The organism is Treponema bryantii, assembly GCF_900111035.1.
Taxonomy (GTDB): domain Bacteria; phylum Spirochaetota; class Spirochaetia; order Treponematales; family Treponemataceae; genus Treponema_D; species Treponema_D bryantii_C.
In genome coordinates, this window is record NZ_FOFU01000002.1 from 1 (window position 1) to 115,343 (window position 115,343).

Genomic DNA, 115,343 nt, shown 5'->3' on the forward strand with positions numbered 1-115,343 from the left:
CCCAGGGTTGCGACAAATTTTTGCGAAGCAAAAATGAGGAGCCTGGGGCACCCTGGGGGATTACTTTTTCGGTTTTGCCGTCGCTGGGACCCGCAATTTCAGCCCCACCTTCCCACACAGCATACAGTTTGCTATAGTCCGTTTTTTCGTGATATGAGCCACTAATTTCATACTGACTCCACTTTGCTTTTTTGATAAAATAAAAATATGAAAAAGACAAATGCTATGAGAATTCTGGACGGCTTAGGAATTGAATACGAAGCCGCAGAATATGAAGATGACGGCGAACACGAGCTCGCCCGCGGTGCTGCTGGCCGCATGGCGGAGAAACTTGGCGTGGCACCAGAAACTGTTTTTAAGACAATTGTAATGCGCACTGAATCAAAAGAAATCTGTGTATTCTGCCAGAGCGCAGTTAGTGAAATAAATCTCAAAAAAGCCCGACAGGCCGCAGGTTGTAAAGAAATCGGCCCCGTAAAACCGGAAGAACTCCTTGGACTCACAGGATATATCCGCGGCGGTTGTACACCACTTGGAATGAAAAAGAAATTCCGAACCTTTATAGATGAAACAGTCATTTTACACGATAAAGTCTGCATCAGCGGCGGACAGCGCGGCGTTCAGATAAAAATCAAGCCGGATGACCTTATCCGCGCTACAGAAGCAACAGTCGTGGATTTAGAATTATAAATCCGCTATAATTGCGCACATGACTAAACTTCACGATTTATTAGGAAAAGAGATTTTATTTTTTGACGGCGGCACAGGTACAGTTTTGCAGAGCATGGGCTTAAAGCCCGGAGAACTCCCGGAAACCTGGAACACAAAACACCCGGACCGCATCGTTCAGCTGCACTACAACTATTTTGCAGCCGGTTCTAATATCGTGAACACAAATACATTCGGCGCTTTTATCACAAAGTTTCCGCTGGAACTGGAACGCTTTGTAAAAGCCGCCATTGAGAATGCAAATACTGCACGAGACAAAGCCCGTGCCGAAAAACCGGACGAAAATTATTTTATCGCCTTCGACATTGGTTCCTGCGGAAAACTTCTCAAACCGATGGGCGACCTTGATTTTGAAGACTGCGTAAAACTTTTTAAGAAGACTTTTGCCGCAGCCTTTCCTCTTGCAAAAGAAAATAAAATCGACTGTGTAATGATAGAGACCATGAACGACGGCTACGAATCTAAAGCCGCCGTTCTTGCCGCAAAAGAAACCATGGAAGACCTCGGAATTGCAGCCGAAGATCTCCCGATTATCGTAAGTAATGTTTATGACAGAGAATGCCGAACTTTGAGCGGTTCTACGCCAGAGACAATGGTTGCCATGCTCGAAGGCCTTGGCGTTTCTGTGGTTGGTGTAAACTGCAGCCTCGGCCCTCTGGAAATGAAGCCGACCGTTGAGCGACTCTGTAAAGCAGCAAGCGTTCCCGTTCTCGTTAAGCCAAATGCCGGCCTTCCAAAAGTTGTAGACGGCAAGACCGTTTTCGACGTTGAAGCACCCGAGTTTGTCGACGCAATGAAACAGCTCGCAGAACTCGGTCCAACTGTGCTCGGCGGCTGTTGTGGAACTACGCCGGAATATATCAGGGAGTTAGGTTCTAGGTTTAAGGTTCCAGGTTCTAGGATTAAGGGGGAAGTCTCCCCCTCGCTCCAGCCCGCAAGCGGTCTTCCGCTACCCCCTCTCCTAGGGGACACACCCCCTAATACCCCCACCTCCCTGAAACCTAACACCTATAACCTAAAACCTAGTATCGGCTGTGTTTCTTCAAATACTAAGGTTGTTTATTTCGGTGGACCGCACCGCCCGGTACTTATCGGCGAACGCATAAATCCAACAGGTAAGAAAAAATTCAAAGAGGCTCTGCGTGCAGGCGACATTCCTTACATCATTCATCAGGGAATGGAACAGGAAGAAGCAGGTGCCCAAGTTCTAGACGTAAATGTTGGACTTCCGGAAATTGATGAAAAAGAAATGATGCTCCGAGTTCTCGATGAACTTCAGAACGTAACTACACTGCCACTGCAGATTGATACAACTAAGCCGGACGTTATGGAAGCAGCTTTGCGCCGTTACAACGGAAAACCGATGATAAACTCGGTAAACGGCAAGCAGGAAATTATGGACACAGTGTTCCCGCTTGTAAAAAAATACGGCGGACTTGTTGTTGCCCTTACCCTTGATGAAGGCGGAATTCCTGAAGACAGCGCACGCCGTGTTGCAATTGCAAAAAAGATTTACGCAGAGGCTGCAAAATACGGAATCAGAAAATCAGATATTATTATAGATCCTCTTGCCATGGCGGTGAGTTCAGACTCAAAGGCCGGCATTGCAACTATGGAGACTGTCCGCGCTATTCACGAAATGGGCGGACTTACCAGCCTTGGAATTTCAAACGTAAGCTTTGGACTTCCTTTGCGCGAATATGTTACGGCAAGCTTCTTTACACTTTGTATGGGAGCCGGTCTTTCTGCGGCAATTATGAATCCGCTTCAGGGCGAAATGATTAAGGCATGGAGATGTTATAACCTGCTTTCTGGCCGCGACGAAAACTGTACGGATTATATTGAGTGGAGCGGAAAGGAAAGCGAGAGGCTTGCAAACCTTGTGCCAGCTGCCGGTACTTCCGGGGGCGATGCGGGGGTGTCCCCCGCTAGAGGGGGTAGAGAGCAACGAAGTGCGAGCGAGGGGGAGACTTCCCCCCTTTCAAATGCAATAATCCATGGGCTCAAAACTGATGCAGCGGCGGCTACCCGAGAACTTTTGAAAACTATGGAGTCACTCACAATTATTAACGAGCACCTGATTCCTGGACTGGACTACGTGGGTAAGCGCTTTGAAAAAAAGACGATGTATCTTCCTCAACTTTTGATGGCGGCGGAGGCGGCTAAGGCGGCGTTTGGTGAGATCCGCGAGTACATGGAAAAATCGGGAAAGAAGGGAGCGCCGAAAGGAAAAATTATTATCGCTACAGTAAAGGGCGACATTCACGATATCGGTAAAAACATTGTAAAGGTTCTTCTGGAAAATTACGACTTTGACGTAATTGACCTTGGAAAGGACGTTCCGCCTGAGGTTGTTGTTGAGGCATGCAAAAAAGATCACGTTATGCTTGTTGGACTTTCGGCTCTTATGACTACCACTGTTGCAGCTATGGAAGAGACAATTAAGCAGCTGCACAAGGAATGTCCGTGGGCAAAGACCTGCGTTGGCGGCGCTGTTATGACTCAGGAATATGCCGACCAGATTGGCGCAGACTTTTACGGCAAGGACGCAATGGATACAGTTCGATTTGCTCTGGAGCTCTTCAAATGAAAAAGCCGGAAGGAGCATGGGCTCTAGTTATCTGTGCGCTGGGCTGGAGCCTCGGCGGTGTTTTCTTAAAATATGTAAACGTAAATTCTTTTGCGATTGCGGGCTTGCGAAGTACCTTCGCATTTTTAGTGATGGCTGTTTTTACACGCCAGCTGCCGCACTTTTATGTAAAAGACGAGGCCAGCGGAAAAGTTGACCGGGCTCAGACAATTTACCTGTGGCTTTCTGCTTTGAGTTATGCAGCCACAATGATAATGTACGTTATCTCGAACAAGCTCACTTATGCAGCAAACGTAATTTTTCTGCAGTATACAAGCCCGGTTTGGGTAATTCTTTTCAGCGCAATTATCCTCGGCGAGAAAAACAGAAAAATCGATTACATCACCTTTGCAGGAATTGCAGTGGGTATGGTGCTTTTCTTTGCAGACAGCCTGATGGAAAATCAAAGCGGCGAGTTTGCAGAGACTGCACTTTTAGGAAATACAATCGCAGCACTCTCAGGCGTTACCTGGGCTGCCACTACCCTCTTCCAGAGAAAACAGCAGCTTCTGATTGCAGAAAAGATTCGAGAGACTGGTAAAATCCCGTCTCACAACACTTCAAAAGATGCCTTCATGCTCGCACAGATTATTACAGCTTCGTTCGGACTTCCGTTCATTTTCCTGATGGAACGCGGAGTGCCGGATTTACGTTCACTGACCTTCCTGCTGTTACTCGGCCTCTTACAAATGGGCATTCCGAATATCATGTACTCAATTGGAATCAAGAAAGTCACAGCATTGTCAGCATCACTTATTACAATGATTGAGCCACTGATGAACCCGGTATGGGTATTCCTGTTTGTCCACGAAATCCCGACGGTGAAATGTATCGTCGGTGGTGTAATAATATTAGGGTTCATTTTACTTAGAGAGTTTGTGAGTAAGAAGAGATAATAATAATAACTGTATATTGTGATATTTGAGTGCGGAGTGGGAAAACACATCAGGCTGCATCGAGAAGTTTTGGCGCTTAGCCATCGAAAAAAAATAAAGAGATTTTCACTTGTGAAAATCTCTTTATTTTTTAACACAAAAAACTGGCTCGCCCGCAGCCTGATGTGTTTTCCCACGGGAGCGCTCAAATATCATAAGATGTCATTGATTTATTAGTCGAAGACTTTCTTCCGCCACTCTTTCTCATAATCATGCAGCGTCTGCGCAGATTCACCATCGCCAACCGTTACCGCATTCTTAATATAAGGCTCAATAACCAAAGTTCGATAACTCTCCCATCGTGCAGGAAGTTTCTGCGGAGCTGTGAGCATTTGAGACGGCGGAAGATTTGTCAAAAGCTGATTGTAATAAATCGGCAGAATATGTTCAGTTACATCACGCAGAGATGAGAATCCTCCGGCAATTCCAAACATATCCGTTTCAAGATGCATATTTTCTTTTGTTTCGAGAATGTGTTTCTGATTTTCAGACTGGAAGAACCATGAAATAAAATCTGTAGCGCCCACCTGATTTCTGGCATCTTTATAAATTCCCATCATGGTTACAGAGTCTTCAATGTAGATTGAATTATTTTCAACTACCCATCGATAGTCTACAGCAAGATCCTGTTCTTTTAGAATCTTGAAAAGACTGTCGCTTGTGGTATAGGCATACAGTGTTCGTCCGGAAGAAACCTGACGATAATAAGGCATGAACAGATATTTAAAAGTGAAATCTTCTTCAATCTGCGGGGAAGTATTTTCTTTGTAAACCCAGTCGCGAAGGAAGGCAACAGAATCCAAAAGAGCCTGACCATCCCAGGCGATTTCACCCTTTTCTTCCCGAAAATCAGTTCCCATCATTTTTGAAACAAGATAAAGAAAATCATCATTTCCAAGTGGGGTAAAACCGATTTTTGTATACGCTTCTTTAGTATTTTTTGCATTATAGGCAGAAGCTGTGATTCGAATCTGATCCAGAGAAAGTACATAACTGTCTGGAATCTGATCTTTATTTTCTGTTGCAAAAATTATTGCAGGAAGATTAAAGCTCACCGGAAGAAGATACTGAACAGCTTTTCTTTTTCCGGAATTGAGCAGCTGCGGATAAAAAACTTCTGAAGTGAGTTTCTTGGTATCAAAAAGATAATCAAGAGATTTAAAGCTTTTGTGCGGAGAATCTGTACGAAGCCAGGAACCAACAATTATGTCCGGCGGGTTTTCATCTTTTGCAGGTGGTAAAGAAAGAGCAGGATTATCCTTGTAAACAAGAATTGCACAATTATCCTTGTGCTGACGGTTAAAAAGTTCTATGTACTGCGCGAACTCGCGGCAGCTTGTCCAGATTACAATTCTATCCTGCTGATAAACGGTTCGGCTATTCTGCGGACTGCCTTTTGAACAGCCGCAGAAAATCATACCTGCGCAGAGTATAAGAGTAGAAAGTACAGATGTATGCTTCAAATTTTATTCCTTATGAATTAAAAATTCTTAGCTACATTATAAATGCTTGTGTAAACTGAATCAATCTTATCTTCATCAATGCTTGAGAAAGCAACGCGAAGAGTATATGGGTCAATCTGAATGATTCCGATTCCTTCTGACTTAAGAAGTTCCTTACGGATTTCCTCTGCCTTTCCAGATTTTACGTGGAAACTCATAAAGTAACCAGAGTTGAAAGGAAGTGGTTCAAGAACATCAGATTTATGATTATTTACAAATGCGCGTACAAGGTCATAACGGCGCTTAAGCATATTGCGGCATTCGAGTTTCTGCTTTTCGTGTGCTTCATCCTTAAGAGCATGCATTACGAGGCTCTGTGAAGGTGTTGAAGAACAAGAAACTGAAGAACGGATTGCAGCCATGAACTTTGTTACAAGTGCTGTATACTGAGCGTCTGTAAGTCCTTTTGATGCGAATGTTACGAAACCTGCACGGAAGCCCCATGCAAAGTCTTCTTTTGTAGGCCCATCAGCCTTGATTGCAAGTACATTTTCGTGAAGGTCTGCCATGTAAGCAAAAAGTGACTGTGGTTCGATATCATCTTCGTAGTTGAGTCCGAAGTAAGCATCATCAGAAAGAACGAGAACCTTCTTTCCAGCTTCTGCAAGTTCGCGAACGATGCGAACGATTTCCTTTGCTTCTGAAACTGTTGGACTGTATCCAGAAGGATTCTGTGGGAAGTTGAGAATTACACGAACTGAACCGTATTTTTCTGCATCTGCCTTCATTTTTGCTTCGAGATCTGCAATGTTAAACTTTCCGTTTTCGAAGCACTTGAACTGATGGAACTCTGCACCACGGCGGGCTGCTGCAATCAGTTCGTAGTTATCCCAGCAAGGATCTGCAGCAAGAAGCGGCTTGTCTACATCAACAAAAAGGTCGCTTACATAAGAGAGAACTGCTGTAAGTCCAGGTACAAGGATTGGAAGTGAAAACTGTTTATTTTTGAGTGACGGATTTTTAGCAATGATTTTTTCTTTCCATAAAGCACGGAGGTCTGGATTACCGGCTGTTTTTGCATAAGCAACTGTTTCGCGAGGTGTAAGTGAAGGCATATTCTTTTTGTAAGAATCGAGCTCTATCGGAGTTCCGGCAGCAACTGCCATTCCGATTGTACCGTTTGCGAAGTGAGCGTCTTTTGCAGCTTCTCCACCCTGAGAAATAATTCCGTTTGGAAAATAAAGGCGGCGTCCCATGTCTGACATGAGGGCGTCTACTACTGTACCTGATAAGGTATCATTCAAATCTTTTGCTAATGGATTAATCATAATGCCCTAATTATGCAAATTTGCGCTTTCTTAGTCAATTATTATGCATTTTTTTTGTATAAATATACAGAAATTCCGTTATTTATGATGATTAGAGACTGAGTAGAGAAATTACTGTACAAACAAAAATTGGGAAGAAAATTGACTAAGAAAGCGCAAATGTGCAGGATTCGGGATTCTACTGAATCCCCTTTGAGAGGAGGAAACGGGGGTTTTAGGGGGTGGCCCCCTAGGAGAAGGGGTGGCGGAAGACCGCGGAGCGGGCTGGAGACAGGGGAAGGCTTTCCCCTAACAGACTATTTTGATATAATCTGTGTCTATGGAAAAACAATTTGTGCATATAATAGAAGACTGCCGTGCGGAAGCTGCGAAAAGGCTCGTAGGGCAGGAAGCTTTGATTGATGATATTTTGACTGCGTTTATTGCGAGCGGGCATGTTCTGGTTGAAGGTGTGCCTGGGCTTGCGAAGACGCTTGCTATTAAGACTACTGCGGAGATTCTGGGGCTGGATTTTAAGCGAATTCAGTTTACTCCGGATTTGCTGCCGGCAGATGTTACCGGTACTCTTATTTATGAACAGAATAAGGGTACTTTCAGTGTACGAAAGGGACCGGTTTTTGCAAATGTGATTCTTGCGGATGAAATTAACCGTGCGCCTGCTAAGGTTCAGTCGGCTATGCTTGAGGCTATGGAAGAGCGCCAGATTACTATTGGCGAAGAAACTTACAAGCTGCCGGAGCCGTTCTTTGTACTTGCTACTCAGAACCCGGTTGAACAGGAAGGAACTTATAATCTGCCTGAGGCTGAGTTGGACCGCTTTTTGATGAAGCTGGTTATCACTTACCCTGCTGCTGACAATGAAATTAAAATTGTTCAGACTTGTGGTCAGGCTCCGTATGTACCTGTAAAGCAGATTGTTAAAGCTGATGATATTAAGGCTCTGCGTGAGGCAGCTGCTTCTGTTACCTGTGATGAAAAGCTTGTTGAATACATTGTTTCTATTCTTACTGTTACTCGTCCTGAGAACTCTAAGAAACAGCAGGCTGGCCGTACTCTTGTAAATACAGCAAACTCTAACGATATTACCCGCTATATTCATTTTGGAGCTTCTCCTCGTGCAGGTATTGCTATGCTTCAGTGTGCTAAGGTTAAGGCTCTTTTTGCTGGTCGTGATTTTGTTCTTCCTGAAGATATTAAGGCTGTAGCTCTTAATGTTCTGCGTCATCGTCTTGTACTTTCTTACGAAGCTGCAGCTGACAATGTTACTGCTGATGACATTATCACAAGGATTCTTGATTTTATTCCGGTTCCGTAAATGTCAAAACGTTACCTTGCAAATAATGAATCTCTCATAAAAAAAGCACTCTACCTGCGGCTGATGGCAGAAGATATTGCCGACGGTATGAAGAGCGGTAATTTCCGTTCTCTTTACCGAGGCCAGGGAATTGAATTTGCAGGCGTCCGTGATTATATCCGCGGAGACGACATCCGCACTATAGACTGGAACGTTACTGCACGCATGGGGCGGCCGTACATCAAAGTATTCGAAGAGGAACGCGAACTTCAACTTTTCCTTATTACAGACTCGTCGCTTTCCATGCAGCTTGAAACAAACTCTGACCGCCGCACTAAATACGCCTCTGCAGCCGAAACCGCTGCCCTCGTTGCAATTGCCGCTGAAATAAATGCCTGCCCGACAGGTGCAGTATTCTTCGACGGCGCAATTCATTTCTCGTGCGAACCTTCACTCGGTAAAGAAACTACAATGCAGATTCTGAACCACCTTGATCGACTGCCGGCTACTCCAACACCCGGCTCAGTGCTCCCGAACGCAATTTCCGCGGCGGCTAAAGTACTCCGCAAACGAACCCTCGTGTTCGTCCTTTCGGACTTCCGCTGCGGCGGCTGGGAAAAGCCTTTAATTTCTCTTGCTCAGAAAAACGATGTAATTGCTATAAATATTCACGACGCAAGCGACGAAGAACTGCCTTCTCTCGGTACTGTTGTTTTTAAAGATACAGAAAGCAGTCTTCAGATGTCGCTTCCATCTTCTTCACCGGCCTTTAAAAAGGAATGGCGAAGTTTCAACGAAATGAATCAGAACCGCTGGCAGAGTTTCTGCATTAAGCACGGAATTATGCCTGTGGTACTCGATACAAAAACAGAACCTGTTCAGGTGCTGAATCAGATTTTTGCACGTAAGGCAAAACTAAGGTAACGGGGAGAAAGAATATGCAGATTATTTCACCACAGCAGATTCTCGTTCCTAAAAAGGTTTACATTGGAGATACAGCAGAACTTCGCTGTACCTTTAATAATCCAAGTCCGGTATTAAAACAGCTTACAAGCAACGGTATTACCGAACTACCGTTAGTTAGTCAAATCATCAATGCTGCTGACAGTACTTCAGAAAAGAGTACTTCAAACTTTGCGACACCACACACTGATTATGAAATCAGCAGAATCACACTCTCTCCTGCGGGAGTTGATTTCTATCAGTTTACTATAACCTTTGTTCCATGGAAAACGGGAGAACTTCACCTACCGCCAATGGAAATTGAAGGCACTGAGCTCATTCTTGAATTTCAGCCGGTTCAGATTGTTTCACTTATTTCTACTGACTCGGCTAATGCAACTACCCTTCATGACTCTGCAGCGCCACTGCTTCTTCCAGGAACTGCCTATAAGCTTTATGGAACTCTGGCTGCTTTTGTAATTGCAATCATCATAATCATCAGAATAATTGTAAAAAGAAAAACTCTTTTATTTTATATAAATCAAAAAAAGCTTTTGAAAAAATATAAGAAAAATAAAAAACAGACTCTTAAGCATCTTCGTCAGGCAGACGATGCAGAAAAGATTCAGAATATTATGCGCCGCTATCTTGAGGTGCGTTTTGATTATCCTTTTACACATACAGTTACTTCAGAAATGATGAAGGGCTGGCAGACTGCAACTGGAGGTTTACTTTCAGATAATAAAGAAGAAGCCTTTGGTGAAATTGTTGCAGGCTTTATCCGCACAGATTTTATCCGCTACAGCAAAAATGCCAGCTTTGAATCTGGAGAGCTTAAGCAGCTTATTGATAAACTGATTTCCTGCATTGAAATAATTGAAGCTCCGGTAAAGGAGGAAAATAATGACTAACTTTGAAAACCCTGCAGCCTTTTTTCTTCTTCTGCTGATTCCAGCACTTTTTATTTTACGACATTTTAAAATTTTTAACCGTATATCTTTTCCTGCTGTTCTTGCAGATTGGGAAGGTCACCATTTTGAATGGAAAGGTCATCCTCAGAAATTTCTTTCTGTCCTTGCGTCAATTTTCTTTACTGCGGGCTTTTTAATTTCTGTAGGGGCACTTGCAGCGCCTGTAATTTCAAATCAGGAAAAAGTTTATACTTCTCTTGGAACTGATATTGTTTTTGTTCTGGATACAAGCCCTTCTATGTCTGCAAAAGATATGGACGGAGGACAGCGTCTTGATGCAGCAAAGAATGCTATCTATCTGCTTACAAATAAAAACGACGGAAGCCGTTATGGTCTTGTCGGACTTGGAAGTAATGCTGCAGTTCTAGTTCCACCTACCAGTGATCTGACTTTCTTTTCTGAAAGACTTTCTCAGATTTCTGCGGGTTCTTTTGGAAACGGTTCTGCAATTGGTGATGGCTTAAGCACTGCAGTATGCCATCTTGTTTCTTCTTCTGCTCAGAAAAAATGTATTGTTCTTTTCACTGATGGTGAAAATAATGCAGGTGAAATTCATCCGGAAACTGCAGCTCAACTTGCAGCCGATAACAGCATTACAATTTATGTTGTCGGAATCGGTTCAAAAGGAAAAGTTCCAATTGAATACACTGACCCGGTAACTAAACGGCTTTACTCTGGATATCTTGATTCAAACTTCAATCCGGCTTCGTTAAAAAAGATTTCTGATATTGCTGGTGGTAGATATTTTGAAGCGGTAACTGTAAATGAACTTTCTGAAATTCTAAGTGCTGTTTCTAAAACGGAAGCTGTTTCGCAGACTTTTACTTACAGAACTGTAAACAAACTTTTCTATCAGAAGTTTATTTCCATTGCAATAATCCTTTTTATACTTGCATGGGTTATACGCAGAATCATTCTAAAAGAAATGATCTGTTTCCGATATAAAAAAACTCTGTTTATTCGTTCTGCATGTCTAGCACTTTCCTTTGTTTTCCTTCTGCTGGCACACGCAGGTCTTACATGGGGAACTTATCTTGTTCCTGTTCAGAAGAGCGGTCATTCTGTTGCAATGGTTTTTGATATCTCTAACAGTATGCTCGCAAAGGATTGTCCTGGAGATACAACACGTCTTAAGGCAGCCTCAATCTATGCAAAGAAACTTCTTTCTAAAATGGAGGGAGTTCCTGTTTCTGTTGTAATTGCAAAGGGAGACGGCATTGCAGCTATTCCAATTACTGATGATACTGCTATGGTTGAATCACTGCTTGAAGTTATGTCACCTTCTTTAATGACTGTTCCAGGTTCAAGCATTGGTAAAGGAATTTTAAAGGCAAAAGAAACTTTCCCGGCAAACTTTTCATCTGCCGGAAAAATCTGGGTATTTACAGATGGTGAAGAAACAGACGGCCAGCTTTCTTCTGCTTTGCTCGAATGTCAGAAAGCTGGCATTCCTGTTACTTTAATTGGTTTTGGTTCAGAAACTGAATCAGCTGTTTTAACTGGAGATGGAAAAACTCAGGTTATGAGTGCTCTTCGACGAGACCGGCTTGAAGCTGCTATTGCAGATGCCTCTAACCGTTTCCGATTTTTCAATAATCATGAAAATCATTTATACATCAATTCTCTGGAAAAAGGTTCTGCAGTTCAACTGCTTTCTCAACTGCGTTTTGGTGCTACTGAAAATCTGATTACTTCTTATGAGGTAAAGCCTGTTCCACGCTATAAGCTTTTCCTTTCTCTGGCTGCTCTCTTTTTGATTTTGAGCTATATAACTGTGGAATTTAATTTTGCAAGATTTTTTGGAGCAAAGACTTCGCGTGCACAGGCAGCAGCTTTTGTTTCTCTGATAACAATTTTCCTTTCCGGCTGTTCTTCGCAAACTGCAGATATTCTTAACGGAACGGTTTCTTATCATCAGAAAAAATACAGACATGCTGTTTCCCGTTTTATGCAGGCTTCTGAAAATGCAGCAGCTGAAGCAAACCGACAGAATCAAAGTTATGCTCTTTATGACCTTGGAACTGCATACATTATGATTGGAGAAGATTCTGCAGCTCTTGAACAATTCAAGGCGATTCCAGATGATGCACCTGATGCGGTGCGTTATTCAGCTTTTTATAATGCGGGTGTACTTGCCTGGCGCAATTCTGATTTTGATGAAGCAAAGGATTATTTCAGAAAGGCGCTCGAAATAGACAGTTCTAAGATAGACGCAAAAATCAATTTTGAACTTTCAGTTCAGCAGAGTGAGGCAAAGGGAAAACAGAATCAGAGTAATCAGATTCAGGCTTCTCAGGAAGAAGCTTCACCACAAAATCTTGAAAAAGCAGTATTCGAACATATAAAGGAGAATGATCAGAAACAATGGAAAAACAGCGAATCAAAAGACTCATCAGATCTGGCAGAAGATTTCTAATCACAGCTCTCCTGATTTCTGTTGCTGCCCCTGTCTTTTCACAGACTCTCACTCTTGAAAAGATTAAGCAGCTAAGACTTGTTCCGGAAGAAAGTCAGAATCTTTATACAAAAACTGATATTAAATTTATCGTCACTATACCGTATGTTCAGCCATCACAGGTTCAGGTGCTTGCTGCAAATCAAAAGGATGATATAACGTTCCGAACATTGCGCAAGGCTGAAAACTATGAAGAACAGGGAACTCTCATTGAAATCTGGTATAACTTTGCAAATAAAGGAGATTACTCTCTTGCTCCCATTTCGGTTATGATTCAGAACCACCGTCGCTCGATTTATTTTGAACCGGTTTCAATCACAGATGATCCGGCTACCCTGACTCCACGCATTGTACTTGTTTTTGATGATGGTACAAGAGTGTATTCTGATGAATTGAATTTTCCAAAGCCACTGCTTACAGTACCAACTGGTAAAAAACTTGGCTTTACTGTAAATCTTCAGTACGCAACTCAGCTTGTACAATTCAACTGGGAAATTCCGAAGGATTCTATTTTTACCTGTACAAAACAATTTGAATTTACAGAAAACCGTTACCGGGAAAGAGTTTATTCTCACATTCTGCTTCCTGTTGCTTCTTTTGAATGGACGGGGCTCGTTGCAGAAACAATTAAACTGCCGACAATCCGTTTAAGTGCCACTGGTTACAACGGCTACAGAAGCGAACTCTTAATGCCTGAAATTTGTATTGATTTTACCGAAGCAGATGAAGCAGCTGCTGCAACTGATGATGCAGATATTTTCTCTGCTGCCTTTTATCAGGAGACTGCTGAGACTTCTGTAGTAATTGATTCAGAATTAAGCTATGAAGACTGTATGAGGCTTGCGGATTATTATTCTAAAGAACACAACGAGTTTTTATTGTACCCAAAGGCTCGAAGAGACCGCATCAATTTTGAAGAGTCCTGTGGAATTGTGATTTCTGAAAATCCAATTTTTCCGACTATTTATCTTTATATCTCAATTATCATAATTGTAATCTCTATTGTGTTTATCATAATTTCAATACGCAGAAAGCACAAAATCAGAATGCTGATGTATATTGTTCTTTTAATTCTTGGCGCTGCAGTCTTATTTTACTGTGCAGTAAGACGTAATGAACGCTATGGAATTTCTGCTGGCTGTAAAATTTATTCTATTCCTCAGGAAAATGCTGAATCAGTTTCTGAGGTTGGAAGAGGTAACCGTGTACGTATTCTTGAACACACAGGAAAGTGGTATTACATTGAAGTTGGTGAAACTGGCGGATGGTGTACATCAGATAAAATAATTATAATCAAATAAATTATTTTGAATTAAACTCGGAGGGTTATTATGGACATGGGCGACATTCTGAATCAATGGGATTCAATGCAAAAAAATCAGATAAAAAAACAGAAGGAAAGCGGAAAGAATCAGGTGTCGCACAAAAAGGCAAACGCTCCTACTGCAGAAGAAAAAGCGCGCGCTGCTGAACGAGATTTTGAAAAGCAGCTTAAAGCAGAAAACTCAAAACAGATAAATCCTATGGAGCTGTGGCTTCGCCGATACGGAACAATAGACAAAGACAAGATTGCAGAAGAACAGGAAGAACGTTCTAAGCTATATGACAGAAATTATCTGATTAGCATGCAGCCGGAAGCTCGTCTTGATTTACACGGCTTACATCAGGCAGAAGCACAGGAAAGTCTGGACCGATTTATTACAGACTGTAAAGCACGCGGACTTCGTAAGGTGCTCATTATTCACGGAAAAGGAATTCACTCTTCCGGTTCAGATCCAGTTCTTGGTGAACTTGTACGTCGTTTTATCGAACACGATAAACGCTGTGGTGCTTCGGGTCACCCAAAGACAAAGGCTGAGGGCGGAAGCGGAGCAACCTGGGTTTTACTGAAATAATCTCTAAAAGGAAATTACACACTTCAGAGGCAGATGGTCGGAATAACCTTCTCCGGTATAGACTTTATAAGAAACCGGGATTCCTTCTTCATCTGCAACAGGAGAATCTCTAACTGCTGAAAACGAAGTCATTTCCAGATTCCCAAGCAGAAGAATATTATCTATACGCTCCCATTCTCCGTTATAATAATAACTGCCGTTTTCAGACGAAAGCTTACCGGCTGAATTAAACCATGGAGACCAGACTTTTACAGTCTCTGAGTTTCCCCTCAAAACTGTATTTGTTGTTTTACCACCAGCAGCTTCAATTACAAAATCTTCGGCACTTCTATTAAAATCTCCGCACATCACAATCAAAGGTGCCTGCATCTCTTTTATCAAATCTGTTGTTCTTTCTGCCAGAACCAGTTCCTGCCAGTCACGCCAGATTTCAGTTTCCATTTCTCCGCCGGATTTTGACTTCCAGTGATTTACAAAAAGTTCGAGCTCACGATTTCCTATATTTACTGTAAGCTGCATAAGCGGGCGGGAAGAAGGCTGACTTGTTTCCTGAGTTCTTATATCAAGGACATGCGTTTTTAATTCTGAAATTTCATATCTCGAAAATACAGCACAGCCAATTGCACTCCCAAGTTCTTTAGTAAAACACGTATACTGCCAGTTTTTCTTGTGTTCCCAGGAACCGCCCGCCAGAGTATTTGCTATATCCTGAACTACCTCCGTATTTTCAACTTCTTCCATTACAAAAATATCAGGATTCAGATTTGTCATAATTTCACAAAGTTTATTCAAACGCTTTACATATTTTTCTTTAGTCCAGCGTTCAGAATTCTTAAATTCCTGATATTCACTTCCTGTAGTTACTGCATCAAAAAAAGTCTGGACATTCCAGCAGACTAGAGAAAGAGACTGTTTTCCCCCGCCCCTTTCTGATGTTGAGCCGGAGCGACGGAAAGACGACTCCTTTACAAACTGACTTTTACAACCTGTAAGTACGGCTACGGACAAAATGCTGCACACCATCACTAAAATAACAAGCAATTTTTTCATAAAAACCTCTACTGTTAAAATAGGCAGAGTTGTACGAAATTGTCGTTTTTTTTGAGAAAGTTTGTGATTTTTTTTATTTTTCTACTAAGAAAAGAAATTCTTTTACGTGGATTTCACGGCCGCTGAGGTTTCTTGAACCACGGAAAACATTGTAATCAGCTTCGAGTACACTTACCTTACCGCATTCAGAAAGCAGCTCTATCATCTCATCTTTTGGAATAAAGCCTTCTGAATTAAAGGAAATCAAAACAAAACGGGCACGGACGTTACGGACGAGGTTTACGAAGACTTCGGCAACACGGCGCTTTTTATTGTAATCTGAACGGTTCCAGTCTCTAGGGATTCCTGAAACGCGGCTGATATTTTCTGCATCAGGGCGCTGGTAGTCAGCAATCAGATTCAGCATAAAATAATTTGAACCATAAGGATGCTGATTGTATGGAGGATCGAAGTATGCGAGGTCAAATTTGCCGTCATCTGTAAAATCGCAGTGATAAAGCTCTTCAGAATTTACCAGCTCATTTGCGTCATTACAGAATACTCGATAGCGGCATTTAAAATCAGAAAAGACAGGAAGAGGCAATGAGATTTTTCCCGTGATTCTTGTAAGAGCATTGCGGGCATTCCCACCAAACTGCCCTGTTCCTGTTTTTGAATTTTTATAGAAACCTTTAAAAATGCCAGCAGTATTTGCATGAATGGAAGCTTCGGATAAAAGAGGAGCTATGAAAAATTCCTTCCAGTGTGCCGGGATTTCCTTTTCAATCATCTGACGAGCGACATCAAGATAGGCTGCATTATAAGGTGTATAAAAACAGCGTTCCTCTTTTTTAATCTGTGTTTCATCGGCCGGTGCATACAGTTCAGAAATAAAACCAGCCTTTTTGAATTCACATTTCTGTTCAAGTTTATGCATGTGGCGTTCGATTTTTTCTGTAAGATTAACGTGCATCTCTTCCAAAGACTTAAAATCCACTTCTGATTTATTTGTGAGATAACAATGATTGATTATATAGGAATACTTTTCAAGATCATTTACAGTGATTGATTCAGCATACTGCTTGAGATAACGGCTTACTATCCCGCTACCTGAAAATACATCAAGACAGTTAAGTTTTGATTTACCAAGCCGCGCCTGTACTTCCTGTACACCGCCGCCAATAAAATCTAAAAGAGCACGTTTATTTCCTATGTAGGTAATCAGCTGATTCTGGAGGAACTCCGGGTTTTCAGATTGTTTCAAAACCGGCTCCAAGTTTATTCATCACTTCAAAAAAGTGTGGGAATGTTACGCTGCACCATTCAGCATCATTTACAGTTACTTTTTCGCCATCCGCCAAACCAAGCCCGAGACAGGCAAGCGACATAACGATGCGGTGGTCCTTATAAGACTCCACCTCTCCACCGTGAATACTTGCACCGCCGTCACCGTAAACAACGAGACGGTCGCCCTCATCTTCGATTCGGGCACCAAGCTTACTGAGCTCACTGGTCATTGCCTTAATTCTGTCTGTTTCTTTTTTGCGGCAGATATCAATATCAGTAAATACAGTTTTACCTTTTATAAAACAGGCCTGTACTGCAAGGGCACAAATTGCATCAGGGAATGCAGACATTTCTACAACGAGCTCGCCGTTCGGCAGACTTTCGGTACTCAAAGTTTTTCCACCGCGTACCACAAGCTGCTCAGTCTCACGATTCCATTCAATATCAGCTCCAACAGACTGAAGCACTTCTACAATTTTATCATCACCCTGGCTTCCAGAGCCGTCAACATTATCAATTGTAATTTCACTGCCAGAAATCAAAGCAGCAATAATCGGGAATGCAACCCCTTCCCAATCTGAAGGAACTGCGCGGTCAAAAGCCTTAAAAGGAACGGGACCGGTCACGGAGATTTTCTTAAAGTCCGGACTAATCTGAACCGGAACTCCTACACTCTCAAGCCACAGCTTTGTCATTGTAAGATATGGAGTTTCCTTAGGATTTGTAAGCTCCATATTAAGAGTTCCATTCAGGCGAGAAGCGGCCATCATAAATCCGCTTATATACTGCGAGAGGGCACCCTCGGTAACAAGTTTTTTATTTACATCGATTGGACCACAGAAAGTGAAAGGTGGAGTTGTTCCAGGCTTTCCGTCCGGACCAGCATTAAGGCTGCGGCCATTTGCTCCAAACTGACAGAGCGCATCAATCAGATGATTTACAGGACGGCGGCAGATAGACTCATCGCCGGTAAAGGTACAATCACCTGGCAAAGTAGAAAGCACAGGACACAAAAAGTACATAAGTGAACCCGAGTTTCCAACATCAATCGGACCATCAGGAAGATGAAGACCAGAACCGGCACCACGGACAGTCCACACAGCGCTGCTTCCCTGACCATCACCAAAATCAACCTCTGCACCAACCTTTCGAACGGCGGCAGCAGTTGAGAGACAATCGTTACTTGGAAGCGGATTAGAAATATGAGATGTGCCGTCTGCCATTGCGGCAAGAATCAGCGCACGGATTGTATGACTTTTTGAACCAGGGACTGTAATGTGTCCCGAAAGTACAGACTTTTTTGCAACAGCTTTCATATCTTCATATTTTACATTATTTTATTGTCTATTTTCAATCGGTACTTTTTCTGCTAAAATATATCTTATGACAAAGAGAGCTGTAATTCACGTTGAAAACACAGAAAATCTTGTTGAGTTTGCCGAGTTTCTTGTATCTGAAGGCTGGATAATTTTATCAGCAAATAAAACCGAAGAAATTCTCAAAAAACAGAAGCTTCCTGTAACAAGGGAAAATTCGCTTTCGGAGAATAACATGGTTAAGGCCGATACATACAAACTTATCAGACGCCTTATGATGACTAAATATCATGAAGAAGACGAGCCTTACATCTCTCATCCTGATGCAGAAGACAACAATATTTTTATTGTCTGCATGAATATGCTTCCTTCCATCAATACTTCAATTGTTTCCAAACAGTTTGATAATCAGCTTTATCCAAAGAATTTTTTTGTTACAACTACACTGCGTTGTGCATTTGCTAACTATGAAAATCTTTTGATTCTGACAGATCCTAATGATTATAAAGAAGCTATGATTCAGCTTCGTACAGGAAACATTTCAAAGGATTTCAGAACATACCTTGCCGCAAAAGCATTGAATCTCGTTTCTGCTTTTGATGCAGGTCTTTCAGCATCAATTCTTCAAAGTTCAAAATACAATGAATTATTCATGAATTATATGATGCTTCCTTTTAAGCGCGAACTTCAGCTCCACTACGGAATGAATGCTCAGCAGGAGGCATATTTCTATAAATCTCCATCTGAAGAAGGTTCTGTTGGAAACTTTTTGAAATATCAGGCAAAGGATTTAACTTATACTCTTGTAAATGATATTTCTTATGCCTGGCGCCAGATTAACACTCTGTTTGCCCTGCTTAAAGATCAGCTTACAGTAAAAAGTACAAACAGCGATGGTTATGAGTTTACAACACAGTTTACTCCTCTTACCGGAACTGTTTTCTCGCTTGCAGTAAAATTTGGAACAATTCTCGGTGCTTCTCACGCAACTAATGTTCTTGATTCTTTTAAGGCAACCTTTACTTATGATGCTGTTACAACTACAGACACAGTATTTGCCTGCAGTTCGGTTATAAATACAGAAGCCGCAGAGGAAATTGTAAAAGGAAACTTTGCTGCCATTGTAGCACCAAGTTTTACTACAGAAGCAAAGCAGATTCTTTCTCAGAATAAAAAAACTAAGCTTGTACCTTCTGCAAAAGTAACAAACATAAATCTTGAAGCCCGTTTTATAAATGGCGGGCTTCTTGTTCAGACTCAGGATAATACTCTCTTTAATCAGTGGAAGGTTCGAACTAAGAATCGTCCTTCTCAGATTCAAACTGATGAACTGGTATTCGGTATGCTTCTTGCAATGGGTGCCCGTTCTTATTCTGCAGTTCTCCTTAAACAGAATTCTATCTGCGGAATTTCTCAGGGCTGTACATCAGAAAAACGAGCAATTGACGGTGTATTGTACGAAGCAATAAAATTCTCAGAAAGAGCAAGTGGAATTGTCGGAGACCAGTCTGAAATCAGCAAGGAAATTGATACAAGTAATATCGGAGAAATTCTTGTTTGTGATGGAGCAATTCCATTCTGTGAAACGACTAAAAAGCTGATTGATAGCGGAGTAAAAGCTATTCTTCAGACTGGCGGAACTGCTTCCGATGAAGAGTTTATTGATTATTGTAACGAGCACGGTGTTGTTATGGTTTTTACCGGTATGACACATCTTTCATTCTAATACAGAGGTTTTTATATGCTTTATCATCTTGGTATGTTACTACAAAATTACTGGGGTCCTGCACGACTCCTTACATCTTATGCTGTACTTATTACTGTAGCACTTTATCTTGGATTTTTTCTTGCGTACAAACTGATTCCAAAATTCTACAATGTTCTTCCTCATGACCGCGGCCGTGAATTTACACTTAAAGATAATGCAGAAGCGGCTAAGGGAAAGCCAACCGGAGCCGGTGTTGTTTTCATTTCAATTTTCGTTATAATCAGTTTCCTTATCTGTCCAATGAACTGGACTCGTGCTTCAATTGTAGTCATCACATGGATTACAATGCTTACTGGTTACCTTGATGACCGCAGTACAACAAGCTGGGGTGAATATCTTAAAGGTGCACTTGATCTGATTATCAGTGTTGCTACTGCCTTTATTCTTTATTTTTCTTTTAAGCAGATTTCTCCAGATGGAATCGTACGCTTCTGGCTTCCTTTCCTGGCTAATGAAGTTGCTGTTAATCCGATTGTTTATATTGTGATTTGTACAATAATACTCTGGGCTTCAATTAATACAACTAACTGTACAGATGGTGTAGACGGCCTTTCTTCTACCCTGGTTCTGCTTGCGCTTTTGACTTTAGGTATTCTTTTCTACTTTGTACTTGGTCATAAAGATATTGCGGCATACCTTTTGATTCAGCATCTTCCTTCTGGCGCTAACTGGGCTGTTCTTCTGCTTGCTATGACAGGTGTTGTAATGGGTTACCTCTGGCACAATGCATTCCCAAGTAAATGTCTTATGGGTGACGCAGGAAGCCGTGCCCTTGGATATTTTATCGGGGTTGGTGTTATGATTAGCGGAAACCCATTCGTTATTCTCGCAACATCGTCAATCATTATGATTAACGGTGGAATGGGACTTCTGAAGGTTTTCCTTCTCCGTTTCTTTAAGATTAAGATTTTCGAAAATATAAGATTCCCTCTCCACGACCACATGCGCAAAAACCGTGGCTGGTCCCCTACACAGGTATTGCTGAAGTTTATGATTCTTCAGCTTTTGATTACCTGTGCAATTATGGGAATCTTCCTGAAAGTACGCTAGTTAAATAAAAAACGGCCCAAACAGAAAAAGGGTTCCAGAAAAACGGGGGATTATGAGTTTTTCTGGAACCCTTTTTCTATCTGGGCCGTTCTTAGTTAATTAGCAAAAAACTCTATCAACGTTTCGGCGTCCTTAATCAGATTATCAATGATACAGTATTCATTCGGCTGGTGAGCCTGGTCATCCAGTGTACTCCAGACAACTGCATCAATTCCTTCGCGGCGGAGTTCCGCACCTACAGTGCCGCCACCAATTCCAATAAACTTAGCATCGATATTGTGAACCTTTTTGATTGCAGCAGCAAGTTTCTGTGCTACAGGAGCAGTAACCGGAGTTGCAGGACTTTCTGATTGCTGAGGAGCTTCGTATTCAATTTTTACACCATACTGAGCTTCTACTTCACGGCAGCGCTTGTCTACTTCGGCGAGAACCTCAGACAGTGAATAACATGGCAGAATTCGGCAGTCCATGCAGAACGTATCTTCTCCAGGAATGATATTTATACTGTCTACGTTCTTCTCGCGCTTTGTCGGCTGGAATGTTGAATAGTCAGGTTCGAAAAGTGAATCACGTTTATCGAAAACTTTTTCAAGTTCGTTCAATTTTAAAGAGAGAGCGCACGCGGCGAGACATGCATTGGCTCCGCTGTCTGGGCGACTTCCGTGAGTCTGCTTTCCCATAACATGAACGCGCATCCATAAAATATTTTTTTCTGCAATTTCAATTGTACGGCCTTCGCTGTCTCCTCCATCAGGAATCAGAACAAGGTCATTTTTGCGGAAAAGGTCTGTATTTTTAATGAGCCAGATTGCTCCGTATGCACTTCCATTTTCCTCATCAGCTACAAAAAGAAGTTTTACTGTACGAGCAGGAGTAATTCCATTTTTCAGATAGTAAAGAGCGGCAAAAGCGGCAGAACAAAGGCCCTGCTGGTTATCTTCTACACCGCGCCCGTAAAGCTTTCCGTCTTTTTCTACAACAGTCCATGGGTCTGTATTCCAGAGTTTAGGGTCACCGATTGGAACTACGTCCATATGAGCCATTACCCATACACGCTGAGAATCGTCTTTACCCGGAATTGTTACAACAAGGCTTGGTCTTACACCGGCACTAACACGGCTGTCTGGAGCTTCAAAACGCTCAATCGTACATCCGTTTTTATCAAAACCATTATCACGAAGCCAGCCTTCGAGGGCACGGCATTTTTTTTCTTCTCCATCACCATTGCCTTCTGGAGCAATAGCTGGAATAGAAGTAAGAAGAGTTTCAAGCGCAACAATATCGCGCTCGCTGTTTTTTAAGAATTCTTTTGCATTCATTATTTGTATACTTCCCAGGTAGTTTTAACGAGTGTATCTACGTCAGAATATTTTGGCTCCCATCCGAGAAGTTCCTTTGCACGCTTTGAAGTTGCATACAGACATGCAGGATCACCAGGACGGCGCTCTACATCTTCTGAAGGAATTGTCTTACCTGTAATTCTGCGTGAGGCATCGATAATTTCTTTTACAGTTGTTCCCTTTTCTGTTCCAAGGTTTACTGTAAGGCTCTTGTCGTTCTTTGTAATATAGTCGAGTGCCATAACATGAGCACGAGCAAGGTCAGTAACGTGAACATAATCGCGGATACAGGTTCCGTCTCTTGTATCATAATCAGTTCCAAAAACCTTCATACCATCTTTCATACCGGCAGCAACTTCCATTACACGTGGAAGAAGATTCTGAGGATTCTGCTCGAGTCCGCGGATTTCGCCATCAGGATCATAACCTGCAGCATTAAAATAACGGAGGGCTGCGAAACGCATTCCCTTAAGCTTATCATACCAGCCCATAAAGCGTTCAATCTCAAGCTTTGTAAAGCCGTAGTAGTTTTCAGGATTCTTTGGATGATCTTCATCAATAGGCAGATATTCAGGAGAACCGAATACTGCAGCTGATGAACTGAAAATCATTTTTTTACAGCCATACTTTACAGCAGCGTTCATAATATTCAGAGTTCCAGTGATATTGTTTACACTGTACTTTTCTGGAAGAATCATAGACTCACCGGCAGCTTTAAATGCAGCAAGATGAACAAATGCATCAAAGCCCTTTGCAAAAGCTGCTTCAATATCTGCCTGAATCAAAATGTTTCCATAAATAAATTCGTTCTGTGGAAAAAGATTGCAGCGAAGACCACTTGAAAGATTATCAAATACAGCAACTTCGTGGCCAGCCTTCATCATTTCTTTTACAACGTGGCTTCCAATATAACCTGCACCACCAATAACTAATACTTTCATATAACTTACTCCTCTTTATTACCCAAATTATTATCTATCAATAAAACCGCCGCAGCAAAATAAGGATACGAATTGCTGTCAGTAGCTTCCTTTTCACTAAGCAGCCCCCAGCTTGAATCATACAGTTCAAACAATTCAGACTTTACGACAAGCTTCTGTAATAAACTTTTATTTGCCTGATCACTGTTAATTCCCTGAGCAGTTACAATTTCAACTTTATGATTTTCTGGAATGGATATTTTCTTCTGAACTTCTTCTACATCGCCCTTATAAGCCGCCTCAAACCAAACCGGCAGCGGCTGCCCGAATCCCTTATATTTCCAGTCCTCAAAAAGTAACTTTTTAGAATTTTGTTTTTTTTCTTTATGAACGTCTTGAGCCACTGTTGACTTCCCGCCTTCTACAGCAGGAGTTGATGCACAGGAACTAAGACAAATGATAAACAGCAGAGGTAAAATCAGGCAAAATCTAATTTTCATCTCTTCCATATTATAATTTTTTGAGGTAAACTTCTAGCACTATGAAAAAATTAATCATTCTTGCAGTTCTTGCTGCTATTTCGTCACTTTTTATTTCATGTAAAACTCTTAAAGAAATTCCAGAAGATAAAACTTCTGCTCAGATAATTCAGATGGGACAGAATTATGTTGGAATCGGTGATTATAAATCTGCTGAATTCTGCTACGATACTGTTATAGCACGCTTTGGAACTGATGCTTCAATTTATGTGGAAGCTAAATATGAGCTTGGCCGTGTATATCTTGCTCAGAATAAATATGATAAGGCTTACAACACTTTCAATGAAATTCTTCAGATTTATGATGTTTATGCTGCAATGCTTCCAGGTGCCTATAAAAAACTCTGTACTATCAGTATAAATCAGATTCCTGAAGCAAAATTAGCTGAACTTAAAAAATAAAATCCATCATCAAAGTTTCACAGCCGTATTCCGGCTGTGAACATCTAATCACGAGGCAGAAGAATTGAGTGTATCTTAATTTTTCTGCTCGCTGCTAATCCCATTACAAAATCTTTTGAATATTTTCTGGTTCCTCTTGGTGTTGGATGTGGTTCTGCATCTCCAATCAGAATGATTTTCTTTTGTGCCGTTGTGCGCCATGAATAAAACTCGCACGATGCATACATTGCTTCATAAACAGCTTCAGGAATATCTCCACCTTCCTTACCATAAATGCGGATTGAGTTCAGATTTTTTGAAAAGCTAGTAAAATTAGAGGTAAACGGGAACACTTTTACAGGCAGATCCATATACTTAAAGGTGTCGCCATAATCTCTATAAAACAGTAATCCTACTCTTACACCCGGACTTCCGCCAAAAATCTCGGCGAGCATTGGCTGCATATCAGATTTCAGCTTATCAATATCATTTTTCATACTTCCCGTAGCATCAATTGCAAATACGAGGTCCAGATTATCTTTATCTTCAATATCTTCCAAAAGCCCTTTTATATCATCAATAATTGTTTCAGGCCCCTTGGAATAGATAATATCATCTGACATTTCCTTAAATTTTTCACTTGCAACAGGATTATAGTCATCTGTAAGGATTGTTTCCGGCTCTTCAATCGGCTCAGGCTCAGGTTCTGATTCCGGTTCAGGCTCTGGAAGAGGTGCCGGTTTTGACTCCGGTTTTGGCTGCGGTTTAGGACGTTTTTTAATCTTTAAGTCAAACATAAAAGGACTGTCCATAAAATCGCCGGTATAATCAGCATAAGGCTTTTCAAAAGAACGGATATTGATGAAAGTTCCTTTTCCAATGGTTATTTCGCCATGACGGGACCATTCATAACCATAAATAATTGTTTCCGGAATATAAATATGAAAGGCAGGACCAAAAAAACTCGTATTTTCAACTGTTGAATCTACAAGACTGTATTTTGAACCCTCTGATTCGAGTTTTTTACCATCAAGATAGCGGATTTCATCTCCGTTTATTGAGTTATATTCTTTTGCACGATAAGCATAGCTGTCGCTTTTTCCGGCAGGATCCTTTGTTGTCTCTGTCAAAAGGATTGAATTTTCATTTTCTGTTTTTTTGACATATAAATGATAGCCGCCGTTCTTTGTATCTGGTATGAGACGGACATTTTCTGCTTTTATACGTAACTGCTGCTGTTTTGCAGTGTATAATTCAATTTGTGACCCGCTATCAGAAGTGTTTGCATCCTGAGCAAATACAACACAAAAAGTCAGGAGAAAAGCTGCTGAAAAAATCAGTTTTTTTATCATAAGAACTATCCTTTATTTTTAATTATCGGCTAGACAAATAAAAAATATGATTTATAATAGAAGAACTAAAGTTCAGTATATCTTAAACGCTTTAGTATTATTAAAAAGTTCTGACTCTAATAAACTGACAATATGGATACTCAAGAATTTGAACAGGTTGACATAAATTCGTTTCTCGATCATACAGCAGAAGATCAGCAGTCCGCTGCCGATAGTAATGGTGCGTTTACCGACCGTCAAAATGAACTTATAAATCAGCTGCTGGACTACACTAAAGAACACGATAAAGAACATTACGAAACCTTTGTTAACCGAATCATGGATTTAAACTCCATAGATTTTTCAGTTTCAAAATTCCCTTCTTTGCTTGAACGTTCAGAGCTTTCTGGTAGCACAAGAACCCGAACAACTCTTATTGAATCTCTTATTAAACACCAGGACGCCGGAGACCGTACTCTCCGCCTTCCTTCTAAAGCCGTTCTCGGAAAAAGTCTCCTTATAGCTAAGGCACATACACTTTCTAACTTTGCAAAATACGCAGGCCATCTGGGAAAAGATTACGAAAAACTTTCCAAGGCCTTTGATACAGAAACTATACTTTCCATGTTCTCTCTGCTTGCAGAGGATGTTTATTTGAATCTGATTTCTGATACTTCGCAGCCAATGGAATTCCGCCGTGAATGGGCACTTTCTCTTCTGCTGCTTTGGGAACATTGGAATGATGAAACAAGTGAAAACGTTGCTCCAATTTTACAGTCGGTATGGACAGCAAGACGTAAGCTTGCTCCAGCCTTTGGAACAATGATGGGAACCAGTGAACTTCTTTTGATTTCCATGCAGATGGATGATCAGTGGATTAGTTTTATTAAGCATAAAATGGGAGACGACGGGGTTTCTCAGGCAATGGAGGAATTCCTTTTCGGTATTTCTACAGAACAGATTCAAACCCTGCGTACTATATTAAAAACTAAGGGTATTCCTGCTATTGGTCGTGATGAGGTTTCTAAATTCCTTGGAGAGCACGTAAAGGCCGATGCCGGTCTTGACTACAGAGACTTCTATTCCATGTATACAATCCGCCGCGATAATGCCCGTTCCCGTGCACGCCTTAAGCTTGAAGGCCCTAGAAAAACACTGGAAGATTACTTTATTCAATTCGTAACAGAAGAAAACAAGGAGAAACAAAATAATGACACCTTCGCAAAATCCTGATGAGGAACCAAAAGCAAAAAAAATCCCTTATCACTTCGGTGAAAAGCTCCGTCAGGCACGAGAGCACAGAGGCTATACACTTAAAGTTGTAGCACAGCGAGCTGGTGTAAGTGAAAGTCTTGTTTCTCAGATTGAAAGAAATCACGTTTCTCCTGCAATTGATACTCTGCTCGCTCTTGCTGATGTTCTGGACATTAACCTTGAATATCTTTTTGAGGAATACCGCAAGGAACGTCCTGTTCATATTATCCGCGGAGAATCACGCGCTTCTGTAAAAGAAGACGAAGTTATTTATGAAGAACTCGCACGCCCTGGTGCTCCAAGCGGCGAAAACTCTACAGAATCCTACATCATAAAGATTCCTGCCGGCTCACATACACATCACGGTTCTTTCGGCCATATCGGCCGCGAAATCGGTCTCATACTCAAAGGCCGCGCAAAATTCACTTACGCAGGTACAGAATACTTCCTCTCAGAGGGCGACAGCGTTTCGTTCTCTTCAGGATCGCCTCATGTTCTCGAAAATGACGGTGACACAACTATGGAAGCAGTCTGGTTTGTAACCCCTGCCGAACGTTTTGCAAAGTAAACCTACAACATCTTTTTTACAAAACTCATTGCATAATCTCTCAAAAATCCGTATAATTATGTAATTTTAATGTATTACAAATGCATAATTATGCAAATAGACAACTAATTATGCAATCTCTTTGTATAAACGGAGGCAATGATGTCAACAAAAGAAGAAACAGCTATTCTGAAGAAGCTTGAGAAACTCGCGGTCCACAACGACCCTATCGATCAGAAACTTTACCAGCAATACGATGTTAAACGAGGCCTCCGTAACGCGAATGGAACCGGTGTTCTTGTTGGTCTTACACGCATTGGTGATGTAGTTGGTTACGAAATGCAGGATGGTCAGAAAATTGCAGTTCCTGGCCGCCTTGTATACCGCGGTTATAACGTAGAAGATCTTATTAAAGACGCAGAAAAGAATCATCAGTTCGGCTATGAACAGTGCGCTTATCTCCTTCTTTTTGGAGAACTTCCTAATAAGGATAAGCTTGAAACTTTCTCAAAGTATCTTGGTGAATGCCGTGTTCTTCCTTCAAACTTTACAGAAGACATGATTATGAAGGCACCTTCAAACGATATCATGAATAAGATGGCACGTGGTGTTCTTGCAAGTTACTCTTATGATGATGATCCTGAAAACCGCAGTGTAGCAAATGTAATCAAGCAGTGTATTCAGCTGATTGCCCGATTCTCTACACTTGCAGCTTACGGATATCAGGCAAAGCGCCGCTACTACGATAATAAATCTCTGTTCATTCATAATCCTAAGCCGGAGCTTTCTACAGCAGAAAACTTCCTCCGCCTTATCCGCTCAGACAAACAGTACACTCGCCTTGAAGCAGAGATTCTTGACCTTGCCCTTATTCTTCACGCAGAACACGGTGGTGGTAACAACTCTTCTCTTACAGTTCACGTTGTTTCATCTGCCGATACAGATACATATTCTGCAATGGCTGCTGCCGTTGGTTCCCTTAAGGGACGCCGCCATGGTGGTGCAAATATCCGCGTTGTAGAAATGATGGATGATATCAAGGCAAACGTAAAAGACTGGACAAGCGAAAAAGAAGTTTCTGCTTACATCAAAAAGATTGCAACAAAAGAAGCTTTTGACCGTTCAGGTCTTGTTTACGGAATGGGACACGCAGTTTATACAATCAGCGACCCACGTGAAGTTCTTCTTAAAGCAAAGGCTAAACAGCTTGCTAAAGAAAAGGGCTGCATGGAAGAATTTGCTTTGTATGATTTGATTGAAAAGGTTGCTCCTGCAATTATTCAGGAAGTTCACCATTCAGATAAACGCGTTTGTGCCAACGTAGACTTCTACTCTGGTTTTGTTTATACAATGCTCAACATTCCTCGCGAGCTCTTTACACCAATCTTTGCAATTTCTCGTATTGCAGGATGGTCAGCTCACCGCATTGAGGAAATTGTAAGTGGTGGTCGTATTTACCGCCCAGCTTACAAGAACATCTCAAAAGAGCGCGACTTTGTTCCGCTTATGGACAGAAAATAATCTGAAGTTCCGCTCATGGCAAAAGAACGTTTAGACAAGCTGCTGGCACACGAGGGCTTTGGCTCGCGAAAAGATATCAGAAAGATTCTCCGCAAGTATGAAGTCCTTGTGAATGGCAGCCGTACTTATGATCCTGCCACTCAGATAGACCCGGACACTGACACAATCAGCGTAGACGGCGAAGAAGTAAATCTTCACCAGCATGTATATCTGATGATGAATAAGCCTCAGCACGTAGTTTCTTCAAATAAAGACGGTGAACACCAGACAGTTTTTGATCTGCTTGATGATAGTTTCAGAACTCCTTATTTACAGGACAAACTTCACCTTGTTGGCCGTCTGGATATGGACACAGAAGGCCTTCTGCTTTTTACAACCGATGGAGAGCTGACTCACCGTCTCATATCCCCAAAGAACCACATCAATAAAACATATCTGTGCTGCCTGGAACATCCCGAGACTCCCGACCATCAGCAAGAAATCACCGCACAGTTCGCAGAAGGCATCGAAGTTGGACCGGACGACAATGACCCGCCGTTCACCACAGAACCAGCTCAAATCAAATGGATTGATGCCAGCACCGCTCACCTCACAATTTATGAGGGCAAATACCATCAGGTAAAGAGAATGTTTATTGCCGTTGGAAATAAAATAGCCTTCCTCAAGAGAATCTCTATGGGAAGGCTCGAACTTGATCCGGACCTTAAGCCCGGCGAATATAAAGAACTTTACGACGACGACTTGGAAAAGTTGAATAACTGACCTTTTACCAGCCACGCAAAACCAAACAAAAGCAGCAGTACAGCCTCTACAACCATTGTCAGCCACTTTGGATAATTAAGTCCAAACAAACCTGCAATTATGATAATAAAGAAAATAGCCATAATCATAATCATTGCGTAAGAACAGATTCTGTAGATTTTATTGTTTCTCTCATTAGTTCCGCGTGTAAAAAGCCAGCCGATATTATAAGCCAGAAGAGCAAAAAGCAGCATTGCACAGATTGAATGAATTACATCAGAAACTCCAACAGGAATCTGAAAAAAACCAACCGATTCAATTCCATATGGATTAGCACAAGGAAATAAAACTACTCCAAATGCAAAAATTCCCGAAAGAACATTTATAATCGTATCAATTTTCTCATAAGATCTATAGCATAAAAGAAAAATAGCACAGGCACCCAGAATAATCGGCAGCGCCGGCGTAATATAATAAGTTACGCTGATAGAATACCACCAGGACTCCGGTTTATTTTTTACAAACAGCCCGCCAATAATACTGATTACAGGAAGCAGCATACCAAGTCCGCCAAGCACATTACGATGAAGCAGAGAACTCATTGCCTTCACCTTAACTTTTTCCATTAGTTTTTCATCCATTTTTTTCTCCTCTTATTTTATTATAAGGGGAGATTCCTGTATTTTCAAATATTTGAAGTGCAAATTTTCTCCTAAGTTATCAGATTTTCCCCTTACTTGTTAAAACCCTTCTAATCATATAAAATGTGAACTGAAAAATACCCAAAGGACGTTTTATGACAGATATTGAAATCGCTCAGAAAAACAAAATGATTCCGGTTGCAGATGTTGCTGCAAAAATCGGAATTACAGCAGACAAGCTCGAAAATTATGGACCTTATAAGGCTAAAATTACTTTTGATGAACTTCGTGCCTTGCAGGAAAAGGCTGCTTCAAAGCCTGGAAAACTGATTCTTGTTACTGCTGTTACCCCTACTCCGGCTGGTGAAGGAAAGTCCACAGTTTCAATTGGACTTGCAGACGGACTTAATAAAATCGGAAAGAAAACTGTTGTTGCTCTTCGTGAGCCTAGTCTTGGACCTTGTTTTGGTGTAAAAGGTGGTGCCTGTGGCGGCGGATACGCACAGATTGTTCCAATGGAAGACATCAACTTGCACTTTACAGGTGACATTCACGCAATCTCAATTGCAAATAACCTGATTGCAGCTCTTATTGATAACCACTTACAGCAGGGCAATGAACTTGGAATTGATCCACGTACAATTTCATGGAAGCGCTGTGTAGACTTGAATGACCGTGCCCTCCGCAACATCACAATCGGACTCGGCGGACGCCTTCAGGGAGTTCCTCGCGAAGATCACTTCTCAATTGCAGTTGCTTCAGAAATCATGGCAATTGTATGTTTGAGCCGTACAATCAGCGAACTTAAAGAACGCATTGACCGCATCGTAATCGGCCAGAACTATGCCCGCGAAAACATTACTTTTGGTCAGCTTAAGTGCACAGGCGCAATTGCAGCCCTTCTTAAAGATGTAATCAAACCAAACCTTGTACAGACTCTGGAAAAGAATCCTGCCTTTGTACACGGCGGACCATTTGCAAATATCGCTCACGGCTGTAACAGTGTGAATGCAACTTTGTGTGCCCTTGCAACAGGAGACTACGTTGTAACTGAAGCAGGCTTTGCAGCAGACCTTGGAGCAGAAAAGTTCCTCGACATCAAGTGCCGCGCCGCAGGTCTCAAGCCAAGCGCAGTTGTAATTGTTGCGACAATCCGCGCACTTAAGATGCACGGTGGAGTTGCCAAGGCAGATCTCAGTAAGCCAGACACAGCAGCACTTGAAAAAGGTTTTGCTAACCTTAAGACTCATATCGAAAACATTGCAAAATTCGGACTCCCATCTGTAGTTGCAATCAATAAGTTTATTACAGACTCAGACGAAGAAATTGCTCTTATCGAAAAACTTTGCCGCAATGTAGGTTCTCAGGCTATTCTTACAGAAGGCTGGGGAAATGGCGGAGAAGGTGCAAAAGATCTCGCTAAAGCTGTTGCAGAACTTGCAGACAATGGTAAAGCTGATTACCATCCTCTTTACGAACTTGATCTTCCACTTGCTGACAAAATCAGAAAACTTGCTAAAGAGATTTACCGTGCAGATGACGTTGAGTTTGACTCTGCAGCACTTAAAAAGCTTAAGGCTTTTGAAGACGCAGGTTATGGAAAACTTCCAGTATGCGTTGCGAAAACTCAGAACTCTATCAGCCACGATCCAAAACTCATTGGAGCTCCAAGCGGCTACACATTCCCGGTTCGCGACGTTCAGTTGTATGCTGGAGCAGGCTTTGTAGTAGCACTTGCCGGCGACATCATGACAATGCCAGGACTTCCAAAGGCTCCTGCCGCACTGGATATTGATGTGGATGATAATGGAGTAATCAGCGGATTATTCTAAGACTTCTGAGCCTTCAGCTGTGCAATCTCGGCAGACAGCTGAAGTGTTCTTCGGTTCTGTCGGATTACTCGCTGTGCAAGCAGCTTTGAAAGGAAGAGTCCGTAATGCGGATTCTTCCTTATTAAATTTAAGAACATAGTCTTTGGAATACGAATCAGCTTTCCATCCTCAGCTGCCATAATTGTTGCAGAACGGCGGTCATTCAAAAGGAATGCCATTTCACCAATAAACATATCGTTTGGAGTAAGAACAGAAATCAGTTTACGGTTTGCATATACTCCGTAGCGGCCAGAAACAATAAAGTACAAATCATTAGAAGGCTCATTCTGACGGCAGATGATATCGTGCTTTTTATATTCAATTGCCTTAAACGGCATCATGATTCCAGGAACAGTATTCGAAACATTTCTGATATTCTGAATATCAAAAGAAACTTCATTTCCTTTATCATTATAGCGCAAATCAGAAACAAGAGATTTTGAAAGGGCAATACCACGTCCATGTGCTTCTTCAACGCCAGGAGCAGAATCACTCAGTCTTGATCTCCAGTCAAAACCATCACCATCATCTTTTACAACAAAGGTAGATTTTTCTTTTCCGATTTCATACTCGATATGAATCTTACGTTCTGCATACTCAGGCATACGAAGTTTCTGATCTATCAAATCAAGAATGATACCGCCGTTATTCAGCCATTCAGATTTTTCTTCATAAGAGATTCCACAGTTACCATGCTCAAGCGCATTTGTAAGCAGCTCCATGAGAGTAGACTGAAGGGCAAAGCGGCCATCATCATCAATACGGTTTGTGCAATACAGATAATTTACAAGGAAGCCGGTATACAGACGGATATCCATCGGATTATTATCACAGACAAAAAATCCCTTCTCTTCTGTTCCAATACGATCCTGCATACCACGATTAAAGAGGAACTGCTGATTACGGATAAGACTTCGCAAAAGTCCGCTGAAATTCTGTTTGAAAGTATAAAGAGTCTGAACAATCAGAATGTTAGGATCCTTAAGATCTTCAATTTTCTGCGCTTCAGAAGGATTAGTTGAAACAGCAATAATTCCACCATTATGAAGCCAAGGGTCAGAACTGATTGCTTTTAAGATTTTATCACAGTCTATATCAGTTGATGTAAAATCAAGAATTTTGATTTCCGGGAGTTCATAATCAACAAAGCTCATGGCTTCTTCTGTATCCGGACAGAAGATAGGCTCAAAATAATCAGAATAATTCAGACAGGCATTCTTAACAACACCCAACACTTCTTGATTAGAAGAAGCCACCAGCAACTTTTTCATAAGAACTCCCCATCGTTTTTAGAATTTTTTATGATTCTGATGCGATTCAAACGCACTACCTTTTGGTTAGGGTAACAATAGCAAAATGCGTTAAAAAATCTTTGCGCCAGCGAAGATTTTAGCATTTTACCAATTTTTTGCTCTATCCATGTGAGCTTTTAAATTATGATCCTGATGCGATTCGAACGCACTACCTGTTGCTTAGGAGGCAACCGCTCTATCCAAGTGAGCTACAGGACCTTATTAATTTTATTCGAACGCACTACATTTTGGTTAGGTATTACAATAGCAAAATCATCACCTAATCAAAATCATAATAAACCCAGTGCTTAGCTAAACCTGCAAAACCATCAACCAAAGCATCAATTGTATTTACAGCTTCAGAATAGTGGCACAGATAGGTCTTAGCCCGAATCTCAGCCGGTAAAAGATTCAGTTCATCATAAGCGGCATGAACGCCTCGAGAAAAACCTTTTATATCACAGTCATGGAAAATAACTTCGATATTCTTATATTTATCCAGCAAAAATTTCAACTGAGTTGGATTATATTGAGTGTCGGCAGTAAATAATACCTTATCATCAATAATCAGTCCATAGGAAATCTGAGAATTCTTAAGTGAATCTCTTTTTGTACAAACATGACGGGTTCTGAATAGTTTAAGATTCATTCCAAAAGCGTCAATTTCATACATTTCAAAAGGCTTTTTCAGAATCTGTTTTGGCTTAAGCTGATTAAAATAATCTTCAAAAGTCATTTTTCCTTCTTCACTGTACTGAATACCGCCACGAAGAGATTGATTCCACAGAAGCTTTTTAAACTCATCATTTATAATAAGATTTATTTTCTGCTTTGTAATGTATTTACCGGCAAGAGCCATTTCTTCAACACCACCAATATGATCTGCATGGGGATGTGTAAGCAAAAGATTCCTGATATCTGTGATTTTTCCGTTGTAAAGATTTTCAAAAGCATAAGAACATAAAGTTCCACAGTCAATAAGAAGATGCTCCTTACCTTTTACAAGCAGAAGATTGGTTTGAAAAGACGTTTTAGTAAAGGCATTGCCAGTTCCAATAAAAAATAGAGATAATTTACCATCATTGGTCAATTCAATATTTGAAATGAACGGTCGCGTTTTCATTACTAATATTATAACACACTTTTTAAAATTTGGTATACTTCTTCTACACCACTTATCAAAATTCCCCCCATGCCCATTTCAAGGGGTAAAGCGATGTCCATATCATATCGGTCACCTACAGCAAGGCAGTTTTCTGCACGAATTCCGTCTCCAAGACGCTCAACTGCAGTCTGGAACGGCTCAACAGCAGGTTTTGATTTGAAGCAGGTATCAAGACCGACAATTTCCGGGAAGAATTCAGAAACACCAATAGCTTCCAGAGTTTTTCGGGCAGGAAGCACAGGATTATTTGTAACACAGATAAGTTTATATTTTGACTGAAGGATTTTCAGAGTTTCAATAAGCTTTTCGTCGCGGCCAAGAAAATCCGATGGCTCTAGAAGTTCCCGCCGCCACTGCACACTCTGTTCAATAGGCACACCAAAAGCAAGCAGAGTATTTCCAAGGCTAACTTTACTGCCATTATGCTCTGCTGCAAACTTTTTGCGGTAATCAGCAACCATACGGCGTGCTTCATCCGCAGTAATTCCCCTCTCCTTTGCAAACTGACGCACCTGACAGTCCACCTGTTCAAAGGCATATGCAGAATTTGTATATAAAGTTGAATCAATATCAAAAATAAAGGCTTTGAGGTCACTCGGAATTTTATAGATTTTCATAACTTTTCAACCTCACAATTTTTTCCGCAGCACTCTGCAGAGAATCATAAACGCCAAGACCAAACCAGCCGGCACAGGCATCGCCAAGCAGTTCACTGTGTACAAAGTGATTATCAGCCGGGCGCAGAATCTTCATACCAAGTCGTTCAGCCTTATCTTTAAGCAGAAGCTCATCATTAGTCTGACCGCCCGTTACAGACATCTCAGAAGGAAAAGAGATACCGGCAGTCTCAGCCGCGGCTCTCAGACATCCAACGCCCTTCTCTACCGCATTAAGACGTTCCTCTTCAGAAAGCTCACCGCTATCTGGAATAAGATAAGAAACATTCCACAGCCCGCTGATTACAGAAGGCAAAGTACGAAGAGTTTCACCCGAAACAGGACGGTCCGTACAGAAATTAAGACCTTCCGAACTGCCACAGCGGTCACACAAACGCCCAGCCTGCAAAGTTCCCGTACCAATAAGAGCCACAACAAAATCAGGACCACCGGCAAAAACCGGACAATCTTCAGTAAACTCTAAAGCAAGTTTTTCTTCACTTTTAAACACACCGCAATTAAATGCAGTTTTTACAAAGCCAGGCAGGAGATTGTTTTTAATTCCACAGGCTTCAAGCATATCATCATTCCAGTAAGCTTTTTCAAAACGAGCCTCCGGAAGAATCGTAACAGCATTACCCGTAAGAACATATATAAGATATTCAGGACCAGAAAAAAGCTTCTTCGATTTTTTCCAGACCTCAGGAAATTGTTTTCTAACAGAAAGGATTTTTGGAATAAAAAGAGAAGTCCGAGCGCATTCCGGCACAAGCTCCGACACCGCGCCCGTATCCTCATTCCAGCGGAAAGTAAGTCCGCAGTCAGTTACAACAGTTGGGCCATTGCCGGAAACAGAAATACCGGCCACACGCACAGCCCCTGCAGCATCCGTTCCGCCCATACCACAAGCAAGTCCTTCTACCGCGCGCAAAAATGCGTCGTACCAGGAGCAGGCAACAAACCTGTCATGAGGCTCTTCAAATGGAACGGAACAAAAAGAAACGACCTCGCCCACAGCAGTTACAAGCGCCGCCTTAAGCGAGGTCGTTCCGATGTCCACGCAAAGGACAACGTTATTCGTGCTTTACCACCTTCTCAATAATATTTCTATTATCAAGCAGTTCGCTCAACGACTGATTGTAGTGAATGCGGGTGATTACGTTAGCAAACAATCCGCTTACATCAGTGCTGATATACCATTCACGTTTCAGAAGCTCTTCGTGATATACGGCGTTAGTACCGATAATGCGGTAGAACAAGCCCTTCTCATAAGCTTCATCAAAGTTCTTGATTGCATCGCCTGTAAAGAATGGAAGGGAAATTGCACAAATAACCTTTGTAGCACCTTCGTTCTTAAGGAACTCCATAGCCTTAAGCAGAGTTCCACCAGTACCCAGCATATCATCAGCAAGGAATGCAACCTTACCTTTAACATCACCAAGTAACTTAACAGACTTAATGTTTGTAGAATGAGCGTCCTGAGTTACAATAGAGTAATCGCGCTCTTTATAGATCATAGCAAGTGGAAGTTTAAGTCCAGAAGCATAGAATTTATTTCTGTCGATAGCACCAGTATCTGGAGATACAATAACCATATCCTCAGTTTTACCAGTCAAATCAACAATCTTGCTCAACTCACGGATAATCTGATAGCTTGCATGCAGGTTATCAAGATTACAAGATGAGAAAGCGTTTACAATTTCACGGGAATGCAGGTCGAGAGTAATGATTCGGTTTACGCCCTGCATTTCATAAATATGACCAAGCAGGCTGGCAGTAAGACCTTCACGACCCTTACGCTTATGCTGACGCGCATACGGATACGCAGGAACTACAAGTGTGATTTTCTCAGCACCGGCAATTCGCACAGCATCAATAGTTACGAGCAGTGAAACAAGATGATCATTTACAGTCATCCGAACTTTGTTTGCACCGCCATTAAGTGAAAGAACTTCATGATTCTCAACATCCTGGAAAATGAAAACGTCTTTTCCACGGACAGTATCAAGCAGTTCAGTTTTCACCTCACCATTTGCAAAATAAGTAAACCGAGCATTTACCTTGAAAACAGGCGGACGGTACTTATCGGTTGCACCTCTTATGCACAGATCAGACGTCTGCAGATCATTCTCCAGATTGATTCTGTTCACAAGCTCTTCTTTAGTCAGCTCATAACGCTTTGACAATACATCGTTCTTCAAAGTGAAGCGGTGTTTGTACATGTGTTTAAGGTGCGTTATGACTTCATTGGCGAAAGCCTCGCCACCAGGACACGCAACAATCGCAAGACTTGTTGGTTCTGTATAAGGCATAATTAACCTCTTTTATATAGTGGGATACATGTAATATATCAGAATCTTGATTTTTTAGGAAGAGGGAGAATACTACTATACAATTACACATGATAATTTGTTTGACAATTTCCAAATTGTGGATTTATAATTTAAAAAAAAGTGGAGGATTAAAAAGTATGGGATTAGATTTACATAATCCAGGACATGCAAAACTGAGTTTACTGTGTGAAGGTATTAACATCCTTCCTGAAGCAACTCAAGAGCTTGGAACAAAATTTACTGAATGGACAAATTCATATAATAACAGTAGCCAAAAACTAAAGGAAGGAATTAATGTAATTCCTGAAGAATTTATTCTTCCTGAAGATGTAGTTTGTGGTGTAAGATATCGACCTTCCAGTCCATGGAAAATGCATTTTGATAAATCAAAGTATTTTCTCACATATGATGATGAATATATTTGTGAAATAAATTTACCTCCTCGGCCTGCTTTTTATAGTAAGACATTATCAAATGGAGAGCCTATTGTACACTATGTAACAACCTATAGTGTTTATGCAATCGGTATTTTCTTAAATCGTCAATGCCATTTATGGAAAGATAAAATGCCATGCGCATTTTGCAGCATTGCTCCGACATCTAATAATTTTCACAATTCTCATGAGACACCACCGCAAGAAAAGATTATTGAAGCAATAAAAACCATCCAAGAAAGTGATCCAAGATTTAATTATCTAGAAATATCAAGCGGTTCCTTATCAGATTATGATAAAGGTTTTTCAGAGGCATTAGAACTTGTAAAAAAGATAAAGCCATCTTTAAAAAAAGATATGAAAATACACACCCTTGTCCAGCCCCCACATAATTTTGATTTATTAAAAATGCTTGAGCTTGTTGATGAACCAACCTTTGCAATGGAGATATGGAACCCAGAATTATTTAAAGAAATAGTTCCTGGAAAAGAACATTTTTATGGTAGAGAAAAATTTCTTGAACTTTTCAAAGAAGGAACAAGACTATTTGGAAAAGGTAAACTATCATGCCAGTTCATTGCAGGTTTAGAACCATTGGAGTCACTTATTGAAGGTATTCATAAAGTTGCAGAAATTGGAGCTGTTCCACAACAAGCTGTATTTCATCCAGATTTAGGAACAAAACTTGCAAATAAAGAACCTCCATCTTTGGAATTTGAAATTGAGGTTATAAAAACTTTGCGTGATGTTTATAAAAAATATAACTATAAGCCATATAGACATACTTGCCGTCGGTCTTCACCTGATGGAGAAGCTTATAAAGGATATTTCGATAATTTATAATTTTTTTGTAATTTAAAAAAAAATAAAAAAGGTATATATGAAAAAGGTAAGAGTATTTAATCGTTCTAATTTTATTTATAACACGCTGCAAACGGAAAAATCCAGCAGACTTGCAGGTTCTGTAGTAGTAGAAGGCTCAAAGATTGCATCCATTCCAATCTTATGTGCTTCACTACTTACGCAAGAAAATGTCGTTATTCATAATCTTCCTATGATGATGGATCAAAGTATTATTCTAGAAAACTTGAAAGCATGGGGAAGTGAAATAGAAATAGAAGAAAATTCTGTAAAGATTCTTAATAAAGAAACTTCGTTAAGAGATCAAGTGGACTTGAATTTGGTTCATGGAACTTTGTATTTTATTCCTTCTTTATTAATGCGATTACGAAAAATTTCATTCCCGGTTTCTTTTGGAGGATGTGATATTGGTACTCGTCCTATAAATCATATATTTCAAATAATGAAACTTTTTGGTGCAGAAATTAATGAAGATACAGAAAAGGGAATTGTTAATGCTGAATTAAAGAATGATCCACAGGCTATAACTTTAGACTTTAATGCGTTATATGGAACAAAAAACAATAAGTATGTTTCAGGGGCAACAAAAACAGCTTTAATTATGTCGGTTCTGGCAAAAGGAACAACAATAATAAAAGGCGCATATTGGAGACGACCTATCAAAGATTTATGCGATTTTTTAAATTGCATTGGTGCAGATATTCATGCTGATTTAAAAAATAGAGAAATAATAGTTCATGGAGTCGAAAAACTTCATGGAGGCACCTTTACAATAGGCTGTGACAGAATTGTTGTTGGAACAATAATATCCGCCTTAGCTATTCTCAAAGGCGAAATTGAACTTCTTAATGCTTCTTTGTCAGAACTTGATGAAGAATTAAAAATTTATAAAGAAATGGGGATAACCTTAAAAGATAATAATAGTAAGCATTCCATACTTGCTTCCTGTATAAATAATAAACCAGTAAAAATTGATACAGAAGAAATAGATACAGATATTGCCCCAATGCTAATTGCATCATGTGTTACTGCAAAAGGAACCAGCTATATAACTGAAAGTGTTTGGGAAAATAGGTTTTTATATATCAAAGAAATGGAAAAGTTTGGCGCAAAATATTCCGTAATTAATGATAATTCTGTAAGTATACATGGAGGAATCCCCCTTCATCCTGCTGAAGTAGTATCTCCTGATTTAAGAGGTGCCGCAGCACTGAGTCTTTTGGCATTATCTATCGATGGCTCATGTAAAATAAACAATGCTCAACATCTTCATAGAGGATATGTTGATTTTGTCAAAACCCTTAATTCTATTAATGCTAATATAAGGTGGGTATAACTATGAAAACTCTTTTTCTTCTTCCTCCATCAGTTCCTTTTTATTTTAATGAAGGACATAGATTACTTTCTTGGGAAGTAGCCCAATATATGCGAAAGCATACTGATTCAGAGGTAAAATGTCTGGATGCAGGAGTATTAAATTTTACCTATAAGGATTTGTTACTCGAATTAAGTAACAAATATGATTTAGTATGCATTCAGGTGGAATTTGATAATATCAACTCCTTAAATAATACAATTGGAATAATTAAAAATGTATGTCGGAAAACCAAAGTTCTTTTATTTGGACGAGTCACAGTTCTGTACACAAAACAATTTCTGCAATTAAATCCAGATGCTATTTTATTTTCAGGAGATCCTGAAAGTGGAATTGTTGGATATTATAATTCCTTAAAAAGCAATGAAGAAAAAGCAACTCCAGGAATTTGTACCTTAAGAAATGGGGAATACATTTTTGGAGAAAACGGAGAATTCATAGATCAAAAAGATTTAGAATTTCCAAAAATAGAAGAAATTCCATTAAAAGATTATGATAGAATGTATTCAAATTCAAAATTGAAATTTAGTGGAATTGCTGGAAAAAGAGAGTTGACAATTCCAATTGGAAGAGGCTGTCCAAATAACTGTTCATTCTGTCATATTCCTAAATATCAGGGATTAAGAGACAGACGACATTCCATAGAATCAATTATAGATTATATTAAAGAAATAAAAAATAAGATTCCTTTTGATTATCTTTCATTTTATTGTCCTACTTTTGTATTAAAAAAAGAATGGAACATGGCATTTTCTAAAGCTTTGATTGACCAGAAAATGAATATTAAATGGAAGGCTTGTACTGAATTATATTTTCTTGATAAAGAATTACTTGAAACATTTAAAAAATCTGGCTGTTTACGAATAAGTATCGGTCTTGAGGTTCTTACAAAAAAAGAAAATCTTCTCAATAAACATAAAACAAATCAAGAAGAAAAGCTTCTAGAAATTTCAAAAATTTGTAAAGATTTGGATATTGAACTAAACTGCTTTGTAATAATCGGTCTACCAGGTTCAAGTATTGCAGATTTGAAATACACTTTCGAAATATTAAATACAAATAATATTTCATATCGTCAGACTTTATATTCCGACTTTAATAACACTGATATTGATATATTTAAAAATGAGTATAAATTAAATCGCATGTATTTGTCAGAAGATGATTTTACTGATTCAGAGATTGAAGAATTATATGATTTGTATTTAAGAAAATAGGAAAAATGTAATGAAGATACTCTACTTTGAATTATCTAAAGCAGCTGAAAAACATCCTGATAAAATTGGTTATTCAGATAAAATTAATAAATATACATTTTCTCAGTTATTGGAGTTATGTAATAATTTAATTTATTTTTTTAAGGATATCCCGAAAAAATCAAAAGTTATTTTATTTGATGTAAACTCCGTTCTTCAATATTTATTATTATGTGTAAGTTCTGTTATAGAAATCACTTATATTCCTTTAAATCCATGGTTTACAGAAAAAGATGTAAAGGATATTTTGTTGACATATTCTGATTCTTTTTTTATTTATGGATCAAGTTTCAGAAATGTAAATATTGAAAGAATTAGAGAATCATTATGCTCTTCTCATATTTTTATTAGTACAAAAGAGTTACATGAAAAAAAACAACAGAGAAACATCAAAATAAAACAAAGAAAAGTAGAAAGTAAATTAATTTTCCATACTAGTGGAACAACAGGAAAATGCAAAGGTGTAATTTATTCTATACAGAATTTAGTAAGACAAGGAATAATTGCTAATCACCATTTAAATATTACAAGTTTAGATAATTATTTAAATGTATATCCAGGTTCTCATTATGGTGGCGTAACAGCAAAAATTCAATGTATATTAGCAAATGCATCTTTATATGATATTCCATACCCAACTCCACTTATAATCAGTAAAACTTTAATAGATGAAAAAATTACTTTTTTCGTTGCAGTACCTACCATTTGGACACAACTTTTTCCATTCCTAAAATTACAAAACAAATCAAATATTTCATTAAGAATGGCAAATATAGCTTCTGATAAAATAACCAAAGAACTAATGGAAGAAGTAATGGAATATACTGGCGCAGTTTCTATTCAGGGATATGGAACTACAGAATGTGGGCTGGCTACATTACATAATTATAAACACAACATTATTGAAACTGGTAATGTTGGCAAACCTTTACCTGGATATAAAATTATTTTAGTTGATGAAGAAACCTATCAACCTATAAAGGGGAAAAATTTAAAGGGGCTAATTCTTATCCGTACGTCAATTGGAATGGATAAATATACAATTGATATACCTTTTAAAATTTCTAAAAATATATATCTCACTAATGATATAGGTTATTTCGATGATGAAAATAATCTTCACATATGCGGTAGGTTACAATCATTTGCTAAGATTAATGGTTTTAGAGTGAATCTAGATGATATTGATTCCTTTTTGAAACAAGAAAAGCAAATTATGTCAAAAACAGTTACAATGGAAATTGATTCAAAAGATAAGATAGTAATTTTCATTGAAAGTAATACAGAAATCCAAAAAGATGAAATCGCATCAGAAATAAAAAAATCGTTGGGCTCTATATATGAACCATATGACATTATCCGAGTAAATAAATTCCCTCGAACAAATGAAACAAACAAAATAAAAATAGGTGTTCTGAAAGAAGAATTTTATAAACAATTTCAACAAGGAAACAAATTATAAGAATGAATAACCTACAGATTGAGAAAACCGAATTAACGAAAATATTAAAACTTTCTATTCCCATTTTAATAAGTAACTCTTTGAGTTCGTTACTTATGTTTACTGACAGTCTGGTACTTTCAAGATACAATGAAAAAGCTTTATCAGCTTCATTAAGTGTTGGTTTACTTATTTTATTCATTTCAATTTTGTTTTCTGGAGTTATAGATTATTCAAGTGTTCTAGTTGCAAAAGCATTTGGTGAAAATAATAAGAAAAAAATAACAAATGTTTTCTTATCTGCCATAATATTTTCAATTGTATCTTTTATTATTATCTTTATTTTCTTAAACTTTTATTCAGTTCCTTTACTTCATATTTTTGGACATGACAATGATCATATGTATTTCTCGCAGGAATATCTTGTTTATGTAAAATACATGCCTTTTTTTACATTGATAACAGCTTCATTTTCTTCTTTATTCAATGGAATTCATAGAACTGATTTAACTATGAAGATTTCTGTAATTGCTGTAATCATTAATATTATTTTAGATATTATCTTGGTAAATGGCTATTTTATTTCAAATCCAATGGGGATTAAAGGCTCTGCCTTAGCTACAATACTTTCACAATTCGTATCTCTTCTTTTATTTTGTATTCTTCTAGTAAAGAAAAATCCTCTAGAAATTTCTAAAATTAACAAAAATAATATTAAAGAAATTGCGATGTCGATTAAGTTGATTGTTATAGAAGGCGGCTTTGTTGGCTTAGAGCATTTCTTCTATCTATTAAGTAATACCTTTGCAATTAATTTTATGCAAGGATATAATCCACTTTTTTCAGATTCTATTTCAATTATTCTGAGCATAGATAGAATTGTATATCTTCCGTTTCTTGCATTATCCATTGCAGCATCTATTCGCGTTGGAACTCTTGTTGGAGAAGGAAAACATTCACAGATTAAAAAAACTTTTATAAATACTCTTTTAGTTTCGTTAATTGCTGCACTTTTCTTTTGCATTTTATATTGTTTCTTCGGACGTCCAATTACAAGTATATTCCTTAATAATAGTAATAATCACGATGTTATCATAAGTATTGCAATTATTCTTCTTCGAATAACAGTTCTGAAAGTTATCTTTGATGCAATTGGTATGATTGCATGGGGGGTATTAAGAGGTGTTGGTGACACTCGAGCAGCCCTAACTTATTCAATTATTTCGAATGTTTCAAGATTAATTATTGTTATGTTTTTAATTTTATATATAAAACCAGAATATATTCAAATATGGTCAATATATTGTCTTCTTATAGGTCTTTTACCAAGTTTTGGAATACTCAGATTTGTACGAGGACGCTGGAGAGAAAAATTAACAAAAAACAATTAAGGAGTAAATTAATGATTACAAAAAAAGAGATTATCGATTTTATAACAATAAAAATACAAGAAAATATTCCGCCCGAATATCATAATTTAATAAATGAAGATTTTAACATGGCAAATAATGAATTAGGTTTTAATTCTGTGAATTATGTGATGTTGGTTTATGATCTTGAAACAAAATATGGAATCTCATTAGAAGAAAGTTTGCTCGATCTTACTCAGTTTAACACTATTTCTATTCTTGCTGACTTTTTAACACAATTGATTAATAAAGACTAATACAATGGAGAAAAAAAATGCAGTCAATTTCTTTACCAATACGACTTCAAAAAGACATAACCGTTTATACAAATTACGCACTTCCACTTTGTATTATAAAAAGTACAGAAAATTATGATAAATCAATTCTTACTCATTTTGATAATATTTATTTAATGAGAGATAAAAAGAATTATTTATGGATGGATTTTTTAGAAAGAGATGGTTACTTTATTGGAGACTTTTTTAATGTTGAGTATTTAAATTTAAAAAAAGCATTTGAATTGCCAGACATATTTTCTTTCATTTCAGATACTTTACTCTCGAATAAATATTTAATTGTTTTATTGAACGGCTATTTTATGGAAAATTCATCAACATTTAAGAAGTTTAATTATCCCGTTAATGTTCTTGTTTTTTCTATTTCATTTATAGAAAAACAAATTGGAACTGTAATTCTTGCTAAAGATGGAAATTACAAAATAGAGAAATTTTCTTTTGATGCATTTTACACTGCATTTTATAACTATAATCTAGATGAGCTTGGTAATAGGACATATGCAGATTGGTACAAAATTTCAGTTCTATCACTAATACCTCTTGATTCAAATATAAAACCTGACTTATTAATTCAACAGATTAATGATTTTATCACTTCAAAAAATATGAAACTTAAATTAAGAAAAGAAATTGTGGATGATCGAGGAGATGAGGCATTTTATGGAATCTCTGTATATCCAGAATTAATAAAAAGTCTAAAAGAAACTGCATTAGGTAACCAAGTTGCAGATTACAGACAAATTCATCTTATTTATGAACAAGTTAAGTTTACTGAAAAAAAATTAGACTTTTTGCAAAAAGAAGGTATTGTTCCTGCAGATGTGCATAAACAGTTTATTGAAATTGAAAAATTATTGAATTTTACACGTTTATTATACATAAAAGGTGTTTTTTCAGAAAAAAATAACAGTTTATATGGTTCAATAAAAGATAAAAATATAATAAACAAAATTATTATGAATATAACATTTGCACAGGAAAAACAGATTCAGATTTTACAGAATCTTTAAATTAATATCCTATTTGCTTCATTGTTTTTTCATCGAAGCTTCAACTCTATTCACGAAGGATTCGCCCCAGTATTCACAGAGAATTTCGTGGGCGATGTTTTTGAGTTCGGGAATAACGTTATCCTGAAGTTGTTTAATATTGTCTTTCAGATAGTAAGTGGAAAAGCGGCGGACACAATTTACTTCATTTTCATCTAGAGTTTTTAATTCTTCAGATTGGGAAATAACAGCAAAAACACTTGCCGTTGAACATACCATGCGGATTTTCTTAAGTGAATCAATTTTCCTCTTACTGCTCATACCACTTTGAGCTCTATATTGATATACCGGATTTTCAATACCTACATATTTTTCTGCATAAAACGTAGTAAAAAAAGAAATCAAAAAATCCTCTGCCATATTACATTCAATGTGAGGAATACTTTCAAAAGCTTTTTCGAGCAAAGCCCTCTTATAAAGTTTCGCCCATAAGACTCCAGCAATACTTCCATTAGTAAGCCAGTTCTTTTGAATACCATGACCGCAAACAGAACCTATTGTTATATTTGAATAAATATTTTTATCTGCCGGAATAAAATTACCAGAAGCATCAAAGTTACCGGCCGTTGAGTGCCCCTGAACAATATCTGCACTCTGATTTTCTGCGGTTTCGTACAAAGTTTTTAGAGCTCCCTGCACCATCACATCATCGCTGTCGATATATGAAATATATTTACCCTGGGCATAAAAGATAAGAGAACGGCGAACTTCAACTAAGCCCATATTTTCACGGTGCTCTATAAATCGTACAGAGATTTTTGCAAGTCCATTTTCTTTTCTGATTTTTTTACACTCTTTTAATACATGCTTTGTGATCTTTCTGCCATTACGCCCTTTTTCATCTTTTCCCAAGCTTGCATCAGATAAAACAATAACTTCAAAAGAATCAAAATCCTGCAGAAAGACAGAACGAAGGCACTGAGCCAAAAGCGGCTCAGTGCCATACAGTGGGATGCAGACTGAAATATGCGGAATAGTTTTCAAAGTGTTAGCTTAGTCTCCGCATGGGATAACGAGATAAGCTGCTGTATTTGGACTAGTCAAAGTATTAAGCTCGTCATTATGATCTTTATAATAGCTTGGAGTTGTTGAAGACATATATGCAGACAAAGCAAATCTGTATCCTGTTGATGAACAACTAAAACAAGTCTTCTCATTGATAGAATCACTATTAAAAGCAGCATTTACATTTTCTGTTGTAATAGAGAATGTATCCAAATCAACAGTAACAACACGGTTAACATTTTTATACTTCAAGACACCCTCTGCATCTGTATAAAATGCAATACCATCATCTGCAATTACAAGCTTCTTTGGTTTTACAGCAATGAATTTTTCAGGTCCATAAAAGGCCTCTTCTGACAAAGTTTCTGCAAGAGGGGCTGGAGTATACAATGCGGATCGCAAGGCGCTATAAATGTAAGTCTGTACAGAGCTTTCGCTATTCTCAAAATTAGTACTTGCAGGAACATATAAAGGTGATTCACAGGCGTTGTCTGTAAAAAGCGGATATACAAAATCTTCATCATTAACATATTCATATAAACGCGCTTCTAATTTTACATCTGCTAATTCGGATTGTTCTTTTACATCATCTGAATACCCAATAACATCTACATCACATGTAAATGTGTTGTATTTGATTAAAGCACCTCGGCTCTTAAAATCATCAAACTCCCTTGCAAGTATATACAGTGCACCATCCTGGTATATTACATCTGTAAGCTTTAACGAGCTGATAGCATCATCTGAAAGCCCAGCGCTTTCATAATCGAGTGTTATTTCTTTTGCCTTTGCAGAAGATTTGGAGCTATCAACTACATACAACTTTTTATAAATTAAACCACTTCCTTGTCCCCCACCTGTAAATGCATACATTATACCGTCATTAATAACAAGGTTTGTGTTTGAATGATCAAACCATTCATCAATATGGCTATAATCTCCACCAGAAACTGTTTCGTATTCTGTATTACCATTTGAAATAAGATTTGGGAATTTATAAATATCGTATGTCATTCCCATACCATGCCATGCATACAAAACATTTGTTTTTTTATCAATGGTTATTCCAGAAAGGTCATTTATTGCTGTATCAATATCTAAATTATCCATGAATTTGCTTGATACTACTTTATATCCAGAATTTATATCCTTAATAAAAGTGTAAAAATATCCATCGGCATCAAAGCAGTAATTCAATTTTGTTTCAGCAGTAGCTGTCACATCTGAAATATCTTCAGTTACATCATCTACTCGATAGTAAGAGTAGGTATAAACTCCACCTTCAGATACAGCGGTATACAAGACATAATCTGTATCTGGAACTGGTTCTGCACCATAAGCAGTTATAAGTTCCTGAGTAATTACGAATGTACCGTCAATCAAATATGGTGCATTTCCATACCATGTATCAGTTGTAAGACCTTCGTATACGTTAACTGATTCATTACACTTGTAAAGAACGTTGCCTATGTCATCCTCAAACGTCAGATTTAATGTGTAACAGCCTGATGGAATGTTGGTAACATAAATAGCGGTATTTCCACCATCAAAATTAAAGTCATTTGTTATTGGCTGATCGTCATTTGTTCTACTTGTAAAGACAGCAGTTCCCTTTGTTATTGCTTCAGAAATATCCGAAATTGCAAGATTTACAATACCGATTCCAGAGTTTTTATTTGTATAAACATCAATGTCTAAAGGTTCATCAAGACCATCTTCTGTTATAGAAATTTCTTCCAGACTTCCAGAAAATGCAGGAGATAGATTTTCTGGTATATCTACCTGCCCATCGCCGTCATTGTCGCCGTAAAGTCCAGAATACCCCTTTACATTAATTAACCAGTCACCACTTGTTGGGAAAATAATTTCAAAGCTTTCTAAAGTTGTAGAGGCTGAAGCAGAAGCACCAGAAACACCTGCTTCATAATCTGCGGTTTCTGCTGCAATAACCCAGGTGATAGCTTCTGGCATAGAAAAAGTTGCTGAACGGCTTACTTTTTTAGCAGGACCAGCACCAGCAAGAGTAATTTTTCCGCTTACCTTGATTCCTGCAGCAGTTTCGGCATCACGATTTTCCTTCTTTGCTTCACTAAGACTGCTATCACAGGCAAAAAGCATAAGACTCAATAAGAAAATTAAAATTACGTATATTCCGCTCTTAATTGTATTTATATGTTTCATTTTCAACTCTCCTATTTTTGACAGAATAACAAACAATTCTTTTCATTTACTGCATATAATATTTTCTCAGCAAGTGACCAAGATGGATCTATTCCATCAATACCATCTAAAGTACCATCTGCATTTTCATTTGGAGGATCAGCCTCATCTGGATTTTCCCACCAGGAAATCCAGGCGTTCCTTAGTTCATCATCTTCTATATACCACCAGGTACCATTTTCATCCAGTAAAGTAAGTGATTCTATTCTATCAATTGCCCTATCACCAAGAGCAATAACTGAAGCTGGAAGTGTCAGTGATGTTAAAGCTGTATCACCTTCAAAAGCTGAAGAATCAATCACTTTTAACTGAGCTGTCTCTGGTATTACAACAGAAGAAAGATTTGTACAGCCTGAGAAAGTAGATGTTCCAATTATTGCTACAGCTGTACCTAATTCTATTTTCTCCAGATTAATACAGTCGTTGAAAGACCAGTTATTAACTGTTGTAAAATCTTCTGGGAAAATAATAGAGTGTAATGCTAAACAGTTTGAAAAATAACCTTGCTCTTCATTATCTGTATTGGTAGTTGTAACCTGAGATAAGTCTAAATCGTATAAATTGTATACTGGATCATCAGGATTTTCTGGATGGTATATAGCAGCCTTTAATTTAGCAAGAAAAATTCCGTATTCCTCATTAATTTCACCTTGAAGAACAATCTTTGCATTATGCGAATCAACCAGATTCTGGAAATCCGAAGTGAACTCATTTTCTACATAACATGATGAAAGATTGAACTCTAATAAAAGCTTATCATCTACAGTTACATTAAACACAGCATTAGCCATCTCATAATTTTCATAATCCTGATTAGTTGGTGTTACAAAAACGTTGATCTGGTAAGTACCGCTGGCTGGAAGATTTTTGAGTTCCAGTGAGCCAGGATTTTCGTAAGTATAATAAGTACCATTATCTGGGATTGTTGTTTTTCCATGGCTGATTTCATATTCCCAAAATACATTTGAGACATCAATTTCCTGGCCATCAGCATCAGTAAGTTTAAAATCGATTGTTCCCTTGTTCAGATAATAAGTTTCTTCTGCGGAAGCAATAGTAATTGTAAACTGATTTGGCAAAAGAGGATTAATTGCACCACTACCATTTACAGGAGTAGCTGTTACCAGAGACTCGAATTTAATTGTCACATCATTTGTTGATGCGAAATTAAAACTAGAAGTTCCATTAAAAACCTGTATATTTTGATTGCCAGAATTTGGTGCAAAACCAATACAATCACTTATAAAGTTGTAAGCCAATTCTTCGGTAAATTCTATTGATGTAAGTGGGCTTGCACCAGCTGCTGTTGATTCCCATTTTCCGTAAGAATAGCCAATATTCTCATTGTCTATTTTTTCAATCAAATAAATTCCTTCTCCAGAATTATTTTTCAACGCATACATAGACAATAAATAAGATTCTTCTTCATCTGTCATTCCCCTTGACTGATAAGAAAGCTCCATTATTTTACTTTCATCATAATAAAAATAAACATCCTTATATATCAGATATCCATTGGTTATCCATTCACCTTCGTTGTCATAATACCAGCCAAATATATTACAATTACGATATACATACTCTGTTAATTCAGCACCATAAGCATCTTCAATATATGGCAATTCAACAGGCTCTTTATAGACTACCGAAGTTTCTGCACCAGGCTCCTGCAAATAAATATTATAATACTGATAATATTCAGTTATTTCCCCATTAAAAGGTTCTAACTTTCCAAAATCAATTTCTTTTCCATTTGCACTCTTGAACCTGAAACCATCACTCATATCTGAATATGTAAGGGTATTATCCTCTGCAAAAGAAAGACCATTAAGATCATTTAAATACAGGTTTTCTGTAAATTCAAAAGACGGTATTTTTGCATCAGTTCCAGATATATCTTTCCATTCTCCGTAAGAAACTTGCAAACCATCTGAATTAGCTATCATATAGATACCAAAGTCTGTTTGATTTTTAGCGCTGTATAAAGTTATTGTATATCTGTTCTCTATATTATCTAATCCAACTGTCTGATACAAACCTTCCTTTTTGGCTTCTTCATTATAATCAAAATAGATATCCATATAGAGATTGCCAAAATCATCTTCTTTCCAATCCTGATCACTCTTTTCTTCATTTATGAAATAACCAACAGGTTCATAGTAATAACAAATTGCCTTAAGTCTTGCTCCGTCTTCATCAATACTCATGTATTCAAATGAAATTGGCTCCTCGTAAGTTAGAGTTGCAGCATTTTGACTCTGTAAATGAATAAGATAATATTTTCTCTCTATTTCCTCTCCACCATTATATGGAACTTCTTTAAGGGTGATTGTAACAGGATTTTCTCCTTCGTGGACTGTAATTTCTCCAGAAGTACCTTTGAGACGGATTCCCATTTCACCATTAAACTGTAAGTCAAGACTTTCTTTAAATGATGCAAAAGTAAATTTATCTATCTCTTCCTCAGAGGCTCCAGAATTTTCCATTTCAGTAAGCAGCTGGTTATAAAACTGCTCAAGTTTATTTTCATCCCAGCTTAATTCCTGATCTACTGTCATATCAATTGAAATGGTTTTACCAACTGGAATTTTCAATTCTATAACTTCATCTTTGAAAGTTGTCTCTAAATAATTTTCTTCCTCAACAGGCTTATCGGATGTAACTGGCTCATCTGAATAATCTTCAACAAAGCCCATATACTTTGCATAATTAAAGGAAAGTTCTTTTGTTTCAGAGGTTTTATAATCACCTTTTGTTTCTACATTAATTTTAAGAACTGCTGACGAAATACACTGCCAGGGTTCAATAAAATCTTTTTCGTCTCCCTCACGGCTTATTGAACGGTTTGCTTGCAGGACGCTTTGTGCTATTTGTCCAACATTTAAGGAAACTGAGCCGGTGTTTTTTTCTTTATAATCGTTGTAAGCTCCGGCACAACCGCTTATCATCAGAATAAAAAGCAGCATTAAACAACTGCTAAAAATACGTTTCATATAATACCTCTCACAATATTAATGTTAAAATTATAAACTACATTATAGTATAAAACAAGAAAAATTGGGTACATACAACTCTGTCTGATGCTGAGCATATTGCCAACACCTTGACCGTTAAAATCATAATGATATAAAATATTGTTATGTTTGAAAAAATACTAAATAATATCGATGACATTGTCTGGGGTGTCCCGACAATTGCCCTTATTCTGGTCACTGGTATCGTAATGACAATTGCTACACGCGGTATTCAGTTTACAAAGCTTGGACGTGCTTTTAAGAGCATCTTTAAGGAAAACGAAGGAAAGGGAGAACTTTCTGGCTTTTCTGCACTTTGTACTGCACTTTCCGCAACAATCGGAACTGGTAACATTGTTGGTGTTGCTACTGCGATTCTTGCCGGTGGTCCTGGTGCTCTCTTCTGGATGTGGGTTGCTGCTCTTCTTGGAACTGCAACAAAGTATGCTGAATGTATGCTTTCCATTAAGTTCCGTGAAGTAAAAGAAGATGGACACGTTCTTGGCGGACCTTTCTATGTAATTGAAAAAGGTATGGGAAAGAACTGGAAATGGCTTGCTGTTCTGTTTGCTGTTTTCGGAACCCTCGTAGGTCTTTTTGTTATTGGTACATTTACTCAGGTAAACGGTATTTGTGGTGCCATTCAGAATGCTTTTGATGCAGACAAGGCACACATTGCTTTCTCTATTGGTGAAAACAGCTATACATGGGCTACTGTAATTGGTGGTGCAATCATTACTATTGCTACAGCACTTGTTGTAATTGGTGGTCTTAAGAGAATTTCTAAGGTTGCAGAAAAAGTAGTTCCTGTAATGGCTATTATATATGTATTCCTTGGTGTTTCTGTTCTTATCATGAACGCAACTCACATTCCACATGCATTTGCTTTGATTTTCAAGGGTGCATTTGGTGTTGATACTGGAGTTCGCGCTGTTGCAGGTGCTGCAGCCGGAACAATCATCCGTATGGCTATGCAGAAAGGTATTGCCCGCGGTATCTTCTCTAACGAGGCTGGTCTTGGATCAGCTCCAATCGCTGCGGCTGCCGTTCAGACTGATGAACCTGTTGAGCAGGGTATGGTAAACATGACTGGTACTGTAATTGATACTCTTATCATCTGTACAATGACAGGTCTTTCTATCGTTCTTGCTGGTGGTGATGTATGGAACAGCGGTGCTACTGGTGCTGCTCTTACTTCTCAGGCATTCTCAGCAATCCTTGGTGGTGATAAGATTTCTGTTCAGTTCCTTCTGATGCTCTGTCTCGTATTCTTTGCATTCACAACAATTCTTGGATGGGACTACTACTCAGAAAAGTGTCTTGAATATCTGACTGGTGGAAATATGGCTGTTGTAAAGGTTTACCGCTGGCTTTATATTGCTGCGGTTGCTATCGGACCATACATGACAATTTCTGCTGTATGGACAATTGCCGACATCACAAACGGTCTTATGGCCATTCCTAACTGTATCTCTCTGATTGTTCTGAGCGGATTAGTTGCTAAAGAAACAAAGGCATACTTCGATAAGTATCCTACACTCTAAAAAAACGGGCTGTCCGAATAATCGGGCAGCCCTATTTATATATAAACACCCCGGAGCTTTGCTTCGACGGGATGATAAAAAAAAGAACTTCCGAAGAAGTTCTTTTGCTAAGAGGTGTGGATAGGAGTCGAACCTACCAATGATGGTTTTGCAGACCAGTCCCTTACCGCTTGGGTACCACACCAAAAAAATGTATGTTTAATATATAGAAGATAGAAACCTTTGTCAATATATCAAACCTTCATTTGCTTCTTTAAAACATTTAAAACTTCAAGTGCCTCATTTGGATTATCAAAAACCAGCTGAATTTTCTGATTCTTTTTATTTGTGATTATCAATACATTTGCCTGAGGCTCTTCAGGAAGTTCTTTTATTGATTCATATTTTACAATTGTTGAACTGTTAATTAAAAGCTTTTCGTATACACCGCTGTTTGGAGCAAAAGAAGATTCTTTAAGAACTATATAGAGTCCCACTACTCCACAGTAAGGAATAATCATACCAAATCTTCCCATGTTGATGAAAAACGGCAAAATAACCAGCAGATAACTTAATATTGGAGTTACCCAATGCGAAACAATCTGCTTTTTTCGTACAAGTGGTAAAAGTTTCTGACCAGCCTGATTCAGAATGCTGCGGCAGTAAAAAGGCATTCCGATACTGATAATTGCCATAAGTACGGTTGGAATTCCTATTATAAAAAAGATTTTTTGATTCATAAATTTTCCTTATTCGTTTTTATTGTTGTTTCGACATACTCAACCAGCGCTGAAGAGTAATGCGGGAACTTTCAAACGCCAGCGGTAATTTTTCAATATCTTCAAGTGAAGAAATCTTATAAGAAGCAAAAGACTGAACCTCGCTTTCTTCTGCTTTAAGACTCTTTATATAATCTTCAATTGTATCAAACTGAGGAGGAAGAGCTGCTGTAAAGAATATATCGCAGGTTTTATATTCGATATTCTTATACTCATAAACATTCGGAGCACTGCAGAGAAACTGAGCACCTTCAACAGTAACTCCAATTTCCTCGCGGCATTCTCGGATAACGGCCTCTTCAACGCTTTCGCCGAAATCTACAAAGCCGCCCGGCACGGCCAGATAACCTTTTCGCGGCTCTTTAGCACGGACTTCAAAAAGCACATTATTGTATTTATCGTAAATAACAATACCTGCGGCAGTTGCAACATTACAGTACAAATCAAAGCCACAGTCCGGACAGATCCATTTTCGGTTTCTATGATTTTCGATTTTTCTGCTGCCACACATCGGACAGAGTTTAAAATCGTTTTTAAGTCCATTTATCTGTTTTGTCATTTAAAACACCTCATTGTGATTGCGTCGGCAAGTGCTTCGGAACGTTTGATTGACTGAATAATCAGCGGAACAATTAACGGAAGTACGGCCCTTATTTTAGCAAGCTTTCCTTTAACTGTGCCAAGGCCGCCACGGATTGCCTGCGTTTTTAAGATTGATACCGCCTCGTCTACGAGAAGCGGAATGAATCTGAAGATTATTTCAATTATCAGTATCAGGTAACGTACGGGAATGCGGCAGAGGCGGAGCGGTGTAAGAAGAATATTCAGGCCGTCCATTAAATCGTATTCAGGTGTTGAAACAAAGAAACCCGAAATACAGGCAAGTGCCGCGTCTGTTCGTAATATTGTTGCAAGGCAGAACAATAATTTTGATGGAGTTACCATAAACCATTTCCAGATTGTAAAGCGAACTTCATCTGGTAAGGCAGGATGGAAGATCATCTGGAAGACACTGAATAGTAATAAAAACGGCAGAATTTTCAAACTTGCAACAAAGAGTTTACGAAGACTGAAGCCACAGAAAATACAATATAATACGGTAACTCCAAGCGCTGTACCACAAAGCCACAAAGGTCTAACTGCCAGCGAGAATACGAATAGTGCGGTAAACAGGAGGATTCGGAGCGCGGGCGGCAGTTTTTCTGCCAGGGCGGATTTTTTTCGGCGCGAACGCGAAAGCCCCAGAGAAAGATTTTTGAGGCCTGCAATCATTCCAGCAATTTCCATTGGAGGGAGTTCTGTCTCACAACCACCCTCACCGTCCATCACATCCATACTGTCGCTTACTACCCGCCCCTCTTTTATTACAATTTCGCGGTCCCCAAAATCAGCTTCATCTCTTTTATGTGTACTAAAAATCACAGTCTTGCCTTCTGAAGCAAGCCGCCTCAAAAGAGCCATAACTTCTGCCCGGGTTCTGCTGTCCAGCCCTGCAGTCGGTTCATCAAACAGAATAATATCGGAATCCATTGCAAGAATTCCTGCAATGGAAAGTCGTCTCTGTTCTCCACCAGAAAGTTCAAAAGTTCTGCGCTCTCCAAACTGATCAAACGGAATTGCAGCCTCATCCATAGACTGCTTTACCCTTTCAACCAGCGCCTTACCGCTCATCCCCTGATTACGAGGTCCAAACGCAACATCATCTGCCGCAAAAGCCTCAAAAAGCGCTGCCTGAGCATTCTGCTGAGCAAGCACCGGACGCTTCGAATTCGAACAATAAATCTTTCCCTCTTTTGGAATTGAAAGTCCGGCACAAAGCTCGAGTATTGTAGATTTTCCAGCCCCGGATGCACCGGTCAAAGCAGTTAAAGTTCCACGGTAAAATTCAAGATTCACATCAAAAACACCGTGAGCCGTATTTTCATGAGTATAAGTAACATTCTGAAGTTTTAACGATACATCCCGTTCCTTGCAAGAAATCGCAGTATCTTCTGTTTTCCGCTCATTTTTCGGCAGCGACTCACCACAGATTCTCCGTACATTTTCCTTATTTTCTAAAAAAGCTTTCTGAGTTCCGTAAAAGAAAACCTGACCTTCTTCAATTCCAATTACACTGTCTGCATCCTTCAGAACTTCCATATCGTGTGTAATCTGAATGATTGTGTTTCCGCATTTATGCCAATAGCGTAAAAATTCCAGAATCTCTACACGAGCCTCCGGATCAATCATAGAAACAGCTTCGTCCAGAATCAGAATCTCAGGACGCAAAGCAAGAACTCCGCTCAATGCAATTTTCTGAGTCTGCCCCAGTGACAATGCAGAAGTAGACGAAGAAGCTCTGTCCAGCATGTCCACAATATTCAGAGATTCAATTACACGCAGCTCAACTTCACCGGCATTTAAGCCCAAATTCTGTGCACCAAAGGCTGTATCTCTTGAAACAATTCCACTAACAAGCTGATTTTTAGGTGACTGAAAAACTATTCCTATTCTGTTATTTTCTTCGATTGAGATTGTGCCTGAATCCGGCACCTCTAAGCCGCACAATAAACGAGCTAATGTACTTTTACCGCAGCCATTATAACCGACAACAGCAACATAAGAGCCCTTTTCAATGCCAAACGAGACATCGGAAAGGGCCGCCTTATTATTCTGCGGATACTTAAAATTCAGATTTTTAACTGTTATTACGCTCAATTATCTAGTAAAAAATTATTCCGGAAGTTCTATTGTGATAACTACAGTTCCAGTTGGTTCTGGAGTGTCTCCACCACCGTTGTTTCCGCCATTTGAAGGAGCAACTTCTGTTCCAGCTCCTGCTCCACCTTCACCTTCGAGAGAACCGGCAGTAGCTGCAGTTGAGTTAACCTCTTCTGCAGAAGAAACAACATTTGAAACAGTTGGTGTAACATTATTATTGTCATCAAGCTTAGCTGTCTGATTAGCCTGAATAAGAACACCACCAACAGATCTTGAAGCACTCTCCGTATCATTATACTCTACAGTTCCACCAAGTCCCTTAATGGTATTTGAATCGTCAAGAATCCAGTCTGTACCACGACAAGACGCAACGGCAACCGCTGTATGAACCTGATAATTCACACGCTTATTATCAACATGCTTTACCTGAGAACGGGTTGTTCCAGTTTTAAGATAAACATTTACATTGTCTGTCTGATTTGCAGTAGAAAGCTCTTCAAGAGTAATTCTTGTTACAGGACCAAGATACATTACTGAATCAATAATCTTGATTTTAGCTTCTGACTGAAAGCCTGTACTTATAGTTTCAGCTTTGGCAACTTTATCACCCTTCTGAAGAGCAATCCATTTACCACCGCGCTGCACTTCAACCTTACCGCTTACAAAAGTTACAGTAGCATCTTCTGCAAAAACACTGGTTCCAAAAACAACAAGAACTGCAGCTATTATTATAGACTTAATTTTTCTCATATTCTTCCTCCGTATTTTTTTAGAACGCCAAAGAAGCTTTTATAGTTGCGTAATATTTTGTATTCTCATTTGAATCAAAACAATTATAAGCACCAATATCACAGCCAAGCAAAACATCGCTGAACAGTTTGTAAGTAATTGTTGCTGAAGTATCAAGTCCATCAAACTTTGTTTCATCTTCAGACATTGCAATAATGCCTCTTTCGGTAAGGCTTGCGTAAACCTTTCCGTTTGAATACATAACGCCAAGTTTTGGAATAATTACTCCATTATCATTTGGACTATATAAACCAGAACCAAAAGTACGTGAAGTTATTGTTTTAAATGCTTTTATATTACCCTGATTTCCAGAAACATATTCAACACCGGCAGTTAACATAGCAGTTGAGCTCACAAAGAAGTTTGCATCAAGTTTTGCATTAAGCATAAAATCTTCAAACTTGATTGTTCCAAGTGTAAAGCGGGCATCATAAGAACCTACATTTCCAAAATTTCCATTAAGAATAAAAGTTCCGTATGCTTTCATACTATTTTCATCTGAAACCGGAATAAAACAAGCTGTCTGAAGTCCGATAGTATTTGAACCAAAAAGTCCTTTATAAGAAAAATCAGCTAAAACCGGAACATATTTTGGACCAAGGGCATAGAAGTTATCATCTGCATCAAGCTGGTTACCAACCATTGAGACATTCAATGCATTCAAAAGTCCTGTATAGCCGGCATAGAATGAAGTTCTGATTTTTGCAGTTTTGTAATTAAGATAAAGACCATCGCTTACCTGTGAAAAAACTACACCAGAAAAATCTGAAAACTGGAAACGACCGGCACTCAAAGCAAGATTTCCAGAACCAACTGCCCAGTCACCAGATAATTTAAGCAAATCAACATCAGCGATGAACTTTAATGTCGTTTTGTTATTGTTTAAATCCATAATTGGATTTACCTTAAACAAACCTTCTGTTACAAATCTTAAAGTTCCTTCTTCATTTAACTTTGAAGAAAGCGACAAATAAATACCATTTGTCTGATTGAAAACTGTAGGCTTAAAACTGTCATCAAGACTTAATTTTGAAGTATTATCAATAACTCCGCTCCATGAAAGTGCTGCCAATGATGAAAAAGCACATGAAACGGCTAAAAGAACTGTCAGAATAATTTTTTTCATATTACTCACTCTCCATTGAAACAGCTTCCATATCAAAGCCACTGTATTTATTTACACAAGATGAATAAATACTTAAAGCTTTTGCACCGGAAATAAAATCTCCAGGATCCTGCTTTGAATTCAAAATTCCATCTGCCTGAAACTGTTTAAAAACATATCGGGGAGAGCCTTTTGTAATGCGATACATTAAGCCGCCATTGATTGGCCAGAGTCTGGAATAAATATAAACTACATCAACAAGAGGAATTGGAGCCTCTGGATCTTCTAAAACAGGGATAAGACCTTTTTCATACAAAGCATTTACCGCAGCCTCATAGGAATCCTGCTCGCCTATCAGATTTGTCTGAACAGCTGCAAGGTAACTAACTTGTCCGAAGGTTGCTTCTTTTGATTCCAGTAACTCTGTGATTACATCTGCTGACTGGGCATAAAGGGAAATGCCGATAAATAAACAAAATAAGACTGATAATTTCTTTTTCATATCATATATATTATCCTACATTTTGACAGTTGTCTACTTTTAACGCTATAATGGTAGCAAATGGTTACCTTAAAAGAAATTGCGGAAAAATGTTCCGTTTCAATCACTACTGTTTCAAATATTCTTAACGGAAAATCAAATGTTTCTGAAAAAACCAAGGAAAGGGTTTTAAAAATTATCAAGGAAACAGGCTATCATCCTAACTACATGGCTCGTGGACTTCGTGCCGCAAAAACAAATTCGGTTGGAATTATCATAGACGACCTTACAGAATTCAGTTCACCCGGCATTATTGATGGCATTATGTCCTATTTTGATGAACACAAATACAAGGCTATTCTTGAAAACCTCCGTTTCTATTCAAAATGGGGAACAAAATGGTATCACAATAAGGGTTATGAAGAGTCTGTTCAGCAGGCAATTGATGAATTTGAGTCAATTAAGGTAGATGGAATTATCTACGTTGCAGGGCATGCAAGATGTATTTCATGTATCCCTGACAATCTGAATGTTCCTCTTGTTATTTCTTATGCTTTTACCGAAAAAAAGGGCATTTCTTCTGTTGAATTTGATGATATGAAGGCTGCTTACGACCTCACAAAGCACCTTATTGAAAACGGACACAAAAAAATTGCTGTAATTGCAGGAACTAAAAATAATATACATACTGGACGACGCCTTGAGGGCTTTAAAAAGGCCATGAAGGAAAACGCTTTACCTGTTAAAGATTCTGACATCAAGTATGCTGCATGGGATACTCCAAGCGGATATGAAAATGCAAAGCTGCTTCTTGAAGATTCTGATTACACTGCCGTTTTCTGCTTTAATGATCTTATGGCTGCCGGCGTATATGACTATCTTTATGAAAAAAAACTTGTTCCAGGAAAAGACATTTCTGTAGCAGGTTATGATAATCGTACTATGTCGAGATATCTTAAGCCAGCCCTCACTACTGTAGAAATTCCTCTCTATGACATTGGCCGAAAATCTGCTGAACTCATTTTGAAGCAGATTAACAATGAGGATGACTCAGAACAACAGCAGAGCTTTGTTCAGTGCGGAATAATCGAGAGAGAGTCTGTCGGAAAGATTTAGGAGATTTATATGAATGAACAATTGATTGTTGATTACAAGAATTTTTTAAACAACGGAAAGACAGAGAGAGAATGCGTTGAGCAGATCATCAAAATGGCCGAAAAAAAGGGCTATAAAAACATTACAAAATTCAAAAAGCTTACACCTGGCGATAAAGTTTATATAACAAAGATGAACAAAGCCGTTGGACTTTTTGAAATTGGCTTTGAACCTGTTGAAAAGGGAATGAATATTCTCTGTGCACATATTGATTCCCCTCGCCTCGATGCAAAGCAGAATCCTTTCTACGAGAAAGATTGCATTACTTACATGAACACTCATTACTATGGCGGTATTAAAAAATATCAGTGGACAACTATTCCTCTGGCCATTCACGGTGTTGTTGTAAAGAAAGACGGAAAATCTGTAAATGTTGTAATCGGCGAGAATCAGGACGAACCTGTTTTCTGTATTTCTGACATTTTGCCACACCTTGCTCAGGATCAGATGAAGGAAAAGGCCAGTGACTTTATTAAGGGCGAAGACCTTGATGTAATTATGGGCTCAGTTTCTCCAAGCAACACTGACAATCTTACAAAAGAAGAAAAGAAAGAACTTAAAGAAAAAAGCAAAAAGACTGTACTTGCACTTTTGAAAGAAATGTACGGCATCGAAGAAAAAGATTTTGAATCTGCTGAACTTGAAATTGTTCCAGCCGGAAAAGCCCGCGATATGGGACTCGACCGTTCTATGATTCTTGGATATGGACAGGATGACCGTTCATGTGCTTACGCTTCCGTTGCCGCTATGCTTGAGATTCATGCAGGAAAAAGAACTACCTGCTGTCTTTGTGTAGACAAGGAAGAAATCGGAAGCGTTGGTGCTACTGGTATGGCTTCTAATCTTTTTGAAAATATGACTGCTGAAATTGTTGCACGTACAGAAGCATCTTACAGTGAGCTTACTTTAAGACGCTGCCTTGAAAACAGTTACATGCTTTCAAGTGATGTAAATGCTGCTTACGATCCAATGAATGCAAATCTTTTTGATAAAGATAACACAAGTATGCTCGGTGGCGGAGTTACATTCCAGAAATATACTGGAAGCCGCGGTAAGTCTGGAGCAAGCGATGCAAACCCAGAGTTCATTGCTAAGGTCCGTGCCGCTATGTACGACTCTAACGTAACTTATCAGATGGCAGAACTTGGAAAAGTTGATCAGGGTGGTGGCGGAACAATTGCCTACCACGCAGCAAAATATGGAATGAATGTATTGGACGGCGGCGTTGCAGTCTTGAGCATGCACGCACCATGGGAAATCACCAGCAAGGAAGACATCAGCCAGATGTATGAGTGCTGTAAGGCCTTCCTTGGGTTAAATTAAGCTTTCTTAGACATCAGGACTTCGTAGATTCTATCGAAGTCCTTTTTATTATCAAAGCCGATTATGATGAAACCTTTGTTAATGTCGCCCTTGAGGCTGACGTCACGGGTTCCAAAAATATTTCTGAGCTCCTGCTCAAATGCAAGTACATCAGGATCTTTTTTCTGAACCTTTTTATCATCGTCTTTCTTTGCAGCAGCGCGGCCACCGCCGTTATAGGTGTCGGCGAGAGCTTCTGCTTCGCGTACAGAAAGTCCGTTTCCTACAATCTTAGCAAACATAACGCGCATATCTGCATCGTTCTTTACCATAAGGAGAGCACGGGCATGACCAGAAGTAATCTGACCATTTACAAGCGCATGCTGAATATCCTCAGGTAGCTTCAAAAGGCGGATAGCGTTTGCAACCGTTGCACGGGCTTTACCTACACGCTTTGCAACTTCTTCCTGATTAAGGTCTCCCATCTGAATAAGATTATAATATGCTGTAGCTTCTTCTATTGGATTAAGGTCGGCACGCTGAATATTTTCAATGAGTGCCATTTCGAGTTTCTGCTGTTCATCAAACTTACGGAGTTGAACAGGAACTTTTGTAAGTCCTGCCATTCTTGCGGCACGTGTACGACGTTCACCGGCAATAATATAAAAACTTCCGTCTCCGGCATCTTCAACAATAATTGGCTGAAGGATTCCGTTTGATTTTATTGATTCGCAAAGTTCATCAAGTTGTTTCTGATTAAATTCAATTCGAGGCTGTTTTGGATTAGGCTTAAGGAGTGCAGGATCCAGCCACATACTTCCGTCTTCTTCCATCTTAATGGCAGCAGGAAGTTTTGTTCTTTTAAGAGTTGTGTTATGAAGTCCTCCGTTAGTTACAGCACCTGTAGAAACGGCAACTTCTTCCTGCGCTGCAGGATTCTCACCCAGCAGTGCACCAAGACCTTTTCCTAATGCATTTTTAGCCACGGCGAATCACCTCTTCTGCAAGTTTTGCATAACTGCGGGCACCTACACACTCAGGATCGTATTTACAGATAGGAAGTCCATGTGAAGGAGCTTCTGAAAGTCGTACATTTCTAGGAATAATTGTATTGAAAACTACATCCTTGAAATATGACTTAACCTGCATTACAACATCCTGGGCAAGACGTGTACGTGAATCATACATAGTAAAGAAAATACCACCGATCTTAAGGTCAGGATTAATTCCTTTCTGAACCTTCTGAACGGTCTGCAAAAGAAGTGTGATTCCTTCAAGGGCAAAATATTCACACTGCATAGGAACGAGTACTGAATCAGCGGCTGCAAGGCCGTTAAGTGTAAGAATACCAAGGGAAGGTGGACAGTCTATCAGAATATAATCATAAATAGCCTTAAGTGGTTCAAGCGCATTCTTAAGATAGAATTCGCGGTCTTCCTGGTCTGCAAGCTCTATTGCAACACCCGAAAGGTCAATTGAAGCACTGATTGCATCAAGATTTTCAACAGGAGTTTTCTTAACAGCCTTTTCACCTTCTACCTGACCGGCAAGAAGCTCATAAATAGTAGGCTTGTCTTTTGAAACTCCTACACCACTAGACATATTTCCCTGTGAGTCAAAATCAACAAGAAGAACCTTTTTACCTGCGAGTGCGATATATGCACCAATATTTATTGCAGAAGTAGTTTTGCCGACACCACCCTTCTGGTTTACAAACACAATACACTTTCCCATATAACACAATGTATCATTTTTTAAATAATTAGTATACTGTTTAATTATTTGTGAACTCGAAAAACAGAGGCTTACACATTATAAATAAACAAACAAACAAACCGTGAACTTTGGCTCCCGGTCGCATATTTATAGGACAAAAACGCGCAATAATGCGCTAGACGTTGTTTGTGGTATAGAAACTATTATACTGCCGCTCCCGCGGCAGCCACAAACAAAGTCTTTTTGCCCTACAAATCTGCTCCCTCGCGCCAAACTTTTCTTTAGTTCTTTATAATGCAAAAGTCCTATGTGTACGTTTTATAAAACTTACGGGGTAAAAAAAATGATACTTAGTGTTACATTGTCAAAACCGGCTGGAGACATCGAAAAGAAGCTTGGCAGGCCATATCAGAAAATTAAGTTTAAACTCGTGAATACGGCGGACGGGGCATTGTATCAGGAAGAAATGTTCACTAAAACACAGGTATTCCATAACAAAATGACAGAGGCGGAGCTTTCGGAGTTTCTGGATGCTAATGTGGGCACTACTTTTAAGAACTGTGTAAAGCGAACTGAGAACGAAGAGATTACTCTGCTTACAAATAAAAAGGGAAAGATTACAGAGCTGAGGAAGACAATAAATGTTACTTCAACTCCACTCAAAGTATTACCTGCAAAAAAGAAAAATTACCTGCTGCCGGAAGGGGCGCCTGTTCCATTCCTTGTACTGCTTGGAATTATGAATGATGAAGGCAAGGTGATTTCTTCACGCCATGATAAGTTCCGGCAGATAAACCGATTTCTGGAATTCATTGATGATATTCTTCCGGAATTTGCTGATAAAACCAAGGACGGAGAACCGCTTCGCATTGCAGATTTTGGGTGCGGAAAATCTTACCTGACTTTTGCTGTTCATTATTTTCTTACAGAGATCCGCCACATTCCATGCGAAATTGAAGGTCTCGATTTGAAAGAAGAAGTTATTAAATACTGTAATGACATGGCGCAAAAACTTGAACTTAAAGGACTTATTTTCCACACAGGAAACATTGCTGATTATTCCGGCTCTCACAGTCCTGACATTGTAATCACACTTCATGCCTGCGATACAGCAACTGATTTTGCTTTGAAATATGCCGTAGAACGCGGTGCCCGTGCAATTCTTAGTGTGCCGTGCTGTCAGCATCAGATAAATACACAGCTTCAAACTCGCGGAAAAGCAGGCGGTACAGCAGGCGAAGTTCCAGCAGAATTTGAGCCGTTATTAAAATGGGGAATCATAAGGGAAAAATTCAGTTCTCTTGTTACAGACGCCCTTCGCGGTGAATGGCTGGAGCAGCAGGGTTACAAAGTTCAGATGCTCGAGTTTATTGATATGGAACATACGCCGAAGAATATTTTAATCCGGGCGATAAAAAAAGCCGGTGTTTTAGATACAGCGTCTCCTTCTCAACCACCGGAGTTAATGAAGTCACTCGGAATCACACCCGAGCTTTATAAATAGATCCCGAATCAAATTCGGGATGACGTTATAATACGTGCTTCTTTATAAAATCGCCGACACCGTCGTGATTATTGTCTAAGTCTGTAACAAAGCGGGCGACCTTTTTCATTTCCTCAAGCCCATTGCACATTGCGACACCGTAACCTGCCATGCGGATAAGGCTTTCATCATTCATACTGTCGCCAAAGCCCATCACCTTGTCCATTCCAAAGCCTAGTTCATTTGCAAGCCAGCTTACAGCTTCTCCCTTTCCGCAGTTCGGTGGAAGGATTTCAAGGAAGTACGGCTTACTTGTAAAGATTACGGCGCGTTCTCCAAACTCAGCGCGAAGCTCACTCTGCAGTTCAAGAAGTTCTGAAGGTTCTCCAGGAACGAGCATTTTTGTAAAACCGCGCTTAAGGAATTCATCATAATCTTCAACCTTTGCGCCTTTAAGTCCGCACAGGTCAACATCAAGTTTAGTCCATTTTGTTTCTTCACGATAGTAGATTGTATCAGGTGTATAAACTTCACTGCGAAGCCCGCGTGCCTCTGCAACTTCATTAGTGCGGGTCAGAATATCAGCTTCAACTTTACGGCAGAAAATCTGTTGACGTTTATGCAGATCAAAAATTGAACAGCCGTTTATGGCAATCAAAAAACGTCCAGCTTCTTTTCCGGCAATTTCAAGTCTTCTCACAAAAGGAAGAATTGCATCTTCTGCGCGGCCTGAACAAAGCACAACATAAATTCCGCGCTCAGCACATTCGCGAAGAGCCTCAACCGTCATATCTGTTATTTCACGGTTATCATTTAAAAGAGTATCATCCAGGTCCAATGCAATCAAACGAACATCTAATTTTTCACAAGATTTCATGAATGGGAGTATATCAGAAAAAATACCTATTTAACAAGTTTTTGTTTGTAAATTAAGATTTGTATGTTAAAATTAAATGCTTACAGTTAAGTGAGGGGAAGGAGAGTTTTATAGTTTATGGATAGCATGAATGCTGATGGACTGCATTTTAGTCCTGTAATTAACGTTGATAGCGAAAAGTGTTGTAACTGTCATCGCTGTATTTCAGTATGTCCGGTAAAGCTTTGTAATGATGGTTCAGGTGATTATGTTACCTTAAACCATGATTTATGTATCGGCTGCGGTGCATGTATTGAAGCCTGTACACACGGAGCCCGAACCGGAATAGATGATACAGCAGCATTCTTTAATGAGCTTAAAAACGGCACACCATTTGTTGCAATTGTTGCACCTGCTGTAGCCGTAAACTTTAAAGGCCATGACCTTGAATTAAATGGCTGGCTCAAATCTATTGGCGTACAAGCCATCTTTGATGTTTCATTTGGTGCAGAGCTCACAACTAAAACCTACGTTGAGCAGATGACAAGGGAAAATCCACCTTTAATGATTGCTCAACCTTGTCCAGCCCTTGTTGCTTTTATCGAAACTTACAGACCAAATCTTATTCAGTATCTTGCCAAGGGCGACAGTCCTATGGCTCATACTGTAGAATTTATCCGCCATTTCCATCAGGAGTATAAGAATCATAAGATTGTTGTTATTTCGCCTTGTTATGCAAAGCGCCGTGAATTTGATGAAAACGGCCGTGGTGACTATAACGTAACAATGAAATCACTTTCTGCATATTTTGAAGAAAACAATATCAATCTGGAAAAGTTCCCTAAGGTTGATTATGATAACCCTCTTGCCGAACGTGGCACACGCTACTCTACTCCAGGCGGACTCATGCTCACTGCAGAACGCCTTGTTCCAGGAATTGCACGCCAGACCCGTAAGATTGAAGGACACCCTGCCGTTATTGAATATTTTGAGCATCTTGATGAATGTATGGCTAACGGTTCAAAACCATATTTCAAACTTGTTGACTGTCTGAACTGTGAAAAAGGTTGTAACCGTGGCGCCGGAACTGTAAATCATAATATCTCACTTGATGAAATTGAATCTTATGTAGAAAAACGCTGTATTGAAAGACGCGAACAACTGCACACTTTAAGCGGCCATAAAAAACAGAAGGCAATTAAAGCACTTCAGAAAAAGCTTGATGCATACTGGAAGCCTGGTATTTATGAACGTGCTTATACAGACAGAAGCGCAGTTTTCCATTCGCTGCTTAAACTTCCAACGCGCGAAGAAGTACGAAGAATTCTTGAACAGATGGGAAAGCATTCTCAGGATGATATTTATAACTGCGGTGCCTGTGGTTACAATTCCTGCGAACAGATGGCTCTTGCAATTTTCAATGGAAAGAACAAGGTTCAGAACTGTCATCACTACGTACTTAAGAAGGCTAATGAAGATCACACAGTAGAATTAAATGCTGCAATCAGAAAGGTAACCAGCGAAAGTATTTCCATGCTTGAAGTTGCAAAGAACAACATCATCTCCCTTTCTGATGTTACAGAAAACATGAGTACTACAGTTTCTGATTCTTCTTCTGCCGTTGAACAGATGATTAAGGCAATTCAGTCTATTTATACAATCATTGATAAGAACTTTGTAATTGTAAATGATCTTGAAAATGCAACTGGAATTGGACGTACAAACCTTCAGGAAGTAACAAATCTTGTTGGTGAAATTGAAAAGGAATCTAAACAGCTGGTTGAAATGAGTAAGGTAATCGGTCAGATTTCCAGCCAGACAAACCTTCTTGCTATGAACGCTGCGATTGAGGCTGCTCATGCCGGTGAATTCGGTGCAGGCTTCAGTGTCGTTGCAGATGAAATCCGAAAGCTTGCCGAAGACTCAGGTCGTCAGGCAAAGCAGATTGGAGAAGTTCTTAAGAATATTAAACAGATGGTTGATAATGCATACTCAAAGGCAGGTACTGTTCAGCAGGAATTTGATTCGGTTGTAAGTCTTGCCGGTGAAGTAAAAGACCAGCAGCTTGAAGTTAAGAATTCTATGGATGAACAGAATGCGGGTAATGAACTGCTCTTAAAGAGTATTGCAGAAATGAAAGACGGAACTCACTCCGTTCAGGATGCCGCTAAGCACCTGAAGGATGATGCATCGTTTATCATGGAGCGAATCATTCACATCCACGTCTGATAGATTCTGAATCAAGTTCAGGATGACATTTCCCAGGCGTTCAGGAATTCTATCATGAATTGCTGAACGTCTCCGAACCACTTTTTCTGGAACTGGCACGCTGTTACACCAATGTAGCGGAAGTGCCAGCATTCCCAACGGTATCCTGTTACATCTTCATAGCCCTGCGGAAAACTGAGTGACCAGCCGTATTTTGCGGCATTTTCGTAAACCCATTTTCCACCCGGAGTTTTATCAAAAGCATCATCAACAGGAGCAAAATCCAAAGCCATTCCAAGCTGATGCTGACTTGTTCCCGGTCTTGCGCTTTCACGCTCAGCTTCTTCAAGACCATCAACACTTACCCAGTAATCAAAAAGATTTTTCTGATAATCATAAGAACGGTATGTTGAACTGATTGTAAGTGTAACGCCATCTGCCTTTGCAGCGGTTCCGAGTTCTCCCAATGCTTTATAAGCTTCTGGGCGAAGACTCAAATTATTTTTATTCACCTTATATGCAGAGCAGTTTTCAAGATGAATAAGTCCCTTAGGCTCGTAAGTACTGCTTACTGTATGAGTTTTATCTATCAGATAAAAAGGACTCAAATCCTCTGAACTAAAATCTGCAATTGAATCCAAAACTTTATGAAGATCTGCAAGAAACTCTTCTGGATCTCCATTTGGAATAGCAGCCTTACAACGATCTGTCATTGAAAGCAGAACTTTGTTTAATTTTTCTATTTCAGGATTTGCAACTGTCTGTACCGGCTGTGCAGCAGCTTCCGTTTGTACTTCATTTGATTTTTTTGATTTTGCACAAGCTGTAAAATTCAAAATCATAATGGACGAAATTATTAACAATGATTTTTTAAGATATTTACACATATATTTTACTCCTTTGGATATGCACGTTCTTCAAACTCTGCAACCGGCAGAGGTTTAGAAAAATAGAAACCCTGAATAAGATCACAATCCTGCTTTGCAAGAAAATCAACCTGTTCACGAGTTTCAATTCCCTCTGCAACAATTTCCATTCCAAGTTTTTTGGCAAGTGAAATTGTCTGGCCGACAATAAGATTTGAACGCTCAATATCATCTACACTTCTAAAAAATTCTGCATCAAGTTTTATTATATCAAGAGGAAGTTCCTTAAGAGAATTCAGTGAAGAATACCCTGCACCAAAATCGTCCATTGAAACTTTAAAGCCAAAACCTTTTAACTTACGAACGGTTGTTAGCAACACAGCCTTATCATCAAAGAAGGCGCTTTCTGTAAGTTCAAGCTCGATATATTCATGAGGAACCTTAAACTTATCTACAATCGAACAGATGTGTTCAGCAAGATTTTCCTCTGCAAAATGGGCGCGTGAAACATTCACAGAAATCGGAACGAGCTTTTTCCCCTGACTCATCCAGGCTGCCTGTAAATGCGCAACTGCATCAAGCATATAATCATCAAGTTGAAGAATAAAACCGTTTCTTTCAAAAATCGGAATAAACTTTCCAGGCGATACAAAACCTAACACAGGATGAATCCAGCGAACCAGAGCTTCTGCTGCAGAAAGTTCTTCTTTCTTTGTTGAATATTTTGGCTGAAGGAAAACCTGAAACTCATGATTCTCCAGAGCCTTTTCCATGTCATCTTCAATACGACGTTCCCAAACCTGTTCTTCTTTCATGGAATCATTGAACCAGACAATTTCATCCTGTAGTTTTACAGTTTTTGGAATAGCAAGTCCGGCACAGGTTATAATTACCCCGATATCCTCATCGCGTGCAACAACATGGCAAACGCCAGCTGAGAAAGTAAGATGCTGTCCACCCCTATGCTCACGCAAAATATTCATCATATTTCGAATCCGGATTTCCAGAGCTTCATCATTCTGATAATTAAGAAGAAGAGCAAAATCAGATTTTTCAACATGAGCGACAAACTCTTTTTTCATGAGCATCTGAACAAGAGTTGAATTGATTTCTTCAAGAAGATTTTCCCCCTGCTTAAGCCCATAAGCTGTACAGTAATTTCTATACTTTTCAAGACGCAGCTGAACAACAGCATAACTTCTGTGTCCGCGTGAAATTTCTTTTTTTGCTTTCTGCAGAAAGTATTCTTTATTATATCCGCCTGTAATTGTATCTGTTGTTACAAGCTTATTGATACGCGAACGCTCGTGAACAGCATCAATAAGTTTTGTTACCTCATAAATTGTACTGACAAATAAAACTACAATAAAGAAAAATAAAACTGTTACGAGCAGAGTAAACTGAAATTCATTCAGTCTGTAGACAGTTTTAAAGCACAAGTTGATTTTCGGAATATCGGTGCGATAAACAGAAATCACATGAAGTCCAAAACTTTCTTTTGCTGCCCAGGAAATATATTCACGGTCCTGCAAAAATCTTTCAACATGAATCAACTTGAAAAGATTTTTCGGATTGTAAAAAATTATATTCCGGATTAAATCAGAAGGCCTGTCATTATCTGTTGATACATGAAACTCAATGTCATCATCATTGTAATCTTTATCAATAAAATGAATCACACCAACTGTATCAAATAATTCCAGGGTTTCTTCATCGAGGTACTGCTTTAATTGCGGCAATAAGTTCACCACATTGTTATGATTATCAAGATATATTTTGTTTATATCTCTATAAGTTTCTGTATAATAGGAAAGTCGTTCCTCAAGCTGTTCAGGAGTATCTTTTTTCCAGTTTTCCTCAACAGCTTTTACTACGGTACGACATTCCTGTGCATTATTGATTATAAGAGTATTTATGATTCCCAGAGCGGCTAACATACAAATGAAAGACGTAAATACAAAAATTGCGAATTCAGTAAATATCATCTGCAGTACAGTTGGCCAGATTGGAAACCACTGCAACCGTTTAATTCTACGGTCTTTCTTTTTACTCATGCTTTACTCCAGCTGCAATGAACCATCCTGTAAAATTGTGCGTGAAGTTCCGTCAGCATAAGTAAGAGTAATTGTCGGATCGCGCACAACTCCATCAAGATGAATTAAACTTGGTGCATCATTATCGTAATTTTCTCCGATTGCGAAATGACATGTATGGAAAGCTTTTTCGTCTTCGAGCATATTTCCAGTAATTGTAGCAGCAGGATTCAAACCGATTCCAAGTTCACCGATATTGCGTGCATTCTTTTTATAAACTGCTGCCTGTCCCTGTGGAAGCTTACCTTCTTTTTCAAGGACGAAAGGACGGAGCTCTGCTTCAAGAACTGTCTTAAGGAGACGACGAGCCTCTGCTCCACCAGAAATATCTGTTACATAACCTTTTTCAACCTTACAGGTAATTGGAGTTTCTATAATTGAATCTCCATCTGAAAATGTCATTGAACCATCGTAAACAATAACACCCTCACAACCATCGCTCTGCTGCTCAAGAACTTTACCGTCTGCAGACTTAAGCTGACTTCCACCCACAACAGGACTGATAAAAACCTCGCCGGCAGGAATGTTTCCGCCAGTTCCCGGCTTAGAGAAATCTCCGTCATCAAACATAAGGGCACGGCCATTTATTGGAATTATGAGATCTGTTCCCGCAGGTGCTTTAACATGAACACTTACTGCATTCTTAAAAAGCTCATCAAGGCGTGCACAGCGGCTCTGAAGTTCTTTGTAATCGATGGCGGCAGTGCGGTTCATCATGTCTACGGTGATTCCAGGTGTCCAGGCACCACGCATTACCTTAAGACCGTCCATAAGATAATCTGCAATATGAGTAAACTTCTGACCATCCTCTGTAACATATGGATTTGCTGTAGCCTGTGGATCTTTACCAAGTTTGATATTAGAAATTGAAAAATAAACGTCTGGACGCGAAGCTAAAGCCGCGAGAACTTCCGGATTCGCATTATCAAAGCTGGTCTTGTCCGGCTGGAACATCAGTGTTGTCTGACCACCGATTTCACAGCTGGCTGAATATAAATCCTGTGCAATTTCTGAAGTTGCAGGGTTTGCAATAATTAAAACTCTCTCGCCTTTTTTGATTTTTACTACATCCTGTACTACTACCTGTGCAGGTGTACGGTTTTTATCTTTCTTTATCAAGCTCATTATTAACTCCTCATATCATGCCGTTTTTTTTCGGCATCTATTTTGTGATTACTACAAGATTTCTCTCCGAATCTTCAAGGCCTGGAACTGCAAGCGGGAAAACCTCGTACTCTGGAACAAGTGCGGTAATTCCATTCATTTCTTCTTTTATACTTGCAGCCTTTGCCTTATAAGCACAAAGCTTACCTCCTGCTTTTACAATGCGCAGTAAGGTCTTTGTCATTTTTTTATCAAGCGGGCGGAAGGCACGGAAGGTTATTAAATCATAAGCTTCCGGATCTATACGTTCTGCTTCGCTGTTGATTACTGTTACGTTTTTGAGTCCGAGAATTGCTGCGCAGTTTTCAAGAAAGGCACAGCGTTTTTCCATACGCTCAACAAGCTCAAAGCGGACATTTTCAATTCCAGCACAGGTAAAAGCTGCCGCAAGAGGAATGCCTGGAAGGCCACCGCCGCTTCCAATGTCGGCTAGAGTAACAGTGGTGGTTTCGTCACAGTCGCTTCGCGAACACTCAACCAGCGACATAATTTTCGGCCATGCTGCAAGAGAATCAAAAATATGTCTTACAACAAGTTCATCGCGGTCACTGGTATTTGTAAGATTATACGCAGAATTGAAAAGTATAATTTCTTTTATATAGGCTTCCATTTTTACTGCAAGCGGTTCTGCTGCAGACTCCGGAATGCCACATTTTTTTAAGCCATCAATTAAATCTACCATATTCTATTTACTATCTATATCCAAAAGTAAATCTGCTGAAAGAGAATCTCCAGAAAAATGCATGACTACAAGATTTCCAGTTTTTTCTGCTTCCAGATTTTTTATATTTGCAAGTCTGTATACATAAGAATTTTCATTCTTTGAATCCTGAACTATGCTTGGCTGAACCTTATAGGTAATGGAAGAGCCGTTTGAACTCATTGTTTTAAAAAGCAGATAAAAAGTTTCTGTTCGAACCTGCTGATTTACAAAATATCTTCTGTCTCCTGTCAAAAGAAAAGTTCCGTCTGGTTCTGTTTCGCTGAAGAACACTTTTGTAAGTGAATCAGAAATATTATATCCATTTATTTTAAAACGCAGGATTGATGGTTCACGGCGCTTAAAAGTTTCTGCATCAGTCTTAACTGCCTGCAGCTCATTCTTTTCTTTTGCACTTGCTCCCTGCTGCTGCTTTTTCAATTCATTCAGACTATTCAAAACCTGCTGAAGTACCACGTTGGTAGAAGTTGAAGTATTATAGTTCGAAGCTGATCCGCCGGAATAAAGTGATGAAATATCACTGAAAAGTCCTGAATCATAAAGCGATGAAATATCATAAGCAGTAAGAGTATTACCCTTAGACAAAGCTGCATTAAGTGTACTTTCCGGAGTCAGGGCCTCTGTAAGTACGATTTCTGATTTTTCATTTGAATTTTCTGAGTCTGAAGGAGTCTTCTTATTGCCCGGCCTTGTCGGAAAACTTGGCGTATAAAAACCACCTCCAACTGTCGGCATAGAAGGCATCTCCGGCATTTCAGGCATATCCAGTCCAAAAAGTAAACTTCCTGTTATGAACATGACCGCCAGAGCTCCAGTCCTTTTTGATTTACATATTTGCAAGACTCTCCTCCACATATTCAAGGCGCTGTGTAAGCTGCGCAATTGTTTTTTCAAGTCGTGATTTTTCTTTTTCAAGTTTTGTTTTAGGATCAGTTCCATTTGCCTGAGCTGATTTCTGCTTCATCATTTCGCGTACAGATGAAGGGCTCTTTCCGCCGGCAAGGAACTCTTGTTCTACTTCAGCACGGGCATCCTTCTTACGAACACTCGCAACTACTTTCATATTTTCAAAACCGATTGCAGGATTTACTTCTACTGCACCAACCTTACGGATATCCTTTGCGGCCCCACGTGGAAGACAAAGTACACGGTCAACATAATCTTCATAACGGATATCTGCTTCCTGACAAAGATCAAAAGCACGGGCAAGTTTTTTACCGAATTCCTGCATGAGCTGGCCGTTCTTTGCAAGATAGTTTTCTTTAATATCCTGAGTAAGAGCCTTGAGTTCTTCGTTGCTTTCCCAACCGATTGAGTAATAACCTTTTTCTTCTGCTATTTTCAGAAGGTCACCAAACTTTGCCCAGAATTCCTGAGTATGAACCTTGCAGGCTTTTCCGTAACTAGGGTCATTTTCCTGCTTTTCTATAGTACAAAGATGATGTGTATATTCATGTACTGCTGTATAAATCAGCATGTTGTCAGATTTAAAATTCAGATTATGAAGGAAGATTTCATGTGTATCTGGTTTGTAAAAGCCGTTAACTCTCTTGCTTTCTTTACCTGTCTGGGTAACCGTAAAATCAATCTCACATGGAGAAATGTCCAGCAGAATTTCTTTAATTCTTTCGTTATTCAATTCAAAAACCTCTTCCCCATTTTAACTGTCTTTTAAAGATTGGGAAAGAGGTTTTTATTCAGATTTTTTTATTCTGTAATAGTGATAGGAAATGAGAAAGTCTGTGTTCCACCATAGGGATGATTATATGTTGAACCACCGATGGCAACGAACAATTCATATTCTCCAGATTCATTTATACTAAATACAATTGAATCTTTAAAACTGCTCATCTCTTCATTTTCTTTTATAGTTACATAATACAAACCTTCACTAAAACTGGATATATTTTCTGGATTTTCAAAATCAACTTCAGTGAGATTCTCAAAATCATTTTCACCATTAATTAATTTATAAACAGTAAAATCAATTCTAAGATCACCAATATCATTACTATCTTCAAAATATCCATAATAAGTTAAGGTAATATTCTCATTTTTTGCATAAGAGTCTTTATCAAGTTTACAATTAACATTGTTCATATCCAAATAAACATCTTTACACCCCCAGAGCAGGAATGTAATTAAACATGTAAATATAAATATGAAACTATCTTTTTTTAGCATCTTTTTTTCCTTGATTATTGATATATAATCACATTACCAATTTTATTTCCACACACTTTATATATTTCATCATTCTGAAATTTTTCATTGATCTTTGTTTTTAGGTTAGGATAATCTTTTATTAAAGCTTCATAAAACTCATTAAAAGTTGTAACATTATATTGATCAACAATAGATACAATAATATCTGCTGAATTAGAATATCCATTATTATTCAAAAGTGTAACAATTCTTGCAAAAATTAATTGGTTATCAAAAGTTGTATCAGTAGTAACGAATGTACCTGTTCCGTATCCTGAATAGAGAGATTTACCAATAACACCTTTACTATAACAACCTACCAAAGAATACCATTCAGCATAGTTCTCGGCAAAACATACATATGGATTTTCAAAATTATAAGAAGCTGTATATCCGGTGCTTAGATTCGAATTAAAAATTTTATTAATTAAATCTACTGTAGCAGTTGCAATTGTACACCCAATTTCTGACAAAACAACATTATCCCAGAAATTATTTTTATTTTCTGCATAAACGCATTGAAGGAAATGTGTGTATTCATGATGCAAAGTATTAAGTTTATCCATAGCTTTATCATTTTCATTTGCAGTTACGCCAGTCAAAATGATATCTGGGAGAATAATCGATCCGCGAACATGGAATGAAGGAGCAGATGAAGTTCCTTTTCCAAATTCTGTTGTCCACACTACAGCCTGTGGAATTTTTGAATGTCTTTTTGATTCATCATTATATCTACTTAGCATATCGCTACAAATAGCCATTTTTGCATTTGCATAATCTGAACTTGATGTAATTGTTACATTCTGGAGATATGATGGAAATGCTGTTTTTACTAAAGTTGATGCTGTAAGTCCCAGAAAGTTACTCAATTTACATGCTTTGTTTTCATAATTAATCCAAAGGAAACACAAACCTGCAGAATCAGTTCTTGAACCAAGATTAAAACTACCATTTACATCTGTATCCTGATTTTTTCCACCAAGTACAACATTCTGTATATTTATTCCATATGCTGGTTTTTGAATACCATTATAGGTGTAATAAACTTTACCAGAAATTGTATAAGGTTTAACAAGGAAATTTACAACTGTTTTTGCAGCAGTTGTAATTGCATTCGCTACAGTTTTTGCAACAGTTTTTATTCCATTCCATATTTTTGAAAAAATACCTCGGGCAGCTTCATCTCCATACAGATCAACATAATCCTGATATTCATCTGCAATTTTTCCAAGAGCTTCATCTGTAAGCATCTCAAATTCTTCAATTACGTTAAAGCCTTCAAGAATACCTGACAGATTGTCTGCCATTTCTTTTTCAACTATATAATAGTATTTTGTATCAAAATTAATATATTCTTCTATATTTTCTGAATCTGATATATCAGTTTTTGTAAAGATAAGTTTTTCTGCATCACAGGCCTGAAGAATATCTTTATCAAGTTCAACAGGATTGAGATATCCCATTTTTTCATTAATTAATTTTAATGAGTCTGAAGATGTTGGATGTACAGAAAAATACACCATTTCAATTAAATCAGAATCTTCAAATTCAAATGGTTCTTCTTCGCCATCAGCACTTCTGGCACTTCTACAAGTTCTTGCGGTATCTTCTAATTCTCCAAGAATTGCTTCATAAACATTCTGAAAAGAAAAACTCTCGCCATAAATTAACTCGTCGCCAATTACAACTTCCTGTGGAACAACCTCATCAGCTTCTTCTTTGCTGAAATCATTAAAGTTGCTACATGATGTTACTAACAAACTGGTTAATAACAGACCTAATAAACCGATTTTTAATTTTTTCATTTTTACCTTCCTCTTTTTATAATTTTTTTATTATATTGTTACTTTAACACATAAAATTTTATAGCACAACTTAATTATTAAAAAAATGTTATATTAGGAAAGAAAAATGAAAAGGGGATTTTTCAAATCCCCCATATAAAAATCGTTAGAATTGATAACTTGCTGCAAGACTCACGAAGCTGTTATCTTCCCAAGACTTGAACTCGCTGTTATCGTCACCACACCAGATATACATACCGCTGGCTGTAAGTGTCAGGTTCTGATCTGCATTGAAAGCAAGTTTTGGCATTACTACGAGATCTTTATTTTCAATTCCGTACATTACTGTAACTTCCGGAGCAATCTTGTCATTCATGAATGATGTTGTGATATTGCAGACAATCTTATTGTTTGTATATCCGTTTACACCATAATCAACATCAAGTGCATTTTTATCACACTCATCTCCATGGAAAACAAACGAGCCGATTTCCTGAACGTTCAAGTTAGCATTCCAGAACGGAAGATCTATATCAAAGCCACCAAGCCATGCAATTGAGTTATTATGTACCCATGGATCAGTTCCATCTATATCATCAGTAAGGTTGTAGGCAAACTCACCGCGAACATTGAAGTGCCAGAGTACAGTTGAAGCCTCGAGTCCGAAAGTCTGCTTTTTATCGTAAGCAAGGAACTTCTCCTCTTCATCAACAGCACCATCTGAAAGATAGCTTGTAAGGAAGCTGTTTACTTTTGAAGCATTTACAGAAGGCTGCTTGTACCAGCCGTTGTAATAGCTTACACCCATATCAACCTGACCAAGAGTCCAGGTAGCACGCGCACCGAACTGTCCGTATTTAAGTGTCCACAAGTTTGGATAGATTACATCAGGATTTGCAGAAAGATTATTTGCGTTTGCAAGGCAAAGAGTATATTCAGTATTTGCTGCTGTCAGATTTTCTTCGAGATAATCTTTATATGCTGCAGCGAGGACAAGAACTGTTGCTTCCTGCTGAGTTTTTCCAGCCTGCATCAAAGCGGCAACCTTTGTTGGATCAGCAGAAATCTTTCCATCTGCATAAGCCTGTGTAACAAGAGCTGTAAGACTTGCATTTGCCTCCGAAGTTCCCAGTGCTTCCAGAGCAGATGCAGTTGCAGCTTCAAGTCTTGCATTTTCAAGATTAGCAATTGCTGAAGCGAGATGTATCTTTGCAAGCTTTGTAAGACCTTCAGACATTTCTATAACCTGTGCTGGTGTCCAGCGTCCATCAGTAGCAAAGCGGTCTGCAGGAAGAAGCGGTGTATAAATTCCTTCAAGATTCAGATTAGCAACTGGAAGGCTTACAACACCGCGAACCATTGGTGTACTGATACGACGGTCAAGATAATCTGGAATTATAAAATCTGAATAGTCGTCTGCATTAAAGTTATCGAGTACGTGGAGTTTGTCTCCCTTACCCCAGACAACCTTCATCTTACCGGCTTCAAGAGTAAAATAATCTCCGAAGCGTCCGCGAAGCACTGCCTCGTCGATTATATCTTCCGGATGATTTTTGATAGTATATTCATCAATCTTCAAATTGAGTTCAACATCAGATTTGTTTCCGCTGTATTTCAATTCAAGGTTTGCAGAAGGAATTACATCCAGCTCAATATTATCAGCCTTAACTTCATCAACATCTACATACGCGCGAAGCTCTGTATCTGCACCGCCGCTTACTTCAAGTTTAGAAGCAGTGCTGTCTGATGCATCGTCACCAAATCCACCGAAATCTCCAAAGTCCTCTGCCCAGGCAGTTCCGCCGAGCAGCAGAGCCGAACTCATCAAAACAAACTTCTCTATTTTTTTCATTTTTCCGCCTCTTATTTTCCAGTAGTCAAAAAGTTCTGAGTAAAGTAACGTGCAGGAATCTCCTGATCGAGCGCTACAACCTTAGCAATCTTCAAAGTAGTACTGTGGCCAGTCTGAACATTTGTCAGTTTGTTTTCCATTGGCATGTCGTAGCCGCTGATTTTCTGGATGTCGAGAACCTCGAGCACCTTAATCAACTTATCGTTCTTGTCATACATCTCAGTGTGAATAGGATACATAGTTTCCTTATCAACCCAAACCATGCGGTAGTTGTACTGAGTTCCCTTCTTGTCGATAGGAATCTCTTTGATTTTGTAGCAGTCATATTCCTTGCCGCTTTCAACCTTCATTTTTTCTTCACCAATATACTGGTGCTCATCTTCAGAAACATCACGTGTAGTCAAATCATCATAAGTTGCATCAGATCCCATGAAAGCCTTAGAACCTTCGCTTGAGTTTACACGACGAACAGACTTGAGGGCCGGAAGATAAATATGTTTTTCATCAGGACCATTGTCATCAGTAATCTGAAGGAAGCGTGTTCCCTTGTTAGTACCTGTCTTAAAATCCATTACGATATAAGTCTTGCTGCCGTCTTCCTTTCCGTACTCGCGGAAACCATTCGAATCCTGAGTCCCCTTCTTGTCAGTAAGAATCATGTAAACATCAGTAACCGAGTAAGCAGGCTTTTTGAAGTCTGCAACCTTGTTCATAATTTCGTTTCCCTTTTCATCTGCGAAAGCGAAGTTTGTTAAAGCAGCCATTACTGCGACCAATGTTGTAAGTTTAGTTGTTCTTTTCATATTTATATCTCCTATTATTAGGTTTTGGGTTCTAGGTTTTAGGTTTTAGGGATTTAAGGGGAAAGCCTTCCCCTGGTTCGCACTTCGTTGCTCACCACCCCTTCTCCTAGGGGCTTACGCAGCCCCTAAAACCCCGCGGTGGAATTTCCCTAGCACCTAGCACCTATTTATTTTTCTTTGAAATAAAGCGTGGTGCATACATATTCAAGAAGCCCGGAATAACTGTCATAGCAAGGAAGCTAGATGTAAACATTACGATAGCTACCAGGATTCCGATGTATCTCAAAACTACGAACTTTGAGAAGCACAATACCAGGAAGCCAAATCCTACTGCGATTGCGTTTGTTACAATACCGTGACCAGACTTGCGGAAGGTCATACGTGTAACAGTTTCAAGGTCGTCAGTTTTTGCACGCTCTTCTTTATAAGTTGTAAGGAAGTGGATTGTGTAATCGATTCCAACTCCTACTGCAACAGAAGCAATAATACTTGTTACGAGGTCCAGATTGATTCCTGCAAAGCCCATAACCATGTAGTTCAAAATGATTGCCAGGGCAAGCGGAACAGCACCGAGCAGTCCGGCCCAGCCGCTCTTGAAAGCAACTGCAATGATGATGAATACACACAAGAGTGAAATTACAAGGCTTGTAAGCTGGCTTGATACAATCATCTTTGTCATTGTGTATTCCATTTCTGCAGTACCGGTTGCTTCGAGTGTGTAGCCTTCAGGGAAGTGTGTTTCAGCATACTTCTGGGCTGCAGCAATAATGTCACCTGTTGTCTGTGTTGAATGGTTTCTAAGCTGAACTGTAATTCTCATAATCTGAGGATTCATGTCGTCATCAACAAAGCGGTCCAGAGAACCACTAAGCAATGTCAGATATCCCTGAACAACACCAGCCAGTTCTTCTCTGCTTGCAACCGGATACTTTGCTGCATCATAAGGAATCTCATAATAAGCAGTTCCGTTATAGTTCACAGATTTCTGAAGCTCGTTTACGATGTCTTCTACACTTGCAGTTTTTCCACCGGCAGCAACATAAGCCTTATTAATCATTCCAATTACATCTTCCACTGTTACCCGCTGTTCAAGGGCAGCAGCATAAGCTGTGTTAGGATCAGTCCAGTTAGATGCATCAAAAGTTGAAGTTTCTGCATCTGCAAAAGTATCACTTCCAAAACTGTCATCACCGAACGAATCATCACCAAAAGTATCACTTCCGAATGTATCGTCGCCGAAATCTCCAAAATCATCAAAGCCGCCGAAGTCATCTGTATTAGCTGTGTTAGCTTCAACCATCGCAGCTGCATCACCGGCACCAGCCGCAGCACTGCCATCAGTTACAGGTACATGCCAAACCTGATTAATTCTCTTGATAAACTCTGTGAAAGAAACAACCTTACCGATATCAGGATATTCTTCTTCAAGATATTCCTGCATGTCATCAACAGCCTTTAAGATTTCAGGATTTGTAAGAGAGCCCTTCTCCGGTCCCTTTACGTTCAGATACAAACTGTTGGTTCCCGCAAACTGCTTGTCGATATAGTTGATGTCCTGTCTCATATCGCAGCTCTCCGGGAAGTAATTTACCAGTGCGGTATCGATATGGAGTAAACGTAAACCGACAACTGACAAACCAACCATCACGATAATTGAAAGATAAAGGCGTGGCTTAGAACCGCAGAAGAAATGATAAATCTGATATAGAGTTTCACCCTCAGCTTCATCTGCAGACTTACCGCCGCGAAGTCTTCTTGCATGCTCAAGTTTTGCAGCAAGCTTTTCGCTGATATTATGTTTCTTGTTACGACTTGCCATTACCTTCTGCGGATTCTTAAGCAGAAGAATTGCAGGAATAAAGGTGATTGCAAGCAGGAGCGAAATTGTTACACCAACTGCCGTGAAAACTGCAAAGCTGTGAAGCGGTGCAATCGGGCTGGAAATCAACGAAATGAATCCGATAACTGTTGTAATACCTGCAAGCAGAACCGCACCCATAACTTCATGAAGTCCGTTGAAAACAGCCTCTGTGTATTTTTCTTTTGTAAGCTCACCTTCTGTCATATCAAGGGCAACGTAATAATGTGTCAGAACGTGAATACCATAAGCCGAACCAACCGCAATCAGAGCAACAGGAATTACACTTGAAACCAGAGTAAAGGTAACACCGAACAAAGCCATAAGTCCCATTGTCCAGGTGGTTGCCATAACTACAGTAATCAAAGGAAGTAAAGTTCCGTCCATTGTCTTAAAGCTGAAGTAAAGTGAAAGAAGAACTACAACAATTACAAGCGGAATAAGACGGGTAAGGTCTGCAAGCATGAACACACGGGAGTTCTGCATTACAACCGGGTTACCGTAAATCTTTACATCTACGTTGTGGCCGGCAGTTTCTTCGTTTACAATTGCAGTAATTGCATTGAGAACATCTTCCTCCTCTTCTGCTTCAGAACGAATCTTTTTTGAACCGAGGGCTGAGGCACGTTCAATCTCAAACTCGTGGCTGTAAGGTGCCAAAGTAACCTGAAGCTGAGTTCCAGTCATATCGTCATTTACGATTACACGGTTGTACATTGACTCCCATTCAATAAGGCGTCCTTCAAGCTGAGCGATATCTGCTGCAGAACCTGTGTAAGAATCTGGAATCAACTGGCTTGCAGAAATTGCCCCATCTGATTCGCAGACATAATCAATATGAGTAAGAGAATCAACATCTGATACTCCCTCTGCTTCGAGTGCGCGGTCTGTAATACGGCGCACAACATCAATATATTCTGGAGTAAGAATTGTGCCATTGCGGGCTTCCATACTTACACCAATAACCATCATGCTTCCAAACTGCTCTTCTGTTTCTGAAAGGCGTGTGTAAGAAGCATCTTTTTGAGGAAGGAACTGGCGGATTGAGTTATCAATCTGTAAGTCCTTAATAAAAAATCCAAGAACACCAGTGATGATTACACAAATCGCAATTATCAGCTGAGGTCTCTTGAAAATAGCTCTTGTAGCTTTCATTACTATTCTCCTTCATTGTTATTTGTTCGTCCGTTTAATATCTTAAACGCTTAAACGTTATAACCAAGAAGATAATAACAAAAAGTTTTAAAGTCAATGATTTTTTGATTAAATGTTTAATTTTTTAATCATTTAATCATATTGACAAGCAAAAAATATCGTTTTATTCTTATTAAAAGGGGTAAATTGTGATAGATAAGGCTGAAATCAAAAAAACACTGAAAACATTCAACGCATGTGTTCCGTTTTTCATTGCAATGAGTGATGAATACCGCCAGCAGCTGATTATGGACATTGCAGAAGCAGGCTCTGATGGCATCAACGTTTCTAACCTCTCAGCAAAATCAAAGCTTTCCCGCCCCGCAATTTCACATCATCTTAAGGTATTAAAGGAAGCAGGACTCATTGTGCCTTTAAAAATCGGCACCCAGATTTTCTATCAGTTAAACCTCAAGGAAAACTTCAAGACAATTTCTGAGCTTATAAAATCAATGGATAAAATTCTCGCAACTATTGATGAGAAGAAAAATATGTCTAAATAATCCCAAGACCCGACAGTATAATCGCGCCCGCCACAGTAGCCGCAGTCTCTGTACGCATAATACGTTCACCCATTCCACAGCGAACATAGCCAGTTGACTCAAGCAAGCGGCGTTCTCTGTCTGTCCAGCCACGCTCACTTCCTATAGCAGCAATCACACGCTTAACCGACTGAGACTCACCCAAAGCCTTATTCAAACTACAGGCAGGATTCACATTATCAAGAGCAAAACGGGCAGTTTTGTCAGAAGAAGTTTTAAGTTCTCCTTCAATAGAGTTCAGACATTCATCCAGAGTCTTAAACAAAAACAATTCCGGTACATGAGTACTTCCCGCCTGAACCGTTCCATCAAGAAGCATCTTATAAGCCGCGCCCCGTTCTACAAGAGTACTCTGCATATAAGATTTTTCGCCAAGATCAGTTCCGGTAAGATACACACGCCCTACCCCCAGAGCTGCAATATCGCGAAGAAGTCGTTTAAGCTGAATAGGACGCGGAAAACCAATTATCATATCAAAAGGAGCCAGTGGTTTGCCGTTACCGCCCGCGGTGAATTCAAAAGAAATGCCGTTGTCATCAATTGCGGTTATCCGCGCCACACCACTTTCCCCGCCAATAATACCGGCAGTAAAAGTATCACCGGCTTTTTTGTGGAGAACTTTGATTATATGCTCTGCCCTTTCATCTTTGCGAGGCAGAGGCTTAGAGATTTCGTCATTTGAAAATAAACAGATATTCATAAACTACGAGAACATATTGATTCTCTTGAGAATCTTAACAAGCTCATCCTTTTCAATTAAGTCTACAGGACGGCCGTCAATATATTTGTGTGCGCTGTCTGAGAATCCTCCAATAGAAATACAAACACCGTTATCACACTTAGTATCACGGAGTTTGCTATGGAAGTCACGCACGTTAATATCACCAATTACATTCTGAGTTCTATAGAAACGGAACATCTGCTTAGCTTCCCATTTAGGAGTTTCAACCTCACAGATAATTTCTACACTTTCAGAAGCAACCTGAACGTCCTCAACCTTAACAAAGGAATCTTTATAATAAGTCGCAATAAACTTACGGCACAAAGCAACAAAGTCACTGGTACCCGACATCAGATAAGTCTGCAGATTCTTATTCTGATTAAGCTCCGCATAACGAGCAACAAGAGCATCAACATCCTTATACTGAGGCTTTGCAGCCTGAATCTGACGTAAAAGAGTAAGCGCCTTCGAAATATCATTCATAGCAATATAAGTATTTGCAAGACGATATTTAATCTGAAGCATAATCTGCTCAGGAACAGAAGGAAGTCTCATTGAGATTTCATAATCTTTTACAGCAGAAGCAAAATCCTTAACACGTTCATGCATTTTACCCGCTTCAAGACAAGCCTGTGGACCATATTCAGGATCAGGTCTAAGATGCATAAATACCTTAAGCGCCTTATCACCCATTCCGCATTCAGTCATAGCAACAGCCATATCAAAAAGCACTTCTTTATTTCCAGGATTTTCATCCAGAACGCGTTTAAGGAATGGAAGACAGTCTCTATACTTCTGAGCCTTATACAAAGCTGTTCCCAGAAGCATATTTACTTCATTATTTTCGGGCTGAATGACCTTACACTTTTTAAAACAGTAAACTGCCTTATCAAAGGTATTAGCTTTCATAAGCGCTTTACCAAGGAACAGATTACAGTCAAAATTGTTAGGATCTTTCTTTATACAAAGCATGAGGGCACTTACAGCGTCTTCATTTTTTCCAAGTCCATACGCTGCAATACCCATACGGAGAGCACATTTGATTATATCAATCTCAGGATGAGCAGTTGAAATATCATATAAAGTCTTATAGATATTCCAGACCTTTTCCCAATCCTTTTCGCCATAATAAATATCACCAATAGTTTCCAGCGAAGGAATATTGTGCGGATCATGAGCAAGCTTCTTTTCTGCTTCCTTCAGAATCGCAGATTTTCCCTTCTTCTGGATTTTTACAGATACATCTTTCTTCTCTTCCTTACGCTTAATGCTTTTAATACCAACAATAATCGCAATAAGAAGAAGCGCTACTATTACCGCTATTAAGATTGATATAATCATCCACTCTTTCCTTTATATATTTTTTATTTGCCAGTTTTTTCCTTTACAAGACAGGCAAGCCGTTCCATAGCAATTTTTATCTTATTGATATCAGTAGCATAACAGCAGCGGATAAATCCTTCACCGCCGTCACCAAAACAAGTTCCTGGTACTACAGCTACATTGTACTTTGAAATTGCTTCGGTGGCAAATTCCTCAGAAGTCATACCTGTAGGACGGATATCAGGGAACATATAGAAAGCACCTTCAGGTTCAACACAAGGGAGCCCCATATCAATAAATGCTTTATGCATGATGTTACGGCGCTGCTGATAGCTTACGCGCATTTTTTCAACCTCATCCCAGCCGTGACGCAAACCTTCTGCAGCAGCATACTGACTGAAAATCGGTGGACAGATAGAACTATAAGCATGAAGCTTACAGCACTGTACAAGTAAGTCATGAGGAGCGGCAATATAACCGATACGCCAGCCAGTCATAGCAAAAGACTTAGAAAAACCGTTGAAGATAATTGCGTAGTCTTTCATGCCAGGGAACTCGCCGATAGAAACATGCTTACGTCCATCGTATAAAAGCTCGCAGTAAATCTCATCACTCAGACACCAGATCTGATGTTTTTTAACAACTTCAGCAATCTTAGCAAGCTCATCAGCCGGAATAATACGGCCAGTCGGGTTACTAGGAGAACAGAACATAACAGCCTTAGTCTTTTCAGTACATGCAGCTTCAATCTGTTCAGCAGTAGGATAAAATCCGTTCACACTTGTATCAAGATGAATAACCTTAGCATCACAAAGAGCAGCCAGTGGCTGGTAAGAAACATAACAAGGCTCGCAGACAATAATTTCATCGCCAGGATTCAAAATAGAACGGAGCACAAGGTCCAGACCTTCACTCGCACCAATAGTCGGCAGAATCTCAGTTTTAGGATCGTAGTAAAGCTTATAGCGTTCGAGGTACTTAGCAATTTCCTCACGCAACTCAATCAAACCCCAGTTAGAAGTATAAGAAGTATGGCCCTTTTCCAGGTGGTAAAAAGCCTCTTCACGCATAATCCATGGAGTCGGAAAATCAGGCTCGCCGACACCCAGCGAAATAATATCATCATGCCCGATACAAAGTTCAAAAAATTTACGGATTCCAGAAGGTGGAATTTCCATCATCTTGCTGGAAAATTTATCAGTTCGTGTATTCAAATTAGTCTCCAAAAAAATCCCCGTCATTGCGAACGTAGTGAAGCAATCCATTCTAAGAAGATTGCTTCGTCGTTTCACTCCTCGCAATGACGTTATGTCTTACGACTGAACAGTCTCTCTTCTGTCGCGTTCGTCCTCAACGTAAACAATGTCGTTTTCTTTATATGTCTTCAAAACAAAATTAGTCTTAGTAGAACGAACACCTTCCAGAGTAGAAAGTTTTTCACTTACAAACAGTGCAACATCTTTAAGATTGTCACCCTCAATCAAAACCTTAAGGTCATAACCGCCGCTCATCAAATAAAGCGATTTAACCTGTGGAAAGCGGTAAATTCTGTCCGCAATAGCATCAAAGCCATGCTCACGCTGTGGCTGTACCTGAATCTGAATTTCCGCGACAACTTTATCCTTCGCGACTTTATCTTTTTCCGGGTTCACAATGGCGGCATACTTGAGAATAACTCCGTCGTCTTCAAGCTTTTTAATAATCTGCTTAACCTCGTCCGTAGTCTTCTTTGTCATAGCAGCAATGTCTTCAACCGAAAGACGTGCATTCTGACGCAGCAAATCAAGTATCTCATCCATAGTAAGAACCCCCAAATGTGTAAAAATGAATATAATATTTTACTATAGAAAGTCGTTTAATTCAACAATGAGATTTTTCTTCAAAAAGCACTTTTTTTCTTGCAATATATAAAAGCTGTGCTATCATAAAGTTGTAGCCAAGAGCGAGATGAGGACGCACCCCGGCTGCTTGAATGGGAGGCAATATGCAATTTCCGACAAAGATAGAACACCTGGTCGAGGTTGTATAATACGTAGACATTCTTAAAGCGCCAGCGGCTTACTGCTGGGACATTTATAGTGCCAGTCCTTAGTCGACTGAGAGCACATTACAGGCCGGTTAAGCACCGGCTTTTTGTTTTTTAAACGGTTGAAAATTCATTCGCTAAGGTATATTCTAAGTTTCAGAGGAATAATATGAATTTTGTAGAAGACTTACTTAACAAAGCTAAGGCTGCAAACAAAACAATCGTACTTTGCGAAGGTGAAGATAAACGTGTTGTTGAAGCAGCTTCTAAAATCGTAAAAGACGGAATCGCAAAAATCATTTTGATTGGAAGCGACGAGGATATTAAGGCAAGCGGATGCAATGCTGATTTGAGCGGAGTTACAATCATCGACCCAGCAAAAGACTCAAATGCAGACAAATATGCAGAACTCCTTTTCAAAGCTCGTGAAGGAAAAATCAACAAGAAGACTGGTGCTCCAGAATATGCTGATGTAGCAGCAGCAAAGGCTGCAATTCTTAAGGACCACACAATGTACGGTGCCCTTATTCTTAAAGCTGGCGATGCAGACGGTTTCGTTTCTGGTGCATGTCACTCAACAGCTAACACACTCCGCCCAGGTCTTCAGGTTATCAAAACCGCTCCTGGTTTCAAGACAGTTTCATCATGTTTTATCATGGTTGCTCCAGAGGGTGGAAATCCTTACGTTCCAGAGGGAGTTGCAGTATTCGGTGACTGCGCTATCAACATTGAACCAACAGCAGAAGAACTTGCAGACATCGCAGTTGCTTCAGCAGATACAGCAAAGAAAATTGCAGGAATTGATCCACGTGTAGCAATGCTTTCATTCTCTACAAAGGGTTCAGGAAACGATGCTAAGTTCTACGACACTGTTACAAAGGTACAGAAGGCTACAGAACTTGCTAAGGCAGCAGCTCCTGATTTGGCATTGGACGGAGAATTCCAGTTCGACGCAGCAGTTGCTCCAGAAGTTGGAGAACTCAAGGCTCCAGGAAGCAAGGTTGCAGGCCACGCAAACACATTCATCTTCCCTAACATCAACGCAGGTAACATCGGTTACAAGATCTGCCAGCGCATGGGCGGCTGGATGGCAATTGGTCCTATCTGCCAGGGCTTCGCAAAGCCTCTCAACGACTTGAGCCGCGGCTGTAACGTAGACGACATCGTTGCTACAGTTGCAGTTACTGCACTTCAGGCATAAAACAATAATATGACACTTCGCCCCTGAGCTTGTTTTAGAGTTCAGGGGCTTTTTTTAGATACAAACTTTATTTCATAATTGCATCTAAATAATACACCCCAGAAATAACAACATCCGAATATTTTGTACCTGGATATGAATCTAATATCTCTATTTTTATATCATTTTTTTCTACAGGATTAATTTGTACTGGAAGTTGTATTACTTGAAAATTTCCAGTATCTTTAAGTTCAGTTTCGAAAGCACATTCTCCATATGTAATTTTAATACGTTTTGCTCTGGCATTTTGATCATATAAATAATCCTTATCTGGATAAACAAATCCATTTACAAAAACTATTTCATTTATTGGATAATATTGAATTCCATTATTTCTAAATCTATCTGTGTTCAGATGAATTTCTTTTTTATTGTCTTTGGACACAGCCCATGGATTACTACCTAAATCAAATAAGTTATGATTTTCTGGTATAAATTTTATTTCTTTTCCATTTTTATCTTTCTCGATAATATATGATTCTGCTCCTATTACTTTAAAAGGCACCAATTTTACCCAATCATAATTGCTACCTTTTTCAGAGTAACAATAAGTTATTTCCCAACTGCTATATGTATATTTTGCATCATTAATATTTTTTACTAAATATACAAAATATGTTTTTTGAACATTACAATTAAGTATAATATACGAGGAGTTATCACCCATAAAGGTGTCGAATCTCGAATTAGTTTTTAATTTTCCGTATTCAATTGTTCCATCAATATCAATTTTATCTGTAAAAATTTTAACTGTGAAAGGTTCATCAGTATGCCAATACTTATTTCCTAAATATTTTGGATCTGCATAAAGCATTAATTCAAAAATAAATAAATACAATAATAAAGCTAAAACTTTCTTAATCATTTATTTTCTCCTTTTCATAACAAATGTGTTTACTTTTATGGAAATAACAGAAAATACAGATACATCTTCCTTAACATCAACACTGGTAACATCAGTTAGAAGATCTGTCAGCGAATGAGCAGCTTAATGGTAATTGATTCTTTCTACCAGGGCTTCGCAGATACTCCAATTGATAACCTTATTTTTCTCAATAATTTTTACATAAAATAAAATTTATACAAGTATCATCATATTTTTCACCCTTGTATACTTCTAATATTTCTATATCAATTTTTTTTGTTTCAAATGGCAACTCAATTTCTGCAGGAATTGCAGTATCTTTTAACAATACTTCCACTTGTTGTGCTTCATTTTCTTTATTTATAATTCTTATTTTTCTTAATCGATTATTATTATAATATGTAGAAGTTTTATACGAAACAAAACCATTTGAAATAACCAAATATTTAAATAATCTTGAATTTTCGATTTTAATAGATTTGCCAATACCAGAATCAGTTTCGCCTTCTACCCAAGGTTTACCAATAGAAAGCTCTCCAAGATTTTCTGGAATATATTTTATCAAACCTTCAGTTAAATAGTTATCAGTAATATATTTTGTTTTATTTGCATAGAAAATAGAGTTTCTTCCAAATAAACCATTATGAATTGGTTTTATACTTTTATCTTCATATAGAAGTAAAAACTCATCGTATACACCTGGTAATGCAACATATTTTAATTCTTTTGAATCATCTTTTAAAATCAAATGATAATATGGACCAGCATTCACATATTTATATTCTAATTTTTGAGAAACAAGCCCTTTTTCATCTGTATATTCAGAAAGTTCAAGAATAGAATCAGTTAAAAAGTCCCAAGTGATTTCACCACCATAATTATAAAATATTTTACCACTTAAGGATTCTTTTTCCTGCGCATTCAAATAAAAGAATTGAAACAAACAAAGAAAGAATATGATTTTTTTCATTGACCATAACCTCATGTAATTTTTTTTCTTTATAATAATACCCTGAAATGTAATACAGCTAAACATTATTCTAACGTCCGCATTCATAATCTGAAAATTCCAGATCATAAATATAAATAAATTTTTCATTTTTATTTATCCTGATTAGAAACTATATCCGAGCCCCCTTGTTTCCCTTGAAAGACAAAGTATTTATTGTTTATTAATTTAGTATTTTAAGTTCTTTTGGTTCTTTCATATATAAAGAATCCATTTAATTCTATAAATAATGCAAAAAAACTAATTAACCAGATTAACAGAGGAATATTACCATATATTATAGTATGTAAAATTGAACCAACATCAATCAATAGTAATAAAATGATTTGAAAAATAATCAGTATATTTCCTAAAATAAATTCAATAACAAATATTCGTTTTTTGAGAGTAAACATAAAAAACAAAAACGGTAAACAAATAAAAATAGATATACCTATGCAAATATCATCATTGGATCCACTACTTTGATATTCATACACATAATTTCCGTAAGAATCCATTAAACCTTCAGTATTTGCAAATAGAAATACAGATATAATTAAAATTATTGTTGAAAATACTAGAATTATCTTTCTTATATTTATCATTTGAAATACCTTATTAATATACGTAATACTATTATGGATTCCTATTGCTGTCAAATTATCATACAGTAGCTTTCAGTTACACTAAATTTCTTTATTGACACTTAATAAGTCATGCCATATACTTATAATACAAGGAATACCCGATGGAACCTTCCGAGGTCATAAAAAAGTTATTGCCTGCCTTTGAGCGGTATTATACAGTAAAAAACGAAGATATAACCCCACCCTTCTGCGCTGAAGCAGAATTCCGTTCTCATAATGAACAGTATTTTCTTGTACGTTCAGCACATATTGCTGACATAGATTCCAACGAATTCGTTTACTTTGCTTCTCCTGATGAACTAACCTCTGAAAAGCTCGAAGAACTCGTAAATACTGCCTGGAATGCGGGACTTGCAAAAGTTCATCCATATAACGGACATCGCAATTCAGATGTTACCCTTTTGATTTTTACGAAATCGATTTCTCCTGAAACTGCAATCACAATCAAAAAAACAAAGCTTTATAAATCCTATAAATTCAGTTTTCACGGCTGGAGCCATTTTAAGCTTGCCGTATGCAACACTACGGATATGACAATTTACACAAATCGTCAGGGCAAGGATTATGCAAAGCTCATTAACAAGAATATAAAAAGTCCGTCGTGACTCTCTCCCGACGAAGATTTTTTTTATATTATAAAAACTTATGCGAATTTACGAGGAGGTAAGTTCAAATGACAGCATTATTAATTATTATTGCTGCAATCGTTTTGCTTCTGGCCGGCTATATTTTCTATGGTTCTTGGCTTGCAAAACAGTGGGGAATCGACCCTACAAGAAAGACACCGGCAAATGAAATGAATGACGGTGTAGACTACGTTCCGGCTAAACCTGCCGTTTTGATGGGACATCACTTCTCATCTATTGCAGGTGCAGGTCCAATCAACGGACCTATTCAGGCAGCTGTTTTCGGATGGGTTCCAGTATTCCTTTGGTGTGTAGTCGGAGGTATTTTCTTCGGCGGTCTTCAGGACTTTGGTTCACTTTTTGCTTCACTTCGTCACGATGGAAAATCTGTTGGAGAAATCATTAAGTCTTCAATGGGTTCTAAAGCAAAGAAACTTTTCATCATTTTTGCCCTGCTCGTACTTATCCTTGTAATTGCTTCTTTCGTAAACGTTGTTGCAGGAACATTCTTCTCTGCAGCCGGTTCATTCGGATTTGTAACAAATCCTAACGGAAACCAGACAACAGCTATGATTTCTTTGTGCTTCATTGTACTTGCTATTGTTTACGGTATCCTTACAAATAAATGCGGTCTTAAGACTCTTCCAGCTACAATCATCGGACTTGTTGGAATCGTACTTATTACAATTCTTGGTTTGAAAGTTGGTTTTGCTATGAGCCGTACTGCATGGATTGTATTTATTGGTATTTATATTGCAGTTGCTTCTCTTGTTCCGGTATGGATCCTTCTCCAGCCACGTGATTACCTTTCATCATTCCTTCTCTATGCAATGATGGCACTTGCTCTTATTGGAATCGTAAGTTCACCTATCACAGGAAGTGCAACATTCACAATTCCAGCATTCACAGGATGGAAGACAAACATTGGTACTATGTTCCCAGCATTGTTCATTACAGTTGCCTGTGGTGCATGTTCAGGTTTCCATTCATTGATTTCTACAGGTACTTCTTCTAAGCAGCTCGACAGCGAAAAGAATGCAAAGGCTATCGGTTACGGTTCAATGCTTATTGAATCTGCCCTTGGTATCATTTCTTTGATTGCTGTTGGTATGGTATTCGACAAGTACAAGGCTAACGGATTCGGTTCTCCATCTGCAGCATTCGGTGCTGGTCTTGCTACATTGTTCGGGAAAGAAGGTTCAAGCGCTTACAATACAATCTATGCACTTCTTACACTTGCAGTTTCTGTATTCGCTCTTACTTCTCTTGATACTGGTACACGTCTCAGCCGCTTTATGTTCTCTGAATTGTTCCTTAAGGACGGAGAAGCTACATGGAAGGACGCTAAGGGAATCCGCAAGCTTCTTGCTAACCCATTGTTCGGTACATGTCTTATGGTTGTTATTGGTTGTATCCTTGGTGGTCTCAAGCTTTCTGCAATCTGGGGTCTCTTTGGTGCTGCTAACCAGCTCCTCGCAGGTATTGCTTTGATGGCAGTTGCAGCATGGCTTGGTCAGGCTGGAAAGAACAACAAGATGTTCTTCATCCCAATGGTATTCATGCTTGCAGCAACACTTACACAGCTTGTTCTTACAATCATTGGTAAGGTAAAAGCTATGTGTGCTGGTGCTCCAAATGCATTCTTCTGGGGTAACTGGTTCCAGCTGCTCTTCGCTCTTGCTATGGCAGTGCTCGCTGTTATCCTCGTTATCGAAGGCGTACAGACATTCGCTAAGCAGAAAAAGAACGCTTAAGTTTAAGCGCGCTTAAGAATTATAACAGACACATCATCTACACGAGGTGTGTCTGCTATAAACTCTTCCATACGATCCATAATTCTGGAAATAATCTGTTCTGCGCTTTCAGAGTTATATTTTTCAATAATAGCCTTAATAGGATCAATTCCAAAATCAAGTTTCTTGTCATTCAGCATTTCTGTAATACCATCAGTAAAAAGGAACAGAATATCTCCGCTTTGCATTGTAAATTCCATTTCAGAGAATTCTACGCCAAGTCCGCTTAATCCGACAGGTCCTGTATACGGCATATCGGCAGAAGGAAGCAGCTCTTCAACCACCTTTTCTTTAGCATTGTAATACAGAGGATACGGATGTCCCGCATTTGACATAACCATAGTACAGCTGCCATCTGAATTTTCTTTTGTACTTAACAGAATACCTGTAAGGTAGTTTTCAATTTCACCCTTAGCTTCAATAAATCGTTCGTTGATAAGCTTGAGGGCATCTGCAACCCGTTCTCCACTCTCAAGGGTTTCACAATAAGTCTGCTGAATAATATTTTCGGCAAGCATTGTAACAAGACTCGCAGCAACACCATGTCCAGAAGCATCAAAAAGTGAAATACCATTTAAGAGATCTTCTTCGTGATAGAAATTAAAGAGATCTCCAGAAACGATTGAAAGAGGTTCATAACGAACTGCAAAATCCCAGTTTTTAAGCGAATGCTCAGGCGCATGGAAGAACTTTTTCTGAACAATCGCAGCCATTTTCATATCTTTGAGGGAAATCTCACGGTCATGCTGAAGGCTTTTGTTTGCTGAAGTAAGTTTTTCTGTCTGAAGTTTAATTTCATCTTCAAGCCCTTTATTCAGATACTCAAGGCGGCGGGCAATCTTACTGTAATCACGACAGAAATAAACGAAGAATACAATAATCACAGCAGTCAATCCGAAAATGGAAATGAACGGCATTTTGATATTTCGGAAGGCACCTTTTATGATGATATCAACACCCATTATCGAGAACAAAACACCCATTGCAATAAGTACAAAAAGGGCCTTTGTTTGAACTTTAGGATTTTTCAGACTTATGATTGTATAAGCTATAGAACAAAGCAATCCAAAGCATGAAATTGGAATCATTACCAGAGTCTTAGAAAACAGCCATACATAATCTGGAGACAGCAGTACCATTGTTGTACTGATTAAGAATGAAAGATACTGAATCGCAGTTCCAAATTTCGACAGTTTGTATTCTATAAAGCTGCAGATAAACATAGATAAAACAAATTCAATTGCAAAGAAACAGATACTCTTAACAAATTTAACGTAAATTAAGAATGGAATACCTCCATGAAAACCTGCCCATGGAATATCTGTAATAAAGAAGATTGAGAAGAACAATGCAGTAAGGAAGTTCAAAATTCCAAAACGGCGGTAGCTTACATTCTTATCAAACATGAAGTAAAGCATAAAGAAGAATACACCGCAAAGAATCATCATTCCTTCAAAGAACATATAGAATCTGGATCTCCAGAATGTCATATTATCTGAAGTTCGCCAGCCATCCTGTCTTAAACCTATAAATACACCGTCTGTTATTGTTGCATGTCCAAGACAGAATACTTTGATATAAATTGTGTTGATTCCATCCTGCTTCAGATAAAGTTCAGGAAAATCAAAAAGATTTGCTACATAGCCGGCTTCCTGAATCATAGGATTAGAAAGGCCGCCCTCCATAACTCCATAATCATCTATATATAAGCCATTAAGATAAAGTTCATCGGCAAAGTGAAGATATGGAATGACCATAGAAAGGTCATCATTCTTAAGTTCTGGAATAAGTTCAAAATCTGCTTTCAGCCAGATAAATTCACCATCACGGCCAACAAGATCCATAAGATTTTTGTAGCCCATATTATCGAGATGTTTATAATCCAGATTTATAGCATCATCTATTGTGCTGTCAACATCAGAAAGTGCCCAGTAAAAAGCATCATCAAGATAGATTCTTGGAGGCTCAGATTTACCCTTGCAGGAAGAAAACAAAAAAAGAAAACAAAAAACAAGCAAAAAAAGTTGCGGCTTGAATCGCAAAAGAGAACAATTTTTCATTATAAACAATTTCCTTCTTTATATTGTAACAGAAGAAATTCAAATTGACAAAGAAAATTCCTTTATATTTACACAGGGGATCACTGAAGAATTCGATAATATTTTTACAATTTACATCACGTTTTTTACAATCGGAATCCTCATTTATAGTTTATACTTTTTATAAATAAGGAAAAAAACATGGTATACGGCCACATCAAGGCATACATTGCTTAAATGTTTACATTTTTTTTCCAGGAGGATAAAACCCATATGAAGAAACTTGGATTTGGATTGATGAGACTTACTTACACAGAAGATAAAACCTGGGGAAACATTGATCTTGAAAAAACACGAGAGATGATTGATGCATACATGGCAGAAGGATTTACCTATTTTGATACAGCCTGGGTATATCACGGAGGCTTTTCTGAACGCGTTTTCGGTGAGCTTGTTGCAAAACGCTATCCACGTGAACAGTTTCAGGTTACAAGCAAAATGCCTTTATGGAATATGAAAGATCCTGCAGAGCTTCAGAAGACTTTTGATGAACAGCTCAAAAAATGCGGAGTAGAATATTTTGATTACTATTTTCTCCATGCCCTGAACCGTGATGTTTTTGCAACAGCAGAAAATCTCGGTGCCTTTGAATGGATGCAGAAAATGAAGGCAGAAGGAAAAATCAAGCACCCTGGCTTCAGTTTCCACGACTCTGCTGATGCTCTTGAGATGATGCTCAGCAAACATCCTGAGGTTGAACTTGTTCAGCTCCAGATTAACTACATTGACTGGGAAAGCGACAATGTTCAGAGCCGTAAATGTTACGAAATATGTAAGCGCTATGGTATTCCTGTATCTATTATGGAACCAATTAAGGGCGGTAGTCTTGCAAACATCATGTCGGATGCTAAAAAAATATTTACTGACTACAATCCAGATGCAAGTGTAGCAAGCTGGGCTGTACGTTACTGTGCAAGCATGGACAATATTCTTGTAGTTCTCAGTGGTATGAGCAATATGGAACAGCTCAAAGACAACATGAGTTACATGAAGGATTTTGTTCCACTCAATGCAGAAGAACAGGAATGTGTAAAGAAAGCAACTGAACTTATAAAATCTACAATTGCAATTCCTTGCACAGCCTGCCGCTATTGTGTTGATGAAACAAACGGTGGCTGTCCTATGAAGATTAACATTCCACGTATGTTTGAACTTTACAACGAAAGCAAGCGCTATGGCATTGCATCGTTCAAATGGCATTACAACGAGGAGTTAAAGAAGACTGGAAATCCTGCAGAATGTGTTGAATGCGGTAACTGTCAGGGTCATTGCCCACAGGGACTTAAGATTATTGACCTTCTGAAAGAGGTTTCTTCAGCTTTTTCGTCGTAATTTAAAAATAACCATGGTTATTTTTTAGTTGAACTTTTATAAATTAGAGTTATAATATAGTTAAAATTACCACAGGTTAAAGTTATGAAAGTAGATAATAAAGTTATAAGTGAAGCAGATATTGAAAGCATAAAGGCCGCAGTTCAATCACGAAAACCAGTTGATTTCTTCTGCTATACACTTACACCAGAGCAGAAAGATCGTTTTCTCAAGATTCTTAAAGTATTCTTACAGGAATGCAATCAGGAATATCTGTTTAACTATCTTTCATATTGTCTATTTGAACTTCTCGACAATGCCAGCAAAGCTAATGCAAAGCGCATTTACTTCAAAGAGCATAGTCTGAACATCAATGATGAAAATGATTATAAGCATGGAATGAAGGAGTTTAAGGAAACTCTCGATGAAAACGCTTTGCATTATGAAACTGAACTTGAAGCCGGAAAGCTTGAGGTTCACCTTCTGCTTTCAGCTGATGATGTAATTTCAATTACTGTTTCGAATAATACTAAAATTACTGAATCTGAATATAAACGAATCAAAGAAAAGATTGAAAAGACAAAGGTTTATAATACCATGGCCGATGCCATCAATGATATTGATCAGACAGAGGGCTCTGGCCTTGGAATTATAACCGTTTTGATTATGTTGAAAAAGTTAGGATTGGCTTCTGATCATCTTCAGTTCCAGACGACAGATACAGAAACCATTGCTACTATTGAAATTCCCAAAGATACCTTAGAAGAATTATAATCTATCGCATCAAATCTGCGAGAGAAACACTATCCAGATATCCCTCTACAAGTTCATCAAGCTTAGTCCACATTGGCAGGGTTCTGCATTCTGCCTTACGTGAACACTCTGGTGCCCCCTTTTCAAGACAGGCAACAGGAGAAAGACTTCCTTCTGTAAGACGAAGAATGTCGCCAACCTTATATTCATCAGGCTTTTTATTAAGTTTATAACCACCACCCTTTCCATGAACGGCATCAACAAAACCGTTTTTAGACAGAAGAGTCATAATTGATTCAATATATTTCTGTGAAATCTGCTGGCGTTCAGCTATTTCCTTAAGAGGTACTCGTTCACTTTTATGCTGTTCGGCCAGATCAATCATTACACGAAGAGCGTAGCGGCCTTTAGTAGAAACTATCATTTATCTATTATCCTTGTTTGTATATAGGTAGATTATAGCACAAAAACAACTAGGGTCAAGACTTATGACTTACGATAAAGCATACTTGGGCGGCCGCCAGTTTCATAATTGATTTCTACATTAACAACCTTTGTTTCTGTCAGATAACTCATATAATGGCGGACTGTAACTGAGGAAAGCCCAACATCTTCTGAAATCTGATCTCCAGATACCCAGCCTTTTTTTTCTTTAAGATAATCAGTTATAAGATCCAGAGTTTTTTTCTGAATTCCCTTTGGAAGCTCATCGTTCTGAGAATGATAAGATACAGGACTGGAAATAAGACTGTCGACATAACTCTGGTCAATGGTTTTATTTGCGTCCCGGAAGGCAAGTTCTTTTGCAATATATTTTTCCAGTGCAACCTGAAAACGTTCGTAGGCAAACGGCTTAATCAGAAAATCTATAACACCAAGATGCATAGCTTCTTCAAGTGTTGAAGGGTCATTTGCAGCCGTTACCATAATTACTTCACAATCAAGCTTCTTCTCTCGGATTTTTTTAAGGGTTTCAATACCGTTCATAAGAGGCATGAAAACATCCATAATTACAAGATCAATTGAAGAATCTCCGTTTGACTCTGTATTTTGAGATTCAAGATACTCAAGAGCTTCCTGGCCATTACGACAGGTTTTCTGAACCAGAAAACTCTTATTGCGGCAGACATACTGTTCATTTATCATGGCAACCATAGGGTCGTCTTCAACAATCAGAACCTTATACATAATTACCCTTTAATAATACCATAAAAGACGTTCCAATGTCTTTCTCTGATTCAAAACTGATTGTTCCGCCAAGACTTTCAACAAGCTGCTTTGTATGATACATACCAACCCCGCGGCCTGTACCCTTTGTAGAAAAACCTTTTTCAAAAATTCTGTCGCGGATTTCATCCGGGATGCCGCAGCCAGTGTCGCGGACTGTAATTAAAAGCTCGCCAGGTTTTGTAAACACGCCGAACTCAAGTTCCCGCTGACGGTTAAGGTCTGTAAGCTGCATATTCATTGCATCAAGAGCATTGTCTATAAGATTTCCGGCAATCGTTACAAGAGCTTCAGAAGGAACTGCAATATCAGAACTCTTAAAACGAATTCCCTCTTTTAGAACAAAACGAACATTACATTCTGAAGCACGGGCAATTTTTCCAATCAGCAAAGCTGCAAAAGAGGCATTATCTACCGCGTGCATAACAGTGCTCAAAGTTTCCCGCTGGATAATCGAAATATTTTCAATATATGACACAGCCTTGTCATATTCACCAATCTGAATAAGACCGAGAATTACATGCAGTTTATTTGTAAAATCATGGTTATTGGCACGCATTGAATCTACAAGATACTTTGTTCCAGAAAGTTCTTCCATAAGTTTTGTATATTCAGTACGGTCATGTAAAAGAGCGACGGCACCGCTGAGGATTCCGTCTTCCATTACGGGAACACAGTCCATTAAAAGAGCGGTACCGTTTTCCGTTTCCTGCTGAATGCCAAATTCAGCGGTGCCGTTTTTTAAGACCTCGGAAAGGTATTTTTCTGCAAAAACCTGCTGCTTGATATGGGTGATTTTTTCATCATCAACACAGCCAAGCATCTTATCTGCCGCTTTATTTGAAAACTGAACGTTGTTTTCGCTGTCAACAGCAATGATTCCATCGTATGTAGATTCCAGAATATTTTCGCGGATGCGGAACATTGAAGAGAAGGTATCAGGTTCATAACCAAGAAGCCGCCGCTTAAGTTTGCGGGAAAAGGCGCGGCATATTGCGATTTCTATGATTATCGCAGCAACTGTAACACTCAAAAATAAAAGTACGATTTTGTAAGTAAAGGAGCGGATTGAGGTTTTCAGCATAATCGCCATGATAAATCCGATATAGTTGCCCTTTTCATCATAAATTGCTGAATAGGTACGGCGCTGTGGACCAGAAGGTCCGATATCGCTTTCTGTATAAAAACCTTTTTTATGAGTGGTAAAATCCGGATGAGTACCGTCGTACTCAGTTCCCATAAGATTGTGATTTGTATGATAAACTCTGATATTTTCTGTATCAACAATGGAAATAACATCTACATCCGCCAGCTCCGCTGCAATTCCGTCCATACATATGCACAGGTCGCGGCGCGGCGCATCCCGCATAAACCCATAAATCCGCGTTATCAATTCCGCAGTATCCTGCAGATTCTGATCGAACGCATTATCGCTGGCGTTTACATTTATTACCGCACCGCCCACACTCATAAAAATCGTAGTCAGAATAATCAGAATCAGCTGGATACGCTGAATCTCGTGGCGGATATCCGTGAGACTGTTTTTTCTACGGCCTTTCTTTGGCTTTGAAACCTTTGATTCCATTCTATAGAAATAATATCAAAAGAAAGGACTTTCTAAAACGTTTTGAAAGTAAAAAAAATATCACACAAAAAAAATACTTTTCTTTCTTTCGAAAAATTGTAATTTCACAAAATCAGAATATTATGAAGACATAAAAAATCACCGGCCGGACGAACGGCCCTCAGGAGAACTCGATGGAAATTGGACATCTTTTTGAAGCATTAATGCTGGTTTGCTTTGGATTTTCATGGCCTTTAAATGTAATTAAAGCCTACAAAGCAAGAAGCGCAAAGGGTACAAGCCTGGCCTTTATCATCTTGATAATCACCGGCTACGTAGCAGGTATTACTGCTAAGTTCATCAATCATCAGCTGAACTACGTTCTGGCTGTTTACTTTTTGAACCTTGCAATTGTAATGTCTAACCTTGTTGTTTATTTCAGAAATGTTGCTCTGGATAAAAAACGAGAGAACAACATTAAGAACGTAGAAGTAATCAGAACTCCAGTCGGAGCTTAAAATATTGGCCGGGCGGTCATTTCAGGAGGAATATATGTTTTATTACGATGGTTATAATCTTGCAAAATCAGAAAAGAATGCGGTAATCGTATTCGGTGGAAGTCTGGATAACTCTATCCCTGTAAAAACTCTTGCAGATGCTTTTGATTTCAACTTTCAGATTTTGAACAAGAGTATTGCTGATCTTTCTGTAAAGAATGCAAAAGAAGCTTTCTGCTCATATGTTCAGCCATTGCATCCTGAAGGAATCATTATTCATATTGGTGAAAGCGATTTGAATCTGTTCAAAGCAAACAGCACAGAATTTGACAGCGCATACCTTCAGCTTATTGAAGCTGTAAAGGCTGCAAACTCAAAGTGCAGAATTGCCCTCATTTCTCTCTATAATGAGAATGCTGACCAGACAATTGCAGAAATGAACCGCCACATTAAGGCTATTGCAGATTCTGAAAAATGTGACTTTGTAAGTGTTGATAATGCAAAACTCTGGAATCCTGCAGCTTCAAAAGCAGCAATCCGCTTTGCACAGAACATGGGACTGAGTGTTCGTAAACCTCTCCGCGACGTAGCTGAAATCCTTTACAGCTATGCTTACAAAGTAATTCTTAAGAACAATACAGTAACTGGTCTCGCAGGCTAATTACCTATTATATTTGTTATACCTTTGCTGCCGGGTAATGTCATTATCCGGCAGTTTTTATTTAATTTCAGGGGTTAAAAAAAACAAGGTTCCCAGACAGTAACACTAGAAGGGAACCTTGCCGTCCAGCGTTGCTGGACATCGGAGAGAGTTTATCAGCTTATTTACAAGCTGTTTATAATATAGCAAATTGTTGATTTTATGTCAAATTTTTGCAGCAAAAAAACATCCAAAAATAAGAAAATTTTGTGAATTTTTCACATTTTTTTTATTTTTTTATCTGTCTGCCTTTTTTACCCAGTTAATAAACTGAAGTTTTGTAACGATTTCATCCGGTTTAAAGTTTCGTCCATCCGGAAGTTCCATAAATTCACTTTCGATTACACCTAGTACAGCATCAAAATCATCATCATTTACAGAAATATCCAAAACAGGGCTCTTTGTTCTGCCTGATTTCTTATATTTTTCTGAATAGCGGTAAAGCATCTTCAAATTTCCGCTTCTACGTACATAAGCATTCCAGATAAAGCGGGCAGCCATCTTGCGATTGATTTCATCTGCTGTCATAAGATATGAAGATGTACCTTCTGCATTCTGCTGATCTGAAGCGGCAGAAAAATAACCGCCCTTCTCCAGAGTAGAAATCAAAGCCTGTGTTTTCTGTTTCTGATTTTTCTTTGTATTTGCTGCCTGATAATTAGCAAGCAGGCTGGTATTTTCAACTGTAAGGTTTACCAGATCATCAAGAGTAAGATTTCCCTGCAATGATTCCAAATTCTGCTTAGAATTTACATCCGGATCACTTCCATAGGCAGAATAAAGCTCCCAGATATAACTTCTGAGAGGATTATATACAGTCCTATAGTTATGAAGTCCATCTCCATCAAAAAGAATAAAGGCATTATCAATAACAGAAATAGCCTGATCATACTTGTTCTGCTGATATAAAAGCTTACCCTGTTCAAGCAGAAGTACTGCATTCTTTGTATCATACTTTAATACAGATTCTATCATTGAAAGGCTTTGTTCAGGATTTTTTACAAGTCTGCAGCTAAGCAATTGAACATACTGATCTCCCTTCTGAAGTCCGCGTGCTTCATTATACGCATTTTCTGCATCACGATTGCGGCCCTGAAGTTTGTACAAGAGTCCTTCAAAAGCACGAAGACGAGCCATCAAATACGGTTCTATAACATTAGTTGAGCTCTTATATGCTGCTATATCAGCCAGCAAGCCTGTCACTTCTTCCAGAGGAGCTTTTCCATCCAGTTGAGTTTTAGCATCAATCTTAATGAATTTATCTTCATAAACTTCAATTGAGCTGAAAATATAAGTATTTTCTTCTGTATAAGTATAAATATCCTGCTGCAAGGTTGCGCAGGAAGCTAACGAAAGAATAATACTAAGCAGACCGATTGCTGTAAGCAGCATTTTTTTCATAAAAAACTCCTTATTTTAGAACATTAGAAGCTGATATTTTGTTATCAAATGTTATAGCAAGACAATCATTTTTATTGTCACCATTCAAATCTACAAACAAAGGATTACCATAACCGGATACAGGGAAATGCGGTAACATCTCCATAAGGCTGTTGAAACCATAAAGGGAGTTTCCATCACCGGAAATAAAGATTTCTTCACCGGCTTGTCCATCATAATCACAAACGGTTATGCGGCCTGTTTTTGCTGTAAAATACGGAATCTTAATTCTCATTGACTTTCCGTCCAGCCCTACCCTATAAAATTCGCCTTCAGCAGAAAGAGCAAAGAGATATCCGTCTGCCATTGCAACATTCATATAGAATACTCCGTTTAATCCAACCGGGAATGGATCAAGCAGCTCTCCATTGAAATCATAAACATAAAGCTGACCAGCCTGTGTAATCATTGCTGTATACTGTTTTCCACCTGCAGTAAACAGACATGGAGAACCATATGCAATTCCATCAAGTTCAAGAGGTCCTTCCTTTGTTACAGGCTCCAGATTTTTATAAATATGAATTCCACCAAAGAATCCTTTTTCATAGAACGCCAGAATATCTCCATTTACAGCTGGAGCAGATTTTATTCCATCTTCTGCATCTGTCTCAAACTGACTTACTTCTCCTGTCTGAGAAATAAAGCACAGAACTCCGTCATTACCGGCAAGAACGAGAGAATCCTTATAAACGAAAGGCGGACAAGTCATTGAAACTCCGGAAAGAATAGGATATCCAAATACACTTTCCAGTTTTCCATTCAGAAGATAAACCATACCGCTCTTTGTTACTGCCCAAAGTTCTCCATTATTTGCCTTAGCAGTTGCTTCACTAGCTGCAACAATGTACTGAACTTCTGGAAGTTCTGTTTTACCACGGGCAAATGTTCCGCAGTCCAGAGAATTTACAGAAGAATCATTTTCAAGCCAGAAAACAAGTTTACTCTTTTTAGCTTTTGATTTTATGAGAGTTGCGTTTGTTTTATTCTCAAGTTCAATAGGGAAACCTGGAATATGTCGTGAAGATTCCAATTCAACGGCAGAAGCCTGAAGCTGAACGCTTAATACGCTATCCTTTATGCGAAGGTCAAATCTTCCTGAATTATAAAGAGCAAGAATCTTTGACATTGCTGAATTACCTTTTACAAAGAACGGAACACTGCGTTCAAGATTATAATAAAGGGAAAGTGTTGAATATGGAGTCTGACTGGAAGAAACTCTCTGCCAGTTTGTACTTCCTGTAAGTCTTTTTGAATTATGTGCACCAGAATTTATTGCTACAAGATTTTCCGGAGACTGAGACATATAAAGATAACCATCTCTAATAAGATAATACGGCTTTGGCACATTGATATTTAAAGCCTGCAAAACCGAGAGTACAAAACCTGGCATCTGAACGCAAGGTAAGCGAACACCATCAACAAGCAGGCTGTCATTCGAATTGAGAAGGTATGATGAGAAAATTCTGTCAAAAATTTCAGTGCGTTTTGCCTCATCTGCAACTTTAATTGCAAAAACAGGTTCTGATTTTCCCTCTATTCCAAAGACAGCAAACTCATCTCCTGTCCATGAGAAAAGCAGTTCATCTAAAGGTGTATTAAATACAATTCGACTTACAGAATCAGATTTATTCCAGGTTGAAGAAAAATCCTTTTCTGCAGGAAGTATTTTTAGGATTGCATCTTTCAGACTCTGAAGAGTACCTGCGGAAATAAGAGTATAATACTGAACATCCTCGCTGAATTTTGGAAGCAAGGTTGGAACAGAAGATTCCCTTTTCAAAAGCTGCAGCACAGGATGGTCTTCATCAGTTTCAGTATTCATTGGAACTGAAATTCCTAAATTAAACTCGTTCTGTGTAATTCCAAAAGTTAATTCAGTAAATTCATTTTCAGAAAGATAAGGAACTATTGCTTCAAGATAGTTTTTCAAAGCTGAAGGATTCTTTTCTTTCTCATCTTCAACTGATTTTTCACTATCCATATTTTCAACAAATCTCAAAAGATTCTTACCGTTAGCTAAAATACGAAGAGGATTTTTAAGTTTTGCTGTCATAGCAGAAAGTTCTTCTTTAGAATAAAGCTTACTGTTTGAATAAGTCATTGCATTTTCAAGCAGCATCTTATCGGTTGAAAAAATAATCAGATTCTTTTTGAATACAAAAAAAGTTGACTCATTCAGCTGATAGTAATTTCCATACTGATTAGAAGAAATCTCAAGCAATCCAGAAAGTTTTTTTATATGCGGAATAGCATAAGGTACAATTCTTGCAGCTCCAGACAGAATACCCGCATCAAGAATACCAATTGCACTACCGTCGTATACTGCGGCATCAAGTCTTCTTTTTAGGGCTGTTCGTACAAAGAAACTCTTTCTCAGTCTGGAACTTTTTACTTTAAGAAAAGTATCGCGGTATTTCTGTAATTCAGGACTGGTCATTGCAATAAGAGTTGCATCAAGGTCCAGCAAAGGTTCTGCTGTTTCCCAGATAGAATCGGTTCTTAAATAAACTGCATATTCAGACGGGAGTGCATCTGTTGATTTTACTCTGTCAAAATAGCAGAAAGTAAACCATACCAGTACTACAATAAGCAGCACCAGCACTAGTTTAAAATGCAGCAGAAGAAGCCTCACTCCAAGAGGAAGCTTCTTCTTTTTGTTTTCTTGTTTATCCATACGGTAATATTATACTAATCTTACCTTACTCTTCAATAATCTGAACATGAAGATTTTCAAGAAGGTTTGCGGCCTCTTTAAGCTTCTGTGCAGTATTATTAACAGTTCCTGTAGAATTAGAAAAGTTTTCGATTCCCGAAGAAATCTGACGTACGGTTGCAACAATCTGATCGAACGAAGTAGACTGCTGATTAATGATTTCCTTAATCTGATTTGCAGACTCTACTGTAATTTCTGAAGAACTCTGAATATCGTTGAACTTCTCCTTAAGTTTTTCTGAAAGCTCAAGACCTTCGCGGATCTTTTCTGTTCCAGACTCAGAAGTAATAATCAGGTTATCAGATGAGTGTTGAATTTCTGTAATTCTGTCTTTAATCTGATCAACAGAATTTGTAATTCCTGCTGCAAGACGGCGTACTTCGTTAGCAACAATATGGAAGTTCTTTCCGCTGTCCCCGGCACTTGAAGCTTCGAGCTCAGCATTGAAAGCGATGATACGAGTCTGATCTGCAATATCGTTAATGATTTTTACGATTTCCCAGATGCTTCCGATTTTTTCACCAAGCTCACGGATTCCGGAAATTGTTGAAACGTTAGCGTCTGTAATTTCTGTCATCTTATCAAGGTTAGACTGAAGGGTTTCAAAACCGGCATCTACATTGTTTTCAGTTCCTTCTGCAACGGTTGTTACATCTGCAATCTTTTCAACAATGTTACGTGTCTGGCGGTCTGTATCTTCCATTGTAGCAAGAATCTCTTTTACACCAGTAGACTGTTCAAGAGAGGTTGATGCTGTAGACTGAGCAATTTCTGTAAGTCCTTCAATAGGCTCAATCATTGTATTACCAATCTCGTGTACATCATTCAAAATTGAACGGAACAAAAGTACAATCTGATTGATAAGATACAGGTTGTAAGAAACTTCTGATTCAAAATCAGTTGGAACAAGCTTTACTGTAAAAATATCATTTTTGATGATATGAAGCATTGCGTTCTGAAGTTTATCAGAAGAAATAAGAATACTGTTCAGGAAGGAATAAACCGAAACGATTCCGACAATTGTATTTATTGCAAGAACAACGCCAATTCTTGAAAGCTGAACCTTACGTAAGCCAAGTCCGTAAGCATCAGCAGGAAGGAAACCGGCAGATGCAGAAGGAACGTTATTGTAATAATACACATAAAAGAGCATCATTGCTAAAACAATTCCCCATACGACTGGGATTGTACAGTAAAGAGCAAAGGTTCTGTGATATGAAACTCCAAAATAAGATTTCTTGTTCAGAATCTTTTCATCAATACCTTCTTCAACAATACGACAGGCATATTCATTACAAATTCCGCGTGTGTTTGCAAGAGCAAGAAGACCTGCTACGTATGCACCGAGGAAACAGCTGCAAAGACTGACAATATTTATACTGAGATTTACTCTATAAATAAAATGATAGGCAGCTGCAAGTGCAATGGCACACACAACGAAATAAGAAGTAGTTTCAATAGATTTCTTTTTTGGAAGTTTATGCAAATCAAGGAAAAGTTTTGTTCGCTCTTCCTTTGTCATTTCTTCATTTTCCCAGATTTCAATTCTCTTTGAAACCTTACCCATGAACATATGATTTGTAACAGTTGAACATACAAACTGTGCAAACAAAACGCCAAGTGCAACGGTAATAATTAACGGATAGTGAGTTGAGAATTTAAGATTCAAAATAAAAACTGTATACAAAAGAAGTACTAAACCACAGGCAATATCAGGGATATGACTTGCACGCAAAATTCTTCTTTCGAGTGATAAATACTTTTCGTTCTGTTTCATTATTTCACCTCACTTGCTGTACCAGCGTTTTCTAATTCGGTAATTGCGTCCTCTGGCTGAAGCTTCTTCAGGCTGTCTGAAATAAGGCAGAGGTTCTGTGCCGAATCACTGATTTTCTGTGTTGATGTTGAGAAGGTTTCTGCTGCTTCTGCAATCTGACGCAGGGTAATAACAATCTGTGCAAAAGAAGCTGTCTGCTGCTCAATAATCTTTTTAATATCTTCTGATGCATAGTCCATTGTTTCTGATGAATGCTGGAGCTCTTCAAAGCGTGTATTCAACTCTGTGATTATCTGAGTTCCATCAAGAATCTTGTTACAGCCGTTCTGAGAAGAAATAAGCAGTGCATCTGAAGAATGCTGAATTTCAATAATTCGTTTACGGATTTCATTTGTAGATTGAATTGTGTTGTTTGTGAGACGGCGGATTTCATTTGCTACAAGCGCAAAGTTCTCACCTACATCACCGGCACTGGAAGCTTCAATTTCAGCATTAAATGCAATGATATTTGTCTGATCTGCAATACCATTGATGATTCTTGCAATATCTGAAATACCGGTAATCTTTTCTGTAAGAATCTTAATTCCATCTACTGTAATATCATTTGCAGCTTTAATTTCATCCAGCTTCTGCATGTTCTGCTTGAGGATACTGAAACCATCTACAATATTTTCTGTTGTCTTTTTAGCAACCAGAGAAACCTCACCGATTTTTTCTGCAATGTTCTTTGAAAGAGAGTCTGTTTCTTCCATTGCAGAAAGAAGTTCCTTAACACCAGAGTTCTGTTCAAGAGAGGTAACGGCAGTCTCACGGGAAATAACAGAGAGTTCATTACTTGACTCAATTACATCCATACTGATTTTCTGACTCTGCTTCAGGATTTTCTGAAGAATCTCTACAATTGTGTTGAGCAGGTAAACATTGTACATAAACTCATTTGAGAGGTCAGTTTTTTCAAATTTTACCTTACGAAGATTTTCTTTATTTATTCCACTCATCAAATCATGCATGTTATTAATTGAGCGCATCATTCGTCTGAAGAGAGTTCCTGAATAATACAGATAAGCTATAAGGCTGAGTCCTCCAAAAACAATAAGATGAAAGAATACAAGTTTTGTTGCTGTATAAGAAGCATAGGTTCGCCAGGCAAGAATAAAGAACAATATACCAATTATTAAAATCGGAGCAAAAATATGAATTACAGTGATTGTTGAAGAGTTCATACCAAAGTAGTGTCTCTTTTCAACCTCAATTTTTGATACACCTTTTCGAACAATTTCTGCAGCATGCTTAGAACAGATTTTCTGAGTAATTCCCGTAATAGCATGAACTGTAGCACAATACGCACCAAGGAAAAGCATGCAGGAAACAAGAATTACTGTATTAAGACTCAGATGTGCAATTCCAGAAAACAAAGAAATCCAGATAGAACCGCAGACTATAAAGAAGATGAATACTACAACTCCAATTCTTGCAGGCATTCCCATCAACTGCTTCATAAGTTTTGTTCGTTCTTTTTCAGTCGAATCATAATAATAGAATGAAGACAAATCTTCAGTAATTGCCTGTGTTACAAGTACAATGCCCATCACAAGAGCTAAAGCATGAAGTGCCATACAAATAAGGACTCCCAGTCCAATTATTGACGGCAGCTTGATAATCCGGAGCTCTCCGATTCCCATCGAAATACAGGCAGCCATAGTCAGGATTTCAAAACACATATTGGAAAGAACTACCCGTTTGGTAACCTCTGCTCCAAAATTGATGTCTTTTTCCATGACGGTTTTCTTTTGCGTGAATTCTTCTTTTATATTCATATCCACCTCTTTTTTATTTTGATGTAAGCGCAATTGCGCCATCCCAATTATCTGGTTTATTCACTGAGAATTCTTCACAGCGTTCAAGCATAAGTCTTGCAGCCTTATTGTCCGGCAGAATATTTACTGCTGCTTCAAAATAAGGAATTGCAAGTGTAAATGCTCCTTCATTGTATGATTTAAAGCCCTTTTCATAGGCATCTGTAAAATCTTCTGGCAGCGGTTTTTCATCTACACGATAAACAAAAACAGCTTCTTTTTTACCTTTTACTTTTACAGAGTCCAGAAGCAATACATTCATTGAATCTCCAAGTTCATCCCGAACTGCCTGAGAAATTACAATCTTTGCACCATATAACTTTGTAAGACCTTCAAGACGCGATGCAAGGTTTACTGTATCACCGATTACTGTATAGTTAGTTTTATCCGCACTACCAATCTGACCTACAATAACATCTCCAGAATGAATACCAATTCCAATATCAAGTTTCACTCCTTCAGGAAACTTAAGCTGATTAACCGGAATTGCATCCAGCTGAGAATACATTTCAATTGCAGCCTGAACTGCACGCTTTGCATTATCGTTGTAACTGATTGGTGCACCGAACAAAACCATGATGGCATCACCAATAAACTTATCTACTGTACCACCGTACTTTTTTACTATATTTACCATGTAGGTAAAATAAGTATTCAAAAAGTTTACGACATTTTCTGGTTTGTTGATTTCACTGATTGAAGTAAAGCTTCGAATATCACAAAGAAGAACTACTACATTTCGTTTTTCATTCTGGTTTGCAAGCTCCTGATTTTCACCTGAACTCAAAAAGTCGCTGATTACTTCTGCCGGGACAAACTTTGAAAAGGCAGCCCGAAGCTTCGATTCCTGCTGGGTAAGTTCAAAGCATCTGATTGCTTCCTGCAGAATATTTGACAAAGCTGGTGTTATAAAATCTATTGAAGACTGAATCTTGTAATTAAAGAGTTTCTTCTGAGTAGAAGCAATATGAAGTGTTCCAATAAAGTCTTTTCCACTTTTTAATGTAAACGAACGATAAGATTCAAATTTCTCTCTTGATGGATGAGCAAGAAGAATATTTTCAAAATACTTTTCTTCATAAGTAATTGTATGATTCTTTTTAGACTGCTGCTCGTATTCTACCTTACAGATATTCCAGAATTCAGCTCCGATAGATACATCAAAAAATTCCGTTCCGGTTATATATACTTTAGCAGGATGACTATCCAGTATCAGGGCAGCAGCATCAAATGCACAGGCACTGTAAAGCATTCTGAAAATCTGCTCTACAAGGAAATCAATTTCTTTTACAGCAGAATATAACTGAATTACATTTTGAGTCATATTAAAAAAGAAATAACTGTTAGCCATTGCTGTAACAACCCACGAAGCAAGTGTTTCTTCTTCTGATTTATCTGAAGTTTCAGTTTCTTTCTGTTCTGTATCATCTTTTGTAAAAAAGTCCTGAACCTCTACATATCCGTTTCCGAGCAGTTCCTTAACGGTGTCTACGAGAACTTCAATATTATCATTTTTTACAAGCACAACCCGGTTAGCTTCTCTTGCAGTATTCCAGAAATCAAAAACAGAATCATCTACAGAAACAAGAACAAAAGGCAGAGCGCTCTTTGGAGAACCGGTCTTAAGAATGTGACAAAGTTCAATACCGTTAATTTCCGGAAGTTCTTTATCCGCAATTATAAGATCCGGCGACTCATGAACAATCTGTTTGAGTGCAGAATATCCGTCTGAAAAAACTTCCGTCTCATACCCAAGTTTTTTGAGTTCCATACAAATTATCTTAGAAAGTATTTTTGATGGGACAGCAACAAGAACCTTACTCATGCAGCAGCTCCTTTACCTTTGCAGTAAGGCTTTCGCGTTCAAAATCAGATTTTACAATATAGCCCTGTGCACCAAGATTCTTTGCCTTATCCAGGGTGTCGCTTTCGAACACAGAGGAAACCATAATAACCGGAATATTTTTAAATTCTTCTTTATGGCGCATATTGTGAAGAAGGACAAATCCATCCATACGAGGCATTTTTACATCAGTTACAACAAGATCAAATTTGTGCTGCTTCATTTTTTCAAGAGCATCAATTCCATCAACTGCTGTAGAAACATTATAGTTTTCTGCTTCTAGAATAATCTGTTCGATATGGCGGGTTGTATGAGAATCATCAACAACAAGTACAGAATAAATCTTCGGCATTTTGCGAACTTCAAGATTCTTAATGTCGTAAACGTTTACAACCTTGAAGCGGCGGATTGTATCTGGAATATTCAGAACCGGAATGATGCGGTAGTTCTCATCAAATACAACACCCTGAAGCGCATTAAAATCCTTGAGCAGAGGTGGTACAGGCTTAATTACGACAGTACCATAGTGCAGAATCTTATCTACCATAATTCCAATCTTTTTATTCAGATATTCAAGAATGACAACAGACACCTCTGTCTTTGTATTTGTTCTCTTGATTGAATTATTATTGATAATATCAAAATCAAAAATCGGAACCAGCTCATTATGAATATTCAAAACCGGACCGTGCTGAAGCTGCAAGAAATCAGCTTTATTTACCGTGAGAATCTCTTTTATGTAATGTGAAAGAATCAGATATGAACTGTCTGAAACAGAAACAAAAAGTCCATCCTGTGTAGCAAGAGAAGCCGGAAGAGAAAGTTCAAAATCAGTTCCCTTATTAAGCTCCGAGTAAACTGTAATTTTTCCCTTAAGTTTATCCATTTCTGTTCGCACAACATCAAGACCAATACCGCGCCCAGAAAGTTCTGTCTGCTCATCTTTTGTTGAAAAGCCCGAAGCAAATATAAACTGCAGCAGGTCTGTAGAATCTGCAGAAAGAATTTCAGCCTCGCGTTCAGGGAACAGACGAAGAGCTTTCGCACGGATTTTTTCATAATCAATTCCGTGACCGTCATCTTTTACGTTTACAAAAATTCTGTTGGAAACCTGGCTTACAGAAATAGATATTGTTCCCATCTCAGGCTTACCAAGTTTTTTACGTTCCTCCGGCGATTCAATTCCATGGTCAATTGAGTTTCGTACAAGGTGAATCAAAATTGCAGGAAGCTTTTCCAGAATAAATTTATCTATTGTGATTTCTGACTGCGGAATATCAAACTCAATATTTTTTCCGGTCTTTAATGCTTCAGCTACAATTGAACGCTTAATAGGGCGCAGAATCATATCAAACGGAAGCATGCGAAGCGAGATGATATTTTTCTGAATATCAACGCTCTGATTTTCGAGAACGGAAATATTTTCTGAGAGCTCCTGGAACTCCTGGAATTCAGAAGCTTCACTTTTACCTTTTAAAACCTCAATCTCGTTCTTGAGTTTTATCTGACGCATAATAAGTTTGTCGAGAGACTGGAGAATTGAATCAATCTGTGAAATCTGAACCTTGATTGTCTGAGAATCGTGGAAGAACTCCGAGTTCTCTTCATTCACCTGCTCATCCCCAGAAGCATCAGAGTTCTCAACGCTCTCCGACTCAGCCTGCTTCACCGAGAAATCAGTATTAAAATCATCTCCCTCCATTGACTGGTCGATATTATTAAGCACATCTTCATACTGTTCAAAAGTGCCGTCTGATCCATCTTCAATACTATCAATTACCTTATGCAGCAGATTGTTTACGCCCATTAAAAGCTGAATTATTTTATTTGGAATTTCAGTCTGGTTGCTCTGGATATTTTTAAAAACAGTTTCCAGATGGTTAATAACCTTTTCAATCTGAACATATTCCATCATACGGGAAGACCCCTTCAGCGTATGCAGAAGGCGGAGAATTTCCTTTAAGCAACCTGTATTTCTTTTTTCTTTTGATGCAAGAATTGCAATATCATCAAGAGAGTCAAGAATCTCACGAGCTTCGGAAATATAGTCTGTCTTAAACAGGTTTTTATCAAGATTCATTTACTGCCCTCCTCCCATAGAAAAAGTATCGCAAAGCGAATATATGTAAGCCGGACTAAAGGAATCCAGCGTAAAGTCATAAGGAACATCGTTTCCAGAAGAGGAAATCAACTCCTTGCATTTTGAAAAACAGTTGAGCGCCGGTGCAGTACGGCCAAGATCTCGCAGCACCATTCCGTGATAGAAAAAGGCCGGCCAGAAATCAGGAGAAATACTTTCGGCATTTGCAAAAAAAGTTTCTGCATCTGCACGGTTGTCTGCATGATACTCAACATAGCCCTGCATAAAGTACGAATATTTTTTTGTATCTTTTCCGGAAATTGTGCGGGCGATGGCACGGGCCTTAGCAAAATCACCGCGGGTTATTTCTGTGCAGACATCTTCATAAACTTTCTTTACGTCAAAAGAACTGCCTTTTGAAACTGCATCAAGAGCAGCCTTTGCTTCTCGAAGGTTATTATTTGTTTCTGCAAATTTCTGAATCTTAACTTTTTGAACCGCATTCTGAATCTTTTCTTTTTTACGTTCAGATTCCTTCTTTTTAAGGCAGCGGTCTATTGGAGTTCCTGCCGGGTCTGCTCGTTTTGCATTTTGATTTTTCACAAAATAGTAAACATCACCTGTATTTGTTTTGTAAAAATTGTCAGGAATTACTGTATTATCAATTGAGCCGATTTCGTTCATTGAAAAGAAAAGTCTGCCGTCATTCTTAAGACGTTCAGTAACTTTTTTAGTAACAAGGATTCTTGTCTCTTTATCAAAATAAATGAAAACATTTCTCATAAAGAGAATATCTACATTCTCAAAGAACGGCAGTTTATCAAGCCCATCCTGAATAAGATTAAACTTAAAGGTCTGGATACGATAAAGAAAATCACGGTTAAAAATTATTTCCGTTTCGGTTCTTGTTGAGAATGGTTCTAAAAGCTTGTGATATTTCTGACCGTCAGAACGAAGTGAGAATGAAGAATAGCGGCCTCTTTTAATTGCAGCCAGAGCGTTATCATCAATATCAGATGCGTAAATTGTCAGATTCACATTCATAGAAAGTGCGAGCGCCAGAAGAGAAATCGGTTCTTCTCCAGTCGAACAGCAGCAGGTCCAGATTGTAAGATTTTTTCCCATATACTTTGGGAATATTTCTTTTTTCAGATAATCAAACTGTCGTTCCTCGCGGAAGAAATATGTTTCATTTACTGTAACGAGATTTATTACTTCATCAAAATCTGGAGTATGAGGAACAAGGCTGCGGCAGAATTCCATTGGAGTCATTCCTCGAACAGAGGCTTTCTTTTCTATATGCGAAATGAGAGTCTGCTGCTGCGATTTAGCAACGTAGATACCTGAATAAACGAGAATCTTGGAATTTAACAATTCAATCAGTTCGTTCATACAAGACTCCATAATCGCTGTGGTATCTGATTCAGCGGAAGCACCTCGCATGAACCGCCCATTTCATAAGCAGCCTTTGGCATTCCATAAATTACACTGGAAGCTTTATCCTGTGTGATTGTATAAGCACCAATCTGTTTAAGATGCAGACATTCTTTTGCGCCATCTGCCCCCATTCCTGTAAGCACTACGGCAATACAATCTGCGCCTAAAACTCTGGCAGCACTTTCAAACATTTTATCTACTGACGGACGAAGGAAATTAACCGGCGCATCATGATTCAAAATGATATTAAAAGTGTTTTCCGGATATGCAACAAAAGTTATGTGAACATCTGAAGGTGCAAAATAAACATGTCCAGGCAATGGTCTGACATTATTTTCTGCAAGGTGAACTGGAATTGTAGATTCAGAACCTAACCAGGTTATAAGATTTTTATCAAAGAATGAATCTATATGCTGCGTAATAATAATTGGAAGCGGAAAGTTTTTTCCAATTCCCTTAAGGAATTCAAGAAGCGCACCAGGACCTCCTGTTGAAACGCCGACAAGTACAGCCTTAAATTTACGGCCCTTATAATTCTTTGAAACTACCTGTAAAGCTTGTGAAACACTTCCGTCTTCGTTCAAAGAAGAATTTAAGGCAGAAGGATGATTTCCAAAAACCACTGAACATTTTACATCCATAATCAGCTGCTCAAGATATTCAGCATATTCTGA

The 115,343-nt window shown here is 38.6% G+C and carries 93 protein-coding genes and 2 tRNA genes (1 of these 95 running past the window's edge); 37 read left to right on the plus strand and 58 right to left on the minus strand.

The features are described 5' to 3' along the window. Positions 1 to 207: 207 nt before the first annotated feature. The 3 genes from ybaK to BMY21_RS03315 are packed head-to-tail and all read left to right on the plus strand — an operon-like array spanning position 208 to position 4,254. The gene (ybaK, locus tag BMY21_RS03305; protein WP_074640912.1) at positions 208 to 690 is read left to right on the plus strand and encodes a Cys-tRNA(Pro) deacylase; all 483 of its coding nucleotides are present in this window, start codon (positions 208 to 210) and stop codon (positions 688 to 690) included. 19 nt (positions 691 to 709) lie between these two features. After that, positions 710 to 3,319, plus strand: coding sequence for a homocysteine S-methyltransferase family protein (locus BMY21_RS03310; RefSeq protein ID WP_074640914.1), 2,610 nt, complete (start codon positions 710 to 712; stop codon positions 3,317 to 3,319). After that, positions 3,316 to 4,254 carry a DMT family transporter gene (locus tag BMY21_RS03315; protein WP_074640916.1) on the plus strand — a complete coding sequence of 313 codons (939 nt, stop codon included), beginning with the start codon at positions 3,316 to 3,318 and terminating at the stop codon, positions 4,252 to 4,254. The genes BMY21_RS03310 and BMY21_RS03315 overlap by 4 nt, the downstream gene beginning before the upstream one ends. Positions 4,255 to 4,466: 212 nt before the next feature. Here the strand turns inward: BMY21_RS03315 and BMY21_RS03320 are convergent, their stop codons facing one another. Together BMY21_RS03320 and BMY21_RS03325 are read right to left on the minus strand one after the other, a co-directional pair. Further along, positions 4,467 to 5,756 (minus strand): type 2 periplasmic-binding domain-containing protein, encoded by a 1,290-nt coding sequence (locus BMY21_RS03320; protein ID WP_074640917.1) that lies wholly within the window; start codon positions 5,754 to 5,756, stop codon positions 4,467 to 4,469. 17 nt (positions 5,757 to 5,773) lie between these two features. Further along, positions 5,774 to 7,063 (minus strand): aminotransferase class I/II-fold pyridoxal phosphate-dependent enzyme, encoded by a 1,290-nt coding sequence (locus BMY21_RS03325; RefSeq protein ID WP_074640919.1) that lies wholly within the window; start codon positions 7,061 to 7,063, stop codon positions 5,774 to 5,776. 319 nt (positions 7,064 to 7,382) lie between these two features. Here BMY21_RS03325 and BMY21_RS03330 point away from each other — a divergent pair, with 319 nt between their 5' ends. From BMY21_RS03330 to BMY21_RS03355, 6 genes are read left to right on the plus strand one after another with little or no spacing between them, the layout of a single operon-like run. After that, positions 7,383 to 8,378 (plus strand): AAA family ATPase, encoded by a 996-nt coding sequence (locus tag BMY21_RS03330; RefSeq protein ID WP_074640921.1) that lies wholly within the window; start codon positions 7,383 to 7,385, stop codon positions 8,376 to 8,378. Further along, positions 8,379 to 9,281, plus strand: coding sequence for a DUF58 domain-containing protein (locus BMY21_RS03335; RefSeq protein ID WP_074640923.1), 903 nt, complete (start codon positions 8,379 to 8,381; stop codon positions 9,279 to 9,281). A 14-nt stretch (positions 9,282 to 9,295) separates the two neighbouring features. Then, positions 9,296 to 10,210: a hypothetical protein gene (locus BMY21_RS03340; RefSeq protein ID WP_074640925.1), complete on the plus strand. Its 915-nt coding sequence runs from the start codon at positions 9,296 to 9,298 to the stop codon at positions 10,208 to 10,210. Continuing rightward, entirely contained in the window at positions 10,203 to 12,686 is a 2,484-nt protein-coding gene (locus BMY21_RS15780; protein ID WP_074640927.1) for a VWA domain-containing protein, read from the plus strand. The genes BMY21_RS03340 and BMY21_RS15780 overlap by 8 nt, the downstream gene beginning before the upstream one ends. Then, positions 12,635 to 14,026, plus strand: coding sequence for a hypothetical protein (locus BMY21_RS03350; RefSeq protein WP_074640930.1), 1,392 nt, complete (start codon positions 12,635 to 12,637; stop codon positions 14,024 to 14,026). Before BMY21_RS15780 ends, BMY21_RS03350 begins: the two co-directional genes overlap by 52 nt. Positions 14,027 to 14,056: 30 nt before the next feature. Beyond that, positions 14,057 to 14,620, plus strand: coding sequence for a Smr/MutS family protein (locus BMY21_RS03355; RefSeq protein ID WP_074640932.1), 564 nt, complete (start codon positions 14,057 to 14,059; stop codon positions 14,618 to 14,620). Between the two features lie 3 nt (positions 14,621 to 14,623). On the opposite strand, the gene BMY21_RS03360 is transcribed toward BMY21_RS03355, so the two are convergent. The 3 genes from BMY21_RS03360 to aroA form a co-directional block, all read right to left on the minus strand. After that, complete coding sequence (locus tag BMY21_RS03360; protein WP_074640934.1) at positions 14,624 to 15,670, minus strand: endonuclease/exonuclease/phosphatase family protein; 1,047 nt, start codon at positions 15,668 to 15,670, stop codon at positions 14,624 to 14,626. 73 nt (positions 15,671 to 15,743) lie between these two features. After that, complete coding sequence (locus BMY21_RS03365; protein ID WP_074640936.1) at positions 15,744 to 16,913, minus strand: DNA adenine methylase; 1,170 nt, start codon at positions 16,911 to 16,913, stop codon at positions 15,744 to 15,746. Next, the gene (gene aroA / locus BMY21_RS03370) at positions 16,900 to 18,252 is read right to left on the minus strand and encodes a 3-phosphoshikimate 1-carboxyvinyltransferase (RefSeq protein ID WP_074640938.1); all 1,353 of its coding nucleotides are present in this window, start codon (positions 18,250 to 18,252) and stop codon (positions 16,900 to 16,902) included. The genes BMY21_RS03365 and aroA overlap by 14 nt, the downstream gene beginning before the upstream one ends. 67 nt (positions 18,253 to 18,319) lie before the next feature. Here aroA and BMY21_RS03375 point away from each other — a divergent pair, with 67 nt between their 5' ends. Together BMY21_RS03375 and BMY21_RS03380 are read left to right on the plus strand one after the other, a co-directional pair. After that, positions 18,320 to 19,978 (plus strand): hypothetical protein, encoded by a 1,659-nt coding sequence (locus BMY21_RS03375; RefSeq protein ID WP_177177709.1) that lies wholly within the window; start codon positions 18,320 to 18,322, stop codon positions 19,976 to 19,978. 15 nt (positions 19,979 to 19,993) lie between these two features. Next, positions 19,994 to 21,070, plus strand: coding sequence for an MraY family glycosyltransferase (locus BMY21_RS03380; protein ID WP_074640941.1), 1,077 nt, complete (start codon positions 19,994 to 19,996; stop codon positions 21,068 to 21,070). Between the two features lie 95 nt (positions 21,071 to 21,165). Here the strand turns inward: BMY21_RS03380 and BMY21_RS03385 are convergent, their stop codons facing one another. The 3 genes from BMY21_RS03385 to BMY21_RS03395 are packed head-to-tail and all read right to left on the minus strand — an operon-like array spanning position 21,166 to position 23,830. Beyond that, positions 21,166 to 22,389, minus strand: coding sequence for a M20 family metallo-hydrolase (locus BMY21_RS03385; RefSeq protein ID WP_074640942.1), 1,224 nt, complete (start codon positions 22,387 to 22,389; stop codon positions 21,166 to 21,168). Then, positions 22,389 to 23,351 carry a UDP-glucose 4-epimerase GalE gene (gene galE, locus BMY21_RS03390; protein ID WP_074640944.1) on the minus strand — a complete coding sequence of 321 codons (963 nt, stop codon included), beginning with the start codon at positions 23,349 to 23,351 and terminating at the stop codon, positions 22,389 to 22,391. Before galE ends, BMY21_RS03385 begins: the two co-directional genes overlap by 1 nt. A 5-nt stretch (positions 23,352 to 23,356) precedes the next feature. Then, entirely contained in the window at positions 23,357 to 23,830 is a 474-nt protein-coding gene (locus BMY21_RS03395; protein ID WP_143064157.1) for a hypothetical protein, read from the minus strand. A gap of 41 nt (positions 23,831 to 23,871) precedes the next feature. Here BMY21_RS03395 and BMY21_RS03400 point away from each other — a divergent pair, with 41 nt between their 5' ends. Then, complete coding sequence (locus tag BMY21_RS03400; protein ID WP_074640948.1) at positions 23,872 to 24,270, plus strand: tetratricopeptide repeat protein; 399 nt, start codon at positions 23,872 to 23,874, stop codon at positions 24,268 to 24,270. A 44-nt stretch (positions 24,271 to 24,314) separates the two neighbouring features. Here BMY21_RS03400 and BMY21_RS03405 read toward each other — a convergent pair whose 3' ends face one another. Continuing rightward, entirely contained in the window at positions 24,315 to 25,601 is a 1,287-nt protein-coding gene (locus BMY21_RS03405; protein WP_083379659.1) for a vWA domain-containing protein, read from the minus strand. Between the two features lie 132 nt (positions 25,602 to 25,733). Here BMY21_RS03405 and BMY21_RS03410 point away from each other — a divergent pair, with 132 nt between their 5' ends. The 4 genes from BMY21_RS03410 (at position 25,734) to BMY21_RS03425 (ending at position 29,664) form a co-directional block, all read left to right on the plus strand. After that, entirely contained in the window at positions 25,734 to 26,813 is a 1,080-nt protein-coding gene (locus BMY21_RS03410; protein WP_074640950.1) for a hypothetical protein, read from the plus strand. Beyond that, positions 26,791 to 27,402, plus strand: coding sequence for a helix-turn-helix domain-containing protein (locus BMY21_RS03415; RefSeq protein WP_074640952.1), 612 nt, complete (start codon positions 26,791 to 26,793; stop codon positions 27,400 to 27,402). The genes BMY21_RS03410 and BMY21_RS03415 overlap by 23 nt, the downstream gene beginning before the upstream one ends. Positions 27,403 to 27,540: 138 nt before the next feature. Next, positions 27,541 to 28,902: a citrate/2-methylcitrate synthase gene (locus BMY21_RS03420; RefSeq protein WP_074640954.1), complete on the plus strand. Its 1,362-nt coding sequence runs from the start codon at positions 27,541 to 27,543 to the stop codon at positions 28,900 to 28,902. Between the two features lie 15 nt (positions 28,903 to 28,917). Continuing rightward, positions 28,918 to 29,664, plus strand: coding sequence for a pseudouridine synthase (locus BMY21_RS03425; RefSeq protein ID WP_074640956.1), 747 nt, complete (start codon positions 28,918 to 28,920; stop codon positions 29,662 to 29,664). Here the strand turns inward: BMY21_RS03425 and BMY21_RS03430 are convergent. Further along, positions 29,631 to 30,284: a hypothetical protein gene (locus BMY21_RS03430; protein WP_074640958.1), complete on the minus strand. Its 654-nt coding sequence runs from the start codon at positions 30,282 to 30,284 to the stop codon at positions 29,631 to 29,633. The genes BMY21_RS03425 and BMY21_RS03430 overlap by 34 nt on opposite strands. A gap of 155 nt (positions 30,285 to 30,439) precedes the next feature. Here BMY21_RS03430 and BMY21_RS03435 point away from each other — a divergent pair, with 155 nt between their 5' ends. Continuing rightward, a complete protein-coding gene (locus tag BMY21_RS03435) occupies positions 30,440 to 32,116 on the plus strand; it encodes a formate--tetrahydrofolate ligase (RefSeq protein WP_074640960.1) in 1,677 nt (558 codons plus the stop codon). Here the strand turns inward: BMY21_RS03435 and BMY21_RS03440 are convergent. From BMY21_RS03440 to prs, 6 genes are all read right to left on the minus strand, one after another. Beyond that, complete coding sequence (locus tag BMY21_RS03440) at positions 32,113 to 33,426, minus strand: cyclic nucleotide-binding domain-containing protein (RefSeq protein WP_074640962.1); 1,314 nt, start codon at positions 33,424 to 33,426, stop codon at positions 32,113 to 32,115. The genes BMY21_RS03435 and BMY21_RS03440 overlap by 4 nt on opposite strands. 166 nt (positions 33,427 to 33,592) lie before the next feature. Beyond that, positions 33,593 to 33,666: transfer RNA gene (locus BMY21_RS03445), tRNA-Arg, on the minus strand. A 61-nt stretch (positions 33,667 to 33,727) separates the two neighbouring features. Then, positions 33,728 to 34,570 (minus strand): MBL fold metallo-hydrolase, encoded by an 843-nt coding sequence (locus BMY21_RS03450; protein ID WP_074640964.1) that lies wholly within the window; start codon positions 34,568 to 34,570, stop codon positions 33,728 to 33,730. 8 nt (positions 34,571 to 34,578) lie between these two features. Beyond that, on the minus strand, positions 34,579 to 35,229 hold the full coding sequence (locus BMY21_RS03455; protein ID WP_074640966.1) for an HAD family hydrolase: 651 nt from the start codon (positions 35,227 to 35,229) through the stop codon (positions 34,579 to 34,581). Next, positions 35,216 to 36,328, minus strand: a complete 1,113-nt coding sequence (locus tag BMY21_RS03460; protein WP_074640967.1) for an FGGY family carbohydrate kinase — start codon at positions 36,326 to 36,328, stop codon at positions 35,216 to 35,218. The genes BMY21_RS03455 and BMY21_RS03460 overlap by 14 nt, the downstream gene beginning before the upstream one ends. Before the next feature lie 13 nt (positions 36,329 to 36,341). Continuing rightward, positions 36,342 to 37,580: a ribose-phosphate diphosphokinase gene (gene prs, locus BMY21_RS03465; RefSeq protein ID WP_074640969.1), complete on the minus strand. Its 1,239-nt coding sequence runs from the start codon at positions 37,578 to 37,580 to the stop codon at positions 36,342 to 36,344. 158 nt (positions 37,581 to 37,738) lie between these two features. On the opposite strand from prs, the gene BMY21_RS03470 reads away from it, so the two are divergent. From BMY21_RS03470 to BMY21_RS03500, 7 genes are read left to right on the plus strand one after another with little or no spacing between them, the layout of a single operon-like run. Then, positions 37,739 to 38,878 carry a radical SAM protein gene (locus tag BMY21_RS03470; RefSeq protein ID WP_074640971.1) on the plus strand — a complete coding sequence of 380 codons (1,140 nt, stop codon included), beginning with the start codon at positions 37,739 to 37,741 and terminating at the stop codon, positions 38,876 to 38,878. 37 nt (positions 38,879 to 38,915) lie between these two features. Further along, on the plus strand, positions 38,916 to 40,232 hold the full coding sequence (locus tag BMY21_RS03475) for a UDP-N-acetylglucosamine 1-carboxyvinyltransferase (protein ID WP_074640972.1): 1,317 nt from the start codon (positions 38,916 to 38,918) through the stop codon (positions 40,230 to 40,232). 2 nt (positions 40,233 to 40,234) lie between these two features. Further along, a complete protein-coding gene (locus BMY21_RS03480) occupies positions 40,235 to 41,488 on the plus strand; it encodes a B12-binding domain-containing radical SAM protein (protein ID WP_074640974.1) in 1,254 nt (417 codons plus the stop codon). A 10-nt stretch (positions 41,489 to 41,498) separates the two neighbouring features. Continuing rightward, positions 41,499 to 42,989 (plus strand): class I adenylate-forming enzyme family protein, encoded by a 1,491-nt coding sequence (locus BMY21_RS03485; protein WP_074640976.1) that lies wholly within the window; start codon positions 41,499 to 41,501, stop codon positions 42,987 to 42,989. Positions 42,990 to 42,991: 2 nt separating this feature from the next. Beyond that, positions 42,992 to 44,359, plus strand: coding sequence for an MATE family efflux transporter (locus BMY21_RS03490; RefSeq protein ID WP_074640977.1), 1,368 nt, complete (start codon positions 42,992 to 42,994; stop codon positions 44,357 to 44,359). A gap of 11 nt (positions 44,360 to 44,370) precedes the next feature. Beyond that, positions 44,371 to 44,634, plus strand: a complete 264-nt coding sequence (locus BMY21_RS03495) for an acyl carrier protein (protein ID WP_074640979.1) — start codon at positions 44,371 to 44,373, stop codon at positions 44,632 to 44,634. A 17-nt stretch (positions 44,635 to 44,651) separates the two neighbouring features. Beyond that, on the plus strand, positions 44,652 to 45,683 hold the full coding sequence (locus BMY21_RS03500; protein ID WP_074640980.1) for a hypothetical protein: 1,032 nt from the start codon (positions 44,652 to 44,654) through the stop codon (positions 45,681 to 45,683). An 18-nt stretch (positions 45,684 to 45,701) separates the two neighbouring features. Here BMY21_RS03500 and BMY21_RS03505 read toward each other — a convergent pair whose 3' ends face one another. From BMY21_RS03505 to BMY21_RS03515, 3 genes are read right to left on the minus strand one after another with little or no spacing between them, the layout of a single operon-like run. Further along, on the minus strand, positions 45,702 to 46,706 hold the full coding sequence (locus BMY21_RS03505; protein ID WP_074640982.1) for a glycosyltransferase family 2 protein: 1,005 nt from the start codon (positions 46,704 to 46,706) through the stop codon (positions 45,702 to 45,704). Positions 46,707 to 46,715: 9 nt separating this feature from the next. Then, entirely contained in the window at positions 46,716 to 48,908 is a 2,193-nt protein-coding gene (locus BMY21_RS03510; RefSeq protein ID WP_074640984.1) for a TdpA family lipoprotein, read from the minus strand. Positions 48,909 to 48,919: 11 nt separating this feature from the next. Continuing rightward, a complete protein-coding gene (locus BMY21_RS03515; RefSeq protein ID WP_083379661.1) occupies positions 48,920 to 51,940 on the minus strand; it encodes a leucine-rich repeat domain-containing protein in 3,021 nt (1,006 codons plus the stop codon). A gap of 146 nt (positions 51,941 to 52,086) precedes the next feature. On the opposite strand from BMY21_RS03515, the gene BMY21_RS03520 reads away from it, so the two are divergent. Then, on the plus strand, positions 52,087 to 53,505 hold the full coding sequence (locus tag BMY21_RS03520) for an alanine/glycine:cation symporter family protein (RefSeq protein ID WP_074640987.1): 1,419 nt from the start codon (positions 52,087 to 52,089) through the stop codon (positions 53,503 to 53,505). 112 nt (positions 53,506 to 53,617) lie between these two features. Here the strand turns inward: BMY21_RS03520 and BMY21_RS03525 are convergent. The 7 genes from BMY21_RS03525 to BMY21_RS03555 all read right to left on the minus strand — a co-directional run bounded on the left by BMY21_RS03525 (position 53,618) and on the right by BMY21_RS03555 (position 59,359). Then, positions 53,618 to 53,689: transfer RNA gene (locus BMY21_RS03525), tRNA-Cys, on the minus strand. Positions 53,690 to 53,738: 49 nt separating this feature from the next. Then, positions 53,739 to 54,224: a hypothetical protein gene (locus BMY21_RS03530; RefSeq protein WP_074640989.1), complete on the minus strand. Its 486-nt coding sequence runs from the start codon at positions 54,222 to 54,224 to the stop codon at positions 53,739 to 53,741. Between the two features lie 19 nt (positions 54,225 to 54,243). Further along, positions 54,244 to 54,822, minus strand: a complete 579-nt coding sequence (locus tag BMY21_RS03535; protein WP_074640990.1) for an NUDIX hydrolase — start codon at positions 54,820 to 54,822, stop codon at positions 54,244 to 54,246. After that, a complete protein-coding gene (locus tag BMY21_RS03540; protein WP_074640992.1) occupies positions 54,819 to 56,960 on the minus strand; it encodes an energy-coupling factor transporter ATPase in 2,142 nt (713 codons plus the stop codon). Before BMY21_RS03540 ends, BMY21_RS03535 begins: the two co-directional genes overlap by 4 nt. Positions 56,961 to 56,975: 15 nt before the next feature. Beyond that, complete coding sequence (locus tag BMY21_RS03545; RefSeq protein ID WP_074640994.1) at positions 56,976 to 57,713, minus strand: FecR family protein; 738 nt, start codon at positions 57,711 to 57,713, stop codon at positions 56,976 to 56,978. 19 nt (positions 57,714 to 57,732) lie between these two features. Beyond that, positions 57,733 to 58,878: a hypothetical protein gene (locus BMY21_RS03550; RefSeq protein ID WP_074640995.1), complete on the minus strand. Its 1,146-nt coding sequence runs from the start codon at positions 58,876 to 58,878 to the stop codon at positions 57,733 to 57,735. 1 nt (position 58,879) lies between these two features. Continuing rightward, complete coding sequence (locus tag BMY21_RS03555; RefSeq protein WP_074640997.1) at positions 58,880 to 59,359, minus strand: hypothetical protein; 480 nt, start codon at positions 59,357 to 59,359, stop codon at positions 58,880 to 58,882. A 60-nt stretch (positions 59,360 to 59,419) separates the two neighbouring features. Here BMY21_RS03555 and BMY21_RS03560 point away from each other — a divergent pair, with 60 nt between their 5' ends. Both BMY21_RS03560 and BMY21_RS03565 read left to right on the plus strand, forming a co-directional pair. Then, on the plus strand, positions 59,420 to 60,454 hold the full coding sequence (locus BMY21_RS03560; RefSeq protein ID WP_074640999.1) for a LacI family DNA-binding transcriptional regulator: 1,035 nt from the start codon (positions 59,420 to 59,422) through the stop codon (positions 60,452 to 60,454). A gap of 9 nt (positions 60,455 to 60,463) precedes the next feature. Continuing rightward, the gene (locus BMY21_RS03565; RefSeq protein WP_074641001.1) at positions 60,464 to 61,816 is read left to right on the plus strand and encodes an aminopeptidase; all 1,353 of its coding nucleotides are present in this window, start codon (positions 60,464 to 60,466) and stop codon (positions 61,814 to 61,816) included. Here BMY21_RS03565 and BMY21_RS03570 read toward each other — a convergent pair. Both BMY21_RS03570 and BMY21_RS03575 read right to left on the minus strand, forming a co-directional pair. After that, positions 61,813 to 62,781, minus strand: coding sequence for a ParB/RepB/Spo0J family partition protein (locus BMY21_RS03570; RefSeq protein WP_074641002.1), 969 nt, complete (start codon positions 62,779 to 62,781; stop codon positions 61,813 to 61,815). The two genes, BMY21_RS03565 and BMY21_RS03570, sit on opposite strands and share 4 nt — an antisense overlap. Further along, entirely contained in the window at positions 62,774 to 63,529 is a 756-nt protein-coding gene (locus BMY21_RS03575) for a ParA family protein (protein WP_074641004.1), read from the minus strand. The genes BMY21_RS03570 and BMY21_RS03575 overlap by 8 nt, the downstream gene beginning before the upstream one ends. A gap of 325 nt (positions 63,530 to 63,854) precedes the next feature. Here BMY21_RS03575 and BMY21_RS03580 point away from each other — a divergent pair, with 325 nt between their 5' ends. Further along, positions 63,855 to 65,015: a class I SAM-dependent methyltransferase gene (locus BMY21_RS03580; protein ID WP_074641006.1), complete on the plus strand. Its 1,161-nt coding sequence runs from the start codon at positions 63,855 to 63,857 to the stop codon at positions 65,013 to 65,015. Between the two features lie 25 nt (positions 65,016 to 65,040). Here BMY21_RS03580 and BMY21_RS03585 read toward each other — a convergent pair whose 3' ends face one another. After that, positions 65,041 to 65,871, minus strand: coding sequence for a Cof-type HAD-IIB family hydrolase (locus BMY21_RS03585; protein WP_074641009.1), 831 nt, complete (start codon positions 65,869 to 65,871; stop codon positions 65,041 to 65,043). 117 nt (positions 65,872 to 65,988) lie between these two features. Between BMY21_RS03585 and BMY21_RS03590 the strand changes: the two genes are divergently transcribed. Beyond that, entirely contained in the window at positions 65,989 to 68,079 is a 2,091-nt protein-coding gene (locus tag BMY21_RS03590) for a [Fe-Fe] hydrogenase large subunit C-terminal domain-containing protein (RefSeq protein ID WP_083379663.1), read from the plus strand. A gap of 17 nt (positions 68,080 to 68,096) precedes the next feature. Here the strand turns inward: BMY21_RS03590 and BMY21_RS03595 are convergent, their stop codons facing one another. The 11 genes from BMY21_RS03595 to BMY21_RS03645 form a co-directional block, all read right to left on the minus strand. Then, positions 68,097 to 68,900: a M15 family metallopeptidase gene (locus BMY21_RS03595; protein WP_083379745.1), complete on the minus strand. Its 804-nt coding sequence runs from the start codon at positions 68,898 to 68,900 to the stop codon at positions 68,097 to 68,099. A gap of 50 nt (positions 68,901 to 68,950) precedes the next feature. Then, positions 68,951 to 70,978, minus strand: a complete 2,028-nt coding sequence (locus BMY21_RS03600) for a putative bifunctional diguanylate cyclase/phosphodiesterase (RefSeq protein WP_074641014.1) — start codon at positions 70,976 to 70,978, stop codon at positions 68,951 to 68,953. 3 nt (positions 70,979 to 70,981) lie between these two features. Further along, positions 70,982 to 72,142 (minus strand): aminopeptidase, encoded by a 1,161-nt coding sequence (locus BMY21_RS03605; protein WP_074641016.1) that lies wholly within the window; start codon positions 72,140 to 72,142, stop codon positions 70,982 to 70,984. A gap of 37 nt (positions 72,143 to 72,179) precedes the next feature. Beyond that, complete coding sequence (gene rsmG / locus BMY21_RS03610) at positions 72,180 to 72,863, minus strand: 16S rRNA (guanine(527)-N(7))-methyltransferase RsmG (protein ID WP_074641018.1); 684 nt, start codon at positions 72,861 to 72,863, stop codon at positions 72,180 to 72,182. Positions 72,864 to 72,866: 3 nt separating this feature from the next. Next, a complete protein-coding gene (locus BMY21_RS03615) occupies positions 72,867 to 73,700 on the minus strand; it encodes a hypothetical protein (protein ID WP_074641019.1) in 834 nt (277 codons plus the stop codon). A 28-nt stretch (positions 73,701 to 73,728) separates the two neighbouring features. Continuing rightward, on the minus strand, positions 73,729 to 74,541 hold the full coding sequence (locus BMY21_RS03620; protein ID WP_074641021.1) for a hypothetical protein: 813 nt from the start codon (positions 74,539 to 74,541) through the stop codon (positions 73,729 to 73,731). 68 nt (positions 74,542 to 74,609) lie between these two features. Continuing rightward, a complete protein-coding gene (locus BMY21_RS03625; protein ID WP_143064158.1) occupies positions 74,610 to 75,002 on the minus strand; it encodes a hypothetical protein in 393 nt (130 codons plus the stop codon). A gap of 98 nt (positions 75,003 to 75,100) precedes the next feature. Beyond that, positions 75,101 to 76,912 (minus strand): hypothetical protein, encoded by a 1,812-nt coding sequence (locus BMY21_RS03630; protein ID WP_074641024.1) that lies wholly within the window; start codon positions 76,910 to 76,912, stop codon positions 75,101 to 75,103. A gap of 145 nt (positions 76,913 to 77,057) precedes the next feature. Beyond that, complete coding sequence (locus BMY21_RS03635) at positions 77,058 to 78,743, minus strand: hypothetical protein (RefSeq protein WP_074641026.1); 1,686 nt, start codon at positions 78,741 to 78,743, stop codon at positions 77,058 to 77,060. Positions 78,744 to 78,754: 11 nt separating this feature from the next. Next, positions 78,755 to 79,546, minus strand: coding sequence for an outer membrane lipoprotein-sorting protein (locus BMY21_RS03640; protein WP_074641028.1), 792 nt, complete (start codon positions 79,544 to 79,546; stop codon positions 78,755 to 78,757). Positions 79,547 to 79,709: 163 nt separating this feature from the next. Next, positions 79,710 to 82,559: an efflux RND transporter permease subunit gene (locus BMY21_RS03645; protein WP_074641030.1), complete on the minus strand. Its 2,850-nt coding sequence runs from the start codon at positions 82,557 to 82,559 to the stop codon at positions 79,710 to 79,712. Positions 82,560 to 82,747: 188 nt separating this feature from the next. Here BMY21_RS03645 and BMY21_RS03650 point away from each other — a divergent pair, with 188 nt between their 5' ends. After that, positions 82,748 to 83,101, plus strand: coding sequence for an ArsR/SmtB family transcription factor (locus BMY21_RS03650; RefSeq protein ID WP_074641032.1), 354 nt, complete (start codon positions 82,748 to 82,750; stop codon positions 83,099 to 83,101). Here BMY21_RS03650 and BMY21_RS03655 read toward each other — a convergent pair. From BMY21_RS03655 to BMY21_RS03670, 4 genes are all read right to left on the minus strand, one after another. Beyond that, positions 83,094 to 83,840, minus strand: coding sequence for an RsmE family RNA methyltransferase (locus BMY21_RS03655; RefSeq protein ID WP_074641034.1), 747 nt, complete (start codon positions 83,838 to 83,840; stop codon positions 83,094 to 83,096). The two genes, BMY21_RS03650 and BMY21_RS03655, sit on opposite strands and share 8 nt — an antisense overlap. A gap of 3 nt (positions 83,841 to 83,843) precedes the next feature. Beyond that, positions 83,844 to 85,202: a tetratricopeptide repeat protein gene (locus BMY21_RS03660; RefSeq protein ID WP_083379665.1), complete on the minus strand. Its 1,359-nt coding sequence runs from the start codon at positions 85,200 to 85,202 to the stop codon at positions 83,844 to 83,846. A 23-nt stretch (positions 85,203 to 85,225) separates the two neighbouring features. Then, complete coding sequence (locus tag BMY21_RS03665) at positions 85,226 to 86,398, minus strand: pyridoxal phosphate-dependent aminotransferase (RefSeq protein WP_143064159.1); 1,173 nt, start codon at positions 86,396 to 86,398, stop codon at positions 85,226 to 85,228. Between the two features lie 99 nt (positions 86,399 to 86,497). Further along, on the minus strand, positions 86,498 to 86,983 hold the full coding sequence (locus BMY21_RS03670) for an Lrp/AsnC family transcriptional regulator (protein WP_074641036.1): 486 nt from the start codon (positions 86,981 to 86,983) through the stop codon (positions 86,498 to 86,500). Between the two features lie 396 nt (positions 86,984 to 87,379). Between BMY21_RS03670 and pta the strand changes: the two genes are divergently transcribed. Beyond that, positions 87,380 to 88,411: a phosphate acetyltransferase gene (pta, locus tag BMY21_RS03675; RefSeq protein WP_074641037.1), complete on the plus strand. Its 1,032-nt coding sequence runs from the start codon at positions 87,380 to 87,382 to the stop codon at positions 88,409 to 88,411. A 67-nt stretch (positions 88,412 to 88,478) separates the two neighbouring features. Here pta and BMY21_RS03680 read toward each other — a convergent pair whose 3' ends face one another. Next, the gene (locus BMY21_RS03680; RefSeq protein ID WP_074641039.1) at positions 88,479 to 89,315 is read right to left on the minus strand and encodes an NADase-type glycan-binding domain-containing protein; all 837 of its coding nucleotides are present in this window, start codon (positions 89,313 to 89,315) and stop codon (positions 88,479 to 88,481) included. Positions 89,316 to 89,502: 187 nt separating this feature from the next. Further along, complete coding sequence (locus BMY21_RS03685; protein WP_074641040.1) at positions 89,503 to 90,285, minus strand: NADase-type glycan-binding domain-containing protein; 783 nt, start codon at positions 90,283 to 90,285, stop codon at positions 89,503 to 89,505. A 769-nt stretch (positions 90,286 to 91,054) separates the two neighbouring features. On the opposite strand from BMY21_RS03685, the gene BMY21_RS03695 reads away from it, so the two are divergent. Together BMY21_RS03695 and BMY21_RS03700 are read left to right on the plus strand one after the other, a co-directional pair. Next, entirely contained in the window at positions 91,055 to 91,558 is a 504-nt protein-coding gene (locus tag BMY21_RS03695; protein WP_074641043.1) for a DUF8052 family protein, read from the plus strand. A 68-nt stretch (positions 91,559 to 91,626) separates the two neighbouring features. Continuing rightward, positions 91,627 to 93,333, plus strand: a complete 1,707-nt coding sequence (locus BMY21_RS03700) for a carbon starvation CstA family protein (protein ID WP_074641045.1) — start codon at positions 91,627 to 91,629, stop codon at positions 93,331 to 93,333. 2 nt (positions 93,334 to 93,335) lie between these two features. Here BMY21_RS03700 and BMY21_RS03705 read toward each other — a convergent pair whose 3' ends face one another. Continuing rightward, on the minus strand, positions 93,336 to 95,432 hold the full coding sequence (locus tag BMY21_RS03705; RefSeq protein WP_074641047.1) for a SpoIIE family protein phosphatase: 2,097 nt from the start codon (positions 95,430 to 95,432) through the stop codon (positions 93,336 to 93,338). Positions 95,433 to 95,684: 252 nt separating this feature from the next. On the opposite strand from BMY21_RS03705, the gene BMY21_RS03710 reads away from it, so the two are divergent. Continuing rightward, positions 95,685 to 96,803 (plus strand): aldo/keto reductase, encoded by a 1,119-nt coding sequence (locus BMY21_RS03710; protein WP_074641049.1) that lies wholly within the window; start codon positions 95,685 to 95,687, stop codon positions 96,801 to 96,803. 84 nt (positions 96,804 to 96,887) lie between these two features. Next, positions 96,888 to 97,556, plus strand: a complete 669-nt coding sequence (locus BMY21_RS03715) for a hypothetical protein (RefSeq protein ID WP_074641051.1) — start codon at positions 96,888 to 96,890, stop codon at positions 97,554 to 97,556. A 1-nt stretch (position 97,557) separates the two neighbouring features. Here the strand turns inward: BMY21_RS03715 and BMY21_RS03720 are convergent, their stop codons facing one another. The 3 genes from BMY21_RS03720 to BMY21_RS03730 form a co-directional block, all read right to left on the minus strand. Then, positions 97,558 to 97,959, minus strand: a complete 402-nt coding sequence (locus BMY21_RS03720; RefSeq protein WP_074641053.1) for an RrF2 family transcriptional regulator — start codon at positions 97,957 to 97,959, stop codon at positions 97,558 to 97,560. Positions 97,960 to 98,021: 62 nt separating this feature from the next. Next, on the minus strand, positions 98,022 to 98,723 hold the full coding sequence (locus tag BMY21_RS03725) for a response regulator (RefSeq protein ID WP_074641054.1): 702 nt from the start codon (positions 98,721 to 98,723) through the stop codon (positions 98,022 to 98,024). Further along, the gene (locus BMY21_RS03730; protein WP_074641056.1) at positions 98,716 to 100,347 is read right to left on the minus strand and encodes a sensor histidine kinase; all 1,632 of its coding nucleotides are present in this window, start codon (positions 100,345 to 100,347) and stop codon (positions 98,716 to 98,718) included. Before BMY21_RS03730 ends, BMY21_RS03725 begins: the two co-directional genes overlap by 8 nt. Positions 100,348 to 100,520: 173 nt before the next feature. Between BMY21_RS03730 and BMY21_RS03735 the strand changes: the two genes are divergently transcribed. Further along, complete coding sequence (locus BMY21_RS03735) at positions 100,521 to 100,844, plus strand: PQ-loop domain-containing transporter (RefSeq protein ID WP_074641059.1); 324 nt, start codon at positions 100,521 to 100,523, stop codon at positions 100,842 to 100,844. A gap of 34 nt (positions 100,845 to 100,878) precedes the next feature. Continuing rightward, positions 100,879 to 101,484 (plus strand): SGNH/GDSL hydrolase family protein, encoded by a 606-nt coding sequence (locus BMY21_RS03740; protein ID WP_074641061.1) that lies wholly within the window; start codon positions 100,879 to 100,881, stop codon positions 101,482 to 101,484. Between the two features lie 276 nt (positions 101,485 to 101,760). Here BMY21_RS03740 and BMY21_RS03745 read toward each other — a convergent pair whose 3' ends face one another. The 8 genes in view from BMY21_RS03745 to BMY21_RS03780 are tightly spaced (at most 25 nt apart) and all read right to left on the minus strand, a layout consistent with a single transcriptional unit that may run on beyond the window. Beyond that, entirely contained in the window at positions 101,761 to 102,924 is a 1,164-nt protein-coding gene (locus BMY21_RS03745; RefSeq protein WP_074641063.1) for a hypothetical protein, read from the minus strand. 10 nt (positions 102,925 to 102,934) lie between these two features. Continuing rightward, the gene (locus tag BMY21_RS03750; RefSeq protein WP_074641065.1) at positions 102,935 to 105,637 is read right to left on the minus strand and encodes a hypothetical protein; all 2,703 of its coding nucleotides are present in this window, start codon (positions 105,635 to 105,637) and stop codon (positions 102,935 to 102,937) included. A gap of 25 nt (positions 105,638 to 105,662) precedes the next feature. Then, on the minus strand, positions 105,663 to 107,453 hold the full coding sequence (locus BMY21_RS03755; RefSeq protein WP_074641067.1) for a methyl-accepting chemotaxis protein: 1,791 nt from the start codon (positions 107,451 to 107,453) through the stop codon (positions 105,663 to 105,665). Beyond that, positions 107,453 to 109,270, minus strand: coding sequence for a methyl-accepting chemotaxis protein (locus BMY21_RS03760; RefSeq protein ID WP_074641069.1), 1,818 nt, complete (start codon positions 109,268 to 109,270; stop codon positions 107,453 to 107,455). Before BMY21_RS03760 ends, BMY21_RS03755 begins: the two co-directional genes overlap by 1 nt. Positions 109,271 to 109,283: 13 nt before the next feature. Further along, positions 109,284 to 111,134 (minus strand): adenylate/guanylate cyclase domain-containing protein, encoded by a 1,851-nt coding sequence (locus BMY21_RS03765; RefSeq protein ID WP_074641071.1) that lies wholly within the window; start codon positions 111,132 to 111,134, stop codon positions 109,284 to 109,286. Beyond that, on the minus strand, positions 111,127 to 113,232 hold the full coding sequence (locus BMY21_RS03770; protein WP_074641073.1) for a hybrid sensor histidine kinase/response regulator: 2,106 nt from the start codon (positions 113,230 to 113,232) through the stop codon (positions 111,127 to 111,129). Before BMY21_RS03770 ends, BMY21_RS03765 begins: the two co-directional genes overlap by 8 nt. Beyond that, positions 113,233 to 114,624: a CheR family methyltransferase gene (locus tag BMY21_RS03775; protein ID WP_074641075.1), complete on the minus strand. Its 1,392-nt coding sequence runs from the start codon at positions 114,622 to 114,624 to the stop codon at positions 113,233 to 113,235. Continuing rightward, a protein-coding gene (locus tag BMY21_RS03780) for a chemotaxis protein CheB (protein ID WP_074641077.1) crosses the window boundary here: on the minus strand, positions 114,621 to 115,343 show its 3' portion. 330 nt of this gene lie beyond the right edge of the window; 723 of the gene's 1,053 nt are visible here — the last part of the coding sequence; its start codon lies off the right edge, out of view; its stop codon occupies positions 114,621 to 114,623. Before BMY21_RS03780 ends, BMY21_RS03775 begins: the two co-directional genes overlap by 4 nt.

Excerpts from the sequence above, each read along its gene's own strand:
- ybaK (WP_074640912.1), top strand. The coding sequence starts at position 208 with ATGAAAAAGACAAATGCTATGAGAATTCTGGACGGCTTAGGAATTGAA.
- BMY21_RS03310 (WP_074640914.1), top strand. The coding sequence starts at position 710 with ATGACTAAACTTCACGATTTATTAGGAAAAGAGATTTTATTTTTTGAC.
- BMY21_RS03315 (WP_074640916.1), top strand. The coding sequence starts at position 3,316 with ATGAAAAAGCCGGAAGGAGCATGGGCTCTAGTTATCTGTGCGCTGGGC.
- BMY21_RS03325 (WP_074640919.1), bottom strand. The coding sequence starts at position 7,063 with ATGATTAATCCATTAGCAAAAGATTTGAATGATACCTTATCAGGTACA.
- BMY21_RS03330 (WP_074640921.1), top strand. The coding sequence starts at position 7,383 with ATGGAAAAACAATTTGTGCATATAATAGAAGACTGCCGTGCGGAAGCT.
- BMY21_RS03335 (WP_074640923.1), top strand. The coding sequence starts at position 8,379 with ATGTCAAAACGTTACCTTGCAAATAATGAATCTCTCATAAAAAAAGCA.
- BMY21_RS03340 (WP_074640925.1), top strand. The coding sequence starts at position 9,296 with ATGCAGATTATTTCACCACAGCAGATTCTCGTTCCTAAAAAGGTTTAC.
- BMY21_RS15780 (WP_074640927.1), top strand. The coding sequence starts at position 10,203 with ATGACTAACTTTGAAAACCCTGCAGCCTTTTTTCTTCTTCTGCTGATT.
- BMY21_RS03350 (WP_074640930.1), top strand. The coding sequence starts at position 12,635 with ATGGAAAAACAGCGAATCAAAAGACTCATCAGATCTGGCAGAAGATTT.
- BMY21_RS03355 (WP_074640932.1), top strand. The coding sequence starts at position 14,057 with ATGGACATGGGCGACATTCTGAATCAATGGGATTCAATGCAAAAAAAT.
- BMY21_RS03360 (WP_074640934.1), bottom strand. The coding sequence starts at position 15,670 with ATGAAAAAATTGCTTGTTATTTTAGTGATGGTGTGCAGCATTTTGTCC.
- aroA (WP_074640938.1), bottom strand. The coding sequence starts at position 18,252 with ATGAAAGCTGTTGCAAAAAAGTCTGTACTTTCGGGACACATTACAGTC.
- BMY21_RS03375 (WP_177177709.1), top strand. The coding sequence starts at position 18,320 with ATGACAAAGAGAGCTGTAATTCACGTTGAAAACACAGAAAATCTTGTT.
- BMY21_RS03380 (WP_074640941.1), top strand. The coding sequence starts at position 19,994 with ATGCTTTATCATCTTGGTATGTTACTACAAAATTACTGGGGTCCTGCA.
- BMY21_RS03385 (WP_074640942.1), bottom strand. The coding sequence starts at position 22,389 with ATGAATGCAAAAGAATTCTTAAAAAACAGCGAGCGCGATATTGTTGCG.
- galE (WP_074640944.1), bottom strand. The coding sequence starts at position 23,351 with ATGAAAGTATTAGTTATTGGTGGTGCAGGTTATATTGGAAGCCACGTT.
- BMY21_RS03395 (WP_143064157.1), bottom strand. The coding sequence starts at position 23,830 with ATGAAAATTAGATTTTGCCTGATTTTACCTCTGCTGTTTATCATTTGT.
- BMY21_RS03400 (WP_074640948.1), top strand. The coding sequence starts at position 23,872 with ATGAAAAAATTAATCATTCTTGCAGTTCTTGCTGCTATTTCGTCACTT.
- BMY21_RS03405 (WP_083379659.1), bottom strand. The coding sequence starts at position 25,601 with ATGATAAAAAAACTGATTTTTTCAGCAGCTTTTCTCCTGACTTTTTGT.
- BMY21_RS03410 (WP_074640950.1), top strand. The coding sequence starts at position 25,734 with ATGGATACTCAAGAATTTGAACAGGTTGACATAAATTCGTTTCTCGAT.
- BMY21_RS03415 (WP_074640952.1), top strand. The coding sequence starts at position 26,791 with ATGACACCTTCGCAAAATCCTGATGAGGAACCAAAAGCAAAAAAAATC.
- BMY21_RS03420 (WP_074640954.1), top strand. The coding sequence starts at position 27,541 with ATGATGTCAACAAAAGAAGAAACAGCTATTCTGAAGAAGCTTGAGAAA.
- BMY21_RS03425 (WP_074640956.1), top strand. The coding sequence starts at position 28,918 with ATGGCAAAAGAACGTTTAGACAAGCTGCTGGCACACGAGGGCTTTGGC.
- BMY21_RS03430 (WP_074640958.1), bottom strand. The coding sequence starts at position 30,284 with ATGGATGAAAAACTAATGGAAAAAGTTAAGGTGAAGGCAATGAGTTCT.
- BMY21_RS03435 (WP_074640960.1), top strand. The coding sequence starts at position 30,440 with ATGACAGATATTGAAATCGCTCAGAAAAACAAAATGATTCCGGTTGCA.
- BMY21_RS03440 (WP_074640962.1), bottom strand. The coding sequence starts at position 33,426 with ATGAAAAAGTTGCTGGTGGCTTCTTCTAATCAAGAAGTGTTGGGTGTT.
- BMY21_RS03450 (WP_074640964.1), bottom strand. The coding sequence starts at position 34,570 with ATGAAAACGCGACCGTTCATTTCAAATATTGAATTGACCAATGATGGT.
- BMY21_RS03455 (WP_074640966.1), bottom strand. The coding sequence starts at position 35,229 with ATGAAAATCTATAAAATTCCGAGTGACCTCAAAGCCTTTATTTTTGAT.
- prs (WP_074640969.1), bottom strand. The coding sequence starts at position 37,580 with ATGCCTTATACAGAACCAACAAGTCTTGCGATTGTTGCGTGTCCTGGT.
- BMY21_RS03470 (WP_074640971.1), top strand. The coding sequence starts at position 37,739 with ATGGGATTAGATTTACATAATCCAGGACATGCAAAACTGAGTTTACTG.
- BMY21_RS03475 (WP_074640972.1), top strand. The coding sequence starts at position 38,916 with ATGAAAAAGGTAAGAGTATTTAATCGTTCTAATTTTATTTATAACACG.
- BMY21_RS03480 (WP_074640974.1), top strand. The coding sequence starts at position 40,235 with ATGAAAACTCTTTTTCTTCTTCCTCCATCAGTTCCTTTTTATTTTAAT.
- BMY21_RS03485 (WP_074640976.1), top strand. The coding sequence starts at position 41,499 with ATGAAGATACTCTACTTTGAATTATCTAAAGCAGCTGAAAAACATCCT.
- BMY21_RS03490 (WP_074640977.1), top strand. The coding sequence starts at position 42,992 with ATGAATAACCTACAGATTGAGAAAACCGAATTAACGAAAATATTAAAA.
- BMY21_RS03495 (WP_074640979.1), top strand. The coding sequence starts at position 44,371 with ATGATTACAAAAAAAGAGATTATCGATTTTATAACAATAAAAATACAA.
- BMY21_RS03500 (WP_074640980.1), top strand. The coding sequence starts at position 44,652 with ATGCAGTCAATTTCTTTACCAATACGACTTCAAAAAGACATAACCGTT.
- BMY21_RS03510 (WP_074640984.1), bottom strand. The coding sequence starts at position 48,908 with ATGAAACATATAAATACAATTAAGAGCGGAATATACGTAATTTTAATT.
- BMY21_RS03515 (WP_083379661.1), bottom strand. The coding sequence starts at position 51,940 with ATGAAACGTATTTTTAGCAGTTGTTTAATGCTGCTTTTTATTCTGATG.
- BMY21_RS03520 (WP_074640987.1), top strand. The coding sequence starts at position 52,087 with ATGTTTGAAAAAATACTAAATAATATCGATGACATTGTCTGGGGTGTC.
- BMY21_RS03530 (WP_074640989.1), bottom strand. The coding sequence starts at position 54,224 with ATGAATCAAAAAATCTTTTTTATAATAGGAATTCCAACCGTACTTATG.
- BMY21_RS03535 (WP_074640990.1), bottom strand. The coding sequence starts at position 54,822 with ATGACAAAACAGATAAATGGACTTAAAAACGATTTTAAACTCTGTCCG.
- BMY21_RS03545 (WP_074640994.1), bottom strand. The coding sequence starts at position 57,713 with ATGAGAAAAATTAAGTCTATAATAATAGCTGCAGTTCTTGTTGTTTTT.
- BMY21_RS03550 (WP_074640995.1), bottom strand. The coding sequence starts at position 58,878 with ATGAAAAAAATTATTCTGACAGTTCTTTTAGCCGTTTCATGTGCTTTT.
- BMY21_RS03555 (WP_074640997.1), bottom strand. The coding sequence starts at position 59,359 with ATGAAAAAGAAATTATCAGTCTTATTTTGTTTATTTATCGGCATTTCC.
- BMY21_RS03560 (WP_074640999.1), top strand. The coding sequence starts at position 59,420 with ATGGTTACCTTAAAAGAAATTGCGGAAAAATGTTCCGTTTCAATCACT.
- BMY21_RS03565 (WP_074641001.1), top strand. The coding sequence starts at position 60,464 with ATGAATGAACAATTGATTGTTGATTACAAGAATTTTTTAAACAACGGA.
- BMY21_RS03575 (WP_074641004.1), bottom strand. The coding sequence starts at position 63,529 with ATGGGAAAGTGTATTGTGTTTGTAAACCAGAAGGGTGGTGTCGGCAAA.
- BMY21_RS03580 (WP_074641006.1), top strand. The coding sequence starts at position 63,855 with ATGATACTTAGTGTTACATTGTCAAAACCGGCTGGAGACATCGAAAAG.
- BMY21_RS03585 (WP_074641009.1), bottom strand. The coding sequence starts at position 65,871 with ATGAAATCTTGTGAAAAATTAGATGTTCGTTTGATTGCATTGGACCTG.
- BMY21_RS03590 (WP_083379663.1), top strand. The coding sequence starts at position 65,989 with ATGGATAGCATGAATGCTGATGGACTGCATTTTAGTCCTGTAATTAAC.
- BMY21_RS03595 (WP_083379745.1), bottom strand. The coding sequence starts at position 68,900 with ATGATTTTGAATTTTACAGCTTGTGCAAAATCAAAAAAATCAAATGAA.
- BMY21_RS03600 (WP_074641014.1), bottom strand. The coding sequence starts at position 70,978 with ATGAGTAAAAAGAAAGACCGTAGAATTAAACGGTTGCAGTGGTTTCCA.
- BMY21_RS03605 (WP_074641016.1), bottom strand. The coding sequence starts at position 72,142 with ATGAGCTTGATAAAGAAAGATAAAAACCGTACACCTGCACAGGTAGTA.
- rsmG (WP_074641018.1), bottom strand. The coding sequence starts at position 72,863 with ATGGTAGATTTAATTGATGGCTTAAAAAAATGTGGCATTCCGGAGTCT.
- BMY21_RS03615 (WP_074641019.1), bottom strand. The coding sequence starts at position 73,700 with ATGTTCATAACAGGAAGTTTACTTTTTGGACTGGATATGCCTGAAATG.
- BMY21_RS03625 (WP_143064158.1), bottom strand. The coding sequence starts at position 75,002 with ATGAACAATGTTAATTGTAAACTTGATAAAGACTCTTATGCAAAAAAT.
- BMY21_RS03630 (WP_074641024.1), bottom strand. The coding sequence starts at position 76,912 with ATGAAAAAATTAAAAATCGGTTTATTAGGTCTGTTATTAACCAGTTTG.
- BMY21_RS03635 (WP_074641026.1), bottom strand. The coding sequence starts at position 78,743 with ATGAAAAAAATAGAGAAGTTTGTTTTGATGAGTTCGGCTCTGCTGCTC.
- BMY21_RS03640 (WP_074641028.1), bottom strand. The coding sequence starts at position 79,546 with ATGAAAAGAACAACTAAACTTACAACATTGGTCGCAGTAATGGCTGCT.
- BMY21_RS03645 (WP_074641030.1), bottom strand. The coding sequence starts at position 82,559 with ATGAAAGCTACAAGAGCTATTTTCAAGAGACCTCAGCTGATAATTGCG.
- BMY21_RS03655 (WP_074641034.1), bottom strand. The coding sequence starts at position 83,840 with ATGAATATCTGTTTATTTTCAAATGACGAAATCTCTAAGCCTCTGCCT.
- BMY21_RS03660 (WP_083379665.1), bottom strand. The coding sequence starts at position 85,202 with ATGATTATATCAATCTTAATAGCGGTAATAGTAGCGCTTCTTCTTATT.
- BMY21_RS03670 (WP_074641036.1), bottom strand. The coding sequence starts at position 86,983 with ATGGATGAGATACTTGATTTGCTGCGTCAGAATGCACGTCTTTCGGTT.
- pta (WP_074641037.1), top strand. The coding sequence starts at position 87,380 with ATGAATTTTGTAGAAGACTTACTTAACAAAGCTAAGGCTGCAAACAAA.
- BMY21_RS03680 (WP_074641039.1), bottom strand. The coding sequence starts at position 89,315 with ATGATTAAGAAAGTTTTAGCTTTATTATTGTATTTATTTATTTTTGAA.
- BMY21_RS03685 (WP_074641040.1), bottom strand. The coding sequence starts at position 90,285 with ATGAAAAAAATCATATTCTTTCTTTGTTTGTTTCAATTCTTTTATTTG.
- BMY21_RS03695 (WP_074641043.1), top strand. The coding sequence starts at position 91,055 with ATGGAACCTTCCGAGGTCATAAAAAAGTTATTGCCTGCCTTTGAGCGG.
- BMY21_RS03700 (WP_074641045.1), top strand. The coding sequence starts at position 91,627 with ATGACAGCATTATTAATTATTATTGCTGCAATCGTTTTGCTTCTGGCC.
- BMY21_RS03705 (WP_074641047.1), bottom strand. The coding sequence starts at position 95,432 with ATGAAAAATTGTTCTCTTTTGCGATTCAAGCCGCAACTTTTTTTGCTT.
- BMY21_RS03710 (WP_074641049.1), top strand. The coding sequence starts at position 95,685 with ATGAAGAAACTTGGATTTGGATTGATGAGACTTACTTACACAGAAGAT.
- BMY21_RS03715 (WP_074641051.1), top strand. The coding sequence starts at position 96,888 with ATGAAAGTAGATAATAAAGTTATAAGTGAAGCAGATATTGAAAGCATA.
- BMY21_RS03720 (WP_074641053.1), bottom strand. The coding sequence starts at position 97,959 with ATGATAGTTTCTACTAAAGGCCGCTACGCTCTTCGTGTAATGATTGAT.
- BMY21_RS03725 (WP_074641054.1), bottom strand. The coding sequence starts at position 98,723 with ATGTATAAGGTTCTGATTGTTGAAGACGACCCTATGGTTGCCATGATA.
- BMY21_RS03730 (WP_074641056.1), bottom strand. The coding sequence starts at position 100,347 with ATGGAATCAAAGGTTTCAAAGCCAAAGAAAGGCCGTAGAAAAAACAGT.
- BMY21_RS03735 (WP_074641059.1), top strand. The coding sequence starts at position 100,521 with ATGGAAATTGGACATCTTTTTGAAGCATTAATGCTGGTTTGCTTTGGA.
- BMY21_RS03740 (WP_074641061.1), top strand. The coding sequence starts at position 100,879 with ATGTTTTATTACGATGGTTATAATCTTGCAAAATCAGAAAAGAATGCG.
- BMY21_RS03745 (WP_074641063.1), bottom strand. The coding sequence starts at position 102,924 with ATGAAAAAAATGCTGCTTACAGCAATCGGTCTGCTTAGTATTATTCTT.
- BMY21_RS03750 (WP_074641065.1), bottom strand. The coding sequence starts at position 105,637 with ATGGATAAACAAGAAAACAAAAAGAAGAAGCTTCCTCTTGGAGTGAGG.
- BMY21_RS03755 (WP_074641067.1), bottom strand. The coding sequence starts at position 107,453 with ATGAAACAGAACGAAAAGTATTTATCACTCGAAAGAAGAATTTTGCGT.
- BMY21_RS03760 (WP_074641069.1), bottom strand. The coding sequence starts at position 109,270 with ATGAATATAAAAGAAGAATTCACGCAAAAGAAAACCGTCATGGAAAAA.
- BMY21_RS03765 (WP_074641071.1), bottom strand. The coding sequence starts at position 111,134 with ATGAGTAAGGTTCTTGTTGCTGTCCCATCAAAAATACTTTCTAAGATA.
- BMY21_RS03770 (WP_074641073.1), bottom strand. The coding sequence starts at position 113,232 with ATGAATCTTGATAAAAACCTGTTTAAGACAGACTATATTTCCGAAGCT.
- BMY21_RS03775 (WP_074641075.1), bottom strand. The coding sequence starts at position 114,624 with ATGAACGAACTGATTGAATTGTTAAATTCCAAGATTCTCGTTTATTCA.